The organism is Lipingzhangella rawalii (genome assembly GCF_031628175.1).
Lineage (GTDB): Bacteria > Actinomycetota > Actinomycetes > Streptosporangiales > Streptosporangiaceae > Lipingzhangella_A > Lipingzhangella_A rawalii.
In genome coordinates this window covers 230685-323128 of record NZ_JAVLVT010000002.1, presented here as the reverse complement: position 1 = coordinate 323128, position 92444 = coordinate 230685, and the positions used below count along the sequence as shown (strand labels likewise).

Here is a 92444-nt window from a genome sequence, read left to right as displayed (position 1 = left end):
CGCAGCCGCACCCATGCGCGTGACGCCGCCGGGCACCGGGCTGGGACCGAGCCCGCACAGCCCGACACCAATGCCGGTTGAACGGCCGATTTCGTCTCCACGGCCAACGTCCGCTATGCTCGTACCCGGCGCGGGGCGCAGCCCCGAACGCCCCACCCAGGCAGGTTGCCCGAGCGGCCAAAGGGAGCGGTCTGTAAAACCGCCGGCTCAGCCTTCCAAGGTTCGAATCCTTGACCTGCCACCCAGCCGAAACGGCCCCGGACCAGGGATTTCCCGGTCCGGGGCCGTTTTGCGTGGGTCCGGTTGTGTTCCTGCTCCTTGACCCCCATCGGCTTTTCCTGGCCCTCATGGTCAGGAGCGTGTCCCCCATAGGTCACTACAGCCCCAAGCCCGTCCAGGGGTGGGCCACCCCCGGGTGTGGGGCGAGGTTCTCGTGTTAGCCGGTTAGCGTGAGCTCGAAGGTGTAGCGCGAGGCGCGGTAGGTGTGTGAGCCGATCTCCACCGGGCGGCCGACATCGTTGTAAGACGTTCGCTGCATGGTCAACAGGGGTGCCCCTGCCTCCTCCCAGAGTTCCTCGGCCTCGGCCTGGCCGGCGGTGCGTGCTCCGATCGTCTGGTTCGCGATCTTCATGGTCACACCGGCCGAACGCAGGATCTCGTACAGACCCCGGTCCATCAGCATCGTCTCAGTGAGCTCGACGATGTGGGTGGGCAGGTAGTTGTGGAGGAGTGCCAGGGGCTCTCCACCAGCGAAGCGGAGCCGGTGGAGTACGTAGATCTCAGTTGCTGGGGCCAGCTCCAGCGCCACCGAGATGGGGTCCGGTGCGGGCTCCACTGCGAGCTTGCGGACCTCGGTGCGCGGCTGTTGGCCCGCCTGGCACAGGTCGTCGTACAGGCTGGACAGCTCCAGCGGCCGGCGCACCCGCGGCTGCACCACCTGGGTGCCGACCCCTCGTTTCCGCACCAACAGGCCGCGGTCAACGAGATATTCGATGGCACGTCTCAGTGTGGGGCGGGACAGCCCGAGCCGTCCGGCCAGGACGACCTCGTTTTCCAGGCGAGTACCTACCGGTAGTTCACCGGAGAGAATGCGGCGCTCCATTTCCTGGGCGCACTGGAAGTAGAGCGGGACCGGGCTGCTTCGGTCGAGTGGGATCGACAGTGGTGATTGGGACACGCTTCTCCGTCCAAGTCAGCGGGGGTGACGGCACCTCGCGTGTGCGCCGCGCGGGCACCATTCTACGAAGTTGATCGATGTGAAACCGTCTTTATGTAATTATGTATAGACAAATAGAACGCGTTGGGCGTCGCCTCGTCGGTGTCGGGCCGGGCCACAGCGGTCATCGCCGGGAAGACGCCGCGCCTTGTAGCGGATCGGGATGTTTGCCTGCTTCGGACTGACGCCTCGAAGGAAGGGGGAACCTGTTCTAGTTCCGGTGGTATCGGGTGGATAGGGTGCGCCCATGGAACTCAACGGGAATGCGGCCCTCGTTACCGGGGGAGCCAGTGGCCTTGGGGAGGCCACCGTCAAGGAATTCGCCGCTGCCGGCGCCACGGTCGTCGTGGCTGACCTCAACGCAGAGCGGGGGCAGGCACTGGCCAAGGAGGTCGGTGGCGTCTTCGTCACCACCGATGTCTCCGATGCGGACCAGGTGTCCGCAGCGGTCAGTGCGGCCGTGGACACGGGCCGGCCGCTCCGCGCGGCGGTCGCGTGTGCGGGAATCGGCTGGGCGGAACGCACCGTGGCCAAGGATGGTTCGCCGCACAACCTCGACAGCTACCGCAAGGTCATCGAGGTGAATCTGCTGGGCACCTTCAATCTGGTGCGCCTTGCCAGCTCCGCCATGGCCGGAAGCGAAACCGCGACCGACGACGGCGCCCGGGGGGCGATCGTCAACACGGCCTCCGTGGCCGGGATTGAAGGTCAGATTGGCCAGATCGCCTACTCGTCCTCCAAGGGCGGGATTATCGGCATGACCCTGCCGGCCGCACGGGACCTCGGCGCCGTCGGGGTCCGGGTCAACACGATCGCTCCCGGGATCCTGGACACGCCGATCTACGGCAGCGGACCGGAATCGGAGGCGTTCAAGGAGAAGCTCGCGGCGCCGGTGCCGTTCCCGAAGCGGCTCGGTACACCTGCGGAGTTCGCCCACCTGGCCCGGAGCCTGGTGGAGAACGACTACATCAACGGCGAGGTCATCCGCATTGACGGAGGCCTGCGGATGCCACCCAAGTAGGCAGCACCCGACAGCGACGGGCGCGCACGCGGAACGGACGCAGGCCCCGGTCCGTGCCGGGTGCGCGCTCAGCCTGCCAGCTGGTGCTTCTCCTGTCGGCGAATCCTGCGCAGCTGGAGGCCCAGCACGAACCACATCACACCCAGAACAATCACGTAGCACCCGATCAGCCAGGCCACGGCGATCGCGCCCACAGCCGGCCAGACCAACAGCGCGATACCGAACAGCACCGACAACAGGCCGCTCAGGACCAGTAGCCACTCGCCGGTGAGCTCGCGACGCAGCCGTAGGGCGGTCACGATCTGGACCACGCCCGTGGCCAGTGCCCAGGCGGCAATGAACATCAGCAGCACCAGTGCGGAAACCTCCGGCCAGAGCAGCACCAAGCCACCGAAAATCAGGCTGAGCACGCCCTGGAAAACCGGAAGCCAGCGGTGCCCCTGTGCCGCGCCGGATATCGCCCCGGTCACAAGGAACACGCCGTCGACCAGGAAGAACACACCTACGAGGATCACCAGGACCACCAGGGTGAGCTCCGGCCACACCAGGGCGAGGATGCCGAAGACCAGCGCGGCCACGCCGCGGATAACCAGTGCCCACCAGCGGTCGGCAAGCAGATCCAGCATGGTTGTACCTCCCCCGTGGTTGGTGGAACCAAGGTCCCCCACACGTTGGGATACCCAAAGTGCCTCGGTAGACACGAAACGTTACGACAAAGGTTCAGGGTGCGCTGTGACCAGGTGCGTGATCGTGCCACACTTGTGACCATGCCCTCCCCGCCCCAGCCGTCATCCCACGCCGCCGCACAGGTGGACCTGGACGCCATCCGCTCCAACATCGCGCTACTGGCCGACCGCGCCTCCGGGGCAGCCGTCATGGGGGTCGTGAAGGCGGACGGATACGGACACGGGATGCTGCCCGCGGCGCGGGCCATGCTTGCCGGGGGAGCCACCTGGCTGGGGGTGGCTTTCGTCGAGGAGGCGCTACAGCTACGGGCAGCGGGGATACAGGTGCCCACCGTGGCCTGGATTCTGCCGCCTGGTGCCGACCTGGCCACCGCGATCACCGCGGATATCGACCTCGGAGTCAGCGATGCTCGGGTTCTGGACGCGGTTGCCGACGCCGCCGGATCCGTGGGGCGCTCTGCCCGGGTCCATCTCAAGGTGGACACCGGACTCACCCGTGGTGGAGTCCCCGCGGACCAGTGGCCCGCCGTCGTGGAGAGCGCCGCGCGGGCCGAGGCCACCGGACGAATCCACGTTGTGGGGGTGTTCTCCCACTTCGCCTGTGCCGACGAGCCAGGACATAGCTCAATCGACGCGCAGATCAGCGCATTTCACACCGCGCTCGGCGTCGTGGAGAAGGCCGGCCTGGAGCCCCGGGTGCGGCACCTGGCCAACTCTGCCGCGACGCTGACCAGACCGGAGACCCACTTCGATCTCGTGCGGCCCGGCATCGCGAGCTACGGCATCTGCCCCATCCCGGAACTGACCGACACCGGCCTCCGCCCGGCAATGACCCTGTCCAGCGATCTGGCTCTGGTCAAGCCCGCTCCGGCCGGGAGTGGAGTCTCCTACGGCCACCGCTACATCACTGACCGGGACACCCGCGTCGCGCTCGTACCGCTCGGCTACGGCGATGGCGTGCCACGCAACGCCACCAACCGCGCAGAGGTCGCCATCGCCGGTGACCGCTTTCCGATCGCTGGGACCGTGTGCATGGACCAGTTCATGGTGGACGTGGGGGACGCTCCGGTCCCCGAGGACGGTCGCGTCCACCTGTTCGGTCCCGGGGACGCCGGTGAGCCCACCGCCCAGGACTGGGCGGGTGCGACCGGCACCATCCCCTACGAGATCGTCACCCGGATCAGCCCCCGCGTTCCGCGGGTCTACATCGGTGACCAGTAGGTACGCCCGTGCCGGCCCCGGGGCTCCCGGTGCTCGTACCGGATACCCTGGAACCTGCGTGCGGACCTGCGGAGCCACGTCGGGCCCACTCCGTCCCGCACGTGTTCCTCGTCCCTGCCATCCATGCTGTGTGCTATGACCGATACCACCAGTCAGGTCACGATGCCTGCCCTCGCCATCACCGCGAGTACCGACCCCGAGATGCGCACTGTGGGGCGCGAGCTCGCCACCCAGCTGCGCGCCGGGGACCTCCTCGTGTTGTCCGGCCCTCTGGGGGCGGGCAAGACGACCCTCACCCAGGGGCTGGCCGACGGACTGCGGGTCCGGGGGCCGATCACCTCCCCCACCTTCGTACTCTCCCGGATTCACCCTTCGCTGTGCGGCGGCCCCTCGCTGGTGCATGTGGACGCGTACCGTCTCACCGACGCGGCCGAACTCGACGACCTCGATCTGGACACGAGCCTCCCGGAGGCGGTCACGGTGGTGGAGTGGGGCAGTGGGATTGCCGACGGTCTCACGGACACCCCCCTGGAGGTCACCATCGACCGGCATTCCGACGACACCCGAACCGTTTACCTGTCGGGGCACGCGTCCCGGTGGAGCCACGTTCTCGACGAGCTCGGAAACTGAGCATGTTCCTCGCCTTCGACACCGCGACCCCCGCGGTCACCATCGCCGTGTGCAGCGCCGACGCCACCGGCCAGACCACCGTTCACGCTGCGACCGACACCGTGGACGCTCGCCGGCACGGTGAGTTGCTCGCGCCCGGAATTCGGGCCACGGTGGATCGCGCCGGGATCACACTGGCGGACGTCTCCCGAATCGTGGTGGGGATCGGTCCCGGCCCGTTCACCGGTCTGCGTGTCGGAGTGGCCGCCGCCCACGCACTCGCACAGTCCCTGCGCGTTCCCTGCCACGGCATTCCCACCCTGGACGCGATCGCCGCAGCCGCCGACCGGAGCGGCCCGTTCCTGGTGGCCAGCGACGCCCGCCGCAAGGAAGTGTTCTGGGCCCGCTACAGCGATCCCTACACCCGTGCCGGGGATATCGCGGTGAGTCCTCCCGACGAGGCCGCTGCCGCCGCTGCCGGACTGCCCGTGCTCGGGCACGGAGCGGCGCTGTACCCACAGGAACTGGGCGAGTCGGGGCAGGAGCCGGAGCCGCTGTACCCAAGTGCCGCGGCCCTGTGCACGCTGGCGGCGCGCGCCCTCGCGGCCGACGAGCCCCTGGCCGAGGCACATCCGTTGTACCTGCGGCGTCCGGACGCGCAGCGTCCCGGAGCCCCCAAACGGGTAGCGCAGTGGCGGCAGTCGTGAACGGCGAGAACGAGACACAGATCCGTCTGCGCCCCATGCACAGGTCTGACCTGGAGTCGGTCCTGCGGTTGGAACAGGACCTGTTTCCGGCCGACGCGTGGAGCTCGCAGATGTTCCTGGACGAACTGACCGAACCCACCCGCTCCTATCTCGTGGCCGAAACGTGTAGCAACCGGCCTGAGCTGGTGGGCTTCGCCGGCCTGCGGGTGGTGCCCCCCGAGGGAGATATCCAGACGATGGCGGTGGACCGCCGGTACTGGTCCCAGGGGATCGGGGCGCGCCTACTCACCGCCCTCCTGGACATCGGGGCACAGCAGGGGGTCACCGAGACGTTTCTCGAGGTGCGCACGGACAATCCGCGGGCACAGGACCTCTACCGGCGCTTCGGTTTCGTTGAGCTCGGAATGCGTCCCGGCTACTACGCGGGAGCTGACGCGGTCGTGATGCGCCGTTCGGCGAGCAACCCGCACGAGGAGGACCCACGTGACTGAACAGCCACTGATCCTGGGAATCGAGACCTCCTGTGACGAGACGGGAGTGGCACTGGTGCGCGGCCACACCCTCCTCGCCGACGAGGTCGCCTCGAGTGTGGACCAACACGCCAGGTTCGGGGGTGTCGTTCCGGAAGTGGCCAGCCGGGCCCACCTCGAGGCGTTGACTCCCACCACCGAGCGTGCCCTGGACCGAGCCGGAGTGACCCTGGCCGACGTGGACGCGGTGGCGGTAACCGCCGGCCCCGGCCTGGCCGGTGCCCTCCTGGTGGGGGTCTCCGCCGCGAAAGCCCACGCCCTCGCGTTGAATCGTCCGTTGTACGGAGTGAACCACCTGGTGGGGCATGTGGCCGTGGACCAGCTCGCCCACGGGCCACTGGCCAGCCCGACTGTGGCCCTGCTCGTCAGTGGGGGGCACACCTCCTTGCTGCTGGTGAATGACCTGGCTACGGATGTGCGGCTACTCGGAGAAACCGTTGACGACGCCGCCGGGGAGGCCTACGACAAGGTGGCGCGACTGTTGGGCCTGCCGTACCCCGGCGGTCCCCCCATCGACCGGGCCGCCGCCGAGGGCGACGCCACGGCCGTGCACTTTCCGCGCGGCAAGCTCGGCGACGGCAGCTACGATTTCTCGTTCTCGGGACTCAAAACCGCGGTTGCGCGGTGGGTGGAGTCAGCCCAAGGGGACGGGGAGGATCTGCACGTCCCCGACATCGCCGCCGCATTCCAGGAATCCGTGGTGGACGTGCTCACGGCCAAGGCAGTGGCCGCGTGCCGGGACCACGGAGTCGGTCATCTCGTGATCAGTGGGGGAGTGGCAGCGAACTCGCGTCTACGCGACCTGGCCGCCGAGCGGTGCGCGGAGGCCGGTATCGAGCTGCGCGTGCCTCCCGCCCGGCTGTGCACGGACAACGGGGCCATGATCGCCACACTCGGGGCCGAGGTGGTCGCGGCGGGCTGTTCCCCCTCCCCGCTGGATCTCGCCACCGACACCTCCCTGCCTGTGGAGCAGGTGCTCGCCGGCTAGTTCCACGCCCGGGCATCATGCCGGGGGTGGGCGCGCGGCGGTTCTGGCGTCTCGGGGCGGCCCCTCAGTCAATGGGGGCCACGAAAGGCCGATGGGGGTAGCAGGCGCCGGAGGCGGGACCGCACAATGTTCCTCCCGGCGGCTGGCCAATGTGGGACGGCGCGCCGCCGCGCACACGCACCGGGGTGTCCAGCCCGCGCTGGACACCCCGGCGGCATTTTCGGGGCTAGTCCTCGTCGTCGGGGTCCTCGGCCGCGGCCCGCTTCTTCTTCCGGCCGCCGGGCTGGAGGAGAGCCTCGGCCAGGGCCAGCATGGTCTCTTCGAGTGTGGCCAGGCGCTTGGTGAGGTCGTCGTGTGTGTTCTCCATCGCCTCGGTCACGGTCTCCTCGAGCTCGTGACGGTCGGGCCGGGAACGCATCTCACTCAGTAGCGGGTTCACCGCTTCGGTCACCCGGGCCTCGAGCGCGTCGAACCGGTCCGAATGGTCCACGACGGGCCGCTCCAGGAGCTCGGTCAGGCGCCGGTGCACCTCACTCACCTCCAGGGTGGCCGGAAGCTGGGTGAGGCGCTGGGCCAGCGACTCCAGCCGGTCATCCAGGGCTTCCAGCCGGCCGTCGACGCCGTCGAACTGACCGTGCACGCCGTCGAACTTGCCGTCCACACCGCCGATTCGACCGTCGATTCCCTCCAGCCGGCCACTCAGACCGTCGAGCTTGCCCTCGACTCCCTCGAAGTTCCCCTCGAAGTGGCCTTCGAAGCCGTCGAACCGGTCACTGAGCTTGGTCAGGTTGTACTCAACCTTGCCGGCGAGGGACTCATTCCCGCGGTCGAGCCGGTCGGTGATCCCGGTGAGGTGGGACTCCAGCTGTTCGGCCACCGCCGAGCGGTGCGCCTCCATCAGTGTGGTCAGGGCCGCGCCGCGCTCCTCCACGGAACTGGTCACCTCATGGGCGACCTCCTCAATACGTCCGCGGAGTTCGGTGAGGCGTTGTTCGGTGGCGGTGGTGTGTTCGGTCAGGGCGGTGGTGGTGGTTGTGGTGGCTTCGTCGATGTGTCCGCGGAGTTCGGTGAGGCGTTGTTCGGTGGCGGAGGTCTGCTCGGACAGCGCGGTGTGGAGCTCCGCCTGCCGGGCGTCGGCACGTTCCACGAGTTCCGCATGCTGGGTGTCGAGCCGCTCACCCAGTTCGGTGCGCAGCTCGGAGATGCTCGCCCTGACTTCCTCGGTCCGGTTCTCGCTCGTTTCCGCCAGTGTGGTCACGGCGGTGTTGGCGTCGGCCACCGCGGCACTGAGCTCCACATGGTTCTCGTCCACCTGCGTGGACAGTGCCTGGGTTGTGGAGGTGAGTTTTGTTTCCAAAGCCTCGTGGCGCTCGCCGAGCGTGGTTCCCAGCTCCCCGAGCCGCTCTTCCAGCTGGTTGGCGCGCTGGGTCAGCGATTCCAGGGCGGAGTCGAGCTGCTCGAACCGGGACTCGATGGTGGTTGCGAGCGTCGTCACTTGCTCCGTGAGGCTCTCCAGCTGGCCCGCTGTCCGCTGGGTGGTGTTGGTGACGTCTTGCAGCCGCCCCAGGGCGGTGTCGACGTTCTCCCCGAGGGTTCCTACCTCGCGTTGTAGGTTCGGAATCTCCGAGATCGGTTTGGTGCGTTCCTTGACCTGGTCGATGTGTTCGGCCAGGGTCTCGGCCCACTGGGGAGGACGCGAGGTCAACTCATCGAGTTGTTCGGTGATGCCGGTGACCGACTCACTGAGCGTCGTGAACTCCCGCTCCCGCAGCTCCCGAAGGAGCCACTCCATACCCTCCAGGCGCTGGCGCATCTCCTCGGAGACCGCACCCTGCGATTTCTGCTCAGAGAGGTGATCCTGGGCCGCACGGGAGAGCAGGTCCCTCATCCGGTCGGAGATCCCGGTCTGGCCTCCCCCGTTCAGGAAGTTCTGGCTGGTCTGTTCCACCGAGGTGCTCCTTGTGGTCGGGCGCCCCCCACCCTGGAGTGTGGCTGGATGGGAGCTCTCCATGGAGTTTGGTTTGGCGCGCTGCTGACTGGGTCAGGCCCGTCCCGTCGCAGACCACCCGCAGGTCCCCGAACTAGCCGTACGGCAATCGCCTGCGGCGAGAACTGTGGTCGAGGCCGAACGGATTCTCGGATTCGAGGCTTCTGGGCGAGAGGGTGATGCTGGATCGGGGGTCAGGCACTGGCGGAGGTCTTCCGGCGAGCGGGCAGCCGTGCCGCTCGGAGCGAAACTCCGCGGCGACGGCCAGTGTATCGACTTTGACGCTCCCACACCGAGGGGGTACAGGAGCCGACTGTGTGTGGATTGCGATGATGCGGGTGGTTCGGCGCTGTGGTTCCGCGGCTGGGGGTGGTGTACGGCAGCAACCCATTTGGCGAATTACGCCAGATTTGTGCCTCTGGGTGTCGTGACCTCGGAACATACGAAACAGACCGGCTTTTTTCCTATTCTGGTTAGTACCAGTGTGGCGCTGTTGGGGCCGGCCGGACGCAGCTGGCGTCGCAGGTGATCCACGTCGACAGCGGAGCCACGTTTCTTAATCGTTATGGTTCCGAACTGGCGCTGACGGACCAGAGCCCGCAACCGCTTCACCGAGAACGGAACCATCTCGTCGATCTCGAACCCCCGGCAGAAGGGGGTGTCCACCTTCCGGTCACTGGTGATGTAGGCGATCTGGGGGTCCAGGAGTGCCCCGTCCACCAGGGCCGCCGCCTCTCCCACCAGCCCGGCCCGGATGACGGCGTCATCCGGCTCGTACAGATACCTCCGGGGGGCGGATAGGGGAGGATCGCCAAGCCCGGGGTCCGGGTCGAGGCTGACCCCCGGGTGTCGCGGGGTACCGCCCAGGTGTGCCTCGGCACTCCCGCCCGGGAGGAGAGTGGCCCGACGCGTTCCCGGCTCGGCCAGGGCGCCGAACCACAACGCAGCCTCCTTGAGCTCACCGCCGACCGAGATCCACTCCGCGCCGGCCCCGGTCGGGACCAGGGCATGGTCGATGCCCGGGGCGACCTTGAGACAACCGGCGGGTGCCCTGCGCACCAGTTCCACCACCGTGTCCCAGGGCGGGGTGTAGGCGCGGGGGTCGAAGATCCGCCGTCCACCGTCCCGGCGCGCCGGGTCACAACACACCGCCGCACAGTCCTCGGGCCGGACCGGACTGTCGGTCGTGACGTCGCCGAGACTCACCCGCGCGCTGCTCTCCAGACCCAGCGCCGCCACGTTGGCACGGGCCACGGCCACAGTGTCCGGGTCGATGTCCACGCCGTGCACGGTCAGCCCCAGGTTCGCCAGGGCGAGTAGATCCATGCCGACTCCACAGCACAGGTCGCCCACCAGCCCGGCCTCCGGGGCCACCCCTGCGATCCGTTCGGCGCGGTAGCTCGCCACCGCGGCACGGGTGGCCTGTTCCAGGCCCGCCGCTGTGAAGTACAGCCGCTGTGCCACCGGCCCCAGTTTGCGCTCGGCACGGAGCCGAAGACGGGCCTGGGTCAGCGCGGCCGCGCTGACCTCCCGGAGCCAGGACTCGGTGGTGGTGTTCGCGTCTGTGTCTGTGCCTGCGTCTGCGGATGTGCCGGTCGCACCGCCTGCCTCCGGGGGGCCGGTGACGTCCTGGGCGTTAGCGGTATCCGCCGTATCCGCCGTATCCGCCGTATCCGCCGGCTGGGGCCGGGACGTCGCTGCGAGGTGGGCTCGGGCGCGTCGCCGCAGCGCCGTGGCGGCCTGGAGTGGATCCGCAGCCAGCAGGGTGCTGTCCACACTGTCCAGGACGCTCTGCCCCTCCGGGGTCAGCAGTTTCACGATCGCTGAGCTGTCCGTTTCTGTCACCGTTCCCTCGCCCCTCCAACAACTCCCCGGCCCGTTGTGGCCACTCTGTGGCCACTCTTGAGGTCACTGCTGTGCCGCCCACCGTGCCCACCGTGCCCACCGGGTGCACTGTGCTCCGCGCGGAGCGCGGGTGGTGGCTGGGTGCTCGTGTGTCCAGTGGCCCGGACCCGACATCCTCGTCCCCTCAATTGTTTGACGACCTGATGCCGGGCGGCTAATGTTCCGTATTGGCACTCTCAATCATCGAGTGCTAATCGCGACGAGGACGGTCTGGCACCCGCGACGGCAGGCCGCCGTGGTCGCCCCTTTTCCAGCATGCCGTTTCCATATACACGCACCGAAGGGGGAGGTCACACCGTGTCGACCGCCACCGCCAGCAAGACTGTGCTGAAGCCGCTCGACGACCGCGTCGTCGTGAAGACCCTGGACGCTGAGCAGACCACCGCATCCGGCCTGGTCATCCCGGACACCGCCAAGGAGAAGCCCCAGGAGGGTGAGGTTCTCGCGGTCGGCCCGGGCCGTCTGGACGAGAGCGGCAAGCGCGTCCCCCTGGATGTCAACGTCGGTGATGTCGTGCTGTACAGCAAGTACGGCGGCACCGAGGTCAAGTACAACAACGAAGAGTACCTCGTCCTCTCCGCGCGGGACCTGCTCGCCGTCGTCGAGAAGTAGCGCAGGAGCGTACCGAGCACTGCCGAACCTGCGTGGCCCGGGCAGGTCATCCGGGCTGGTTGCTGTCTGTCCCGGCCGGCCCCCAAGCCGGGCGGGACAGACGCGCTCCGAGCAGAACCCAACTCGAAGCCTGAGGACGGACGAGACATGCCGAAGATCCTGGAATTCGAGGACGACGCACGCCGCTCGCTCGAGCGCGGCGTCGATCACCTCGCGAATTCGGTAAAGGTCACGTTGGGCCCCCGCGGCCGCAACGTGGTTATCGACAAGAAGTTCGGCGCCCCCACCATCACCAACGACGGTGTGACCGTCGCGCGGGAGATCGAGCTGGAGGACCCCTACGAGAACCTCGGGGCCCAGCTGGTCAAGGAGGTTGCCACCAAGACGAACGACGCCGCGGGTGACGGAACCACCACCGCAACGGTGCTCGCCCAGGCGCTGGTGCACGAGGGAATCCGCAGCGTGGCTGCCGGAGCCTCGCCCATGTCCCTGAAGAAGGGCATCGACGCCGCGGCGAAGGCGGTCTCCGAACACCTGGTCGCCCAGGCCCGGGAGATCGGGGAGCGCGAGGACATCGCCTACGTGGCGACGAACTCCGCACAGGACGCCCAGATCGGCGACCTCATCGCCGAGGCCTTCGACAAGGTCGGTAAGGATGGCGTCATCACGGTGGAGGAGTCGCCCACCTTCGGCCTGACCCTCGACTTCACCGAGGGAATGCAGTTCGACAAGGGCTACGTATCCCCGTACTTCGTCACCGACAACGAGCGGGGCGAGGCGGTCCTCGAGGACGCCCTGATCCTGCTGCACCAGGGCAAGATCTCCAACCTGCAAGAGCTCCTGCCGCTGCTGGAGAAGGTTGCCCAGACGAAGAAGCCGCTGCTGATCATCGCTGAGGACGTCGAGGGCGACGCTCTGGGCGGTCTGGTCCTCAACAAGATCCGGGGTTCGCTGAACGTCGCGGCGGTCAAGGCCCCCGGGTTCGGTGAGCGCCGCAAGGCGATGCTTCAGGACATGGCCGTCCTCACCGGCGGTCAGGTCATCGCCGAAGAGGTTGGCCTCACCCTGGAGAACGCCGACCTCGACACGCTGGGTAAGGCCCGGCGCGTGACCATCACCAAGGACGAGACCACGATCGTCGATGGTGCCGGTGCGGCCAGTGACGTCGAGGACCGGGTCCGCCAGATTCGTAAGGAGATCGAGGCCAGCGACTCCGACTGGGATCGCGAGAAGCTCCAGGAGCGGCTGGCCAAGCTCTCCGGTGGAGTGAGCGTTCTGCGGGTGGGTGCGGCCACCGAGGTGGAGCTCAAGGAGAAGAAGCACCGCCTGGAGGACGCCATCTCCGCGACCCGCGCCGCCATCGAGGAAGGCATCATCGCTGGCGGTGGATCGTCTCTGGTGCATGCGGCCGCCGTGCTGTCCGACCTCAAGGTCGACGGGGACCACGATGTGCAGACCGGCGTGTCCATCGTGCGTCGTTCCCTGGCCGAGCCGGCCCGGTGGATCGCGGAGAACGCCGGCCAGGAAGGGTACGTCGTCACCTACCGGATCGCCGAGCTGGGCAGCGGCCAGGGCTACAACGCCTCCTCCGACTCCTACGGCGACCTGATGGCCGACGGTGTCATCGACCCGGTCAAGGTCACCCGCTCGGCGGTGGAGAACGCGGCGTCCATCGCCGGAATGCTCCTGACCACCGAGGCCCTCGTGGTGGACAAGCCCGAGGAGGAGAGCGAGGACTCCGGGCACGGTCACGCACACTGACCTCGCCTCGACGAGCTGTGGCACAACCGACCTGCGTGTGTCGAGGTCGGGAACGAGCCAGGGTGGGGCGCCCCCCGCGGGGGGCGCCCCACCGGTGTTTTCGGCACTCCGAACGTCCGATACGCAACACGTATCGCCAGAATGTGACTGTTCTGTTGCCCGGAATCGTGCCGCAGCATCCAGCACGAGCGGGCACACTGCAAAGTGTGACCGGGTTAGACGTCTCGGAAGGCACGCGCCGCACGGGGTCCCTCCAGGGAGGCGGGCGCGAGACGGAACGACTCACGGAATTGAGCTCTCGCGCGGTTGCGGGGGATGACGCGGCGCTGGATGCCCTCCTGCGCGAGGTCCGCCCGATGGTGCTGCGCTACTGCCAGGCCCGGCTGTCCCGGGCCGCCGTCGCCACACCGGACGACGTCGCCCAGGACGTGTGTGTCGCCCTGCTGGCGGCGCTGCCCCGGTACCGGGATATGGGCCGGCCTTTCGCCTCGTTCGTATTCGGGATTGCCGCGCACAAGGTGACCGATGCGTTGCGCAGCATGAATCGGTCCGATACACCCATGGCCTCCGTTCCCGACCGGCCCGACGACGCGCCCAGTCCGGAGGAGGCTGCCGTTCGCTCCTGGGAGGTGGAGCGTGCGCGGGCTCTGCTGTGGGAGCTTCCCGCGCAGCAGCGGCACCTGGTGGTGCTCCGTGTGCTGGTCGGCTTCTCCGCCGATGAGACCGGCGACGCGCTGGGAATGTCCGCGGGGGCCGTTCGCGTCGCACAGCATCGTGCTCTGTCCCGGCTCCGGCACCGTGTCCGCCCGAAACCGCGGCGTTAGGTGCCGTCGGTCACACGACCAGCCCGCTCGTCCGGGAAGAGCGGCGGAACCGTGCCCGCGCTTCCCCGAGCAGGTTCTACGATGAGAGCACAGAGCGCAGCCGAGGCCGGGGGAGACGGGATGACACCACACGGGGGAGACCAACAGCCGGTGGACACCAAGGTGCTGCCACCAGGCCTGACCTACGACGACGTCCTGCTGGTGCCCGCGTACTCGGACCTCAACCCGGGGGACGCGGAGACCGACACCTGGCTCACCCGGAACATCCGGCTGCGCATGCCACTGGTATCCGCTGCCATGGACACGGTGACGGAGTCTCGGATGGCGGTGGCGATGGCCCGGCAGGGAGGCATCGGCATCCTGCACCGCAACCTCTCCGCACAGGAGCAAGCCACCCAGGTGGACCTCGTCAAACGGTCCGAGGCGGGGATGATCACCGACCCCGTCACCTGCCGCCCGGAGGACACCCTCGCCGCTGTGGAGGAGCTCAGCTCCCACTACCGCATCTCCGGAGCGCCGGTGACCGACGACAGCGGCGTGCTCTTGGGCATCGTCACCAACCGGGACATGCGGTTCGAAGAGGACCGCACGCGCATGGTCCGGGATGTCATGACCCCGATGCCCCTGATTACCGCCCCGATGGACGTCGACCGTGACCATGCCTTCGCCCTGCTGCGAGACAACAAGGTGGAGAAACTGCCGTTGGTCGACGCACAGGGCCGCCTGCGCGGGCTGATCACCGTGAAAGACTTCATCAAGCGGGAACAGTACCCCGATGCCAGCAAGGACGACGGGGGCCGCCTGCGGGTCGGTGCGGCGGTGGGCGTTGGCACCGAGGGAGAACAGCGGGCCCGAGCGCTACTCGAGGCGGGCACCGATGTCCTGGTGGTCGACGTCGCCCAGGGCCACTCCGCGGCGGCACTGGACATGGTCGCCAAACTCAAGGCCAACGCCAACGTCGACGTCATCGCCGGCAACGTCGCGACCCGAGCCGGTGCCCAGGCCCTGGTGGACGCCGGAGCCGACGGCATCAAGATCGGGGTCGGCCCTGGCTCGATCTGTACGACGCGTGTCGTCGCCGGGGTGGGTGCCCCGCAGGTCACGGCGGTGCTGGAGGCCGCACAGGCGGCCGGGCCCGCAGGGGTTCCGCTGATCGCGGACGGTGGACTCCAGTATTCCGGCGACATCGCCAAGGCTCTGGTCGCCGGCGCGAGTGCGGTCATGCTCGGCAGTCTGCTCGCCGGAGTGGAGGAGAGCCCCGGAGAGCTGATCTTCATCAACGGCAAACAGTTCAAGGCCTATCGGGGTATGGGGTCCCTGGGCGCGATGCGTGGCCGTTCCTACTCCAAGGACCGCTACTCCCAGGCCTCGGTCGTCACCGAGGACCAGATCGTCCCAGAGGGGATCGAGGGGCAGGTCCCCTACCGGGGACCACTCAGCGCCGTGGCACACCAGCTCGTCGGGGGGCTGCGGCAGTCCATGTGGTACACGGGAACCCGAACCGTGGCCGATCTGACCGAGCGCGGACAGCTCATGCGGATCACCCCGGCCGGGCTCAAGGAGAGTCATCCACACGACGTGCAGATGACGGTGGAGGCCCCCAACTACCAGGGTCGGGGTTGACCCGTGGCGTTCGGGCCAGCCACGTGGCCGTGCCCCGGGGCTGCGTCCACCTGGAGTAAACGGCGGTAGACTCCCCAAGCCGGTGCCCGCGTGTGTTCGGGCGCCTGACCTGTGGACGCGGCGCGAGGAAGGACCCTAGCGGTGGCGCAGATGGAGATCGGGCTGGGCAAGCAGGGCCGCCGTGCCTACGAGCTCGACGAGATCGGAATCGTACCGGCCCGGCGGACACGTGATCCGGAGGAGGTCTCGCTCACCTGGCAGATCGACGCCTACCGTTTCGAGAACCCGCTGCTGGCCAGCCCGATGGACAGCGTGGTCTCACCCAGCACCGCGATCGCCATCGGTCAACTGGGCGGCCTCGGCGTGCTCGACCTCGAAGGGCTGTGGACACGCTACGAGGACCCCGAACCGCTGCTCGCCGAGATCAGTGAACTGGATGAGGAAGCCGCGACCCAGCGGCTCCAGGAGATCTATGCCAGTCCCATTCAGGAGGAGCTGATCGGCCGCCGGATCGAAGAGATCCGCCAGGCGGGGGTGGTCACCGCTGCCCGCCTCTCGCCGCAGCGCACAGCCCAGCACCACAAGGCGGTCATCGACGCCGGAGTGGATCTGTTCGTGATCCGGGGCACGACCGTGTCCGCGGAACACGTCTCGGGACGCACCGAACCGTTGAACCTCAAGGCGTTCATCTACGATCTCGACGTCCCGGTCGTCGTGGGCGGCTGCACCACCTATACTGCCGCACTCCACCTGATGCGTACCGGGGCCGCCGGTGTCCTGGTGGGCTTCGGGGGTGGTTCCGGACACACCACCCGGAACGTGCTCGGGGTCGCGGTGCCCATGGCCAGCGCCATCGGCGACGTGGCCGCTGCCCGTCGGGACTACCTGGACGAGTCCGGTGGCCGCTACGTGCACATCATCGCCGACGGTGGCATGACCTCCAGCGGGGACATCGCCAAGGCTCTGGCCTGCGGATCCGACGCCGTCATGATCGGTTCTCCCCTCGCGCGTGCCGCTGAGGCGCCGGGCCGGGGGCACCACTGGGGCAGTGAGGCTCACCATCACGAGCTTCCACGGGGGCGGCGTCTGGACGTCGGAACCATCGGCACCCTCTCCGAGATCATGCACGGCCCGTCCTCCACCAGTGACGGAACCATGAACCTGATGGGGGCCCTGCGTCGTACCATGGCAACCTCCGGCTATTCCGACCTCAAGGAGTTCCAGCGGGTGGAGGTCGTGGTCGCCCCGCACTAGGCCCTGCACCCTGGACTTGGGAACGGGGTCGGGCCTGGCCTGGCACAAGCGGGGGTCGGGTCCGGTTGTTTCGGCCGCACGGGGACCGTGCGGGTGCTGCTCGCCCGGTTCGTACCCGGCACCGTGCCCGAGGGCGGCCCGTGGTCCGGCCGTCGTAGATTCGTCACCGTGATCCCCGGCCGCATCGGCGCTGGTCTCCTCCGCCGCGATCGGTCCGCACGCTATGGCCCCGGCCCCCCGGGGGCCGGGCGCGAGCGCCGCTGGGATATTCGCGGTGCTGGCAGGGCCCTCGGTCGCCCTCGATAGGCCCGTTGGCCGTCGTGCGGGGGAGCGCCTCCAGGGCGCGACGCCGCTGGCGGCCGAGATGGCGCTGACGGGCGAGCCGCTGCCGTCACCAGCACTCTTCCTCGGGGGTCCGTAGGGTGCGGGCGCTGCGCCGTGGCCGGCCCGCGGGCTCTCCTGTGCGTCCTGGAGGTATCCACGCACATCAGGGGTGCAGGAAAGGCCGAGGGGCGCCAGGAATCGGGTGTGGGCCGGGATGGATGGTCTCGCTACCGGGACAGCTGCGGTGTCGGCGGTGAGCACGTACTGTTGGCTTCGCTGTTCTCTCCTCCAGATGTGGTTCACCCAGTGAGGCGCTGTGGCGATGACCCCGGATTCCCCCGTGACCCCAGAACCCGCGTCTTGTGTGCCGCCGACGCGCGCCGGAGCCGGGCGCTCCCGATGGCGCGGCGCACTGGCCCCGCTCGGTGCCGTCGGCCTGACGCTGCTGCTCGCCGCGGTAGCGGTACTCCTGGCGGACACCCTGACCAGCGGCCCCGGCGCCGCCCAGCCTCCGCCCGGAGCGGGAGCCGAGGCAGCGTTCGTGGAGACCGTGCCGGCGGAGGTGACCGACGAGGGCGGGCCTCCGGACGAGCGCCCGTCCCCGCGCACGGGGGCTGGGAACTCCGGAGACCCGGCTCCGGGCTCTACGGGCCGGGTGCGTCCACAGTGGCGGGATGAGGTCGCCGAGCAGACCGGGATTCCGGCTCGGGCGCTGGAGGGATACGCCACGGCCCAGCTCCTCGTCTCCGAGGAGGAGCCCCACTGTCAGGTGTCCTGGCCGACTCTCGCCGGGATCGGCTGGGTCGAGTCCCAGCACGGCACGTATGGGGGTGCGGAGATCGGACCCGATGGCACCACCACGGTCGACATCATCGGGATCCCCCTGGATGGAGGACCTGGTCTCGCCGAGATCCCGGACACCGACGACGGTGAGCTCGACGGCGACCCGGTGTGGGACCGGGCTGTCGGCCCCATGCAGTTCATTCCGCAGACCTGGCACCAGTGGGGAAGCTCTGTGGACGGGGGAACACCCGACCCGCACCACATCGATGACGCTGCCTACACCGCCGCCCGATACCTGTGCGCCGACGGTCGGGACCTGAGCACCAGCGCCGACTGGTGGGAGGCGATCCTCGCCTACAACAACTCCGACAGCTACGCACGTGAGGTCTTGACCACAGCCAACGACTACGCCGCGGCGGTGCGTGGCTGAGCCGTCTGTGCTGGCTAGGGTGGTGAGCCGGGGATGTCGATGGCGAGTCCGCTCGTTGGGGGAGAGGAAGCGGCATGAGTGCAGCACGGCTGGGTCCGGAGGAACGGGCAACGGCGTTGGCGACCATGTCCGGCCAGGAGCTGGATGTATTGGTCGTGGGGGGCGGCATCGTCGGTGCCGGGGTCGCACTGGACGCGGTCTCCCGGGGACTCTCGGTTGGTCTTGTCGAGGCCCGTGACTTCGCCTCCGGAACCTCCAGCCGGTCCAGTAAGCTCATTCACGGTGGCCTGCGCTACCTGGAGCAACTCGACATTGAGCTGGTGCGCGAGGCCCTGGCCGAACGTGGCCTACTGTTGACTCGGCTCGCGCCCCACCTCGTTAGGCCGGTCCCGTTCCTGTTCCCGTTCACCCGGCACTGGGAGCGGGGTTACATCGGCGCTGGTGTCACCCTCTACGACACGCTCGCGATGGCCGCGCGCAACACGGGTGGCCTACCGGCCCACCGGCACCTCACCCGCAGTGGTGCGCTGCGCGTGTTTCCTGCGCTGCGTCGTGACGCTCTGGCCGGGGCGGTCCAGTACTGGGATGCTCAGGTCGATGACGCCCGCTACGTCGTGACCGTGCTGCGCACCGCCGCCACCTACGGGGCGTCGATCGCCTCCCGTGTCCAGGCACTGGGGTTTCTCCGCGAGGGCGAGCACGTCACCGGCGCGCGGGTACAGGATCTGGAGAGCGGCCAGGAGCTGGAGATCCGCGCCAAGCAGGTGGTGAACGCGGCCGGAGTGTGGACCGACGACATTCAGCAGATGGTCGGGGGGCGTGGCCAGATCCACGTGAGCGCCTCCAAGGGAATCCACCTGGTGGTGCCCCGGGACCGGATCCAGGCTTCCTCGGGAATGATCCTGCGCACGGAGAAGAGCGTGTTGTTCGTCATCCCGTGGGGACGACACTGGATCGTGGGAACCACCGACACCGCCTGGGACCTGGACAAGGCGCACCCCGCGGCGAGCCGCGCCGATATCGACTACCTCCTGGACCACGTGAACCAGGTACTTCGCGTGCCCCTCACCCGGGACGACGTGGAGGGGGTCTACGCGGGACTCCGGCCACTGCTCAGTGGCGAGTCCGACGAGACCTCGAAACTGTCCCGAGAGCACACGGTGGCTCATCCCGTTCCAGGGCTGGTGCTCATTGCCGGTGGGAAGTACACGACCTACCGGGTTATGGCCAAGGACGCTGTGGACGCGGTCGTGCACGGTCTGGGTGCCGGGGTGCCTGACTCGGTGACAGATCGGGTGCCGCTCGTGGGGGCGGACGGTTTCGCCGCCCTGTGGAACCAGCGGCGCAAACTGGCCCGCACCTCGGGGCTGCACGTTTCGCGGGTGGTTCACCTGCTGCGGCGCTACGGTTCGCTCATCCACGAGGTATTGGAACTCATCGAGCAGCGTCCGGATTTGCGGGAGCCTCTGGCCGGCTCGGACGACTACCTCCGTGCCGAGGTCGTCTACGCCGTGCGACACGAGGGCGCTCGACACCTCGACGATGTCTTGTCCCGCCGTACCCACGTCTCGATCGAAACCTGGGATCGCGGGCTGGCCTGTGCCGAGGAGGCGGCCGAGCTGATGGCCGATCCCCTGGGCTGGGACGACGAGCGCGTGCGCCAGGAGGTCGAGTACTACAGCAAGCGTATCGAGGCCGAACGGGCCGCCCAGGAACAGGAGAGCGACCACGAGGCGGACGCGGTCCAACACGGCGCCCCGGACGTCGCGCCGACCGTCCGGGAGTAGGACGGCGGGTTTCACCCTCCGGTATAGCGCCCGGATCCTCGCCTGGGCGGCAACGCTGCCCGGGCGAGGCGCGCATCCCCAGCCCACGCCGGGCTCGGTCGGGGCCGCAGGACGCCGCACGGTGCCGCGCGGTACCGGAGTTCGCCCGGATTCCCGGCCCGGAGGGATATGCTGGACGGACGGGACGTCCGGCGTGCCGTCGAGAGGAGACACGGGTGAGCCAGCAGGCACGAGCGGTCACCCTCGTCGCCGCGGGGGCGCTGCTGGTGCTGTCCTTCGTCTGGTGGCAGAGTCTCGCCCTCTCTGCCCTGGGAGCCATGGCGGCCGGGGCGGGCCTGGCCTGGCTGTTGAGCGTACGGCGGTGGACCGCGGACCAACGGGAACAGGAACCCCTGATCCGCCGGCTGTGGGACATCGCCCGCACCATGCCTCGGGACACGCTGCTCGTTGATCCGGTCACGGGAACCCGCTTCTGTATCGAACGCACCCGTGGCTTCCTCAGCTTGGCCACCGCTGAGTTCGCACCGGACGGAGCCCCGGGGGCGGACCTCACCGCACCACAGCGGGAGGCGACCGTGACCCGGTACATGCTGGGATTCCTCACCACCCCGCTCCCGCCGCCTCTGTACCGCCACATTCACGGACTGGAGCAGGACCCACCACAGCGGATGTCCTGGTCCCAGGCGGCCGAAGTGGCGCGGTTGAACGACCTCACCGGGGTGCTGGAGGCCAGCGCCCCCGAACTCGAACAGCTCGCCGTCCGCCTGGAACGCGCGATGCCGGTCGACCCACCGCACTGACCGGGCCCAATGGTGTCTGGGAACCCCACACCGGGTACCGGCTTCCCCCAACGGATACCGACCGAGTGGCACCGGCCTCTGCACGCTGCGTCGGGTCTGTCCTAGTCTGCTGTCGAGTACGAGTAACGGGTCGGGGTGGTGAGGGAAGGTGACGGCAGGTCACATGGAGACGACGCCGGCGGGCGCCGGACCGTCCACCGAGTCCGGACCTGAGTCGGGACGGCCGGGGCCGACTGCCCAGCGGCTACTGCGGCAGCTGCGACGCTCCGAACTGGACGACGCCGCTCGACAGTGGGTGGTCGCGGCACTGCGCCCGGACGGAGGAGTCGCCCTGGACGCATGCGGCCGGGGCGAACAGGTTGCGGAGCCCGAACTCGGGGCGCCGGCTCCCGCACCGCCGAGCATCGGCGAGTGTTTCCTCAGCCAGGTGCAGGTCCAGGGGTATCGCGGAATCGGCCGGGTCGCGCAGCTCCAATTTCCACCCCGACCCGGACTCACGATCGTGGTGGGGCGCAACGGCACGGGCAAGTCAAGTTTCGCCGAGGCGATCGAGTCCGCGCTGACCGGGCGGGACCCACGGTGGGAACAGCTGCCCGCCTCCTGGCGGGACGGCTGGCGCAACATCCACGTTGAGGAGGACACCCTCATCAACGTGGACGTCCATCCCACCGGCGGCGGCGCTCTGCGCATCTCCCGAACCTGGCACGGGGACAGTGCCCGGTCGAGCCGCGGCACGGTAACCTTGCTCGGCGCCGCGGGGGACAGCGTGGAATCACGCCGCACCGGGTCCCTGGCGGACCTCGGTTGGAGTGAGGTCCTGACGCGGTACCGCCCGTTCCTGTCCTCGGAGGAGCTGGGACGCACCATCACGGGACGCTCCGCGGAGCTGTACGACACTCTGACCGCCCTGCTGGGACTCACCGAGGTCACCGCCGCCGAACGGGCACTCGCCCAGGCCTGCGACCGCCTGGCCAAACAGGAGCGTCGGGCCGTGCGGGAGCTTCCTCGGGTGCGTGAGTACCTGGCTGCCAGCTCCGATCCGCGGGCCCGCCAGGCGGTGAACTTGCTGGACACCGACCCTCCGGACTTGGACCAGCTTGGGCGGATCGCCGAGGACAACGGTCCCGCCGACCGTGGGCGGCAGCTCATGCAGCGTCGGTTGCGGCGCCTGTCCGTTCCGGAACGCGCGGTCATGACCGACGTCGTTCACGAGCTGCGGGGCGCGGCGATGGAGCTCGCCATGCAGGCGGACACGGCGGGGGAACGGGCGCACAGCCTGGTGGCGCTCCTGCGGACGGCCGTGGAACACCAGGAACGGCACGCCACCACGAGTGACTGCCCCACCTGCGGGAGCAGCGGTGTCATCGACGCTGGTTGGAGCCAGCGCATGCGGGCGGAGATCGACCGGCTCCAACCGTTGGCAGCCACGGCGGCGTCGGCCTACGAACGGGCCGAGGCCGCGCGGGACCAGGCGCGGTTCCTGCTGGCGGCGCCGCCCAGCTGGCTGCCCGCGGACACTGAACTCGGTCGGGTCTGGGCCGAGTGGTCGACGGGGGCGAATATCACAGACCTGGGTGAGCTTGCTGACCATATCGAGAACGTGGGGCGGCGACTGCGGGCCAGCGCCCAGGCCGCGCGCCGAGAGGCCACCGAACAGGCGGCCGACCCCACGGACGGGTGGGCGGAGCTGGCCGAGAGTCTGGGCTCCTGGGTGGCTGAGGCGCGTGCGGCGCAGCAGGCCCGGCAGCTGCTGGCCCCGGCCAGTGCGGCCCTGGAATGGCTCACCGAAGCGGCGCGGCACCTGCGGGAGGAGCGACTGCGGCCCGTGGCAGCCCACGCCGAACACATCTGGCGTTCGCTGCGGCAGGAACGGCACATCGACCTGGAGGCGATGCGGCTGGTCGGGCGGGGGGCACGGCGTCGGGTCGCGGTGGATGTGCAACTCGCGGGTGGCGACGGAACTCCCAACTCTCCGGGAGTGCTGAGCCAGGGGGAGTCCCAGGCGCTGGCGCTGTCCATCTGCCTGCCGCGTGCGTTGGCGTCGGACAATCCCTTCGGCTTCCTCGTGCTGGACGATCCGGTCCAGGCGATGGATACGGAGACCGTGGGTGGGCTTGCGAACGTGTTGTCGGAAGTGGCCCAGCAGCGGCAGATCATCGTTCTGACACACGACAGCCGGCTTCCGGACGCGGTGCGCCAGGCGGGGCTTCCGGCGACGATCTGGACGATCGACCGGGATGAGACGTCCAACGTGTGGATCACCAATACGTGAGGCCGTGCGCGGCGACGTGCAGCCGCAGGGGTCGGGCCTCGGCGGGCCTGCGTGGCGGAGCCGCGTCCCGATTTTGCACTGGGCTGGCGAACCTCGTATAGTCGGTGACGTCGCACCGCAGGGCCGGACCGCAGGGAAGGCCCAAGCGCGAGACGCCCCTTTAGCTCAGTCGGCAGAGCGTTTCCATGGTAAGGAAAAGGTCTACGGTTCGAATCCGTAAAGGGGCTCCATCACCACAGGCGGTCCTCCGGATCGCCTGCATGTCGATTCCGGGGACTGTGGTTGTTCCGGGTCGGCTGTGGTGATCGCGCGGAACGCCTGGAGGGTTCGTCTCCGGGGTCCCGATTGGGTACTATCGGGAGCGAAGTCCGGTCGTTCCGGACTCTTGGCGGGGTAGCTCAGTTGGCAGAGCAAACGGCTCATAATCGTTGTGTCGTCGGTTCAAGTCCGGCCCCCGCTACTACTCACGTACCTTCCGGTTCTCCGGGAGGCGCGTGAGCCTGTCCGCATGCCGCTAGCGAGAAAGGCACTCCATCGTGGCTGTCACAGACGTGAGGCCGAAGATCACCCTGGCCTGCCAGGAGTGCAAGAACCGGAACTACATCACTCGCAAGAACCGGCGGAACAACCCGGACCGGCTTTCCCTGAGCAAGTACTGCTCCAACTGCCGGTGCCACCGCGAACACCGCGAGACCCGCTGACCGACGAATTCGGTTGTAGCTGGCCCAGCGAGCCGCGAGCTCGCTGGGCCAGTAGTCTGTGGCCAGCCGCGGTGTGCGGGTGGGACCCGGGAGGGAGACCATGGCGATCAACCAGCAGCTGACGGGACGGGTGTATCCGGCTCCGCATCCGTATGAGGTGACGCGGGGAAAGATCCGGGAATTCACCACGGCGATCGGGGACGCGAACCCCCTGTATCTGGACCGCGCAGCCGCGGTCGAGGCCGGCTATCCCGACGTGATCGCCCCACCAACCTTTCCGATCATCGTCGATATGGAGGCGGTGGGGCAGGCCGTCGTTGACCCGGAGCTGAATCTGGACTTCGCCCGGGTCGTGCACGCCGGCCAGCAGTTCCGCTACAGCCGTCCGCTGCGCGCCGGTGATCGTGTCAGCACCGTCACCCGGATCGCGGACATCAAGGCGCTGGGCCGCAACGAGGTGATCACCTTCGAGAGTGAGATCACAGACGAGGCGGGGGCACACGTGGTGACGGCGGTCAACACACTGGCGGTCCGCGGTGCCGGCGACTAGGTCCTGTTTCTTGAACCATTTCGGGCTCGCGTCTCCCAGGACGACGCTCGCTGCGCCGATGCGCTCAGACAGCCAAACCAGGATGCCTTTCGCACATCGGCTTGCGAGACCTCGCCCTGGAGAGCCGCTCCCTCATCCGAAAGCGTTCAAGAAACACTCCCTAGCGGATCGATGGAGAGGCAGGTGTCTGCGCCGATGACGCCGATAACGCAGCAGCCGCGCTACGACGAGATCGCGATCGGAACAGAACTCCCCGAACACACGTTCACGGTGCGCCGGGGGGACCTCGTCCGCTATGCCGGAGCCTCTGGGGACTTCAACGAGATCCACTGGAGTGAACGGGTCGCCACCGCGGTGGGGCTCCCCAACGTCATCGCGCACGGCATGCTGACCATGGCCCAGGCCGGACGCGTCGTCACCGACTGGATCGGAGATCCCGGCGGTCTGCTCGAGTACGGGGTCCGCTTCTCCTCACCCGTGGTCGTCCCCGACGATGATCAGGGCGCGGAGGTTCGGGTCGGAGGGCGCGTCACCGAGAAGCGCGACAACAACGAGGTCGTCGTTGCCATCACCGCCAACTCGGGCGAGGCCAAGGTGCTGACCCGTGCCACGGCCGTGGTCCGCCTGCCATGAGTTCTCCCCTGCCCGCGCCACCGGGACGCCATAGTCTCCGCCTGGCCGAGCACACGACCCTGGGGCTGGGTGGGCCCGCCAAGTCCCTGGTGCGCGTGTCCGAGCAGGCCGAGCTGGTTGAGGCGGTGCGGGCGGCCGATCGCGCTGCGGAGCCGCTCCTCCTCCTCGGCGGCGGAAGCAATCTCGTGGTGAGTGACGCCGGTTTCCCCGGCACGGTCGTACAGGTCGATGTCCGCGGGGTCAGTGTGCGCACGGACCCGATGGATCCCGACCGCAGGTATGTTCGCGTGGGTGCCGGCGAGAACTGGACCCGCTTCGTCGAGTGGAGTGTGGGCGAAGGGCTCAGCGGAGTCGAGTGTCTGGCCGGCGTTCCCGGAAATGTTGGCGCGACCCCGATCCAGAACGTCGGGGCCTATGGCCAGGAGGTCAGCCAGACCATCACCGAGGTGGTGGTCTACGACCGACACGAGGATCGGATGCGCACCCTCGGCAATGCCGACTGTGCGTTCGGCTACCGCACCAGTGCCCTCAAGGGCACGGACCGGTACGTCGTGTGTGCGGTCGTCTTCGCTCTCCACCGGTCCCCTCACTCCCAGCCGATCGCCTACCGCGAGCTCGCGCGTCATCTCGGGGTGGACCAGGGGGACACCGTCGAGCTGCGCTCGGCGCACGATGCCGTGGTGGATCTGCGGCGGGGCAAAGGTATGGTGCTCGACCCGGAGGATCCGGATAGCCGCAGCGCCGGCTCCTTCTTCACCAATCCGATTCTCGCTCCGAACGAACACACCGAACTCCGCAAACGTGTGTACGAGCGTTTCGGTCCCGACATCGTCCCACCGGAGTTTCCGACCCCCGACGGCCGGACCAAGACCTCGGCGGCGTGGCTGATCGACCGTTCCGGCTTCGAACGTGGGTACACACGAGGACCCGTGCGGATCTCCACCAAACACACCCTCGCTCTCACCAATCCCGGTGCGGGCACGGCCGCGGACCTGCTCGCCCTCGCTCGGGAGATCCGGGCGGGAGTCGCGGACACGTTCGGCGTGACCCTGGTGAACGAGCCGGTTCTGGTCGGTGTGGAGCTGTAGTCGGCGTTTCGACCGGTCCGGCAGACACGGGGATCAGCTGCGGATCGTGACACAGATCGGCGTTTTGGCCCCGACGCGGGTGTGACATCACGTCCTCCGTTCGGTGTCGTACAGCCCTATCAATTAAATGAATTAGCTCCGACCAACATTATCGTTGGGCCGCTCCATTTCTGTGTTTGGCCCGCCTCATCAGTTGTGTTCGGATTTTTGTCCGAGATAGCTTTTCAGGCGAAGCGAAGGGGAGTAGTCCCGAATGTGCGCGGTCGACATGCTGGCGTAGGGCGGCGTCGTCCACACCCGGCCGTGTGAGCCTGTGCCCGAGACAGAGGCGGACGAGACCTTCGGCCTGGTCAGGCACTCCGGGTCGGAGCCCCATGCGTGTTCCACCCGGAGCACGAACGAGTCGGGCGGAGCGGCAATGGAGTTTCTCCTCGCTTTCGGGATCAGCGCCGCGGTGCTTTTCGTCGCGGAAATGGGAGACAAGACACAGCTCGTGGCGATGTCGCTTGCCGGGCGGTACCGGCTCGCGCCGGTACTGGCGGGCATCACGATCTCCACCGCAGCGATTCACGGAATCAGCGTGTTCGTGGCCCAGGTCCTGGGGCTGGCGTTGCCGACATCATGGCTGACCCTGCTGGCCGGGGTGGTGTTTCTCGGGTTCGGGGCGTGGACACTCCGGGAGGAGCCGCCCAGCACCAGCGGGCAGGAGCCGCCCAGTCCCCGACGCTGGGGATCCGCCCTCGGCACTGTCACTGTGATCTCCTTTGTCGCCGAACTCGGAGACAAGTCAATGTTCGCCACCGTCGCGGTGGCGACCCAGTATCCCTGGTTCCCCGTGTGGCTCGGCTCCACCATCGGCATGGTCCTGGCCGGGGTGTTGGCGATTCTGCTCGGAGCGGCGCTACGTCGGCGGTTGCCCGAGCGGGTCATGCAGGTGGGAGCGGCTGTCGTATTTCTCCTGGCCGGGGCAGCGATGACCGGGCAGGGCGCCTACCTACTGCTCGCCTGATCCGCTCGAGGCCGTCCGCGAAGCGGTCTCGGGCCACGGTGCTGGCACGGTACGCCGTCGGGAACCCGGTGCCTGGGTCAGTCCGCGGACGGGTCACCAGCCAGCCAGGTGTCCACTTCGGCCAGCAGTTCCTTGCGTCGGCTCTCCGGAGCGGCCGAACCGCGGATGGACATCCGAGCCAGCTCGGCCAACTCCGCGTCGGTGAAGCCGTGGACCTCCCGTGCGATCTCGTACTGGCTCGCCAGCCGTGGCCCGAACAACAGTGGATCGTCCGCGCCGAGGGCGATGGGGGCACCCCCCGAGTACAGCCGGCGCAGAGGCACCTGAACCGCGTCGTCGACCACCCCGAGACTCACATTGGAACTGGGGCAGACCTCCAGGGTGACCTCCTGTGTCGCAATCCGTTCCAGGAGGTAGGGATCCTCCACGGCCCGCACCCCGTGCCCGACCCGGTCGGCTGCCAGCTCGTCCAGACATTCGCGCACGCTCCGTGGGCCCGCCAGCTCCCCTCCGTGTGGAGTGGAGATGAGGCCGGCCCGGCGCGCGATTCGAAACGCCCCCTCGAACTCCCGGGCCCGGCCACGGCGCTCGTCATTGCTCAGCCCGAAGCCCACCACCCCCCGGTCGGCGTACTGGGCGGCCAGCCGCGCGAGTGCCTTGGCATCCAGGGGATGCTTGGTGCGGTTGGCCGCCACCACGACGCCGATGCCGACGCCGGTCTGTTCCTCCGCGGCTCGGCTGGCCGCCAGCACGAGTTCCAGCGTGGAGGTCAGCCCGTCGAACCGGGAGGCGTAACCACTGGGGTCCACCTGGATCTCTAGCCAGCGGGAGCCCGCGGCCCGCTCATCCTCGGCGGCCTCGTAGACCAGGCGATAGATGTCCTCCGGCTCCCGCAGCACCGATCGGGCGATGTCGTAGAGCCGCTGGAACCGAAACCAGCCGCGTTCGTCCGTGGCCCGCAACTGGGGCGGCCAGTGCACCGCCAGCGCCTCCGGCAGGTGCACTCCGTACCGTTGGGCCAGTTCCACCAGGGTGGAGTGACGCATCGCACCCGTGAAGTGCAGGTGCAGATGCGCCTTGGGGAGCTGCGTGATCGACCGGGGTGCCATGCCTTCAGGGTGCCGTATCAGAGATGGTGAGGTGGCGGGTTTCGCGGGCTTGCTCCTGGGTCATTTCGCGACGGTTGGGTCGGTTCCGCTCAGACGGCCTCGCTCAGGAGCTTCGCCACCCGGTCAACCCCCTCGGCGAGATCGCTGTCACCGAGGGCGTAGGACAGTCGGAAGTAACCGGGAGTGCCGAACGCCTCACCAGGGACCAGCGCCACCTCGGCCTCTTCCAGAATGAGTGAGGCCAGCTCCGTCGAGGTCTGCGGTCTGCGACCGCGGATCTCCCGGCCGAGCACGTCCCGCACCGAAGGGTAGGCGTAGAAGGCGCCGTGCGGTTCGGGGCAGACCACTCCGGGAATATCGTTGAGCATGCGCACGATGGTCTGTCGACGCCGGTCGAAGGCCTCGCGCATCTCGGCGACCGCGGTGAGGTCGCCCGACACGGCAGCCAGGGCCGCGGCCTGGGCAACGTTGGACACGTTCGACGTCGCGTGGGATTGCAGATTGGTGGCCGCCTTGACCACGTCCGAGGGGCCGATCAGCCAGCCGACACGCCACCCGGTCATGGCATAGGTCTTGGCGACCCCGTTGACGATGATCGTGCGGTCTGCCAGCTCCGGCACCTGTACCGGCATGGAGGCCGACTCGGCGCCCCCGTAGACCAGGTGCTCGTAGATTTCGTCGGTGAGGACCCACAGGCCTGCGTCCGCAGCCCACCGTCCGATGGCGGTGACGGCCTCGGGGGGGTACACGGCGCCGGTGGGGTTGGAGGGGGAGACGAACAGCAGCACCTTGGTGTTCGGGGTCCGGGCCGCTTCCAACGCCTCGATGGTGGCGAGGTATCCGGTGGACTCGTCCGTGGTCACATAGACCGGAACCCCACCCGCGAGGGTGATTGCCTCCGGATAGGTCGTCCAGTACGGAGCAATGACGATCACTTCGTCACCGGGGTCCAGCAGGGTCGCGAAAGCCTCGTAGATCGCCTGCTTACCCCCGTTGGTGATGAGCACCTGGCCGGCGTCCACCTGGTATCCCGAATCCCGTCGGGTCTTGGCAGCCACGGCCTCCCGAAGCTCGGGTAGACCTGCCGCGGGCGTGTACCGGTGGAAGCGGGGGTCGCGACACGCCTGAACCGCTGCATCGACGATGTAGTCCGGTGTGGGGAAGTCCGGTTCCCCCGCGCCGAAGCCGATAACGGGGCGGCCGGCGGCCTTGAGCTCCTTCGCCTTGGCGTCGACAGCCAGCGTGGCGGACTCGGCAATATTGCCGACACGTGCGGAGATACGGGATCGCTGTGGCTCACTCATAGCCCTAATGCAACCATGCCGTGGCAAACCGTGGGGATCGTGTGGCGGCACCGGGGTCGCGGGGGGCGCCGGGGGCGCGGTCCGACCACTCCGGCCCGTACCCGGGGTTACGGGCGGCAGGAGGTCCTGGCGTAGCTTGCACGGTGCAGCCGGTGCGCTGTCGGGTGTGCGTGCGCGTTCGTACAAGGGTTTGTTCCGCAGGGGTGTTCTGTGTATCGGCCACGGCACCACAGCGGGTAGGCTTGCTCGCGGCATATGGCACAATTGGTTGTGCCGTCCAGCGCGGCCCAGGCTACGCTGGACATCGCGGTCGTTGACCGCGCCCAAGGGCAGTGGCTCAATTGGCTAGAGCACCGGTCTCCAAAACCGGCGGTTGGGGGTTCGAGTCCCTCCTGCCCTGCACGATCCGCCCAGCTGGGTGGGGGTCGGCTGAGCGTCCAGGCGTATCAGCACTGTCGTCGAGCCAAGGGACCAGCAAGGTGACACAGACCCACGGCGAGGCCGGAGCGAAGCCGGAGCCCCGGCGAACCAATCCCGTCGTGTTCACCCGGCAGGTCGTTGCCGAGCTGGGCAAGGTCCGGTGGCCGACACGCTGGGAACTGATCACTTACACCATTGTCGTCATGGTATTCGTTCTGATCATGATCGGTTACGTCACCGGTGTCGACTGGGTCTTCGGTCAGGGTGTCCTGTGGCTGTACGATCCCGAGCGGGCTGGAGTCCTTGAGACGATTCTGCCCTAGGGGCGCCGCATTTGGCGGGCCGGACGGCCCGGCCCGCGCTTTCGCGCGGAACGCGGCTCGCCAGAACGGCACGCCACGTCCAGTGGTGCCGTAGTGTGGCGGTAGTGGCAGTGTCCGTTGGTTTCTCAGGCCAGCTGCCTCGGTGTCCGTGACCTTCGGTCCGGCCGCGGCGAGGTGGCTGTTCCCGTGCCGATAGACACGCCCGGCAAGTGCGTATCCGACGAGAGAAAGAGCAGCCGTGTCCGAGTCCCCACTGACCTCTGACGACCTTCCTGCCGAGGATCGGGAGCGGACGTCGGAGGAAGAGACCGGTCTGGGCGCCGAGCAGGTGGACGCCGCTCAGGGGCCCGATCCCGAGGACACGCATGCGGAGGCTTCCGAGAGCAGCGACTCCGTGGCCTCGGCCGATTCCGCGGAGCCGGTGGCCGAGGCGAGCCAGGACGCCCCCGCGCGCGATCCCCTGGAGGAGTTCAAGGCCGAGATGCGGCTGCTGCCCGGTGATTGGTACGTCGTGCACACGTACTCGGGGTACGAGAATCGGGTCAAGGTCAATCTCGAGAACCGGACCCAGTCGCTGAACATGGAGGACTACATCTTCCAGGTGGAAGTCCCCACCCAGGAGGTCACCGAGGTCAAGAGCGGGAAGCGCCAGCAGGTCACCGAGAAGGTGCTGCCGGGATACGTGCTGGTGCGGATGGAACTCATCGACGAGTCCTGGGCCGCGGTGCGCAACACCCCCGGGGTGACGGGCTTCGTGGGGCTGTCCAACCGTCCCGCTCCCCTGAGCATGTCCGAGGTCGCCGAACTTCTGGCTCCGGAGCTGGAAGAGGAGGCCGTCGAACCGGCCGCGGCCAAGGAGGAGGGGGCCGCCAGCGGCGGTTCCGAGATCGCCTACGAGGTGGGGGAGTCGGTTACGGTCATGGAAGGCCCGTTCGCGACACTGCCCGCAACGGTGAGCGAGATCAACCCGGACACCCAGAAACTCAAGGTTCTCGTGTCGATCTTCGGCCGCGAGACTCCGGTGGAGCTGGCCTTCAACCAGGTCTCCAAGATCTGAACGGTCCCGTAGACTTGGTGGGTCTGAGCCGGACCCATCTCGTCCCGGACCGGGAGCCGAGCTCCGTCCCGCAGCCGTGCGTAGGGGCAGTCGTCCGCGTTCGCCACGCGGTGGGCCGCCCCGCCGTCCTCGTGCGCGGGCTACCGGAACGCACGGCCCCATCGTGGATGGGGCCGGCACACACCCGATAGTGAAGGACAAAGGACCCGACATGCCTCCGAAGAAGAAGAAGGTCGCAGCACTCGTCAAGGTGCAGTTGCCCGCTGGCCAGGCCACACCGGCGCCGCCCGTGGGTACGGCGCTTGGTCCGCACGGCGTCAACATCATGGACTTCTGCAAGCAGTACAACGCTGCGACGGAAGCTCAGCGCGGCAGCGTGATCCCCGTAGAAATCACCATCTACGAGGACCGCTCGTTCACGTTCGTCACCAAGACCCCGCCGGCGCCCAAGCTGATCCTGAAGGCCGCGGGGATCGACAAGGGCAGTCTGGACCCGGGCCGCAACACCGCTGGCTCCATCTCCCGCGACCAGGTCCGCGACATTGCGCAGACCAAGCTGCCCGACCTCAACACCGACGACCTGGAGCAGGCCGAGAAGGTCGTGAGCGGAACGGCTCGCTCCATGGGGATCGTCATCAAGGACTGACGAGTCACCGCACCAGCATGTCCGCGGGAGCATGTCCTGCGACCACCGTGGCAGGGCCTGGCACTGGCCCGCACACCACAACTCAGCTAAGAGGAGACGAACCAAGTGCAGCGCAGCAAGAACCACCGGAGGTCCTCCCAGCGCGTGGACCGCAGCCGGCTGTACACCCCGCAGGAGGCGGTCCAGCTCGCCCAGGAGACGGCGACGGTGAAGTTTGACGCCACGGTCGAGGTGGCCCTGCGGTTGGGTGTTGACCCCCGCAAGGCCGATCAGATGGTGCGCGGAACTGTCAACCTTCCGCACGGTACCGGGAAGACCGCTCGGGTCCTGGTCTTCGCGACCGGTGAACGGGCCGAGCAGGCTCGCGCGGCGGGAGCCGACTACGTCGGTGGCGACGAATTGGTCGAGGAGGTGCGTAACGGTTTCCTCGAGTTCGATTCCGTGGTCGCAACCCCCGACCTCATGGGCAAGGTGGGGCAGCTCGGCCGCATCCTTGGTCCGCGGGGCATGATGCCCAACCCGAAGACCGGAACCGTGACTCCGGACGTCGGCAGGGCCGTGACCGACATCAAGGGCGGAAAGATCGAGTTCCGCGTGGACCGGCACGCGAACCTGCACTTCATCATCGGCAAGGTGTCCTTCCAGCCCGAGCAGCTGGTGGAGAACTACGCCGCCGCGATCGACGAGGTGCTGCGGCTCAAGCCCTCGGCGGCCAAGGGGCGTTACCTGAAGAAGGTGACCTTTACAACATCGATGGGTCCGGGGATCCCCGTTGACCCGAATATCGTGCGGGTCGCGGCCAAGGCCTGACCCACGCAGTGGTCTGCGGGCGCCCCCGGCGGCATCGCCGGGGGCGCCCGCAGCTGTTAGGGGCGCTCGTTGGGTCCGCGGGATCGGGGCGAGTGGGGCCGGGCGCTTCGCGAGCGGCACGGGAACCCGCTGCGACCGTGCTTCGTCCTAGAAGGGCATACCCCTGAGCACATACGGCGCATATCGAATACGGAGTCTGAACATGCGCAAGCTGGTGGTCATCACCGCCGGAGGCGGACTCGCCCTGGCATCCACAGGATGTGGGCTCATTCCGGGCATCGGCGAGGATCCTTTCGACACCCTCGTGAACGCGGTGCAGGACACACGTTCGGTGGACAGTTTCCGGGCCGAGGTCTCCGTGGATGGCGCGTTCGGTGGCGCAGCGCCGGAGGGGGCCACCGAGATGGAGTACGTCGCCGAGCCCGAGCCGACAACGCGCCTTCAGCTGGACATACCCGGCCAGGGGCAGAGCCAGACCTTGATCCGGGGCAGCGAGATGCTCATGGAGGGCGACCCCTCCCTCGGCCAGCCCGAGTGGCTGCGGATGGACCTGTCCGAGTATGGGGAGCAGCAGCCTCCCGACCCCGTCGCCCAGATCGAGCAGCTGGTGGCCAGTGACGGGGTGGAGGAGGTTGGTCCCGAGGAGATCGAGGGGACCGCCACCACCCACTACACCGGCTCCTACCCGATCACGGACGGCCTCGACGAGATCGAGGACGCGCAGACCCGCGAGAACCTCGCCGAGACCTATGACCAGATGGGGGTGGAGGAGGTCCAGTTCGATGTGTGGATCAGTGACGAGGGGCTGCCACGCCGCACGGTGAACGAACTCGGCGATGTGAGCACCACGGTGGACTTCCTGGAGTTCAACTCCGGTGTCAGTATCGACTACCCCAGTGAGGACCAGATCGAGGACTTCGGGGTGGGCCCCGACCTGGACATGGACCTGGACGAGCTGCCGGACGCGCCCGGTGATGTGGGGGACATGCCGGAACTGCCCGACGCCCCGGACCTGGAGGAGATGGAGGACAGCCTCGAAGAGCTGGAGGAGAGCCTCCAGGACACGTAGCGGTCATCCGGGACCTGGCGTGTGGTCCGCAGGCACCTTTCGGTGGCCTATACTCGAGAACTACCGAAGACCGCTGGCTGTCACCCGTGGGTGACCGAAGGCCCCTCGCGGAGGGGCGGCCCGCGCAGGTGCCGTTACATGCGACGAAGCCACCGGACTGCCGTGCTTCCCCGCCCCGTGCGCCTGCGCCGGGGCGTTTTTGTGTCGCGCCACACCGGGTGACCCAGCCAGCGATCACTGTTGGAAGGAGTCCCATGGCGAGGGCGGACAAGGACGCCGCGGTCGCTGAGCTCACGGAGGAGTTCCAGAGCTCCAGCGGTGCGGTGCTGGCCGAGTACCGCGGACTCACGACGGCGCAGATCTCCCAGTTGCGTCGTAACCTCGGCCAGAACGCGCGGTTCCGCGTCGTGAAGAACACGCTGACCAAGATTGCGGCCGATCGGGCCGGCCTGGACGAGCAGGTGCTCGACCTGTTCCAGGGGCCGTCCGCCATCGCCTTCGTGAAGGGCGATGTCGTTGAGGCCGCCAAGGGGCTGCGTGACTTCTCGAAGACGAACCAGCACCTGGTGATCAAGGGCGGGGTCATCGATGGCAAGCCCATGAGCCCCGAGCAGATCACCAAGATGGCCGACCTTGAGTCGCGCGAGGTGCTCCTCTCGAAGCTGGCCGGTGCGCTGAAGGCGAAGCAGGGGCAGGCTGCCGCTGTCTTCCAGGCGCTGCCGTCCAAGACCGTGCGGCTGGCTCAGGCACTGCACGACAAGCAGGCGGAGTCCTAAGCAAATCCAGATAAGTGCGGCGTGGCAGCACGCCGGTGTGAGCTCGGCGGTGCCGTGCGGCACCGCTCGCAAGAAGGAGAGATCGCAACCATGGCGAAGCTCAGCAATGAGGAGCTGCTCAGCGCGTTCGAGGAGATGACGCTGCTCGAGCTGTCCGAGTTCGTGAAGCTCTTCGAGGAGAAGTTCGACGTGACCGCCGCTGCTCCGGCCGCGGTCGCCGTCGCCCCCGGCGCCGCCGGCGGTGGCGAGGCCGTCGAGGAGGAGGAAGAGAAGGACGAGTTCGACGTCATTCTCGAGTCCGCGGGCGACAAGAAGATCCAGGTCATCAAGGAGGTCCGTGGCCTCGCCGACCTGGGCCTCAAGGAGGCCAAGGAGATCGTCGACAACGCTCCCAAGACGCTGCTCGAGGCCGCCAACAAGGAGACGGCCGACAAGGCCAAGGAGGTTCTCGAGGGCGCCGGCGCCACCATCACCCTCAAGTAGGGTCTCCCGGCGGTCCAAGGAATCACGATCGGGGTGGGTGTTCCCGCGGGAACACCCACCCCGATCGCGTGTTGGCGGAGTTACCGGCGCCGGCGAGCGGCCGAGCTCGGGTGGTCGCCGGCGGTGCGGTGGGCAGCACCGACCAGCCTCGGCCAGCCTCGACAGTCCCGTCATCGCCGAGGGGCGGCACGTGAGTAAAGAGGTACCATTCCCCCCTGTGCGCTGCTCACACCTCCCGATTCGTGTGGGTCCTCTCACGGTTGCCTGACGGGGCGATCCCACCTGTCCGGGCTTGACGGATTCGCCTGTGGGGGCGATGCTGCGTGGTGTCGTGGCTGACGTCGGCAGGCATGGTTGGACAGCGGTGTAGTATTCGGCTACACTGCCCTTTTGCGCTGCCCTATGACGATCCGTGTCCGCGAGGCATGCACCGTGTCCTGTATTCCTGCCAGGCCGGGGCGTCGTGTCTCTGATGTCGCTCCTGTTGCCCTGCTAGGTGTCTCCTCGTGTGACCAGGACCGTCCGGCGTGCGCGCATCAACCGCCACAAGCCTTCGGAAGGACCCCTGTTGGCAGCCTCGCGCAATCGCTCCGCTAACGTCCTTGGTCCGAACCGCGTATCTTTCGCTCGTATTGGGGAACCTCTCGAGGTTCCCGACCTCCTTGCGCTCCAGATCGATTCCTGCGACTGGCTGCTCGGTAACGAGAGGTGGAAGGCGCGAGTAGCGGCAGCCAAGGAGGCAGGGCGTAGGGACGTCCCGGAGCAGTCCGGTCTCGAGGAGATCTTCGAGGAGCTCAGCCCGATCGAGGATTTCTCGGGCACGATGTCCCTGTCGTTCCGGGACCATCGGTTCGAACCGCCCAAGCATTCCGAGGAGGAATGCAAGGACAAGGACATGACCTACTCCGCCCCGATGTTCGTCACGGCGGAGTTCATCAACAACGACACGGGCGAGATCAAGAGCCAGACCGTGTTCATGGGCGACTTCCCGCTCATGACCTCGAAGGGCACCTTCATCATCAACGGCACCGAGCGCGTTGTGGTGTCGCAGTTGGTCCGGTCGCCGGGTGTGTACTTCGACCGGCAGGTCGACAAGACCTCGGACAAGGACGTCTACGGCTGTAAGGTCATCCCGTCGCGTGGTGCCTGGCTGGAGTTCGAGGTCGACAAGCGCGACTTCGTCGGTGTGCGGATCGACCGGAAGCGCAAGCAGGGCGCCACCGTGTTGTTGAAGGCGTTGGGCTGGACCAACGACCAGATCCTGGAGCGGTTCGGCGAGTACGAGTCCATCCGCAACACCCTGGAGAAGGACCCGACCGCGGGCACGGACGACGCGCTGCTCGACATCTACCGCAAGCTGCGTCCGGGCGAGCCGCCCACCAAGGAGTCCGCCCAGGCGCTGCTGGAGAACCTGTACTTCAACCCCAAGCGCTACGACCTCGCGAAGGTCGGCCGGTACAAGACCAACAAGAAGCTGGGCCTGGAGACCGACATCTCCCAGGGCACGCTGACCGAGGACGACATCGTCGCGACGATCGACTACCTCGTCCGTCTGCATGCCGGTGAGGAGGAACTCCACCGCGAGCACGGCACCTTCCCGATCGAGACCGACGACATCGACCACTTCGGTAACCGCCGGCTGCGGACCGTGGGTGAGCTGATCCAGAACCAGGTGCGCCTGGGCCTGGCCCGGATGGAGCGCGTGGTCCGGGAACGGATGACGACGCAGGACGTCGAGGCGATCACACCCCAGACCCTGATCAACGTGCGGCCGGTCGTCGCCTCGATTCGCGAGTTCTTCGGAACCAGCCAGCTGTCCCAGTTCATGGACCAGACCAATCCGCTGGCAGGGCTGACGCATAAGCGTCGGTTGTCCGCCCTGGGGCCGGGTGGTCTCTCCCGGGAACGGGCCGGCTTCGAGGTTCGTGACGTTCACCCCTCCCACTACGGCCGAATGTGCCCGATCGAAACTCCGGAGGGGCCGAACATCGGTCTGATCGGCTCCCTGTCGGCCTACGGCCGGGTGAACTCCTTCGGCTTCGTGGAGACGCCCTACCGCAAGGTGGTGGACGGGCAGGTTACCGACGAGATCCACTACCTCACGGCCGACGAGGAGGACCGCCACGTCATCGCCCAGGCCAACACCGGGGTGAGTGCGGACGGCACCATCGCCGATACGCGGGTGCTGGCTCGCCGGAAGGGCGGAGAGTTCGAGGCCGTCTCCCCGGGTGATGTGGAGTACATGGACGTCTCACCTCGGCAGATGGTGTCCGTGGCCACGGCGATGATCCCCTTCCTCGAGCACGACGACGCGAACCGGGCCCTGATGGGTTCCAACATGCAGCGCCAGTCTGTGCCGCTGCTGCGCAGCGAAGCCCCGCTGGTCGGCACCGGAATGGAGTACCGTTCAGCCACCGACGCCGGCGACGTGATCGTGGCGGAGAAGGCCGGGGTGGTCGAGGACGTTACCGCCGACTACATCACGGTCATGGCCGACGACGGCACCCGGCGTACCTACCGGGTGGCCAAGTTCGAGCGTTCGAACCAGGGAACCTGCTTCAACCAGCGGTCGATCGTTGTCGAAGGGCAGCGGGTCGAAGAGGGCCAGGTTCTGGCCGACGGTCCCTGCACCAGCGACGGCGAGATGGCCCTGGGTAAGAACCTGCTGGTGGCCTACATGTCCTGGGAGGGCCACAACTACGAGGACGCCATCATCCTGTCCCAGCGCCTGGTGCAGGATGACGTTCTCTCCTCGATCCACATCGAGGAGCACGAGGTCGACGCGCGGGACACCAAGCTGGGTCCGGAAGAGATCACCCGCGAGATTCCGAACGTCAGTGAGGAGGTCCTCGCGGACCTCGACGACCGTGGAATCGTCCGCATCGGCGCCGACGTCGACCAGGGCGACATCCTGGTCGGCAAGGTCACCCCGAAGGGCGAGACGGAGCTGACCCCCGAGGAGCGGCTACTGCGCGCGATCTTCGGAGAGAAGGCCCGTGAGGTGCGAGACACCTCGATGAAGGTGCCGCACGGTGAGCGGGGCAAGGTCATTGGTGTCCGGGTGTTCAACCGGGAGGACGGGGACGAGCTGCCCCCCGGAGTGAACGAGCTGGTCCGGGTCTATGTCGCGCAGAAGCGTAAGATTGCGGACGGGGACAAGCTGGCGGGACGCCACGGGAACAAGGGCGTGATCGCGAAGATCCTGCCGCAGGAGGACATGCCCTTCCTCGAGGACGGCACCCCCATCGACATCGTGCTGAACCCACTGGGTGTCCCCGGGCGAATGAACGTTGGGCAGGTCCTGGAGACCCATCTGGGGTGGATCGCCAAGAGTGGGTGGCGGGTCGACGGCGATGACGCCGAATGGAAACGTTCCATGGCGGAGATCGGCGCCTCGGAGGCCGAGCCCGGCACTCCCGTGGCGACACCCGTCTTCGACGGCCTGCGCGAGAGCGAGATCGGGGGTCTGCTGGAGTCGAGCCTCCCGAACAAGGACGGAGACCGTCTGATCAACGCCGACGGCAAGGCTCGGCTGATCGACGGCCGTACCGGTGAGCCGTTCGACGAGCCGGTGGCCGTTGGCTACACCTACATTCTCAAGCTGCTGCATCTGGTGGACGACAAGATTCACGCCCGTTCCACCGGGCCGTACTCGATGATCACCCAGCAGCCGCTGGGTGGTAAGGCCCAGTTCGGTGGGCAGCGCTTCGGTGAGATGGAGGTCTGGGCCCTGGAGGCCTACGGCGCCGCCTATGCCCTCCAGGAGCTACTCACCATCAAGTCGGATGACGTCGTGGGACGAGTGAAGGTCTACGAGGCCATCGTCAAGGGTGAGAACATCCCGGAACCCGGGATTCCCGAGTCCTTCAAGGTGCTCATCAAGGAGATGCAGTCGTTGTGTCTGAACGTCGAGGTGCTGTCCAGTGACGGCATGTCGATCGAGATGCGCGACAGCGACGAGGATGTTTTCCGCGCTGCAGAGGAACTCGGTATCGACCTGTCCCGGCGTGAGCCGAGCAGCGTCGAAGAGGTCTAACCCGCGAACGAGGAGCAGAGGACGAATCAATTGCTCGACGTCAACTTCTTCGACGAGCTACGGATCGGCCTGGCCACCGCTGACGAGATTCGTCAGTGGTCCCACGGCGAGGTCAAGAAGCCGGAGACCATCAACTACCGCACCCTGAAGCCGGAGAAGGACGGGCTCTTCTGCGAGAAGATCTTCGGTCCGACCCGGGACTGGGAGTGCTACTGCGGCAAGTACAAGCGCGTCCGGTTCAAGGGCATCATCTGTGAGCGCTGTGGCGTGGAAGTCACCCGTGCCAAGGTGCGTCGGGAGCGGATGGGCCACCTGGAGCTGGCCGCCCCGGTGACGCACATCTGGTACTTCAAGGGTGTCCCGAGCCGGCTGGGCTACCTGCTCGACCTGGCCCCGAAGGATCTCGAGAAGATCATCTACTTCGCGGCCTACATGATCACCTGGGTGGACACCGAAGCCAGGGACCGCGACATGCAGTCCCTGGAGGCCCGGATCTCCGTGGAACGCCAGCACATGGAGCAGCGTCGGGATTCCGCGATCGAGGAGCGGCACCGCAAACTCGAGGCGGACATCGCCGAGCTGGAGGAGCAGGGCGCCAAGGGCGACGCGCGGCGCAAGGTGCGGGAGAGCGCCGAGCGCGAGATGAAGCAGATCCGGGAGAAGTCGCAGCGTGAGATCGACCGCCTTGAAGAGGTCTGGAACCGCTTCAAGACCTTGAAGGTTCAGGATCTCGAGGGCGACGAGATGCTCTACCGCGAGATGCGGGACCGCTTCGGTCGGTACTTCCGCGGTGGAATGGGCGCCCAGGCGATCCAGGAGCGTCTGGCCAACTTCGATCTCCAGGCCGAGGCCGAGCGGCTCCGGGAGACGATCCGCTCGGGCAAGGGGCAGAAGAAGGCCCGCGCGCTGAAGCGGCTGAAGGTGGTTTCGGCCTTCCTGAACACCCGGAACAGCCCGAACGGCATGGTGCTGGACTGCATTCCGGTGATCCCGCCCGAGCTGCGACCGATGGTGCAGCTGGACGGGGGGCGCTTCGCCACCTCCGACCTCAACGACCTGTACCGCAGGGTCATCAACCGGAACAACCGGCTCAAGCGGCTGCTGGATCTCGGCGCCCCCGAGATCATCGTCAACAACGAGAAGCGGATGCTTCAGGAGGCCGTGGACGCCCTGTTCGACAACGGGCGTCGGGGCCGTCCGGTCACCGGGCCGGGTAACCGTCCGCTGAAGTCCCTGTCCGACATGCTGAAGGGTAAGCAGGGACGGTTCCGGCAGAACCTGCTCGGTAAGCGGGTGGACTACTCCGGACGTTCGGTCATCGTGGTCGGTCCGCAGCTCAAGCTGCACCAGTGTGGGCTGCCCAAGCAGATGGCCCTGGAGCTGTTCAAGCCCTTTGTGATGAAGCGCCTGGTCGACCTGAACCACGCGCAGAACATCAAGAGTGCCAAGCGGATGGTGGAGCGGTCGCGGCCGGTGGTGTGGGATGTCCTGGAGGAGGTCATCACCGAGCACCCGGTGCTGCTGAACCGGGCACCAACCCTGCACCGCCTGGGTATCCAGGCCTTCGAGCCGCAGCTGGTGGAGGGCAAGGCCATCCAGATCCACCCGCTGGTGTGTACCGCGTTCAACGCCGACTTCGACGGCGACCAGATGGCGGTGCATCTGCCGCTGTCGGCCGAGGCGCAGGCCGAGTCGCGAGTACTCATGCTGGCCACGAACAACATCCTGAAGCCCTCGGACGGTAAGCCGGTCACCATGCCCACCCAGGACATGGTTATCGGGCTGTACTACCTGACCACCATGCGGGAGGGCGCCACGGGTGAAGGGCGAACGTTCCTGAATCCGGGTGAGGCCAACATGGCCTACGACCTGGGCCAGCTCAGTCTCCAGGCACGGATCCGGCTACGGATGGAGGGCGACGTTCCCCCACCGCACGACTGGGTCCCGCCCGAGGGATACCAACCGGGCGAACCCTACATTCTGGAGACCACACTCGGCCGGTACCTGTTCAACGAGAGCACGCCGGAGGACTACCCCTTCGTCAACTTCCAGGTTGGCAAGAAGCAGATCTCGAACCTGGTCAACGACCTCGCCGAGGGCTACGACAAGGTTCAGGTCGCCAGCACCCTGGACGCGTTGAAGGACGCGGGCTACCACTGGGCGACCCGGTCCGGGCTGACCATCGGGATCGGTGATGTGGTCCCACCACCGAACAAGGACGCGATCCTGGACGGCTACGAGCGTCAGGCCGACAAGATCCAGCGGGAGTTCGACCGTGGTCTGATCACTGACGACGAGCGTCGCCAGGAGCTGACCGAGATCTGGACGAAGGCCACCAACGAGGTGGCCCAGGACATGGAGGCCAACGCCGCTTCCGACAACACGGTCTGGATGATGGTGAACTCCGGTGCTCGGGGTAACGCCATGCAGGTCCGGCAGATCGCCGGCATCCGGGGACTGGTCTCCAACACCAAGGGTGAGACGATCCCACGTCCGATCAAGTCCTCCTACCGGGAGGGGTTGAGTGTGCTGGAGTACTTCATCTCCACACACGGGCAGCGCAAGGGTCTGGCGGACACCGCCCTGCGGACCGCGGACTCCGGATATCTCACCCGGCGGCTGGTCGACGTTGCCCAGGACGTCATCGTGCGCGAGACGGACTGTGGCACGGATCGTTCGCTGTGGCACGAGATCGGGGAGAAGAACGCCCACGGTGTGGTGGTGCGTAAGCACAACGTCGAGAACACCGGGTTCGGGCGTACCCTCGCCGAGGATGTGGTGGTCGACGGCACGGTCATCGCACCGGCACTGGGCGACATCACCGAGCGGGTAATCGATGATCTGGTCGCCGCGGGCGTGGAACGGGTCCGCGTGCGCAGTTCGCTGGTCTGTGAGGCCAGGATCGGAGTGTGCACCACCTGCTATGGCCGTTCCCTGGCCACCGGCCAGCCGGTGGACGTCGGTGAGGCCATCGGGATCATCGCGGCACAGTCGATCGGTGAGCCCGGTACCCAGCTGACCATGCGGACCTTCCACATGGGTGGTTCCGCGGGGCAGGACATCACCCACGGTCTGCCCAGGGTCCAGGAGCTGTTCGAGGCCCGCATTCCCAAGGGTGTGGCTCCCATCTCCGAGGTGGACGGTCGGATCCGGATCGAGGAAACCGAGAAGAGCCGAAAGATCGTGTTGATCCCGGACGACGGTTCGGACGAGATCTCCTACCCCGTGCCGATGCGTGCCCGGCTGTTGGTGGACGAGGGCCAGCACGTCTCCGTGGGTCAGCAGCTCATCCAGGGTGCGATCAACCCACACGAGGTCCTGCGTATTCAGGGGCCGCGGGCGGTCCAGCAGCACCTGGTCTCCGAGGTGCAGGAGGTCTACAAGTCGCAGGGTGTCTCCATCCACGACAAGCACATCGAGATCATCGTGCGACAGATGCTCAAGCGGGTGAACATCCTGGAGTCCGGGGACACCGAGCTGCTTCCCGGGGAGATGGTCGAACGGCCACGGTTCGAGGCGATCAACCGTCGGGTGGTTGCCGAAGGCGGAGCACCGGCCGCGGGTCGGCCCGTGCTCCTGGGAATCACCAAGGCCTCGTTGGCGACCGAGTCGTGGCTGTCCGCGGCCTCCTTCCAGGAGACGACCAGGGTGCTGACCGAGAACGCGATCCATGGCAACAGCGATCCGTTGCTCGGCCTGAAGGAGAACGTCATCATCGGTAAGCTCATCCCCGCGGGAACGGGGATGGCCCAGTACCGGGACGTCCGGGTGGAGCCGACCGAGGAGGCGAAGGCGACGATGTACTCGGTGTCCGCCTACGAGGAGGAGCCCAGCCAGTACACCTTCGGCCAGGGCACCGGCGAGGCTGTGCCGCTGGAGGAGTTCGACTTTGGTCCCTACAACAGATAGCTCTACGGCAAGATCGGTTGATTGAGCTGGCAGCGGCGGTAGTCCACTCCGGAGCGGGTGGATACTACCGCCGTTTGTCATGGTTGCCGGCAGGAAGCGGTTTCGCGATGGGGCGGCGACCGGTCATCGACAGTGCGCTGATGCGCGGTCTGGAGAACAGTGACAGTGACTGAGAACGGGGGAGGTCACTACGGGTCGGAGCAGCGGGAGCCGGAGTCCCAGTCCGGGACCTGGTTCACGCCGAGCCACGATCGGTACGTGACACAGTCGCAGTACGTGGACCCGGAGGACGGGTCCGGTCCGGAACTGACGGGCACAGATCCGCAGGGCGGGGCCGTCGGTTCCGGGGAGGAAACACGAGAGTCGCATCCCTACCCCACCAGCTTTGGAGGGTACACCCGGGACGCACCCCGGGGCATGGCCGAGCCCTACCCGTCGAGCCTGTTCGACGTTCCGGCATCCGAACCCGCCGCTGTGCGGGAGACGAGCGAATCTCCCGTTCCCGAGACGGGCCGTGACTCGACGGGCGGGGAGGAACACAGGCCTCCCCGGGCCTACGGAGCCGGAGACTACCTCCGTCGCCACGTGGGCCACCCAGCTCCGACCGAGGACCTCGAACAGGGGGTGTCCGTTGACCCACACGGTGCCCCGGCGGCACTCGATGGCGCCGATCTCGGGCGGCCCGCAGGCGAGTCGGGGGCGGGGTGGATCGGGCATGGATCCGCCCCGGGGGCGCCCGCATCGGACGCAGGGAACGAAACGCCGCTCGATAGTGCTTCGACTGCCCCGGTGCCCGGAGCGGGACACCCGCCGTCTGGGGCCGGCCATCCCACGGCCTCCGGAGGAGTCATCGACGACCCCGGGCGCGATCACGGTGGGCCGGAACAAGCGCATCCGTCGGACTGGAACACGACTCCCCCGGGCTGGGAATCGCCGAGGTCGGGAACCGCGCCGCAGGCGGAGTCCGTGCCATCCACTCCGGCACGTCCCGACCCGCTGGGGGGTGACCTGGGAACGGGAAGTGGTAACACCTGGGCGTTCGTTCGGGACCAGGATCACTCCACTCCGGTCGAGCAGGGTGGGGACCGGGACGGTTCACCCGAGCGCACCACCCAGATCGTGCGCCGGGATGACCAGGTTCACCAGGCGTCGAGTGCCGGCGGCCCGGCATCCGAGGCGCCGGTCCCCCCGGAGAGCGCCGGTATGGACGCGCTGACAAACCTGGCGAGCGCACCGGGCGCCGCCCCGTCCGGCGACTCCGGAACGGTGCCACCCGAGGGGGGATGGTTCGAATTCAGCCCGGCGGAACTGGAGCACGCCTCGGACTCCAGCCGGGTCGATCGTGCCTCCTCGGAGTCTGGGGAGGTGGACGAGCTCGGGCCGCGACCGCACGCCCCGGACTCGTCGTGGCTGGACGCGCCGGACCCGACCGGTTCGGGGACGTCGCTGGGCGCCGAGCCACGTTACGGCCAGGGAACGCCGTGGTCGGGATCCGCGCCTCCCGTCGGCAGCGGGACCGTTGGCCACAGCGGTGTCGACCGGGTCGGTGACACCGACTCCTCCGGGCGTCCCGTGGACGAGCTCGGCCCCCTCCCCGGGGAGTATGGGCAGGAAGCACCCGCGGCACAGGAACCGAACCGGGGCGAGTCCCGGCGGGATCCCCACACGGAGGTTCCCGTGGACAGCGAGTTCGGTATGGGCGCCTCCGTGAGCCGCTCCTCGCACGAGGCGACGGAGGCCATGCCGAGTGCATCGGCGGCCGAAGGATCGTCGGTGCCGGACGAGGTGTCGGTTGATTCTCCGGAGGTGGACCGGGAACCCGAATCCACCGATATGGCATCGTCCCGGTTCGCTGGAGGCGGGGGTCGGGACCGTCGCGATCCGATCAGCGAGGAGTTCCCCGGCTTCGAGGAGCCGGCTCCTACGGCGGTGGAACGTTATCCCGGCTACGATCACGTCGAGGATGTTCCGGAGACGGAGCCGTTGGCGACGGTGACGCTCTCCCTGGGGATTCTCTCTGTGGTACTTCTGCCGCTCGGATTGCTGTTGGGTGGTGCGGCGCTGCTCATCGCTCCTCGGGCCCGCCGTAGGATCAGCGCCGCGCGGGGAACACTGGAGGGCACCAGGCTGGTGGCCGCAGGAACGGTCTGTGGTCTGGTGGGTATCGTGCTGTGGGTCCTGGGAGTGGCCCTCGGGGTCACGATGTTCGTGCTGTAACCGAGGTTCGATGCCCGGTACGCGGCCGGGGCTGCCTGGCGATCTCCGCTCGGACCTATGGAGGAGTCAGGTAGCCGGGCTGGGTAAACAGCCGTCAGAACACTCCGCAGAGGCAGTACACTGGGGCCGAGACTCAGAGTGAGGCGGGTGCACGCTACCCCCGACCGGACGGCGTTTTGACCAGTCTGGTATTCGGCGGTAGCATTGGAGCTTGTGCCCGTTAGCCGACGGGTCTCCTCGCGCGTGTCTTGGATCGCGTTCACTGCGTCACTAGTGAGTCGCGGAGCATCGGGGTCACGCGTGCCACTTCCTCCCTGACATAACGGCCCCGTGGGTCTGGGATGCCCGGTTCGTTACTCACGAGGTATGGGGCGACACGCCCGGATGCGGGGGCGGGAGAGATGCGGGTAGCAATGCAGAACGACAACCGGTGAACGGCGTAGGGAAAACGGAGACAGAGACACTGTGCCCACTATCCAGCAGCTCGTCCGCAAGGGACGACAGGACAAGGTCGCCAAGAACAACACCCCGGCGCTAGAGGGGAGCCCGCAGCGCCGTGGGGTGTGCACGCGTGTCTTCACCACCACGCCGAAGAAGCCCAACTCCGCGCTGCGCAAGGTCGCAAGGGTCAAGCTCTCCAGCGGGACCGAGGTCACGGCCTACATCCCGGGCGTCGGGCACAACCTGCAAGAGCACTCGATCGTGCTAGTGCGCGGTGGCCGAGTGAAGGACCTCCCCGGGGTTCGGTACAAGGTGATCCGAGGTGCGTTGGACACCCAGGGCGTCCGCAACCGCAAGCAGGCGCGTAGCCGCTACGGCGCGAAGAAGGAGAAGTAGAGATGCCGCGTAAGGGGCCCGCACCAAAGCGACAGCTCACCGCCGACCCGGTGTACGGCTCGCCTCTGGTGACCGCACTGATCAACAAGGTGCTGCTCGACGGCAAGCGCTCCCTCGCTCAGTCCATCGTGTACAACGCGCTGGAGGGCGCTCGGGAGAAGACCGGCCAGGAGGCGCTGGTCGTGCTGAAGCGTGCACTCGACAACGTGAAGCCATCCCTGGAGGTGCGTAGCCGTCGGGTTGGTGGCGCCACCTACCAAGTTCCGGTGGAGGTTCGCTCCAACCGGAGCACCACGCTCGCCCTGCGGTGGCTGGTGCAGTACTCCCGCAAACGTCGGGAGAAGTCGATGACGGAGCGCCTGATGAACGAGCTGGTGGATGCCAGTAACGGGCTCGGCGCGAGTGTCAAGCGACGCGAGGACACGCACAAGATGGCGGAGTCCAACCGGGCATTCGCCCACTACCGCTGGTAACCCCCGCGGACACGATCGAGACGAGAGACCGAGAGAAGACGAGCCTCATGGCTACCACTGCTCTTGACCTGGCCAAGGTCCGCAACATCGGGATCATGGCGCACATCGACGCGGGTAAGACCACGACGACTGAGCGCATCCTCTTCTACACCGGAGTGAACTACAAGCTCGGTGAGGTCCACGACGGCGCCGCCACGATGGACTGGATGAAGGAGGAGCAGAGTCGCGGTATCACCATTACCTCGGCTGCGACCACGACCCACTGGGAAGACCACACGATCAACCTGATCGACACCCCGGGTCACGTCGACTTCACCGTCGAGGTGGAGCGCAACCTGCGGGTGCTTGACGGTGCGATTGCGGTGTTCGATGCCAAGGAGGGGGTCGAGCCTCAGTCGGAGACGGTGTGGCGTCAGGCGGACCGCTACAACGTGCCTCGGATCTGCTTTGTCAACAAGATGGACAAGGTGGGTGCCGAGTTCCACCGGTGCGTCGACATGATCTCCGATCGCCTCAACGCCACCCCGCTGGCGATCCAGCTGCCGATCGGCGCCGAGAGTGACTTCAAGGGCGTCATCGATTTGCTGCGGATGAAGGCCTACGTCTGGAGTGACGAGGCCTCCAAGGGCGAGATGTACGAGACCATCGACATCCCGGAGACGCATCTGGAAGCGGCCCGCGAGGCCCGGGACAAGATGATCGAGACGTTGGCCGAGGCCGACGAGGAGATCATGGAGCTCTACCTCGAGGGGGACGAGCCGACGGTGGAGCAGATGGAGCCGGCGATCCGCCGCGCGACCATCGCTGGTACCGCCGTGCCCGTCCTGTGTGGCACCGCCTTCAAGAACAAGGGCGTGCAGCCGCTCCTGGACGCAGTGGTGTCCTACCTGCCCTCACCCCTGGACGTGGGTTCGGTCACCGGCTACGACCCCAAGGACGAGACCGAGGAGACCACGCTCACCCGGGAGCCCAATGAGGACTCGCCCACCTCGGCTCTGGTTTTCAAGATCATGAGTGACCCGCACCTGGGTAAGCTGACCTATCTGCGGATCTACTCCGGACGGCTGGTCTCCGGCACCCAGGTCCTGAACGCGGCCAAGGGGCGCAAGGAGCGGATCGGCAAGATCTACCGGATGCACTCGAATAAGCGCACCGAGATCGAGTCCGCCGGGGCCGGGGACATCGTGGCGGTAATGGGGCTCAAGGACACCACTACCGGTGAGACGCTGTGTGACCCGGGCTCTCCGGTGGTCCTGGAGTCGATGACCTTCCCCGCCACGGTGATCCAGGTCGCTATCGAGCCCAAGACGAAGAGCGACCAGGAGAAGCTGAGCAGCGCGATCCAGCGGTTGGCCGAGGAGGATCCCTCCTTCCAGGTGCAGACCGAGGAAGAGACCGGCCAGACGGTGATCGCGGGTATGGGTGAGCTCCACCTTGAGGTGCTCGTCAACCGGATGAAGGACGAGTTCAAGGTTGAGGCCAACGTGGGCAAGCCCCAGGTGGCCTACCGGGAGACCATCCGGAAGAAGGTTGAGCAGGTCGAGTACACCCACAAGAAGCAGACCGGTGGTTCCGGACAGTTCGGTCGGGTCATCATCGACCTGGAGCCGCTCGCCGACGAGGCGAGCGGGGACAACAGCGGGTACGAGTTCGTCAACAACATCACCGGGGGACGGATCCCACGGGAGTACATCCCCTCGGTGGACGCGGGTTGTCAGGAGGCGGCCGAGTTCGGGGTCCTGGCGGGCTACCCGCTCGTGGGCGTCAAGGTGACGCTGCAAGACGGGGCCTACCACGACGTCGACTCCTCCGAGCTCGCCTTCAAGGTTGCCGGTTCCATGGCGTTCAAGGACGCGGCCCGCAAGGCCAGTCCCGCTCTCCTGGAGCCGGTTATGGCGGTCGAGGTCACCACGCCCGAGGAGTACATGGGCGACGTGATCGGCGACCTGAACAGCCGACGCGGGCAGGTCCAGTCCATGGAGGAGCGCGCGGGGTCGCGACTCGTCAAGGCGCTGGTTCCGCTGTCAGAGATGTTCGGCTACGTGGGTGACCTACGCAGCCGCACCCAGGGTCGGGCGCAGTACACGATGCAGTTCGACTCCTACGCGGAGGTCCCGTCCACTGTCGCCCAAGAGATTGTGGCGAAGGCCCGCGGCGAGTAGTCGCGAGCACGTAACCAGTCAGCAAGCAACCTCGTACGTCACACGGCGTTGAGATCCCAAGTAGGAGAGATCCAGTGGCGAAGGCCAAGTTCGAGCGGAACAAGCCGCACATCAACATCGGGACCATCGGTCACATCGACCACGGGAAGACCACGCTCACCGCGGCCATCACCAAGGTCCTGCACGACGCGTACCCGGAGCTGAACCCGTACACGCCGTTCGAGGACATCGACAAGGCTCCGGAAGAGCGCGAGCGTGGGATCACCATCTCCATCGCGCACGTGGAGTACCAGACCGAGGAGCGGCACTACGCCCACGTGGACTGCCCCGGTCACGCGGACTACGTGAAGAACATGATCACGGGTGCCGCCCAGATGGACGGGTCCATCCTCGTGGTCGCCGCCACCGACGGTCCGATGCCGCAGACGCGGGAGCACGTCCTCCTGGCCCGCCAGGTTGGCGTTCCCTACATTGTCGTTGCCCTGAACAAGGCCGACATGGTCGACGACGAAGAGATCTTCGACCTGGTCGAGCTGGAGGTTCGCGAGCTCCTGAACGAGCAGGAGTTCCCCGGTGACGACGTACCGGTCGTGAAGGTCTCCGCGCTGAAGGCCCTGGAGGGCGACCAGGACGCCGCCAACGGCGTCCTGGAGCTGATGAAGGCCTGCGACGAGAAGATCCCCGAGCCGCAGCGTGCCATCGACAAGCCGTTCCTGATGCCGATCGAGGACGTCTTCTCGATCACCGGCCGTGGGACGGTGGTCACCGGTCGGATCGAGCGTGGCCAGATCAACGTCAACGAGAGCGTCGACATCGTCGGCATCAAGGACGAGAAGCAGAGCACCACGGTCACCGGTGTCGAGATGTTCCGTAAGCTTCTCGACCAGGGCCAGGCTGGCGACAACGTCGGCCTGCTGCTGCGTGGTATCAAGCGTGAGGACGTGGAGCGTGGCCAGGTTGTGATCAAGCCGGGCACCACCACTCCGCACACCGAGTTCGAGGGCCAGGTCGTCATCCTGTCCAAGGAGGACGGTGGCCGGCACACCCCCTTCTTCAACAACTACCGGCCGCAGTTCTACTTCCGGACCACCGACGTGACCGGTGTCGTCACCCTGCCCGAGGGTGTCGAGATGGTCATGCCGGGCGACAACACCTCCATGAAGGTGGAGCTGATCCAGCCGGTCGCCATGGAGGAGGGCCTCAAGTTCGCCATCCGTGAGGGTGGGCGGACCGTGGGCGCCGGTCAGGTCACCAAGGTGATCAAGTAACGCTGTGTGCTGTGGCGGTCGGGCCACCCCTGGGATGGCCCGACCGCCACGCCATGAAACGACGTCATCGGGCTCCGGAGCGGTGATGCACCGGGATGCACCCCGGCAGGGGAACTCCGGTGCCGCGCCTCATCCGCAACCACTAAGCGAAGGACGAAAAGGCCACCATGGCGGGACAGAAGATCCGCATTCGGCTCAAGGCCTATGACCACGAGGTCATCGACAGCTCGGCGCGAAAGATCGTCGACACTGTGACGCGGACCGGCGCGCAGGTCGCCGGGCCGGTGCCGTTGCCGACGGAGAAGAACGTGTACTGCGTCATCCGCTCGCCGCACAAGTACAAGGACTCGCGGGAGCACTTCGAGATGCGTACGCACAAGCGGTTGATCGACATCATCGACCCGACGCCGAAGACCGTCGACTCGCTCATGCGGCTCGACCTCCCGGCCGGCGTCGACATCGAGATCAAGCTCTAAGGGACACGACACTCATGGCCACGAAGCAGATCAAGGGAGTTCTGGGCGAGAAGCTCGGCATGACCCAGGTCTTCGACGACGCGGGCAAGGTCGTGCCCGTTACCGTGTTGAAAGCCGGGCCGTGCGTCGTGAGCCGCGTCCGTACTCCTGAGCAGGACGGATACTCGGCCATTCAGCTCGGCTACGGGTCGATCAACCCGCGCAAGGTCAACAAGCCGCTGGGGGACTACCTCCGCAGGCACGAGTTGACCCCGCGGCGGCACTACGTCGAGGTGCGCACCGCGGACGCGAGCGAGTACGAGCTGGGGCAGGAGCTCACCGCAGCCGAATTCGAGACCGGCGAGCTGGTTGACGTAACCGGCAAGAGCAAGGGCAAGGGCACCGCCGGCACCATCAAGCGTTACGGCTTCAGCAGGCAGGGCGCCTCGCACGGTACGCACCGCGTGCACCGTAAGCCGGGGGCTATCGGCGGCGCCGCCACGCCCGGGCGCGTGTTCAAGGGCATGCGTATGGCAGGCCGGACCGGCAACGCGCGTACGACCGTGCAGAACCTACAGGTCCAGTCGGTGGACACCGAGAAGGGTCTGATCCTGGTCAAAGGCGCGGTCCCTGGGCCCAACGGCGGGCTGGTGCTCGTCCGTACCGCGGTTAAGGGAGACAAGTAAGTCATGGCGAGCATCGAGGTGAAGGATCCGGCCAGCGGCAACACGGCCGGACGGAGCGTCGAGCTGCCCGAGGATGTGTTTGGCCAGCAGGTCAACATCCCGCTGATTCACCAGGTTGTGGTGGCTCAGCAGGCCGCCGGGCGGCAGGGGACACACTCCAGCAAGACGCGTGGTGAGGTCCGTGGCGGCGGCAAGAAGCCCTACCGCCAGAAGGGTACGGGGCGTGCCCGCCAGGGCTCCATCCGTGCTCCGCAGTACACCGGTGGCGGCACGGTGCACGGTCCCAAGCCGCGGGACTACGCCCAGCGGACACCGAAGAAGATGAAGGCGGCCGCACTGCGTGGCGCACTCTCGGACCGGGCCCAGCACGGTCGGGTGCACGTGGTCGCCCAGCTGGTCGGCCCCGAGGTGACGGAGCGGCGTACGCGGACCGCCCGCGCCGCGCTGCGGCAGCTGACCGAGTCCACCAAGGTCCTCGTCGTGCTGCACCGGGACGAGGAGCACGAGCGGTTGGCACTGCGCAATCTTCCGGATGTGCACATTCTGGATGCGGGCCAGGTCAACACCTACGACGTGCTGGACGCCGACGACGTGGTTTTCACCGAGCGTGGGTACACCGCGTTCCTGGAGCAGGCACGTGCCGGTGCCCAGCAGGGTGACAAGGGGGATGCACAGTGAGGATCTCCGACCCACGCGACATCATCATCCAGCCGGTGATCTCCGAGAAGAGCTACGGCCTTCTCGACCAGAACAAGTACACCTTCGTGGTGCGCCCCGACGCGAACAAGACACAGATCAAGCAGGCAGTCGAGCAGATCTTCGACGTTCGCGTGCTCGGGGTGAACACGGTCAACCGGCCCGGCAAGCGCAAGCGGTTCCGGGTCAGTGACAACACATGGCGCCAGGGCAAGCGTCCCGACACCAAGCGGGCGATTGTCAGTGTGCAGGAAGGCCAGCGAATCGACGTGTTCGGTCTGTGATCCGCGCGCAGTAGCTATCTGCGGGACCAGTCGGGCACACGTTCGGGCCGAGTTCAGCCAAACCGAGTAAGGAATGCGCGAAGAAGATGGGCATTCGTAGGCACAAGCCGACGACACCGGGACGTCGCGGCTCCAGCGGGAGCGACTTTGTTGAGGTCACCCGCTCGAAGCCCGAGAAGTCCCTGGTGCGGCCGCTGCACTCCAAGGGCGGTCGGAACAACAAGGGCCGGATTACCACCCGGCACCAGGGTGGAGGCCACAAGCGGGCCTACCGGGTGATCGATTTCCGGCGGCACGACAAGGACGGCGTCCCCGCAAAGGTCGCCCACATCGAGTACGACCCGAACCGCACCGCGCGCATCGCGCTGCTGCACTACCGCGACGGCGAGAAGCGTTACATCCTCGCCCCCGCGGGACTGAACCAGGGCGACATGGTGGAGAACGGCCCCAAGGCCGACATCAAGCCAGGCAACTGCCTGCCGCTGAAGAACATCCCCACCGGTACCCAGGTGCACGCCGTGGAGCTGAAGCCCGGTGGTGGGTCGAAGCTCGGGCGCTCCGCTGGCTCGCACATCCAGCTGCTGGCCAAGGAGGGCAAGTACGCCACGCTGCGGATGCCCTCCGGCGAGATGCGGATGGTGGAGGTCACCTGCCGGGCCACGGTCGGCCAGGTGGGTAACGCCGAGCAGTCCAACATCAACTGGGGCAAGGCGGGCCGGAACCGCTGGAAGGGCAAGCGCCCCACCGTGCGCGGTGTGGTGATGAACCCGGTCGACCACCCGCTGGGTGGTGGTGAAGGCAGGAGCTCCGGCGGCCGGCACCCCGTCAGTCCGTGGGGTCAGCCCGAGGGAAGGACCCGACCGAAGGGCAAGCAGAGCGACAAGCTCATCGTGCGCCGTCGGCGTCGCAAGAAGAGCAAGAAGTAGGGAGCACGCCGAATGCCGCGTAGTCTTAAGAAGGGGCCGTTCGTCGATCATCACCTTCTGAAGAAGGTGAATGACCAGAACGAAAAGGGCAGCAAGAACGTCATCAAGACCTGGTCCCGCCGGTCCATGGTCGTTCCCGAGATGATCGGGCACACGATCGCGGTGCACGATGGGCGCAAGCACGTTCCGGTGTTCATCTCCGAGGCGATGGTTGGGCACAAGCTCGGCGAGTTCGCGTCGACCCGGACGTTCCGCAGCCATGTGAAGGAAGACCGCCGTAGCCGCCGGTAGCGGCCGCTGGCGTAGTTCAGAGCCAGGTCCCCCGCAGTAGCGGGGGAGGAGTTAGCGAGGAATTGCGATGGAGACGAGGGCACAGGCACGGTTCGCCCGTGTTACGCCCCGAAAGGCCCGCCGCATGGTGGACCTCATCCGCGGCCTGCCCGCTGACGAGGCACAGGCGGTGCTGCGGTTCGCACCCCAGGCGGCGAGTGCTCCGGTGGGCAAGGTGCTCGCGAGCGCTATCGCCAATGCCGAGCACAACGACCAGCTCGACCGGGACAGCCTGGTGGTCAGCAGCGCCTGGGTGGATGAGGGCCCGATCCTGAAGCGGATCCGTCCGCGGGCGTTCGGGCGTGCGTTTCGGGTGCGTAAGCGGACGTCCCACATCACCGTGGTGGTGGGAGAATCCTCCGACAACGGGGCGCAGCGTAAGTCGTCGAAGAAGACTAAGGAAAGGACCCGATAGTGGGGCAGAAGGTAAACCCGCACGGGTTCCGGCTTGGAGTCACCACCGATTTCAAGAGCCGGTGGTACGCGGACAAGCTGTACAAGGACTACGTCTCCGAGGACGTGGCCATCCGCCGGATGCTTACCCGCGGGATGGAGCGCGCCGGGATCTCCAAGGTCGAGATCGAGCGCACCCGCGATCGGGTCCGTGTTGACGTCTACACCGCCCGGCCGGGCATTGTGATCGGTCGTCGTGGTGTCGAGGCGGACCGCATCCGCGCCGACCTCGAGAAGCTGACCAAGAAGCAGGTCCAGCTGAACGTCTTCGAGGTCAAGAACCCCGAGACCGACGCCCAGCTCGTCGCCCAGGGAGTTGCGGAGCAGCTGTCCAGCCGGGTCTCGTTCCGGCGGGCGATGCGTAAGGCGATGCAGGGCGCGATGAAGAGTGGCGCCAAGGGCATCCGGGTGCAGTGTGGCGGCCGTCTCGGCGGTGCGGAGATGTCGCGCTCGGAGTTCTACCGCGAGGGTCGGGTACCGCTGCACACGCTGCGTGCTGACATCGACTACGGCTTCCACGAGGCGCGGACCACCTTTGGTCGGATCGGCGTCAAGGTCTGGATCTACAAGGGCGACGCCCCGCAGACCCGGGCCGAGCGGGAGGCCCAGCAGGCCGCCCAGCGTGCCGCCGGTGGTGGAACCGGGGGCGGCAACAACTCCGGCCAGCGTCGGGATCGGCCCCAGCGGCGCCGTCGTGGTGGCCAGGGCGGTGGCGGCCAGCAGGGCGCACAGCAGTCCGAGGCCAAACAGTCCGAGACGAAACAGTCCGAGGCGCCACAGGGTTCGGACAAGTCCGGTAACGAGGAGAGCTAGCGATGCTCGTTCCGCGCAAGATCAAGTACCGCAAGCAGCACAAGCCGGACATGGGTGGCCGTGCCAAGGGCGGAACCGCCGTGAACTTCGGTGAGTACGGGATCCAGGCGATCGAGCCGGGGAAGCTGACCAACCGTCAGATCGAGGCGGCCCGAATCGCGATGACCCGGCACATCCGACGTGGCGGAAAGGTCTGGATCAACGTGTTCCCGGACCGACCGCTGACGAAGAAGCCGGCGGAGACCCGGATGGGGTCTGGAAAAGGCTCGCCCGAGTGGTGGGTCGCGCCGGTGAAGCCGGGACGGGTCATGTTCGAGCTGTCGGGTGTCGCGGAGCCGGTCGCCAAGGAGGCGATGCGGCGCGCGATGAACAAGCTGCCGATGAAGTGCAAATTCGTTAAGCGCGAGTCCTGGGAGTAAACCGTGGCCACGCACACGCTGCCGATGCTGTGCAGCACGGTTCGTCCAGCACGTGTCCGAGGACAGGCCGTGCCGAGCGAAGATCTGATGGACCATGGAAGGGAGGCGTGATGGCGAAGTCCCTGACCGCCCAGGAGCTGCGGGAGCAGTCCCTTGAGGACCTGCGCACCAAGCTCAAGGAGGCGAAGGAGGAGCTGTTCAACCTCCGCTTCCAGGCCGCGACCGGACAGTTGGACAACCACAGCCGGCTGCGCATCGTCAAGCAGGAGATCGCCCGGATCTACACGGTCATGCGGGAGCACGAGCTCGGCATCATGCCGCTGACCGGAGAATCGGCTGAGAGCGCGAAGGAAGCGGCCGAATGAGTGAGACAGCAGCCACGACGGAGCGCGGCTCCGATCGTAACTACCGTAAGGTGCGCGAGGGCTACGTCGTCAGTGACAAGATGACGAAGACCGTCGTCGTCGAGGTGGAAGACCGGATGAAGCACTCGCTGTACGGCAAGGTCATCCGGCGTACCACCAAGTACAAGGCCCACGACGAGGCAGAGGCGTGCGGGGTCGGTGACCGGGTCAAGATGATGGAGACCCGCCCGATGTCCGCGACGAAGCGCTGGCGCATCGTGGAGATCCTGGAGAAGGCCAAGTAAAGCCCTCCCTCGCGGTGGTGCCGGAACCGCGAACGGGGTGGAGGATCCAGCGAGCGCGAGGCGACTCGCGCCCGAGTTTCAGGAGCAGACGTGATTCAGCAGGAGTCGCGACTCAAGATCGCCGACAACACGGGGGCCAAGGAAGTCTTGACCATCCGGGTTCTCGGCGGCTCGGGTCGGCGCTACGCGGGCATCGGCGACCGCATCGTTGCTACGGTGAAGGACGCCCTTCCCGGCGCGGGCGTGAAGAAGGGCGATGTCGTCAAGGCCGTTGTCGTGCGCACCGTCAAGGAGCGCCGCCGGCCCGACGGCTCCTATATCCGCTTCGATGAGAACGCCGCCGTCCTGGTTCGCGATGACGGAAACCCACGCGGAACCCGAATCTTCGGGCCGGTGGGGCGCGAGCTGCGGGACAAGAGGTACATGCGCATCGTCTCGCTCGCGCGGGAGGTGTTGTAAAGGTGGCGGGGATGAAGATCAAGAAGGGTGACGAGGTCATCATCGTCGCCGGTAAGGACAAGGGCGCCACGGGAACGGTGATCCGTGCTCTCCCGCAGCGGGAGCGGGTCGTCGTCGAGGGTGTCAACCTGATCAAGAAGCACAGACGAGCGAATCAGGCGAGTGGTGGCCAGGGTGAGGTTGTCACCCAGGAGGCGCCGATCCACGTGAGTAATGTGGCCCTGGTCGAGGACGGCAAGCCGGTCCGGGCTGGCTACCGTTTCGACGAGGACGGCACGAAGGTCCGGATCTCTCGCCGTACCGGTAAGGACATTTGATGACGGTCGCGACTGAGAGCACCGACGCGCAGGCCGCCCCCACCCCGCGGCTGAAGGAGACCTACCGCTCCGACATCGTGCCGGCGCTGCGTTCGGAGTTTGGTTACTCGAACATCATGCAGGTGCCCAAGCTGACCAAGATCGTGGTCAACATGGGTGTGGGCGAGGCTGCGCGGGATGCCAAGCTCATTGAGGGTGCGATCGCCGACCTCACGGCGATCACCGGTCAGAAGCCGAAGCTCAACCGCGCGAAGCGCTCCGTGTCGCAGTTCAAGCTGCGCCAGGGGATGCCGATCGGGGTCAGTGTGACGCTGCGCGGCGACCGGATGTGGGAGTTCCTGGACCGGTTGCTCAGCCTCGCGCTGCCACGGATCCGGGACTTCCGGGGGCTTTCCCCGAAGCAGTTCGACGGCGCCGGCAACTACACCTTCGGGCTTACCGAGCAGGTCATGTTCCACGAGGTGGATCCGGACCGGGTGGACCGGCAACGTGGGATGGACATCACTGTGGTGACCACCGCGGCCTCCGATGACGAGGGACGTAGCCTGCTCAAGCAGCTCGGCTTCCCGTTCAAGGCGGCCTGAGGGCTCGACGTAGGGGAGTGTAGTGACGAATGGCTAAGAAAGCACTGATCGCCAAGGCGAAGCGGAAGCCGAAGTTCGGCGTCCGCGCCTACACCAGGTGCTCGCGTTGCGGGCGCCCCAAGGCGGTCTTCCGGAAGTTCGGGCTGTGCCGGATCTGCTTCCGGGAGATGGCCCACCGCGGCGAACTGCCGGGCATTACCAAGTCCAGCTGGTAGTCCGAGCGCGGAGCGCAGCGAGAGACGAACAACGACAAACCGGGTGCCCTGGGCACCCATGACCACGCCGTAGGTCCGTAGCCGGTCCCCCGTAGGGGGCAGGCCCCGAGCGGGACGTGACCCGGCTCGGAAACCGCGGTGAGGAGGGCCCGTCGGCCATGACAATGACCGATCCGATCGCAGACATGCTGACACGTCTGCGCAACGCGAGTTCTGCGTACCACGAGGACGTGCGTATGCCGTACTCCAAGATCAAGGCGCATATCGCCGAGATCCTGCAACAAGAGGGGTACGTCCAAGGCTGGCACGCCGAGGATGCCGCAGTGGGCAAGAACCTCGTGGTGGACCTTAAGTACGGTCCCACCCGGGAGCGTTCCATCGCCGGGATACGCCGGGTTTCCAAGCCCGGGCTGCGGGTGTACGCCAAGAAGGACAATCTGCCGCGCGTGCTGGGTGGCCTGGGTGTTGCCATCATTTCGACATCGGGCGGCCTGATGACGGATAAGCAGGCCAAGAAGCGTGGCGTGGGCGGCGAAGTCCTCGCCTACGTCTGGTAGCGAGGGGAGAGATTACGCATGTCGCGTATTGGTCGACTGCCGATCGAGATCCCCAAGGGTGTCGAGGTCACGATCGACGGTCAGGATGTCACTGTCAAGGGCCCCAAGGGCACGCTGAGCCACTCGGTCACCGAGCCCATCACGGTGCGGGAGGAGGACGGCTTCCTGATCGTGGACCGTCCCGATGACCACCCGGACCATCGCTCTCTGCACGGCCTGGAGCGGTCCCTGATCGCGAACAACGTGAAGGGCGTCTCTGAGGGTTACACCCGGACCCTGGAGATTCACGGCGTTGGGTACCGCGTGCAGTCCAAGGGGTCGAACCTGGAGTTCTCCCTGGGCTACAGCCACCCGGTCGTGATGGAGCCCCCGGAGGGAATCTCCTTCCGTGTGGAGAAGCCGACCCTGCTGCACGTCGACGGGATCGACAAGCAGGCTGTGGGGCAGGTTGCCGCGAATATTCGGAGTCTGCGTCCGCCGGACCCCTACAAGGCCAAGGGCGTGCGCTACCAGGGCGAGCAGATTCGGCGCAAGGCCGGGAAGACTGGGAAGTAAGGCATGGCGAAGAGTTCAACGCTTTCGCGTAAGCGCACTGCGCCGCGCCGGGTGGCTCGGGAACGCCGGCACCTGCGGATTCGGAAGAAGATCCAGGGTACTGCCGAGCGCCCCCGCCTGGTGGTCAGCCGGTCGTCGAAGCACATCGGCGCGCAGCTCATCGACGACGTCCAGGGGCATACTCTGGCGGCCGCCTCGAGTGTGGACGCCGGAGTGCGCAGTGCTGAGGGTACGAAGACCGACCGAGCCCGTAAGGTGGGCGCATTGCTGGCCGAGCGGGCTCAGGCTGCCGGCCTGCGTTCGGTCGTTTTTGACCGGGGTGGCCACCGCTACCACGGGCGAGTCGCCGCACTGGCCGACAGTGCGCGTGAGGGTGGACTGGAGTTCTGAGGGCGATGATCGCGTTGGCTCCGGTTCACGAGTTGGGTAACGACGAGGAGAGGAACCACTGATGGCTGCAGCTCCGCGGCGCGGCGCCGGTGGCGAGCGGCGTGACCGCCGTGAGGATCGCCGCGGCGGCGCCGCAGACAAGAGTGTCTCCTACATTGAACGAGTAGTGACCATCAACCGGGTCGCGAAGGTGGTCAAGGGTGGCCGCCGCTTCAGCTTCACGGCGCTGGTCGTCGTGGGTGACGGCAACGGCATGGTCGGTGTTGGTTACGGCAAGGCCAAGGAGGTGCCCTCGGCGATCGCCAAGGGTGTCGAGGAGGCCAAGAAGAACTTCTTCCGGGTGCCCCGGGTGGGTGGAACCATCACCCACTGGGTGCAGGGGGAGGAGGCGGCCGGCATCGTCCTGCTGCGTCCGGCGTCACCGGGTACCGGTGTGGTCGCCGGGGGGCCCGTGCGTGCCGTTCTCGAGTGCGCCGGAGTGCACGACGTGCTGACCAAGTCGCTCGGCTCCGCCAATCCGCTGAACATCGTCCAGGCGACGGTGGCGGCGCTGAAGGGTCTGAGCCAGCCGGAGCAGATCGCGGCGCGCCGTGGACTGCCCCTGGAGGACGTTGCGCCGGCGGCGATGCTGCGCGCCCGTGAAGAGGCTAAGGCGGGAGCGTGACGAGGATGGCTCAGGGCACAGACACCAGGCTCAAGATCACGCAGACCCGGTCCGGGATCGGGGGCAAGCGGAACCAGCTGGAGACGCTGCGCACCCTGGGACTGGGGCGGATCGGTAAGGTGACGGTGCGTGGGGATAGCCCCGTGGTGCGGGGTCAGATCTCCATCGTGTCGCACCTCGTCACGGTCGAGGAGGTCAGCGAATGAGCGAGAAGGCTCAGGACGAGCTGCTCAAGCTCCACCACCTGCGGCCCGCCCCCGGCGCGAAGAAGGCCCGGATCCGTAAGGGCCGGGGTGAGGCGTCCAAGGGGAAGACCGCTGGGCGCGGAACCAAGGGGACGAAGGCCCGGGACACGGTGCCCGTCGGCTTCGAGGGCGGCCAGATGCCCCTGATTCGCCGGCTCCCCAAGTTGAAGGGGTTCAGCAACGCCAGGTTCAAGACCACCTATGAGGTCGTCAATCTGGACACGTTGGTGGAGTACTACCCCGAAGGTGGAGAGGTGACGGTCTCCGATCTCGTCGCCAAGCGCGTGGTGCGTAAGAACGCACCGGTGAAGGTGCTCGGTGACGGTGAGGTTTCGGTTGCGCTCAACGTGCAGGCCCACAAGTTCTCCGCCTCCGCCCGCGAGAAGCTCGTTGCGGCGGGTGGCACCGCCACCGAGCTCTAGTGGAACTGTTGGGGGCGTCTGCCGTTGGAACCCGTTAGGTTGGGGGACAGCGGCAGGCGCCCCTGTGGCATTGGCTGCTAGCCTGCCCCCGCAACCTGATGCCCGCCATTCCCGTGGTGGGCTTGACCGCTACGAAGATCCTGGATCGGCCGCCATGTCTGAGTTCGGATCCGCCGACGGCCCGCAGGAGGAGACGTGTTAGGTGCGTTCGTCCGTGCGTTCAGCACGCCCGACCTGCGCAATAAACTGCTGTTCACCCTATTCATCCTGACCCTGTTCCGGATCGGTGCCGTCGTTCCGGCACCCGGGGTCGACTCGGCCGGGATCCAGCAGTGTTTGCAGCTGGCGACCGAAGAGGACACCAGCGGGGTCTACGGCCTGCTGAATCTCTTCAGCGGGGGCGCCCTGTTCCAGCTGGCGATCTTTGCGCTCGGCATCATGCCCTACATCACCGCGAGCATCATTCTGAACCTGCTCACGGTGGTGATTCCTCGCCTGGAGGCGTTGAAGAAGGAAGGGCAGAGCGGACAGGCCAAGATCACCCAGTACACGCGTTACCTCACCATTGCCCTGGCGTTGTTGCAGTCCAGCAGCATGGTGGCGATGGCGCGGACGGGGCAACTGTTCCAGGATGCCTGTCATCCCTCCGAGTATCTGACTTTCCTGGGCACACCCACGGAATGGCTGTCGACCGTCACGATCGTCGCGGTGATGACCGGCGGTACGGCCATCATCATGTGGTTCGGTGAGCTGATCACCGAACGTGGGGTCGGCAACGGAATGTCCCTGCTCATCTTCACCCAGATCATCGCGGTGTTCCCTGCGGAGCTCGGCCGGATCTGGAACGAGGAGGGCGTGTGGATGTTCTCCATCATCGTTGCGGCCGGACTTGTCCTCATCACCGGTGTGGTCTTCGTGGAGCAGGCACAGCGACGCATCCCGGTGCAGTACGCCAAACGCATGGCGGGACGCCGTACCTTCTCGGGCACGTCGACCTACATCCCGCTGAAGGTGAACCAGGCCGGTGTGATCCCGGTCATCTTCGCCTCCTCGCTGCTGTTCCTGCCACAGATGGTCATCGGGCTCATGGGGCAGGACCCGGACAGTCGGGTGGTGCAGATCCTCAGTACCTACTTCGACCCGACCGGCACCCATCCGGTCTACATGGCCACCTTCTTCCTCCTGATCGTCGGCTTCGCGTTCTTCTACGTGGCGATTACCTTCAACCCCACTGACGTTGCCGACAACATGAAGAAGTACGGTGGGTTCATTCCAGGGATTCGTCCCGGACGGCCAACCGCCGAGTACCTCGACTACGTGCTCACGCGGTTGACCACTCCCGGGTCGCTCTACCTGGGTGTGATCGCGTTGCTGCCGATGCTGGCCCTCGGTGCGTCCGGGGCCTCGGCGAACTTCCCCTTCGGGGGAACCAGCATCCTGATCATGGTCGGTGTCGGGCTGGACACGGTGAAGCAGATCGAGAGTCACCTCCAGCAGCGGAACTATGAGGGTTTTCTGCGATAGTGCGTGCCGTATTGGTAGGGCCGCCGGGTGCCGGTAAGGGCACCCAGGCCCAGATCTTGGCGTCAGAGTTGTCGATTCCCCAGGTCTCGACCGGGGACATCTTCCGTGCCAACGTTGGAGGTGGCACGGAGTTGGGTCAGCAAGCGAAGGCGTATATGGACCGGGGTGACCTCGTCCCGGACGAGGTCACCAACGCAATGGTCGCGGACCGCCTCGGCCAGGACGATGCGCGGGCGGGCTTCCTGCTGGACGGATTCCCGCGCAACGTTGCCCAGGCCCGGGCGCTGGACGGGATCCTGGAGGACCTCGGCCAGCGTCTAGACGTGGTACTGGAACTGGTCGTGGAGACCGAGGAGGTTGTCACCCGGTTGTCCGGTCGGCGCTCCTGCCGCTCCTGCAACCACGTGCAGCACGTCATCTTCGATCCGCCGCGCACTCCAGGAGTGTGTGACAACTGCGGGGGTGAGCTGGTGCAGCGCGAGGATGACCAGGAGGAGACCATCCGGCACCGGCTTCGGGTGTACGAGGAGCAGACCGCTCCCCTGGTGGACTTCTACCGCGAGCGCGGGCTGTTGGTCTCCATCCAAGCCACCGGCAGCGTTGCGGATGTGACCGCCCGGGCCTTGGCAGCGGTTCCGACCGGGGAGCGCGGGTAGGCGATGTTGCGTGGTGATCGGGGCTCACGGGTGGAGCTCAAGGACACGGCCCAGATCCGACAGATGCGGGCTGCCGGTCGTGTCGTCGCCGGGACTCTGGACCTGGTGCGCCTCGAGGCACGAGCTGGTATGAGCACGGCCGAGCTGGATGCGCTCGCAGAGGACAGCATCCGCTCGGCCGGTGCCGTGCCCTCGTTCAAGGGGTACTACGGGTTCACTGGGTCCATCTGTGTCTCGGTGAACGAGGAGGTCGTGCACGGAATCCCCCGTGCGGATCGGGTTCTCGCCACCGGGGATGTCCTGTCGGTGGACTGCGGCGCGATCCTGGACGGGTGGCATGGAGATTCGGCGATCACGTTCGTGGTCGGTGGACCACAGGCCGGGACCGAACAGGATCGCGCTCACCTGAATGCGTGTGAGACCGCGATGTGGCGCGGGATTGCTGAGATGTACCCCGGAAACCGGCTGGGGGATATCGGGTACGCGATCGAGTCCTATGTGGCATCGCTGGGTGACTACGGCAACGTACGAGAGTACGGCGGTCACGGTATCGGCTCGGAGATGCACATGGAGCCGCACGTTCTCAACTACGGCAAGCGCCGCCGGGGAATGCGGTTGCAGGAGGGTATGTGCCTGGCGATCGAACCGATGTTGACGCGGGGGACACGAAGCGTCGTTCCGTTGGATGACGGGTGGACGGTCGTCACGGAAGACGGCCAGCCCGCTGCCCATTTCGAACACTCGGTTGCGGTCACCGCGGACGGTCCGCTGGTGTTGACGGCGCGGGACGAGAACCGGGAGACCCTGGCCAGGCTTGGGTTCCGCGACCCCGATGACTCGGGGATCCGGGTAGGCTGAGGGAAGGACACCAGGCGGGACCCTCCCGCTCGTCCAGTCGAGGAGGGATGCGCGGTGAGTGACGCTCATCCCGATATGCGGATCTCCGACGCGGACCGGGACCGGGTGGCGAAGACCCTGCAAGAGCACTTCGCACAGGGCCGGATCGACAATGACGAGTTCCACACTCGCCTCGCCGACGTGTACGCGGCCCGCACCCGTGGCGAACTGGAACCGTTGACCGCGGATCTGCCGGAACAGGACCTGTATCAGCTGCGGGCCTCGTCGGTGGTCGAAGCGGGAGCACTGCCGCGCGGTGGGGTCTTGCGGGATCCCGCACTGGTTATTCCCTGGCTGGTCTGGGGTGGGGTTAGCCTGCTCAACTTCGGGATCTGGTTGGTTATTGCGCTGGCCGGTGGGGATGGTTTCGACCTGTACCCGTGGTGGATCTGGGTTGCCGGTCCCTGGGGTGTAGTGATGCTGATCATCACGGTGGCAGCAGTCCTGGTGGGAGGGCTGGCTCACCGCAGCGCCCGGTAGGAACCGCGCGGCTGTGGGTACACCGTCCCACATGGCCCCAATGTTAGATGCACGGGTTCTGGCGGGGTAGACTGGCTGTGCCCACACGCGGGTTGTTGGGTCGGTGTGTCCGCACCAGCCTCGCCGTGGCGGCACAACCAGGTGTCGCACTGGGTTGGCCCGATGCGCCAGTGTCTCCGCTTTTTCCGGTGTCTGCCCTGGCAGCTGGTCGTTTCATGCCCGGGGAGCCGCCTCGGCGGTCGTGTCGGGTCGGATCGGAGCCACAGGCAGACCAGCACGGCATAGCAACTGTCGTCGAACGAAGTGCGGAGGACATGGCTAAGAAAGACGGCGCCATCGAGATCGAGGGCTCCGTTATCGAGTCCCTTCCCAACGCGATGTTCCGAGTGGAGCTCGACAACGGGCACAAGGTCCTTGCCCACATCAGCGGCAAGATGCGCATGCACTACATCCGTATTCTTCCTGATGATCGGGTAGTTGTGGAGCTGAGCCCGTACGACCTCACGCGCGGGCGCATCGTTTACCGCTACAAGTAGGGCCAGCATCAGCGCCGGTAGCTGACCGAGCGCGAGTTGGCCATCTGAGTCCGGAGCGAGCATGAAGGTCAAGCCGAGCGTCAAGAAGATCTGCTCCAAGTGCAGGGTGATCCGCCGCCATGGCCGGATCATGGTCATCTGCTCTGACCCGCGGCATAAGCAGCGCCAGGGCTAACACCCGAAGCGCCGCACGCAGCACGAATGTGAGCCCATCCCAGTCTTCCGCGTTCGCGGGAGTCAACCCCCGGTCGGAGGCCGGGGCTCGGGCGGGTCGGGCACCCGCTGAGAGGGGATCGGGAGAGACCTCCGCAGAGTACTGAAGGAGAACGCCCGTATGGCACGCCTCGCTGGCGTCGATCTGCCGCGTGATAAGCGCGTGGAGATCGCTCTCACCTATCTGTATGGAATCGGGCGCCCGCGCGCCCAGGAGATTCTCGCGAACACCGGTGTGCACAAACAGACGCGTGTGCATGAGCTCACCGAGGACGAGCTGATCCGGCTGCGGGACTGGATCGACAGCAACTACCAGGTCGAGGGCGATCTCCGGCGTGAGGTCCAAGCGGACATCCGGCGCAAGATCGAGATTGGCTGCTACCAGGGCATCCGGCATCGCCGCGGCCTTCCCGTCCACGGTCAGCGGACGCAGACCAACGCCCGTACCCGCAAGGGCAAGAAGAAGACCGTGGCTGGCAAGAAGAAGGTCAAGAAGTAGTAGGCCGGATCTCGGGTCCGGAGTCCAGACGATCGCAGGAGGCTGTCGCGAATGCCGCCAAAGGGCCGCCAGAACGCGCCACGTAAGGTGCGTCGCAAGGAGAAGAAGAATGTTGCGCATGGTCATGCGCACATCAAGAGCACATTCAACAACACCATCGTGAGCATCACGGACCCCACGGGTTCGGTGATTTCGTGGGCCAGCTCCGGCCAGGTGGGCTTCAAGGGTTCCCGGAAGTCGACTCCCTACGCCGCCCAGATGGCGGCGGAGGCCGCTGCGCGTCGTGCCCAGGAGCACGGCATGCGCAAGATCGACGTGTTCGTGAAGGGCCCCGGTTCCGGCCGGGAGACCGCGATTCGGTCGCTCCAGGCAACGGGGCTCGAGGTTGGCTCCATCCACGACGTAACGCCGGTGCCGCACAACGGGTGCCGGCCGCCGAAGCGGCGTCGCGTCTGACGTCCGCCGGTCCCCGGCCGCACGGTCGGGCGGGGACACCGGTCCGTCCCGGGACCGGGTTGCATAGTCCAGTGACCGTCAAATAGCGGGCGGTCGTGGGAAAGGAAACGTACGACCATGCTTATCGCCCAGCGTCCTTCGCTTACCGAGGAGCCCATCAGCGAGAACCGCTCGCGGTTCACCCTCGAGCCACTGGAGCCGGGGTTCGGCTACACGCTCGGTAATTCGCTCCGTCGGACCCTGCTCTCCTCCATTCCGGGAGCCGCGGTCACCAGCATCCGTATCGAGGGTGTCGAGCACGAGTTCGCGTCCGTGCCGGGGGTTCGAGAGGATGTCACCGAGATCATCCTGAACCTCAAGGGTCTGGTGGTCAGCTCGGAGAACGACGAGCCGGTTCTCATGTACCTGCGGAAGCAGGGCCCCGGCGTGGTGACGGCAGCGGACATCGCGCCACCCGCAGACGTGGAGGTGCACAACCCCGAGCTGCCGATCGCCACACTCAACAGCTCGGGCAAGCTCGAGATGGAGCTCACGGTCGAGCGTGGGCGGGGCTATGTGTCTGCGGCGCAGAACAAGCAGCCGAATCAGGAGATCGGACGCATCCCGATCGACTCGATCTACTCGCCGGTCTACCGCGTCACCTACAAGGTCGAGGCAACCCGTGTCGAGCAGCGCACCGACTTCGATCGGCTGACCCTGGACGTGGAGACCAAGCCTGCGATCCGGCCTCGGGACGCTGTAGCGAGTGCGGGTAAGACCCTTGTCGAGCTGTTCGGACTGGCCCGGGAACTGAATGTCGACGCCGAGGGCATCGACATGGGCCCCTCGGACCAGGATCGTGCCATTGCCGCCGATCTCGCGTTGCCGATCGAGGACCTCAACCTCACGGTGCGCTCCTACAACTGCCTCAAGCGCGAGGGGATCCACAGTGTGGGAGAGCTGGTTGCCCGGTCCGAGCAGGATCTGCTCGACATTCGGAACTTCGGGGCCAAGTCGATCGAGGAAGTCAAGCAGAAGCTCATCGACATGGGGCTTGCGCTGAAGGACTCCCCGCCCGGGTTCGATCCGACGAGCGTGGTCGACCAGTACGAGGACGAAGAAGACGACGAGGACAACGAGTCCTACCGCGAGACCGAGCAGCTCTAGCTCGTCTGAGCAGCACGAGGAGAACGTCACTATGCCCACGCCAACGAAGGGGCCGCGCCTGGGTGGCAGCCCGGCGCACCAGCGCCTCATGCTGGCGAACCTGGCGACCGCACTGTTCGAGCACGGCCGGATCAGGACCACGGAGGCGAAGGCCAAGCGGCTGCGCCCCTACGCTGAGAAGCTCGTGACTCTGGGCAAGCGCGGCGACCTGCATGCCCGCCGGCAGGTGCTGGCAAAGATCTCGGACAAGAGCGTCGTCCATGAGCTCTTCACCGAGATCGGGCCACGCTATGCCAACCGCGACGGTGGCTACACCCGCATCACGAAGGTGGGGCCGCGCAAGGGCGACAACGCCCCCATGGCCGTGATCGAGCTGGTGGAGGCACTGCCCGAGCGCACCGGTGCCGCCGCTGAGTCGACTCCGGCGTCGGCTGCTGCCGCATCCGCGGCCAGCACCGACGACTCCGCATCGGTGGAGAGCGCGGACGAGGGTGCCGACGGCGCGCAGGACGAGGCCAGCGAGGCCACGACCGAGGCCGAGACCTCGGATTCGACCGAAAAGTAGCCGGAGAACCGCTTCGGTGATCCCGGTGCCCGGCTCCCACAGGGGGCCGGGCACCGGTGTGTGTGGGGACGCTGATTCAGTGATGGACGATACCGAGACGGTGCGGCTGCGGCTGGACCTCGCCTACGACGGAACCGACTTCTCGGGTTGGGCGGCCCAGCCGGGGCGGCGTACGGTTCAGGGGGAGCTGGAACAGGCGCTGTGTCGGATCCTACGCCGGAATGCGACACCGGTTACCGTGGCCGGCCGCACCGATGCCGGGGTGCATGCCCGCGGGCAGGTGGTGCACCTGGATGTGCCGGCAGCGGAGCTGGAACGGCTGGACGTCGCCACGCTACCCCGACGGTTGGGTGGGGTGTTGCCACCTGACGTGCGGGTGCATGCCGCTGGTGTGGCCCCGCCCGGGTTTGACGCTCGGTTCGCCGCGTTGTGGCGGCGGTACATCTACCGGGTGAGTGACGCGGTGGGCGGGGTGGACCCGCTGCGTCGGCGGGATGTGCTGTGGCACCGCCGTGGGCTGGACGTGGACCGGATGTGTGCTGCGGCGCGGCTGCTGCTTGGGGAACACGACTTCGCGGCCTACTGTCGCAAACGCCCGGGTGCGAGTACGGTGCGGGAGTTGCAGAGTCTGCACTGGGAGCGGGACGGGGATCTGCTGTTCGGCACGGTCCGTGCCGACGCCTTCTGTCACAACATGGTGCGTGCCCTGGTAGGAGCCCTGCTCGCGGTCGGAGACGGACGCCGGGATGTGGACTGGCCCAGAAGGGTCCTGGCCGCGGGAGAGCGGGACTCGGCGGTTCACGTGGTGCCTGCCCACGGTCTCACCCTGGAGGAGGTCCGGTATCCCGGTCCGGAGGAGCTTGCCTCCCGAGTGGCCACGACCCGCCGGAGACGCGGCCCGCTGCCCGAGACTCCGGACGGGGCGGGAACACCAAACGCGCCACGGTCGGACTCCGGATCCGGCACAATGGGCGCGTAGCCCACACGCAGGAGGCGCGATGTCCGAAGCCCGGGGTGCCGCGGGCCGGATCCGGCTGGACGCGGACGACGACCGCGGCAACGATGCGGCGACCCTCGAGCCCACGTCGGCGAACATCCTGGCGATGCTGGAGCAGTATCTGCTCGCGGAGCACCATCGGAGTGACGACACGCGGCACGAGATCACGACCATGAACGGCTACGAGTTGGTTCTGTCGGACCGCGACCTCGCGCCGCTCCTGCTGGGGGTGGGCATGGCCGAGCTCATGAGCGAGGTGGCCGACACCTCCGCACTGCGCCTCATGGTGGACCGGATCGCGTCGAGGTATGCGCGGTGACGGTGCGGGAGCCGGAGAACCCCAACTCCGTGGTGCGGATGAGCGACATCTACCAGGCCCTGGCGTCTGCGCGGCTGATCGAGCATCATCATGTCACCGAGGATCGGGTGCACTATGTCACGACCTGTGACGGCTACGAGCTGAGGTTCAGTGACGAACACATGGTCGGCTTCCTCGCGGGCGCCTGCGCAACCTACTTCCAGCACCAGCACGGCTTCTACGATCTACTGGCCGAGATCTGGGACCACTATGTGGAGGAACGACGCGAGCGCCGGGACGAGTGAGCCCGCAGCCGTCGAGAGTCAGTCCCGAGCCCGCTCACCCAGCGCGGTGAGTGGCACCTGGAGAAACTCTTCGCTGATCTCGTCCAGTTCGGAGTCCGCATCCTCCGGGCTGCTGCCGTCCTGCCCGCTGGCCAGAGCAAAAACCAGATAGCGCCCCCAGACCGCACCGTGGGCGTGGCCTCCCGCGTACTCCAGCCGTTCTGCGCCGCTGTCCTCCGGGCCGGCCAGCCCGGCAAACCAGTCGGTGGCGGCGACGTCCCGCGAAGCTTCGGCCTGCTCGGCCGCGTCCTGGCTGGGGAGGGCGGCGACACCGACCGTCACGGCATGGTCGTCGCTGACGTAGGAGGAGCGCACCACCTGCCGGCAGTCGTTCTCGACCAAGACCTCTCCGTAGCTGCCATGGGCGACAGCGGCACAGTCCTCGGTGTCGTCCGTGACCACCCGTTCGAAAATGACATTGGCCACCTCGATCTCCGTAGGCTCGAAGAGTGTCTCCGGCTCCAGCGCTGCGGGATCCACCTCCTCGTTGGCCACACGGGATGTGTCGTACTCCTCGCCCGCCGCCGAGGCGGTCTGGGCCGGAGACTCTGAACCGGACGAGGTGGCCAGCAGGAACGAACCTCCGCCCAGAACCAGGAGCAGGGCGAGAAAGGCGCCTCCGAAAACGACGGGGCGTGCGGCCAGCCAGGAGCGCACGCCACGATCCGGCAGCTGACCCATGTCGATTTCTGCTGTGTCCGTGGCATCCGGGCCAGCGCCGGCTGGAGGCGCACTGTCCCGAAACAGGGGACGCTCGTCCGGAAGTCCCCCGACTGGTGGACCACCGGCAGGCGCACCCTGGCCGGGAGGTGGTCCTTGCCCGGGAGGTGGTCCTTGCCCGGGGGGTGGCCCCTGCCCGGGGGGCGGTCCCTGCCCCGGGGGTGGCCCCTGCCCGGGAGGTGGTCCCTGCCCCGGGGGTGGCCCCTGCCCGGGGGGCGGTCCCTGCCCGGGGGGTGGCCCCTGCCCGGGGGGCGGCCCCTGCCCGGGAGGTGGCCCCTGCCCGGGGGGTGGCCCCTGCCCGGGAGGTGGCCCCTGCCCGGGGGGTGGCCCCTGCCCGGGAGGTGGCCCCTGCCCGGGGGGTGGCCCCTGCCCGGGGGGCGGTCCCTGCCCGGGGGGCGGTCCCTGCCCGGGGGGCGGCCCCTGCCCGGGGGGTGGCCCCTGCCCGGGGGGCGGCCCCTGCCCGGGGGGTGGCCCCTGCCCGGGAGGTGGCCCCTGCCCAGGAGGCGGGCCGGCTGCGGCGGAAGGTGGATCGGGCACTGACCCGGGAAAGGCCGGGCCTGTACCCGCTGCCGGGTGCCACGGAGCGCTCCCGTCCGGCGCAGGAACCGCACCGTCCAAGCCGGGGCCTGGGGGTGGCCCGTTCACATGCGGTGGGGGCGGCGCCGACGACTCGGGCGGCAGAACCCCATCGCCGTTCGGTCCGATGGAATGCTGAGGTGTGCCGAGCAGGTCGCCTTCCTCCGCGGAGGGTGTGGCGTTGGAGTGTCCAGCCGGGGGCGTCCCGTGGGAGTGGGGGTCGTATGGTTGGGGTGTGATAGCGGATCCCTCCGAGAAACACTCGGGAGTCAGCAGGAACAGGTACGGTCAGCGCGGGTAGGAACCCTCGCGGTTCGGACACACAGCGGAAATCACGCGTCGCCTGGCCGATGGGCCAAGATCGTGGCTGAGATCGGAGTTGGGGGCACATGCAGGGTGCACCGCGCCAGGAGCCTACCGGATCATGGCCCGAGCACTGGTTTGTACCCGGCATAATAGGTGGTACAGGGAATCCGGGCCGTGATGCCTCCTCTGACTGTCGCATGGGCAGTAGAGTCTCGTTTTGACCTGGTATCGGTCGACACGATAGTCTTACCTGCTGTCGTGCGTTGAGTCGCCGTGAATTGCGGTGTCGCCGTCACACAGGCTCATGTGGGCATCTGTGCGACGCCGTCCTCTGCACAGGCACTCAAGCGCGTGCCTTACTTGGGATCCGCGCCTGCGCCCGACTCCCGAGGTAATGCTGAGTTTCCCGGCTCCGCCGTGGCGGAGGCGGGTCCACCGACTACAGACGAAGGCTTCACGTATCGTGCGCACTTACAGCCCTAAGCCCAACGACGTCCAGCGTCAGTGGCACGTCGTCGACGCTTCCGATGTCGTGCTCGGGCGGCTGGCTAGCCAGGTCGCCACCCTGCTGCGCGGCAAGCACAAGCCGTACTACGCGCCGCACCTCGATGTCGGTGATCACGTGATCGTCATCAACGCCGACAAGGTGGCCCTGACTGGCCGGAAGCTGGACCAGAAGCGCGCTTACCGGCACTCCGGCTACCCCGGTGGACTCCGTTCGGTCGGCTACCGGGAGCTGATGGAGAAGCGGCCGGAGCGCGCCGTGGAGAAGGCCATCAAGGGCATGCTCCCGAAGAGCTCACTCGGACGGAGTATGGCCAAGAAGCTCAAGGTGTACGCCGGACCGGAGCACCCGCACCAGGCGCAGCAGCCGGTGCCGTTCGAGCTCACCAAGATCGACCAGCCCGCCAGCTAGGGGCCGGCCCGCAGGAGGGGCCGGACTCCGAGGTAACGAGACACGAGGAGAACCGTGGCCGAGCCGACCGGCATCGAGGACGCCGTCAACGACTTCGCAGTGGACGACGTGGAGGGGGAGGGCCCCTCTGAGTACACCAGCGAGACCCCGGAAGAGCCAACGTTCGCCGGGGTTCCTGCCGCTGCCGGATTCGCGGGAGGTACCGGGCGGCGCAAGAAGGCGATCGCACGGGTCCGCCTCGCCCCGGGAACCGGCGAGTGGCGGATCAACGGGAAGGCGCTCGAGGACTACTTCCCGGACAAGGTGCACCAGCAGATCGTGAACGAGCCGCTGCGGCTGCTCGGCCTGACCGACGGCTCGGAGATCTATGACGTCACCGTCCGCGTCAACGGAGGGGGCCCCTCTGGACAGGCCGGTGCGGTGTGCCACGGTCTTGCCCGCGCGCTGGCGAGCCATGACCCGGAGAACAACCGGCCGGTCCTGAAGAAGGCTGGGCACCTGACCCGCGACGCCCGTGAGATCGAGCGGAAGAAGGCCGGTCTCAAGAAGGCACGTAAGGCTCCGCAGTACTCCAAGCGGTAGCCCCACCGGCGTACCGGCGCGGACCCGCAACGGGTCCGCGCCTTCGTCGCGTTCGGTGGGTCGATGCCGCCCGTACGGGCGGGTCATCGTTCGGACATTGGTGTTTCGGGAGATAGGGGCGATTCGGTGGCGATTCGGCTGTTCGGTACCGATGGGGTACGTGGACGTGCGGGCGACGACCTCACCGCTGCACTGGCTCTGGAGCTGTCCGTCGCGGCGGCCACGGAGCTGGGTGGTGGAAGTGTCGATCCCGCACAGCGCCCATGTGCTGTCGTTGGGCGTGACCCGCGGGCCTCGGGAGAGTATCTGGAAGCGGCCGTGGTCGCCGGTCTGGCCAGTGCCGGTGTGGACGTGGTCCGACTCGGGGTACTCCCGACGCCAGCTGTCGCCTATCTCACGGATGCACTGAACGCTGACCTCGGGGTCATGCTGTCCGCGAGCCACAACCCGGCCCCGGACAACGGGATCAAGTTCTTCAGCCGGGGTGGGCATAAGCTCCCGGACGAGGTTGAGGACGCCATCGAAGCGCGGGTCGGTAAGCCGGCACCACGCATCACCGGGGCTGCGGTCGGCCGGGTCACCGAAGCCAAGGACGCGATCGAGCGCTATGTCCGGCATGTGAACACCGCTAGCACCCAGTCTCTGGACGGGCTGCGGATCGTGGTGGACTGCGCGCACGGCGCGGCGAGCACCGTCGCGCCCGAGGTCTTCCGGCGGGCCGGGGCCGATGTGGTCGAGATCGGGACAGCTCCCGACGGGCACAACATCAACGCTGAGTGTGGATCAACCGCCGTGGAGGCTGTGGCCTCCGCCGTCGTTGAGCACCGGGCCGATGCGGGGCTGGCCTTCGACGGAGACGCGGACCGGTGCCTCGCGGTCACCGCGGACGGCAGCGTTGTCGACGGGGACCAGATTCTGGCCATTCTGGCGGGACAGCTGCACGCCCGTGGGCAGCTCGTGGACGACACCGTGGTGGTCACGGTGATGTCGAACCTCGGTCTACGGATCGCCATGCGCCAGCAGGGGATCTCCGTGGTGGAAACGGCTGTCGGTGATCGCTACGTCCTGGAGGCGATGCGTGCGGGGTCGTACTCCCTGGGTGGGGAGCAGTCCGGGCACGTCGTGCTGCTGGATCACGCCACGACCGGGGATGGCGTCCTGACCGGACTGTTCCTGCTGGCAGCGGTTGCTGCGGAGGGACGTTCCCTCGGGGAACTCAGCAGTGGATGTATGACCCGCCTGCCGCAGGTGCTCGTCAACGTTCGGGACGTGGACAAGGCGCGGGTCGACAGTACCCCGGCGGTCGCTTCCGCGGTTGCCGAGGAGGAGGCCGCGCTGGGGGCCGAGGGCCGGGTCCTGTTGCGTCCCAGTGGAACGGAACCCAAGGTCCGGGTGATGGTTGAGGCCCCTACCGAGGAGCGGGCCCAGGCGGCCGCCGAGCGGCTCGCCGAGGTGGTGCGCAGCGAGCTGGCCTGCCGTTAGATCGTGGTGGCTCGTGGTGGGGGCCGCGGGTACGGGATCGCGGCCCCGCCAGTACGGACAACACCCTGCGGGGCTGAGGTAGCTCCGCTGCCCGGCCCCGGCCCATGGGGTCTGGCGGCCAGAGCAACCGGTCCGCTGGGCCGGTGCCGTCAGTTTCCGAGCACGTGCCCCCACACCGCCTCGGATCCGGTATGGCCCACGATGACCAGCTGTCCCACGGCCCAGCCGCCAGCCGCGAGGGACACGATCGCGAGTCCGGTCACCAGGAACCACCACCATCGGGGGACGACATCGCCGGGGGATGTCGACGTCCAGCGGCGGTCACCCACCGATCCCAGCACGACCACCAGCACGGTGGCCAGGGTGAATAGTCCGACGATCAGGGGAAGCTGCGTACCGAGTCGCTCGTGGTCGGCGAGGACCCCGGTGAGCTCGGAGCCGTACATGTCTGCCGCCAGATCCTGTCCGCTCCACACCGCGACGGGCACTGTGACCCAGGAGAGCACGGCGAGTATGGCGACGGGCCAGCCAAACCGGCGCCGCCAGTGGGAGCGCACGGCGATCGGTAGTGCCGCCAGGACTGCCAGCGGAACGAGTACGATCGTCGCGTGTATGACCAGCGGGTGGAGCGGGAGTCCGTCCACGGTCGGGATCAGGGGCAGCAGGTGGGTGTGCATGGCTCCCAGTCTGGCAGCGTGATCGTTTCCGCACTACTCAACGGTGACGCTCTTGGCCAGGTTTCGCGGCTGGTCCACGTCATTGCCTTTGGCGAGGGCGAGTTCGCAGGCGAAAACCTGGAGCGGCACGGTGGCGACAACCGGCTGTAGCAGGGTGGGCACGGCCGGAATCTCGATGAGTTCGTCGGCGTAGGGGCGCACCGTCTCGTCGCCCTCCTCCGCGATCACGATCGTGCGGGCGCCGCGGGCACGGATCTCCTGGATGTTGGACACCAGTTTGTCGTGGAGTACGCCCCGCCCTTCCCGGGAGGGAACCACGACCACCACGGGAAGCCCCTCCTCGATGAGCGCGATCGGCCCGTGTTTGAGCTCCCCGGCGGCAAAGGCCTCCGCGTGCATGTAGGCGAGTTCCTTGAGCTTGAGGGCTCCCTCGAGCGCCACCGGGTATCCGACATGCCGGCCCAGGAACAGTACGCAGTGCGCCGTCTCCAGGGAACGGGCGAGCTGGCGTACCGGCTCGATGGTGTCCAGGACCCGCGTCACCGCGTCCGGCATGTTGGCCAGCTGGTCGATGATCGCCTGTACCTCGTCGCCGAACTTCAGACCACGCACCTGCGCCAGGTACATCCCTACCAGGTAGCAGGCGACGAGCTGGGTGAGGAAGGTCTTGGTCGCGGCTACGCCAACCTCGGGGCCGGCGTGGGTGTAGACCACCGCATCCGCTTCCCGCGGGATGCTGGAACCGTTGACGTTGCAAATGGCCAGGACCTTCGACCGCTGCTCGCGAGCGTGGCGCAACGCCATCATCGTGTCCAGGCTCTCCCCGGACTGGGAGATCGCGATGACGAGGGTCTGCGCGTCCAGGATGGGATCGCGGTACCGGAACTCACTCGCGACCTCGACCTCACACGGGATACGGCACCAGTGTTCGATCGCGTACTTGGCGATCAGGCCGGCGTGGTACGAGGTACCGGCGGCGATGATCACGATCTTGTGGATGTCACGCAGGTCGGCGGCACTGAGTCGCATCTCGTCCAGGCTCAGGGTGCCGTCCACGCCCAGCCGGCCCAACAGGGTGTCGGCCACGGCACGGGGCTGCTCCACGATCTCCTTGAGCATGAAGTAGTCGTAGCCGTCCTTCTCGGCCGCCGAGGCATCCCAGTCGACGTGGTACTCACGGACCGGTGCTGGATTCCCCTCGTAGTCCGTAACCCGGATCGAGTCGCTGCGCAGCTCCACAACCTGGTCCTGTCCGAGCTCCACCGCCGAACGCGTGTGCGCGATGAACGCAGCCACGTCGCTGGCCAGGAAGTTCTCGCCTTCACCGCGTCCGACAACCAGGGGAGAGTTGCGGCGAGCCGCGACCACGAGCCCGGGGTCATCCACCGAAGAGGCGACCAGGGTGAACGTGCCCTCGAGACGTTGACACACACAGCGCAGCGCGGCTGCGAGGTCACCGCCGTTGTGCTGCAACTGGATGCTCAACAGATGCGCGGCGACCTCTGTGTCGGTCTCCGAGCGGAACTTGCAGCCCAGCTCCTCCAGTTCGAGGCGGAGTCGGGCGAAGTTCTCGATGATTCCGTTGTGGACCACCGCGACCCGGTTGTCGTTGTCCACGTGCGGATGCGCGTTGCGGTCGGTGGGTGCCCCGTGGGTGGCCCAACGCGTGTGCCCGATACCGGCGGTGCCGTCCGCGGTGCGTTGGGTCGGCAGTACGGAACGGAGATTGCCGAGCTTTCCGGCACGCTTCTGGGTCGTGAGCCCGCCGTCGGCGAACACCGCGACGCCAGCAGAGTCGTATCCCCGGTACTCGAGGCGGCCGAGTCCATCAACCACAACATCAAGCGCCGGTTGCGGCCCGACGTAGCCAACGATTCCGCACATGGCCGTCAGCGTAGCTGCTGTGGAACGGTCGTGTGGCCGTGGTTCGGCTCACTTTGCTCGGATTTTCGCAGGTCGCGGTATAGACCAGTCGCGGGGGGGTGGGCGGGTGCGCTGCTGCGGCGCGGCTCGATCTGGCGCTGCCGGGTGCGGTGACGTGCTCAGGTGCGGGCGACGTCGGGCCGGATCCGGTCGTGAACTGTCGTGGTCTAGGGTGGGCAGATGTGTCTCAGGTGACGAAGAACGGGTTCACGAGCCCGTACGTCGAATTGGACCGTCCCGCGTGGGCGGCGCTGCGGGCGGCCACACCGCTGTCCCTCACCGAGGACGAGCTGGCCGAGCTGCGGGGTACTGCCGACCCGACGTCGCTGGCGGAGGTGCGGGATATCTACCTGCCTCTGTCCCGGCTGTTGAACCTGTACGTGGGGGCGACCCGGCAGCGGCACGCCGCGGTTCGTGGGTTCCTGGGTGAGGACGACCAGCCCACGCCGTTTGTGATCGGTATCGCCGGAAGCGTGGCCGTCGGCAAGTCCACGATCGCTCGCCTGTTGCGGGCCCTGCTCGCGCAGTGGCCGGATCATCCACACGTCGAGCTGGTCAGCACGGACAACTTCCTCTACCCGAATGCCGTCCTGGCCGAACGGGAGCTCATGCACCGCAAAGGGTTCCCGGAGAGCTTTGACCGACGCGCACTGGTCCGGTTCGTCTCCCGCATCAAGGCGGGGGTGCCGAGTGTGGACATCCCCGTGTACTCCCACCTCGCCTACGACATTGTTCCCGGGGCGGCCCAGACGGTGTACCGCCCGGACATTCTGGTCGTGGAGGGAATCAACGTCCTCCAGCCGCCGTCCGCGGGTCGGCTCGCCGTGGCGGACTTCTTCGACTTCTCCCTCTACGTCGACGCCAAGCGGGAGCACATTCGGTCCTGGTACCTGGAACGGTTCGAGGCGCTGCGGCGTACCCGGTTCGAGGATCCACGCTCCTATTTCCACAATATGGCCACCCTCGCCGACGACGCCGCGGCTCGAGAGTTCGCGGAGCGTACCTGGCGCACGATCAACGAAGTCAACCTGGTGCACAACATCGCGCCAACCCGGGGCCGCGCGACCCTGGTGCTGTACAAGGGCGAGGACCACCGGGTGCGCCGCGTGCGACTACGCAAAACCTGATCCGGGTGCCGCCTTCCGGTGTGGGTAGGTTGTGGACGTACGCAGGGCCGTTGGCTGGGCACACCCGAGCCGGTGGCGGCCTCCGGGTGATCGGCCTCAGACGGTCCAACAACCGTGCGGCGCGCAGCGGCCGCCTCAGCTGTCGCATCGAAAGGAAGGTCCCGGTTGCGTTGTGCGCACGACGTCGCCACGGTCCGTGTGGCCGAGGCGGCACTGATGGAGCGGCTGCCCGACGGCGCGTTGATGCGCCGGGCCGCAGCCGGGCTCGCCGCCGTCTGTGCCCGGATGGTGCCGCGGGTGTACGGGAGCCGGATCGTGCTGCTGGTCGGCAGCGGGGACAACGGTGGGGACGCCCTGTACGCCGGAGCCAGGCTCGCCCGCCGCGGGGCCCGGGTGCGGGCGGTGGCTGCGGGATCCCGGCTGCATGCCGGCGGTCGTGCGGCGCTGCGCTCCGCAGGGGGACGAACGAGTCCAGTCACCGAGGCCGCAGCAGAGCTCGCCGCGGCGGATCTGATCATCGACGGCCTGGTGGGTATCGGGGCCCGCGGGGGACTCCGTGCGCCGCACGCCGAGCTGGCCCGGCTGGCCGGACAGGCCTCGGCCCCGACGGTCGCCGTGGACCTCCCCAGCGGAGTGGACGCCGATACGGGCGAAGTGACCGAACCAGCGGTGCGCGCCGATGTCACGGTCACCTTCGGTACCTACAAGCCGGGACTTCTGGTCGATCCGGGGGCCCACCACGCGGGTGTCGTGGAACTGGTGGACATCGGTCTGGACCCGATGCTGCCGGAACCGGTCCTGGTGGCGCCGCAGTCCGGCGATATCGCGCGGGCGCTGCCCGGCCTCCCGACGGAGACCCACAAGTACCGACGCGGTGTGGTGGGCATCGCCGCGGGCAGTGACCGGTATCCCGGGGCGGCGGTGCTGTGCGTTGGCGGCGCGCTGCGCGTCGGCGGCGCCGGAATGGTCCGCTACAGCGGGGCGGCAGCGGTGGGAGCCGAGGTGCTGCGCCGCTGGCCGGAGACGGTTGTCACGGCCGAGTCCGACACGGCGGACATCCCGTCGACGGCGTCCACACGGGTGGACGCCTGGGTTCTGGGGTCGGGACGCGGCACGGACCAGAACGCGGCCGCGGAGTGGCGCACGGTTCTGGCCAGCGAACGCCCGGTGGTCCTGGACGCCGACGGCCTCACCCTGCTGAGCCGGCATCCGCAGTGGGTGCGCAACCGGACCGCACCCACCGTGCTCACACCGCACGCCGGGGAGCTGGCGCGGCTGCTTCCCGGAACGGAACGCACCGACGTCGAGGCACGGCGGCTGGCCCATGTGCGTCGGGCCGCCGACGAGCTGGGCTGTACGGTCCTGCTGAAGGGGTCCACGACCGTGGTGGCGGAGCCGGGACATGCCCCGATCGTGAATCCCACCGGGACACCGTTGCTGGCAACCGCGGGTTCCGGTGACGTCCTCGCCGGAATGATCGGCTCCCTCCTCGCCTCGGGCCAGTCTCCGCTCTGGGCCGCAGCATGTGGCGCCTTTCTGCACGGTCTGGCCGCACGGATCGTCCGGGCGGGAGCACCGATCGCGGCCAGCGACCTGCCGGACGGCATCTGCGAGGCGGTCCGGTCCGTTCACGAGCCGACGTGAACCGCGCGGCCCCGTCCGGGGCGTCCCCAGGACGGCTGGGCCGTGCCTTCTGGGAGGTCTGCGGGGTGGGGGTGCTGGTCGGGCCTCCTCGGTAGGGATGGGCGGAGGTCAGGAACGCTCCGGATGCCCCGTGGGGCTGCTGGCCGCGCTGCTGCGCGCCGGTCCGCCCGGGTGAGGCTAGGGGGAAAGCACCCGCACTGTGCCCCGTGGGCCGTGTGGTTCGGGGGAGCGTTGCCGGGTGTACACCAACGCCCACGGCGCGGTTGGAGGGATGCGCCCGCGTCCTGGACTCCCCGGGGGGAACGTGTGGCTGGGGGTGGTTAGTTGGGGGCGCGCGCCGTGTTGGCCGCCGGCGGCGTCGCGCCCTCGTGGTCACCGGGGTGTCGTGCTCGGGGGCGCTCCTCCGCACGACGGCCAGCGGGGCGTGGGTGTGGTGGCCGTGGGGTGCCTCCCGCTGCCGGGGGTGCGTTTTCTGGCACGGTGGCCAGCGGGATCGGGGGCGGGGTGAACGTCGCCAGGCCCAACCCCGCTCCCAACCCCGAGAAACAGGCCCCAGCCTCGGCCGGTGCCCTCGGTGGCGAATGCGACAGCCGGGCGGGGAGTTCCACGGCACCGGCCGGGCCGGTACGCCCGTCACGGCCAGGCACCGGGTGTCCCTCGGGTTGGGGCGCATGGGCCCGCGATAGCGTTAGTGCGTCGCGGGGCGCCTCGACCACGGGCGCCCGGTGGGGACCTTCGGGGAGCGGAGACCGGTACCCGGCTTGGGGAGAGGCTTGGCGTCATGCACGAACAGGCCATGCTGACGCGCGATCTCGTGCTGCGCCTGTGCGATGGAGCGACCGAGTTCGACCAGCACTGGCTCGACACGGACCGTAAGGTCGTGGCGCCGTTCACGGCTCCACGGAACCTTCAGCTCATTCGGGCGATCGTGGCAGCGGGGCGGAAACTCGGGGTGGATCGGCTCCTGATCTGTCGGACCCGACCAGAGCACGCCTATGAGCCGGTGACCGAAGTGGTCGCCGACGAGCGCGCCCTGCTCGACCACATTCGCAGCTGGGGACGGGACCCCACTGATTTCCTCGTGGCGGTGGAGGACCAGTGTGCAGCGGTCCTCGTCACGTCCGGTCGGCTTACCGTCGCAGCCGGTCCGGCCGACTTCGTGCGGGAACTGGTGGGGCCAGACATCTCCCGGGCCAGGAACCGGTTCGCAGCCCAAGCCCAGGACACCGAAGACGAGGAGCTTCTCGCGGCGGCTCTGCGTTACGGCTGTGTGGACGATGCGGACCGCCCCGCCCCGCCGGCACCGGATCCCGTCGAACGCCTGGCTCGGCGTAGCGGCGCCGTGGAGGGGAACGCCGATTCCCGCCTGGGGCCGCTACGCGCCGCGCGGGGCGCCATCGCCTGGTCGCTGCTTGTGCTGGTTGGCATCGCGGCCGTACTCACCCCGGTTTCGATGATGCTGCCGCTGGCGGCCGGCATGGTCTGGCTGCTGGTGCAGCTCTGTCTCCTCGCACGCACCCGAACGGTGACCGTCGCCAGCCTGCTGCGCATGCTGGTCCTGGGTGCACTGTGCACCCTGCCCATCGCGGCGACGGAACGCGGGCTGGCTGCTGCCCTGGGGATGGATCCGACAGATCCCTACGCCCACGCCTACGTTGCCGTTCCGGTGGAGGAGGTGGGCAAGCTCGTGCCCCTGCTGCTGGTGTGGCTGGTTTCCTGGGGGCGGTGGCGTCGGATGGCGGCCGTCGACTACCTGCTGCTGGCCGCGGCCGCGGGAGCCGGATTCTGGATCGTGGAGCAGTCGGCCCATGTCCTGGGGTTCTGGCAACATCCGGCCTATGCGGGCGCACCCGTGGCCAGCGGACTGGATCTGGGGATCCTCACCTTTCTTCCCGGTGGGGTGGATGTGGCCGGGGCCGGGCTCCGCTTCTCCGGACACGCTGTCACCACCGGGCTGGTCGGCGCCGCCCTCGGTATCGCCGTGGTGGGGGCACGCCGCTATGGACGGTGGCTGTGGCTCCTCCCTCCGGCAGCGTTGGGCTGGGCCGCCCTGGAACACATGAACTACAACGCGCTGCTCGCCGGGCTGGAAACCACGACGCTTACCGATGTGACCTTCGCGGCGTTGGGCAGCGGGGAGGCGACCCGGTGGGTCCTGCTGCTGCTTCTGCTGGCCGCGGTGTTGCTTGACGGCCGGGTGAGCCGCGCCGCGGACGGGGTCACGCCGCGGCTTCCGGGACGCAGGCCCCTGGCCCGGGTCCGGCGTCGGGTCTACGGGAGGGCCGTACGAATTCGGGTGCGCATCCCCCCGGATTTCGCGGCTGTCTTTCGGCGGGCCGTCCACGCCTGGGCCCGGCTACCGGTCACGGTCGTACAGACCGTCGCGGTGGCTCTGCACGAACTCGCCGTTCAGCTTGTCGCGGCCAGCCGCGGACCGTCCGCGCTGACGGAGACGTGGCAGTACGTGCGGGACCGCCGCGAATACGCGATGGGAGCGGGGCGTGCCGACGGCCGGCCGTGGCGGCGCCATCCCCCGCGCTCTGAGCTTCGGGATACGGAGACGCGGTTGGCCAGCACCCTGGGGCTGGCCGCGGGGGGTGTGGCCGCTCTGGCCGGACTCGTGCCCGAGACTCTGGTATCCGGGATGACGGCCGGGCACGCGGCGGACGCGTCGCCAGGGGGCGCCTACATCGCGTTGTCCCTGGAGGCCGCCTGGTCCTGGCTGCACCAGCAGCCGATGGGGGACCAATTGTGGATCCTGGGGGGAAGCGCGGCCCTGCTGGGGCTGTCGACCCTGGGATGGTCCCTGCCGCGGCGATTGCCACACGCGGGTACCTTCCTGCGGCAGCCACACCGGGAGCTGGGTACCTGCCTGGGGGCGTTCGCTCCGGGACAGCTGCCGTTCTGGGCGGTGGCCCTGCTCGGCCTGCTGGTGCCCCGGCGGGTAGACCGTCTCCTGGGGGCGCATGCTCAACCGGTGCCCTCGGGGGGTTGAGTCGCGCTCGTTGCTTCCTCGGGTGGCTCGGGCATGGGGACCGCGAGGGCCCGCAGGAGGGTTGCCAGCAGTTCGTAGTAGCCGACCAGGGTGGTCACCTCCACGAGCGCCGCTTCGCCGAACCGGTCCTGGAGTGTGGTCCGGTGCTCCTCGGCAATGTCGCTGCGGGACAGCAGGCAACGCACCACCTCCAGGGTGGCCTGCTCCCCGGCATCCGCGGAGGCGGGGATGCCTCCCTGCGCGAGGGTGTCGATCTCCGTCGGTTCCACGCCGGCTCGGAGCGCCACCCGCCGGTGCACGAACCACTCGAACTCACTGTCCCGCTGTGTCGCGACCGCCAGGATCACCAGTTCACGTAGCCGTGCGGGCAGCGACGTCTCGGCAGCGACGGCAGCGCTGAGATGTTGCAGGGCCGCGCCGACACCCGGTGCGGCAAGCATAGCGTTGAAGGGGCCGTGGAGCCGGCCCTCCGCATCCGTCAACGGGAACGGGGGGTTCGAACCGTACTTCGTGCGTACGCCGTCGTAGATGGCGCGCTGGCGCGGCGTCAGTTCCGCGGGGGTGTACCAGTGCAGGTGTCCGTGACGCATGCCTGCCTTTGTATCGTCCCGGCGCGCACGGCGCCGGCACATTGCCCGAATCCAGCCATCGGCGCGGGAACCAACGGGGCCCGTGTTCCGGTCGCCCGGGCACGTTGTCCCCCGAAACATGGTGGAAAAATCGGACCGTTATCCTGGGGTCGCCCGAGGGGTACGTGTCCCGCCAGACAGCATCCCGGTGCTGCACACCGGATACGGCCCCGGAGGCGAGCCCTGGTCGTGTCGAGGGCCACAGCCACCAGCCGCCCGGTGCGGTGGTTCCCGGAACGCGGGGAGGCAGTCGTGACGGTGGGATGCTCGCCCCCCGTGCCGCGGTTGCACGCCAGGGGAATGGATACCGAACGGAGAGAGGTCACCAGCGACACCGTGCGCAGTGCAGCCACCCGGGCCGTGGGCCACGCAGGTGTTGGCGCCTCCGTGTCCGTTGCCCCGGCCCCGCCGTCTGCCTCAGCGCGCGTGGGTACAGCGCGGGGTGTCTGCCACACACGGTGTGCGGGGAGGTCCGGGCGTGCCGTCGCCGCGTCCGGGGGCCGGTTACGACTTCCCGCGGATCCGCGGGATCCGACCGGAAACGCTGTCTAGCGCATGGCACCCGCGGCCCAGCCGGGCCGCGTGAACCGGATTGCCGTTTCCCGGTCGTGCAGAAGTGCTCCGACTCGGGCCACAGCCGAACGGTGCGGTGCCTGCCGCTCACACCACTCGAATAGGTAACCTCCCGGCATGACCGGCCGCACGTCGACGCCACCCCAGCTTCTGGGGTGAGAAGTGAGAGGTGAGGCATCCGTGCGGGGAGCCCACTGGATCTGGATGCTGTGATTAGCTCGACTCGAAAGGTGGCAGCGAGTTGGTTCTCGTGACCGTTCTCGGCGTGCTGGCCGTGGCGGCCGCAGTGGCGCCGCTACTGGCACGCTGGTGGGGCCGCGACGCGGGCTGGCCGCTGGCCGCCGTCTTCCTCGTGCTCGCCGTGGTGATCGCGGCACAGTTGCCGGCCGTGCTCGACGGTGAGGTGGTGGAAACCTCCTGGCCCTGGATCCCGGCGGCCGGAGTCAACTTCGCCCTGTGGCTGGACGGGGTGGGGTGGCTGTTCGCCATGCTGGTGCTGGGTGTGGGCGCACTCATCATGGCCTACTGTGCTCGCTATTTCGGGCGCACCAGCTCCCAGAGCAGGTTCTACCTGCTCATGGGGATTTTCGCCGTCGCCATGCTCGGGCTGGTTCTCGCTGACGACCTGCTGCTGCTGTTCGTCTTCTGGGAGCTCACCAGCATCTGCTCGTTCTTCCTGATCGGCGGAACCAGCCTCAAGGCTGACAAGCCGGCGATGCGAGCCCTGCTGGTCACGGCCGGTGGGGGGCTGGCCCTTCTCTCCGCGGTCACCCTGCTCGCGGTCCGCACCGGGACAACACAGCTCAGCGCCATCCTCGCGGACACCAGCTGGCTCCAGGACGGGTGGACCGGCCCACTCGTTGCCGTGTTCATCATCATCGCGGCCTTCACCAAGTCCGCCCAGGTGCCGTTCCATTTCTGGCTTCCCGGGGCGATGGCGGCCAGCACCCCCGTCAGCGCCTATCTGCACGCCGCGGCGATGGTCAAGGCCGGAATCTATCTGCTCATCCGGTTCACCCCCGCGTTCTCGGACCTGGCCCTGTGGAACGTTGTGCTGGTGACCTTCGGGCTCGCCACGGCGATCTACGGTGCGGTACTCGCCCTCAAGGAATACGACCTCAAGTCCCTGGCAGCGTTCTCTACGGTCAGCCAACTGGGTTATCTGGTTGCGATCATCGGGATCGGAACCTCCTACGCGCTCGCGGCCGCCGCGATCCACACCCTGGCACACGCCCTGTTCAAAGCCACGCTGTTCATGATGGTCGGCGTGATCGACCACCAGGCGCATACGCGCGATATCCGGGAGCTGGGTGGGCTGCGGCGCAGCATGCCCGTCAGTGCTGTGTTGACCGGGCTGGGGGCGATGTCGCTGGCCGGACTGCCCCCCGTGCTCGGGTTCTACAGCAAGGAGAAACTCTTCGCGGGCTTCCTCGAAGCGGGGGGTCCCGGCTGGGTTGCACCACTCGCCGGGGGTGCGGCCGTGCTGGCCGCGATCCTGACCTTCGGCTACGCCGCTCGGTTCTGGTACTACACCTTCGGGGGACAGCCCAGTGACCGCTCGGACGTGCGGGAAGCTCCGGCCAGTTTCCTGTTCCCACCCGCGGTCACGGCGCTGGCCGGACTCGGGCTGGGGCTGAGCGTCCCCGCGCTGCGCCCCTTCGCCGAGCGCGTGGTGGCCGACACCGGGTTCGGTGCGCAGACAGTGGAGATTCACCTGATTCCGGGACTGACCCCGGACGTGGGGATGTCTGCCCTGGCGATTCTGTTCGGGCTGGGCCTGTTCCTGAGTAGGGAGCGGGTGGATTCCCTGCTCCATCGTCGATCCGCGCCGACCACCGGGGACGCCGTGTTCGACCGGGTGCACGCCACCAGCCTCGCGTTCGGACGCCGGGTGGGCGACCTGACCCGCAGTGCCGCGCCGCCCGTGCACATCGTCCCGGCCGTGTTCGTCCTCGGGGTGCTGGCAGCCGTGGCCGTGTGGTGGGGAATGCCCGTGGTCCAGCCGCCCGAACCGGTGGTGCGTACGTGGGACTGGCTGGTGATTGCCGCGATCACCGCGGCCGTGCTGGGGACGGTTCTGGTGCGCAACCGGATCGCCGCCGTGGTGCTGCTGGGTGTGGTCGGCGTCCTCCTCGGGGTGTGGTTCGTGCTGCTCGGCGCCATCGATGTGGCGCTGACGCAGATCACGGTTGAGGTCCTGACGGTTGTGGTGCTGGTGCTGGTCCTGCGCCGGCTGCCGGTGATGTTCCAGCGGGTGGGGGGCGTCCGGATCGGACTCTCCGCGGCCCTGGCCCTGGCGGCCGGAGGCGTGGCCGCGGTGGCGACGTTCCTGCTCACGGGGCGCCGGGAGCTCTCCCCCGTCAGCGAATACCTCATGACCCACTCCGAGGAGGACACGGGCGGCATCAACGTGGTGAACACGATCCTGGTGGACTACCGCCCCCTGGACACCCTGGGGGAGGTCACCGTCGTCGGTATCGCCGGTGTCGGCATTCTGGCGCTGTTGCACACGGTGCGGCTCCGTGGCCGCGAGGACCCGACACCGTCCCACCGCCGTTGGAGCCCGATCGAGGATCCATGGGGCAACGCGATCGTGATCCAGGTTGTGGGCCGCGTCCTGGCCCCGGTCATCATCGTGCTGTCGTTGTGGATGCTGCTCCGGGGGCACAACGCGAACGGAGGTGGCTTCATCGGGGCTCTGGTCGCCGGAGCCGGACTGTGTCTCGCCCATGCCGCGGCCCCGGATCCCCGACGATCTCTGGTCCTGCGGATACCGGGGGTCGCGGTGATCACCGCCGGACTCGCGCTCTCGGTGGTGACCGGCCTGTTCGGCCTGCTCGACGGGTCCTTCCTGCGTCCGCTGCACGCCGACATCGGCGCCTACCACTTCACGTCCGCGTTGGTGTTCGACGTCGGCATCTATCTGGCCGTGATCGGGACCGTCGTGGTGGCGTTGACACGACTGGGGGTTCCGCATCCGCCCACGGAACCCACACGGGAGCCTCCGGCCAGATCCGGAACGCGCGGGGAACGAGATGCACAGGCGTTGCCGCCGACGGCCCTCGACGGGCACGACCCCGGTAATGGGGAACGGGCGCCGGTACGGCGCGGGGACAGTGCGACCGAACCGGGAGGTGAACAGTGACAGCCGCGGTTCTTGTCGGGGTACTGGTCGCCGGCGCTGTGTTTCTCATCGTGCAGCGTGGGCTGGTTCGTATCGCCCTGGGACTGATCATGCTGGGGCACGCCGCGAACCTGGTGTTGCTTGCCGCCGGCGGGATGTACCGCCGGGAGGCCCCGCTCATCGATCAGATCGCGGCGGTCCAGACCGCTGCTGATCCGCTCCCGCAAGCTTTCGTCCTGACCGCCATCGTCATCGCCTTTGGCGTCACGGTGTACCTGGTGGCGCTGGCGGGTGCCGGGACCGGCGACGACACTGAGGAAAGCCAGTGATAGCGACCGCTCTACCCTTCGCCGCCGCGGTGCCCCTGCTGATGGGCACCCTGCTGTTGGTGCTGCGCAGCCCGGTGTGGTTGCGGCGGACCATCACGCTCGGCACCAGTACCCTCGTGCTCGGCTACGCCGGCCTGCTGATCCTCGTCACCCGGGGCGGAGCCGTGCTGGCGCACCCTCTGGGGTTGTGGGAGACCAGCCCCGGTGAGCCCGTGGTCGCCATCCCGTTTGCCGCGGACATGTTCAGTGCGTTGATGCTGGCCGTGACCGCGCTGCTGACGCTGCTGTGCGTGGCCTACGGGATGGTCGCCGGTGACGATGAGCAGCACTATTTCCAACCCATGGTGTTGATGCTGCTCGCCGGGGTGTCCGGCGTGGTGCTCACCGCGGACCTGTTCAACCTGTTCGTGTTCATCGAGGTGATGCTGCTCCCCTCCTATGTGCTGATGAGCATGCTCGGGGGAGGGCACCGGCTTCGGGCCGGTCGGCTGTACGTCACCTACAACCTGTTCGCCTCGGGCGTTCTGCTGGCCGGGGTCGCCTTCGTCTACGGTGTGGCCGGCACCGTCAACTTCGCGGAGTTGGCGGGCGCCGGGCAGGAGTCCACGGCCGTGGCGGTGGCCGCCGGCGTGCTCATGGTGGCCCTGGGGATGAAGGCGGCCGTGGTTCCGGTGCACGGCTGGTTGTCCAATACCTACCCCGACACCTCTCCAGCCCTGTCGGCGCTGTTCTCCGGGCTGCACACCAAGGTGGCGATCTATGCCATCTACCGCCTGTATGCGTTGATCTACGGTGGCGATGACCGTTTCCTCGGTGTCGCGGTCGCCATCATGGTCGCGACGATGGTGATCGGGGTGCTGGGTGCGGTCGGCGAGAGCACCATGCGGTCGATCCTGACCCTGCACATGGTCAGCCAGATCGGCTACATCCTGCTGGGTTTGGCGCTGTTCGGGCCGCTGGGGCTGGCCGCGGGAATCTTCTACCTCCTGCACAACACGGTGGTGAAGGGGGCACTGTTCCTGGCCACCGGCGCGGTCGAGCAGACCTACGGAACCCAACGCGTCTATGACCTCGGGGGAGTTGCCCGGAAGGAGCCCCTGGTGGCGTTCGCCTTCGTCGGTGCGGCACTCGCCCTTACCGGGATTCCTCCCTTCTCCGGGTTTGCCGCGAAGTACCTCCTGCTGCACGCCTCCATTTCTGCGGAGCAGTACGGGGCCGCCGTGGCGATCGTCCTGGTCAGTCTCTTCACCTTGCTGTCCATGATCAAGATCTGGAGCAACGTGTTCTGGGGACCGCTCAAGCGCGAACCGGAGAGCCACCCCGGCGGGGACACGGAAACGTCGGGAACGGAAGCGGATTCGAGCACCGCCATGGCGACGGGGAACGGCAGCCTGCTCCAGCGCGGCACCACCCGTACCCATGCCAGGGCGGGGGCACCCCTGACCCACGTCCGGCTGGCGATGATCATTCCCGCTCTGGTGCTGACCCTGCTGGCGCTGGGGATCGGACTGGGCGCCCAAGGGTTGCTGGTACTGACCCAGGAGGCTGCCTCGGGTCTCATTGACACCTCGACCTACGTGGAGGCGGTGATCGGCCAATGAGCCTTGTGACCTGGCTGGGCTGGGTGCTTCGCATGCTGCGTTTCTTCACGCTGCACTTCCCGTGGAAGCTGACGGTTGCCTGTTTCGACGTGGCCTGGGATGTGCTCCGACCCCGCAACCGCTTCGCGCAGGGCATCGTCGAGTTCCGTTCCCGGTGTCGGACCGATACGGAGCTTGCCCTGATGGCGAACCTCATCTCGTTGACTCCCGGAACCCTCACGCTGGCGGTGCGCCGGGATCCCGCCACCCTGTACGTGCACGCCATGTACTGCGAGGACCGGGAGGCTGCCGTGGCGGACCTGCGGGACTACGAGTACCGAATGTTGCGCGCGGTGCGTGTGGACGGTGCTGTTCCGGAGCGTGCCGAATCCACGCCCAGCTCCGGAGGTGACCGGTGACCCTGCTCGATATTCCGATGGTGGCGATCGGTCTGGTTCTCGTCGCGGTCGTCGTACGTGCTGTTCTCGGGCCGACCCAGGCGGACCGTGCGGTCGCCGCTGATCTCGCCTTCTTCAGCTTCCTGGCCTTGGTGGCGCTGTTCGGGGCGCGGTTGGGCGCGGATGCGGCCTTTGACGTCGTTCTGATCGGCACCCTGACCGGCTTCGTTTCGGCCGTGTGGCTGGCGCGACTGATCACGAGGGGACGATGATGGATGCAGTGAGCCAGGTGCCCTGGCTGGAGCTCGCGGCGGGTGTCGCTATCGGCGTCGGCACCCTGCTGATGCTGACCGCTGGTGTGGCCCTATTGCGGCTCCAGGACGTCTACTCCCGGATGAACGCGGTCACCAAGGCCGCGACCCTCGGCGTGGTCCTGATTCTGATCGGATCCTTCCTGCTCATGCCGAGCTGGGAGACCTCGTGGAAGCTCGTGCTCGCGGTGTGGCTCCAGCTGATCACCTCGCCCGTGGGTGCCTTCGCGATTGGCCGCGCGGCCTACCGTTCCCGAGCCCCGCTGACCGAGCAGACCCGCGTTGATGAGTTGGAGCAGCGCGTGGCCCGAACCGACACACCGTAGCCGGGGCTCGCCGCTGTGGCCACGGTCCCGCTGGTCAGCTCCGGGAACCGCGGGAGCGGACCACTTCCGTGCTCCCCTACAGCGGGTTCTTCGCCGGTCGCACTGGGGGTGGGATCAGCACCTTCGCGTTCGGCGGGCCGGCCGGGCCACGGTTACCCACGCCGGCTCGCCGGCGGCGATAGTGGAGGCGATTCGTGCCGCCGAGCAGATGGGGTGGCTGTGCGCGGGCACGGTCCGACGCGCGGGTTCGGTGTCCTCAGCGGAACCGCAGCACCAGCATGGCGGTGTCGTCGGTGTGACCACCCGGCGCGAACATCTCCAGCTCCCGCTCAATCCGGCTGATCACCGCCTGTGCGGTCAGCCCCGTGCAGCGGGAGAAAATCGAGATGAGGCCTTCCTCGTCCAGCATCTCCGAACCGTTCCGGCGCTCGGTCACGCCGTCGGTTACCGCGAGGAGAACATCACCCGGGGCGACATCGATCGACTCGGTGTTGAACTCGATGTCCTCGAAGGCTCCCAGGAGCGGCTGGGGTGTTCCCAGGGGCTCGGTGTGCCCGTCCTGCCGCAACCGTAGCGGCAGTGGGTGCCCGGCCGAGACCATGCGCAGGCCCATGCCACCCTCCGGACCCTCGATGGGGGTCATCTCGGCGTACAGCATGGTCAGGAACCGGGTGGCCGGGTTCTCGTCCAAGATCGCCAGATTCAGCCGGTGCATGATCTGTGCGGGGGAGTAGCCCTCGCGGGCGAGCGCCCGGAGCGTATGTCGCGCCAGCCCGGTGACCGCCGCGGCTTCGGGGCCGGTGCCGCAGACATCGCCGATCGCGAAGCACCAGCGACCATCGCTGGCGAAAACGTCGTAGAAGTCACCGCCCACCACCGAGCCCTCTCCCGCAGGCTGGTAGAACACCCCGTAGTCCACCCCGGGAATCTCGGGACGCTTGGCGGGCAGCAGGCTGCGCTGGAGCGCCATGCTCATGGAGGTCTGGCTGGAGTACAGACGGGCGTTTTCCAGGGCCGAGGACACCCGACGGGCCAGGTCACTGGCGACGTCGACATCTTCGGTGGTCAGCCCGTCCTGGGGCTGGGCGCCCACCACGAACCGTCCCAGCTGGCGTCCCCGGGCGAGCAGAGGCACGCACACTGCCGGGCACTGCACCAGTTCGCGGGTGACGTCGTTCTCCAAGCCCGCTTCGCGGATCGCGGTCAGGGTCCACAAGGGCTGCGGATGCCACTGTTCGCTCGGTGGCAGTTCACCAACCAGGCGATTGAGTGCGTCGGTGTAGTTCTCGTTGCGGTGTGTGGCATGGGTGAGCCGGGGTTCTCCCAGCTCGTCGGTGGTCTGTACGACGCACCATTCCGTGAGTCGGGCCGTGGTCAGCTGCCCTGCCAACGCGGCGGTCATCCGTTCGTCGAGCGTGCCCGCCAGCAGGTCACTGGCCTCGGCGAGGAAACTCAGCGAGGACCGGCGGGTGATCTCAACCCGGGCCAGGCGCGCACGTTCCACCGGCAGGGCGATCCGGTCAGCTCCTTCCTGGAGCCGAGCCGCGGCGGCCGTGCCGAAGTGCCGTGGACGGCGGGAGGCGACCCCGAGCAGCCCGGTGATACGACCCTCGACGATCAGGGGTGCGGTCACCAGGGAACGCATCCCCGCTGCCACGAGAATCCCGCGGTGTGCCCGGGCCAGCATGAGATCGTCGTTGATCACCGCTCCGGGCTCCGGGGTGGCGGAGGGGAAGGTCTCCTCGGTGCGGCTGCGGATCGGATGCCACGGTTGACTGGAGAGGCCCACCGCGGCCTGTACCTCCCACTCGGTCTCGTCGGTGGTCGCCAGGGCGATGTAGGCGGCGTCGCCGCCCAGGACGGTGCGTGCGTAGTCGACCGTGCGTTCCAGCATCTCCGGCATGGTCTGCCGTGCGTTCAGTGCCGTGCTCAACGCCGCCCATCGGTCGGGACGCCGATCCCGGCGGGCCCGGTCCTCCGTCATCTGCGGTGCGGGGGTCTCGGCGTCCGGGGCGGCCACGCCCGGGTCGGCGAAACGGAACCACACCGCCTTGTCCTCGGGGCTGTAGGTCACCCCCCAGCTGGAGGCCATCGCGTTGGCCAGGGCCAGACCCAGGCCACCAACGCGGTCGTTCTCCATCGATGGGGACACATCCACGGCGAGGCTTCCGGCCTGGGGCACGGCGCGTTCCGGCGCGCGGTCGGCGACCACCACCTCCGTGACACCCGCGGTTCGACGCAGGGTGAGCTGAAGGGTGGACTCGGCGTGTACCACAGCGTTCGTGACGAGCTCGCTAACCAGCAGCACGATCGAGTTGACCATTTCCGCATCCAGGGGTGGTTCCCCGCTGGGTGCCGGTGGGGAGCCGTCGGTGAGTCCCCACTCCCCGAGGGTGTGGGCGACGAAGTCGCGTGCCGCACGCGCCGCCTCGGGGGTGGGCGTGAACTCGCGGCTGACGACCTGCGTCTCGTGCTGTGGCATGGTGGGCCCGGGCGCTCCGTACGGTTCGGCGGGAATTCGCCCACGCCTCGGCGCCTCCGGAGGATTCGACCGGAGGTCACCCGTGGCGTGTTCGGCGTGGGAACTCATAGCACTGGTACCGAGCTTAGACGCCCCATCGCGCGTGCGGTACCTGGTCGGCAGGCGGCGCGGAACTTCGTCATGATTGCCGTGCGTCCTCGTAAAGGACACCCCGAACGGAATACCGTTGTTGCACCTCGGTAGGCCCACCGGTCGGGAATGACGACCGAGGCATTGCGGTAGGGGATCGAGGCAGGAGGAGGAGTCATGCCCGAGACTGCGGCTGCATCCGACGAGCGGTTGGGGGAGCTGCTGGACGCGCTGCGCGCCATGCGCGACGGCGATTTCGGGGTACGGCTGGACACCAAGGCCGAGGGCATACACGGTGAAATCGCATCCGTGTTCAACGAGGTGCTGGACCAGTGTGGACAGTTCAGTTCCGAGTTGCAGCGGGTCGGCGGGGTCGTCAGCTCCGAGGGGCGCCTCACCGAACGGATCCAGGTTCCTCCGGCCCGGGGCGGGTGGCAGGACAGTGTGCGTACGTTCAACCGGATCCTGGATGACGTCAGTGAGCCGGTGTACTCCGTGGCACAGGTCCTCGACTCGGTGGGGAGTGGAGAATTGTCACACCGGGTGGATCTGACCACGCGGCACGGCCCCCTACACGGTGATCTCCTCCGTCTGGCCACCTCGGTCAACCGGATGGCCGATCAGATGGCCGGATTCACCATGGAGGTCACGCGGGTGGCCCGGGA

At 67.5% G+C, this 92444-nt stretch carries 92 protein-coding genes and 4 tRNA genes (1 of these 96 only partly in view); 85 read left to right on the top strand and 11 right to left on the bottom strand.

Features of this window, described 5'->3' with window-relative positions; genetic code table 11:
• The first annotated feature begins 159 nt into the window (after positions 1-159).
• A tRNA-Tyr gene (locus RIF23_RS06770) sits at positions 160-241 on the top strand.
• Positions 242-436: 195 nt separating this feature from the next.
• On the opposite strand, the gene RIF23_RS06765 is transcribed toward RIF23_RS06770, so the two are convergent.
• Positions 437-1177, bottom strand: a complete 741-nt coding sequence (locus tag RIF23_RS06765) for a GntR family transcriptional regulator (protein WP_310911518.1) — start codon at positions 1175-1177, stop codon at positions 437-439.
• Positions 1178-1463: 286 nt separating this feature from the next.
• Here RIF23_RS06765 and RIF23_RS06760 point away from each other — a divergent pair, with 286 nt between their 5' ends.
• Entirely contained in the window at positions 1464-2237 is a 774-nt protein-coding gene (locus tag RIF23_RS06760; RefSeq protein WP_310911517.1) for an SDR family NAD(P)-dependent oxidoreductase, read from the top strand.
• Between the two features lie 68 nt (positions 2238-2305).
• Here the strand turns inward: RIF23_RS06760 and RIF23_RS06755 are convergent, their stop codons facing one another.
• Complete coding sequence (locus tag RIF23_RS06755) at positions 2306-2863, bottom strand: HdeD family acid-resistance protein (RefSeq protein WP_310911516.1); 558 nt, start codon at positions 2861-2863, stop codon at positions 2306-2308.
• A 141-nt stretch (positions 2864-3004) separates the two neighbouring features.
• On the opposite strand from RIF23_RS06755, the gene alr reads away from it, so the two are divergent.
• The 5 genes from alr (at position 3005) to tsaD (ending at position 6978) form a co-directional block, all read left to right on the top strand.
• The gene (gene alr, locus RIF23_RS06750; protein ID WP_310911550.1) at positions 3005-4144 is read left to right on the top strand and encodes an alanine racemase; all 1140 of its coding nucleotides are present in this window, start codon (positions 3005-3007) and stop codon (positions 4142-4144) included.
• A 135-nt stretch (positions 4145-4279) separates the two neighbouring features.
• Positions 4280-4774 carry a tRNA (adenosine(37)-N6)-threonylcarbamoyltransferase complex ATPase subunit type 1 TsaE gene (gene tsaE / locus RIF23_RS06745; protein WP_310911515.1) on the top strand — a complete coding sequence of 165 codons (495 nt, stop codon included), beginning with the start codon at positions 4280-4282 and terminating at the stop codon, positions 4772-4774.
• Between the two features lie 2 nt (positions 4775-4776).
• Positions 4777-5460: a tRNA (adenosine(37)-N6)-threonylcarbamoyltransferase complex dimerization subunit type 1 TsaB gene (tsaB, locus tag RIF23_RS06740; RefSeq protein ID WP_310911514.1), complete on the top strand. Its 684-nt coding sequence runs from the start codon at positions 4777-4779 to the stop codon at positions 5458-5460.
• Positions 5445-5951, top strand: coding sequence for a ribosomal protein S18-alanine N-acetyltransferase (rimI, locus tag RIF23_RS06735; protein ID WP_407659410.1), 507 nt, complete (start codon positions 5445-5447; stop codon positions 5949-5951). Before tsaB ends, rimI begins: the two co-directional genes overlap by 16 nt.
• Positions 5944-6978 carry a tRNA (adenosine(37)-N6)-threonylcarbamoyltransferase complex transferase subunit TsaD gene (gene tsaD / locus RIF23_RS06730; RefSeq protein WP_310911513.1) on the top strand — a complete coding sequence of 345 codons (1035 nt, stop codon included), beginning with the start codon at positions 5944-5946 and terminating at the stop codon, positions 6976-6978. The genes rimI and tsaD overlap by 8 nt, the downstream gene beginning before the upstream one ends.
• A 226-nt stretch (positions 6979-7204) precedes the next feature.
• Here tsaD and RIF23_RS06725 read toward each other — a convergent pair whose 3' ends face one another.
• Positions 7205-8926 (bottom strand): hypothetical protein, encoded by a 1722-nt coding sequence (locus RIF23_RS06725; RefSeq protein ID WP_310911512.1) that lies wholly within the window; start codon positions 8924-8926, stop codon positions 7205-7207.
• A 438-nt stretch (positions 8927-9364) separates the two neighbouring features.
• Complete coding sequence (locus tag RIF23_RS06720; protein ID WP_310911511.1) at positions 9365-10810, bottom strand: class I SAM-dependent methyltransferase; 1446 nt, start codon at positions 10808-10810, stop codon at positions 9365-9367.
• Positions 10811-11167: 357 nt separating this feature from the next.
• Here RIF23_RS06720 and groES point away from each other — a divergent pair, with 357 nt between their 5' ends.
• The 16 genes from groES (at position 11168) to RIF23_RS06640 (ending at position 27321) form a co-directional block, all read left to right on the top strand.
• Positions 11168-11482, top strand: a complete 315-nt coding sequence (gene groES / locus RIF23_RS06715) for a co-chaperone GroES (protein WP_407659409.1) — start codon at positions 11168-11170, stop codon at positions 11480-11482.
• A 147-nt stretch (positions 11483-11629) separates the two neighbouring features.
• Positions 11630-13243, top strand: a complete 1614-nt coding sequence (gene groL, locus RIF23_RS06710) for a chaperonin GroEL (RefSeq protein WP_310911509.1) — start codon at positions 11630-11632, stop codon at positions 13241-13243.
• Between the two features lie 206 nt (positions 13244-13449).
• Positions 13450-14067, top strand: a complete 618-nt coding sequence (shbA, locus tag RIF23_RS06705; RefSeq protein ID WP_407659412.1) for an RNA polymerase sigma factor ShbA — start codon at positions 13450-13452, stop codon at positions 14065-14067.
• Between the two features lie 120 nt (positions 14068-14187).
• Positions 14188-15690 carry an IMP dehydrogenase gene (gene guaB / locus RIF23_RS06700; RefSeq protein ID WP_310911548.1) on the top strand — a complete coding sequence of 501 codons (1503 nt, stop codon included), beginning with the start codon at positions 14188-14190 and terminating at the stop codon, positions 15688-15690.
• A 150-nt stretch (positions 15691-15840) separates the two neighbouring features.
• Positions 15841-16944 (top strand): GuaB3 family IMP dehydrogenase-related protein, encoded by a 1104-nt coding sequence (locus RIF23_RS06695; protein WP_310911547.1) that lies wholly within the window; start codon positions 15841-15843, stop codon positions 16942-16944.
• A 664-nt stretch (positions 16945-17608) separates the two neighbouring features.
• A complete protein-coding gene (locus RIF23_RS06690) occupies positions 17609-18481 on the top strand; it encodes a lytic transglycosylase domain-containing protein (RefSeq protein ID WP_310911507.1) in 873 nt (290 codons plus the stop codon).
• Positions 18482-18555: 74 nt separating this feature from the next.
• Positions 18556-20268, top strand: coding sequence for a glycerol-3-phosphate dehydrogenase/oxidase (locus tag RIF23_RS06685; protein ID WP_310911506.1), 1713 nt, complete (start codon positions 18556-18558; stop codon positions 20266-20268).
• A 215-nt stretch (positions 20269-20483) separates the two neighbouring features.
• Positions 20484-21068 (top strand): hypothetical protein, encoded by a 585-nt coding sequence (locus tag RIF23_RS06680; protein WP_310911505.1) that lies wholly within the window; start codon positions 20484-20486, stop codon positions 21066-21068.
• Positions 21069-21231: 163 nt separating this feature from the next.
• The gene (locus tag RIF23_RS06675; protein WP_310911504.1) at positions 21232-23340 is read left to right on the top strand and encodes an AAA family ATPase; all 2109 of its coding nucleotides are present in this window, start codon (positions 21232-21234) and stop codon (positions 23338-23340) included.
• 154 nt (positions 23341-23494) lie between these two features.
• Positions 23495-23570: transfer RNA gene (locus tag RIF23_RS06670), tRNA-Thr, on the top strand.
• Between the two features lie 157 nt (positions 23571-23727).
• A tRNA-Met gene (locus tag RIF23_RS06665) sits at positions 23728-23800 on the top strand.
• Between the two features lie 76 nt (positions 23801-23876).
• On the top strand, positions 23877-24041 hold the full coding sequence (rpmG, locus tag RIF23_RS06660; protein ID WP_310911503.1) for a 50S ribosomal protein L33: 165 nt from the start codon (positions 23877-23879) through the stop codon (positions 24039-24041).
• Between the two features lie 100 nt (positions 24042-24141).
• The gene (locus RIF23_RS06655) at positions 24142-24591 is read left to right on the top strand and encodes a MaoC family dehydratase N-terminal domain-containing protein (RefSeq protein WP_310911502.1); all 450 of its coding nucleotides are present in this window, start codon (positions 24142-24144) and stop codon (positions 24589-24591) included.
• Positions 24592-24786: 195 nt separating this feature from the next.
• Positions 24787-25224: a MaoC/PaaZ C-terminal domain-containing protein gene (locus RIF23_RS06650; protein WP_310911501.1), complete on the top strand. Its 438-nt coding sequence runs from the start codon at positions 24787-24789 to the stop codon at positions 25222-25224.
• Positions 25221-26312, top strand: coding sequence for a UDP-N-acetylmuramate dehydrogenase (locus tag RIF23_RS06645; protein WP_310911500.1), 1092 nt, complete (start codon positions 25221-25223; stop codon positions 26310-26312). The genes RIF23_RS06650 and RIF23_RS06645 overlap by 4 nt, the downstream gene beginning before the upstream one ends.
• Positions 26313-26730: 418 nt before the next feature.
• Positions 26731-27321 (top strand): TMEM165/GDT1 family protein, encoded by a 591-nt coding sequence (locus RIF23_RS06640; protein ID WP_310911499.1) that lies wholly within the window; start codon positions 26731-26733, stop codon positions 27319-27321.
• Between the two features lie 77 nt (positions 27322-27398).
• Here RIF23_RS06640 and RIF23_RS06635 read toward each other — a convergent pair whose 3' ends face one another.
• A complete protein-coding gene (locus tag RIF23_RS06635) occupies positions 27399-28430 on the bottom strand; it encodes an adenosine deaminase (protein WP_310911498.1) in 1032 nt (343 codons plus the stop codon).
• An 89-nt stretch (positions 28431-28519) separates the two neighbouring features.
• Positions 28520-29734 (bottom strand): pyridoxal phosphate-dependent aminotransferase, encoded by a 1215-nt coding sequence (locus RIF23_RS06630; RefSeq protein ID WP_310911497.1) that lies wholly within the window; start codon positions 29732-29734, stop codon positions 28520-28522.
• 326 nt (positions 29735-30060) lie between these two features.
• Here RIF23_RS06630 and RIF23_RS06625 point away from each other — a divergent pair.
• The 49 genes from RIF23_RS06625 (at position 30061) to RIF23_RS06385 (ending at position 68911) form a co-directional block, all read left to right on the top strand.
• Positions 30061-30134: transfer RNA gene (locus tag RIF23_RS06625), tRNA-Trp, on the top strand.
• A gap of 79 nt (positions 30135-30213) precedes the next feature.
• Positions 30214-30477, top strand: coding sequence for a preprotein translocase subunit SecE (secE, locus tag RIF23_RS06620; RefSeq protein WP_310911496.1), 264 nt, complete (start codon positions 30214-30216; stop codon positions 30475-30477).
• A 238-nt stretch (positions 30478-30715) separates the two neighbouring features.
• Complete coding sequence (gene nusG, locus RIF23_RS06615) at positions 30716-31534, top strand: transcription termination/antitermination protein NusG (RefSeq protein ID WP_310911495.1); 819 nt, start codon at positions 30716-30718, stop codon at positions 31532-31534.
• Positions 31535-31745: 211 nt separating this feature from the next.
• A complete protein-coding gene (rplK, locus tag RIF23_RS06610; protein WP_310911494.1) occupies positions 31746-32180 on the top strand; it encodes a 50S ribosomal protein L11 in 435 nt (144 codons plus the stop codon).
• A 105-nt stretch (positions 32181-32285) separates the two neighbouring features.
• Entirely contained in the window at positions 32286-32990 is a 705-nt protein-coding gene (gene rplA / locus RIF23_RS06605) for a 50S ribosomal protein L1 (protein ID WP_310911493.1), read from the top strand.
• Between the two features lie 202 nt (positions 32991-33192).
• Positions 33193-34059 carry a hypothetical protein gene (locus RIF23_RS06600; protein WP_310911492.1) on the top strand — a complete coding sequence of 289 codons (867 nt, stop codon included), beginning with the start codon at positions 33193-33195 and terminating at the stop codon, positions 34057-34059.
• 254 nt (positions 34060-34313) lie between these two features.
• Complete coding sequence (gene rplJ, locus RIF23_RS06595) at positions 34314-34835, top strand: 50S ribosomal protein L10 (protein WP_310911491.1); 522 nt, start codon at positions 34314-34316, stop codon at positions 34833-34835.
• A gap of 90 nt (positions 34836-34925) precedes the next feature.
• Entirely contained in the window at positions 34926-35318 is a 393-nt protein-coding gene (gene rplL, locus RIF23_RS06590) for a 50S ribosomal protein L7/L12 (RefSeq protein WP_310911490.1), read from the top strand.
• A 568-nt stretch (positions 35319-35886) separates the two neighbouring features.
• Positions 35887-39354 carry a DNA-directed RNA polymerase subunit beta gene (gene rpoB / locus RIF23_RS06585; protein WP_310911546.1) on the top strand — a complete coding sequence of 1156 codons (3468 nt, stop codon included), beginning with the start codon at positions 35887-35889 and terminating at the stop codon, positions 39352-39354.
• A 30-nt stretch (positions 39355-39384) separates the two neighbouring features.
• Positions 39385-43263: a DNA-directed RNA polymerase subunit beta' gene (locus RIF23_RS06580; RefSeq protein WP_310911489.1), complete on the top strand. Its 3879-nt coding sequence runs from the start codon at positions 39385-39387 to the stop codon at positions 43261-43263.
• A gap of 966 nt (positions 43264-44229) precedes the next feature.
• The gene (locus RIF23_RS06575) at positions 44230-45480 is read left to right on the top strand and encodes a hypothetical protein (RefSeq protein ID WP_310911488.1); all 1251 of its coding nucleotides are present in this window, start codon (positions 44230-44232) and stop codon (positions 45478-45480) included.
• Between the two features lie 465 nt (positions 45481-45945).
• On the top strand, positions 45946-46317 hold the full coding sequence (gene rpsL / locus RIF23_RS06570; protein WP_310911487.1) for a 30S ribosomal protein S12: 372 nt from the start codon (positions 45946-45948) through the stop codon (positions 46315-46317).
• A gap of 2 nt (positions 46318-46319) precedes the next feature.
• Positions 46320-46790, top strand: coding sequence for a 30S ribosomal protein S7 (gene rpsG / locus RIF23_RS06565; protein ID WP_310911486.1), 471 nt, complete (start codon positions 46320-46322; stop codon positions 46788-46790).
• A 47-nt stretch (positions 46791-46837) separates the two neighbouring features.
• Positions 46838-48952, top strand: coding sequence for an elongation factor G (gene fusA, locus RIF23_RS06560; protein ID WP_310911485.1), 2115 nt, complete (start codon positions 46838-46840; stop codon positions 48950-48952).
• 74 nt (positions 48953-49026) lie between these two features.
• Positions 49027-50220, top strand: a complete 1194-nt coding sequence (gene tuf / locus RIF23_RS06555; protein WP_310911484.1) for an elongation factor Tu — start codon at positions 49027-49029, stop codon at positions 50218-50220.
• A gap of 167 nt (positions 50221-50387) precedes the next feature.
• Complete coding sequence (rpsJ, locus tag RIF23_RS06550; protein WP_119951632.1) at positions 50388-50696, top strand: 30S ribosomal protein S10; 309 nt, start codon at positions 50388-50390, stop codon at positions 50694-50696.
• Between the two features lie 14 nt (positions 50697-50710).
• The gene (gene rplC, locus RIF23_RS06545) at positions 50711-51361 is read left to right on the top strand and encodes a 50S ribosomal protein L3 (RefSeq protein ID WP_310911483.1); all 651 of its coding nucleotides are present in this window, start codon (positions 50711-50713) and stop codon (positions 51359-51361) included.
• 3 nt (positions 51362-51364) lie between these two features.
• Positions 51365-52039 (top strand): 50S ribosomal protein L4, encoded by a 675-nt coding sequence (rplD, locus tag RIF23_RS06540; RefSeq protein ID WP_310911482.1) that lies wholly within the window; start codon positions 51365-51367, stop codon positions 52037-52039.
• Positions 52036-52341, top strand: a complete 306-nt coding sequence (rplW, locus tag RIF23_RS06535; protein WP_310911481.1) for a 50S ribosomal protein L23 — start codon at positions 52036-52038, stop codon at positions 52339-52341. Before rplD ends, rplW begins: the two co-directional genes overlap by 4 nt.
• Before the next feature lie 86 nt (positions 52342-52427).
• Positions 52428-53267, top strand: coding sequence for a 50S ribosomal protein L2 (gene rplB, locus RIF23_RS06530; protein WP_310911480.1), 840 nt, complete (start codon positions 52428-52430; stop codon positions 53265-53267).
• Between the two features lie 12 nt (positions 53268-53279).
• Complete coding sequence (gene rpsS, locus RIF23_RS06525) at positions 53280-53558, top strand: 30S ribosomal protein S19 (protein ID WP_310911479.1); 279 nt, start codon at positions 53280-53282, stop codon at positions 53556-53558.
• Between the two features lie 67 nt (positions 53559-53625).
• Positions 53626-54012, top strand: a complete 387-nt coding sequence (gene rplV, locus RIF23_RS06520; RefSeq protein ID WP_310911478.1) for a 50S ribosomal protein L22 — start codon at positions 53626-53628, stop codon at positions 54010-54012.
• Positions 54012-54863, top strand: a complete 852-nt coding sequence (rpsC, locus tag RIF23_RS06515) for a 30S ribosomal protein S3 (RefSeq protein WP_310911477.1) — start codon at positions 54012-54014, stop codon at positions 54861-54863. The genes rplV and rpsC overlap by 1 nt, the downstream gene beginning before the upstream one ends.
• A gap of 2 nt (positions 54864-54865) precedes the next feature.
• Complete coding sequence (rplP, locus tag RIF23_RS06510) at positions 54866-55282, top strand: 50S ribosomal protein L16 (RefSeq protein WP_310911476.1); 417 nt, start codon at positions 54866-54868, stop codon at positions 55280-55282.
• Between the two features lie 110 nt (positions 55283-55392).
• Entirely contained in the window at positions 55393-55647 is a 255-nt protein-coding gene (gene rpmC / locus RIF23_RS06505) for a 50S ribosomal protein L29 (RefSeq protein ID WP_310911475.1), read from the top strand.
• Positions 55644-55931, top strand: a complete 288-nt coding sequence (rpsQ, locus tag RIF23_RS06500; protein ID WP_310911474.1) for a 30S ribosomal protein S17 — start codon at positions 55644-55646, stop codon at positions 55929-55931. The genes rpmC and rpsQ overlap by 4 nt, the downstream gene beginning before the upstream one ends.
• Before the next feature lie 90 nt (positions 55932-56021).
• Positions 56022-56390: a 50S ribosomal protein L14 gene (gene rplN / locus RIF23_RS06495; RefSeq protein ID WP_310911473.1), complete on the top strand. Its 369-nt coding sequence runs from the start codon at positions 56022-56024 to the stop codon at positions 56388-56390.
• 11 nt (positions 56391-56401) lie between these two features.
• Positions 56402-56707, top strand: a complete 306-nt coding sequence (gene rplX / locus RIF23_RS06490) for a 50S ribosomal protein L24 (protein WP_310911472.1) — start codon at positions 56402-56404, stop codon at positions 56705-56707.
• Positions 56707-57291, top strand: a complete 585-nt coding sequence (rplE, locus tag RIF23_RS06485) for a 50S ribosomal protein L5 (protein ID WP_310911471.1) — start codon at positions 56707-56709, stop codon at positions 57289-57291. The genes rplX and rplE overlap by 1 nt, the downstream gene beginning before the upstream one ends.
• A 29-nt stretch (positions 57292-57320) precedes the next feature.
• Complete coding sequence (locus RIF23_RS06480; protein ID WP_310911470.1) at positions 57321-57506, top strand: type Z 30S ribosomal protein S14; 186 nt, start codon at positions 57321-57323, stop codon at positions 57504-57506.
• 158 nt (positions 57507-57664) lie between these two features.
• Complete coding sequence (rpsH, locus tag RIF23_RS06475; RefSeq protein WP_310911469.1) at positions 57665-58063, top strand: 30S ribosomal protein S8; 399 nt, start codon at positions 57665-57667, stop codon at positions 58061-58063.
• Between the two features lie 18 nt (positions 58064-58081).
• Complete coding sequence (gene rplF, locus RIF23_RS06470) at positions 58082-58618, top strand: 50S ribosomal protein L6 (RefSeq protein ID WP_310911468.1); 537 nt, start codon at positions 58082-58084, stop codon at positions 58616-58618.
• A 3-nt stretch (positions 58619-58621) separates the two neighbouring features.
• On the top strand, positions 58622-59008 hold the full coding sequence (rplR, locus tag RIF23_RS06465) for a 50S ribosomal protein L18 (protein ID WP_310911467.1): 387 nt from the start codon (positions 58622-58624) through the stop codon (positions 59006-59008).
• 61 nt (positions 59009-59069) lie between these two features.
• Complete coding sequence (gene rpsE, locus RIF23_RS06460) at positions 59070-59672, top strand: 30S ribosomal protein S5 (RefSeq protein WP_310911465.1); 603 nt, start codon at positions 59070-59072, stop codon at positions 59670-59672.
• Positions 59673-59677: 5 nt separating this feature from the next.
• Positions 59678-59878, top strand: a complete 201-nt coding sequence (rpmD, locus tag RIF23_RS06455; protein ID WP_310911545.1) for a 50S ribosomal protein L30 — start codon at positions 59678-59680, stop codon at positions 59876-59878.
• Positions 59875-60339 (top strand): 50S ribosomal protein L15, encoded by a 465-nt coding sequence (gene rplO / locus RIF23_RS06450; protein WP_310911464.1) that lies wholly within the window; start codon positions 59875-59877, stop codon positions 60337-60339. The genes rpmD and rplO overlap by 4 nt, the downstream gene beginning before the upstream one ends.
• 195 nt (positions 60340-60534) lie before the next feature.
• Positions 60535-61863 (top strand): preprotein translocase subunit SecY, encoded by a 1329-nt coding sequence (secY, locus tag RIF23_RS06445; protein ID WP_310911463.1) that lies wholly within the window; start codon positions 60535-60537, stop codon positions 61861-61863.
• Positions 61864-61874: 11 nt separating this feature from the next.
• The gene (locus tag RIF23_RS06440) at positions 61875-62519 is read left to right on the top strand and encodes an adenylate kinase (RefSeq protein WP_310911544.1); all 645 of its coding nucleotides are present in this window, start codon (positions 61875-61877) and stop codon (positions 62517-62519) included.
• A 3-nt stretch (positions 62520-62522) separates the two neighbouring features.
• On the top strand, positions 62523-63377 hold the full coding sequence (map, locus tag RIF23_RS06435; protein WP_310911462.1) for a type I methionyl aminopeptidase: 855 nt from the start codon (positions 62523-62525) through the stop codon (positions 63375-63377).
• Positions 63378-63431: 54 nt separating this feature from the next.
• Positions 63432-63896, top strand: a complete 465-nt coding sequence (locus RIF23_RS06430) for a DUF1707 SHOCT-like domain-containing protein (protein ID WP_310911461.1) — start codon at positions 63432-63434, stop codon at positions 63894-63896.
• A 314-nt stretch (positions 63897-64210) separates the two neighbouring features.
• Positions 64211-64432, top strand: coding sequence for a translation initiation factor IF-1 (gene infA, locus RIF23_RS06425; RefSeq protein WP_017593374.1), 222 nt, complete (start codon positions 64211-64213; stop codon positions 64430-64432).
• Positions 64433-64493: 61 nt separating this feature from the next.
• Positions 64494-64607, top strand: a complete 114-nt coding sequence (gene rpmJ, locus RIF23_RS06420; RefSeq protein ID WP_310911460.1) for a 50S ribosomal protein L36 — start codon at positions 64494-64496, stop codon at positions 64605-64607.
• A 159-nt stretch (positions 64608-64766) separates the two neighbouring features.
• On the top strand, positions 64767-65144 hold the full coding sequence (gene rpsM / locus RIF23_RS06415; protein WP_310911459.1) for a 30S ribosomal protein S13: 378 nt from the start codon (positions 64767-64769) through the stop codon (positions 65142-65144).
• Between the two features lie 51 nt (positions 65145-65195).
• A complete protein-coding gene (gene rpsK / locus RIF23_RS06410; protein WP_310911458.1) occupies positions 65196-65600 on the top strand; it encodes a 30S ribosomal protein S11 in 405 nt (134 codons plus the stop codon).
• A 117-nt stretch (positions 65601-65717) separates the two neighbouring features.
• A complete protein-coding gene (locus tag RIF23_RS06405; protein WP_310911457.1) occupies positions 65718-66746 on the top strand; it encodes a DNA-directed RNA polymerase subunit alpha in 1029 nt (342 codons plus the stop codon).
• 31 nt (positions 66747-66777) lie between these two features.
• Complete coding sequence (rplQ, locus tag RIF23_RS06400) at positions 66778-67311, top strand: 50S ribosomal protein L17 (protein ID WP_310911456.1); 534 nt, start codon at positions 66778-66780, stop codon at positions 67309-67311.
• Between the two features lie 82 nt (positions 67312-67393).
• Positions 67394-68290 carry a tRNA pseudouridine(38-40) synthase TruA gene (gene truA / locus RIF23_RS06395; protein ID WP_310911543.1) on the top strand — a complete coding sequence of 299 codons (897 nt, stop codon included), beginning with the start codon at positions 67394-67396 and terminating at the stop codon, positions 68288-68290.
• 19 nt (positions 68291-68309) lie between these two features.
• Positions 68310-68627 (top strand): hypothetical protein, encoded by a 318-nt coding sequence (locus RIF23_RS06390; protein WP_310911455.1) that lies wholly within the window; start codon positions 68310-68312, stop codon positions 68625-68627.
• The gene (locus RIF23_RS06385; protein WP_310911454.1) at positions 68624-68911 is read left to right on the top strand and encodes a hypothetical protein; all 288 of its coding nucleotides are present in this window, start codon (positions 68624-68626) and stop codon (positions 68909-68911) included. Before RIF23_RS06390 ends, RIF23_RS06385 begins: the two co-directional genes overlap by 4 nt.
• Before the next feature lie 18 nt (positions 68912-68929).
• Here the strand turns inward: RIF23_RS06385 and RIF23_RS06380 are convergent, their stop codons facing one another.
• The gene (locus RIF23_RS06380; RefSeq protein ID WP_310911453.1) at positions 68930-69631 is read right to left on the bottom strand and encodes a hypothetical protein; all 702 of its coding nucleotides are present in this window, start codon (positions 69629-69631) and stop codon (positions 68930-68932) included.
• A 1384-nt stretch (positions 69632-71015) separates the two neighbouring features.
• Here RIF23_RS06380 and rplM point away from each other — a divergent pair.
• The 3 genes from rplM to glmM all read left to right on the top strand — a co-directional run bounded on the left by rplM (position 71016) and on the right by glmM (position 73532).
• The gene (rplM, locus tag RIF23_RS06375; protein WP_310911452.1) at positions 71016-71468 is read left to right on the top strand and encodes a 50S ribosomal protein L13; all 453 of its coding nucleotides are present in this window, start codon (positions 71016-71018) and stop codon (positions 71466-71468) included.
• A 54-nt stretch (positions 71469-71522) separates the two neighbouring features.
• Complete coding sequence (gene rpsI, locus RIF23_RS06370) at positions 71523-72050, top strand: 30S ribosomal protein S9 (protein ID WP_310911451.1); 528 nt, start codon at positions 71523-71525, stop codon at positions 72048-72050.
• Positions 72051-72176: 126 nt separating this feature from the next.
• A complete protein-coding gene (gene glmM, locus RIF23_RS06365) occupies positions 72177-73532 on the top strand; it encodes a phosphoglucosamine mutase (protein WP_310911450.1) in 1356 nt (451 codons plus the stop codon).
• Between the two features lie 149 nt (positions 73533-73681).
• Here the strand turns inward: glmM and RIF23_RS06360 are convergent, their stop codons facing one another.
• Complete coding sequence (locus RIF23_RS06360) at positions 73682-74209, bottom strand: DUF2231 domain-containing protein (protein ID WP_310911449.1); 528 nt, start codon at positions 74207-74209, stop codon at positions 73682-73684.
• Positions 74210-74242: 33 nt separating this feature from the next.
• Positions 74243-76093 (bottom strand): glutamine--fructose-6-phosphate transaminase (isomerizing), encoded by a 1851-nt coding sequence (glmS, locus tag RIF23_RS06355; protein ID WP_310911448.1) that lies wholly within the window; start codon positions 76091-76093, stop codon positions 74243-74245.
• Positions 76094-76314: 221 nt separating this feature from the next.
• On the opposite strand from glmS, the gene coaA reads away from it, so the two are divergent.
• The 3 genes from coaA (at position 76315) to RIF23_RS06340 (ending at position 81898) form a co-directional block, all read left to right on the top strand.
• The gene (gene coaA / locus RIF23_RS06350; RefSeq protein ID WP_310911447.1) at positions 76315-77259 is read left to right on the top strand and encodes a type I pantothenate kinase; all 945 of its coding nucleotides are present in this window, start codon (positions 76315-76317) and stop codon (positions 77257-77259) included.
• A gap of 165 nt (positions 77260-77424) precedes the next feature.
• A complete protein-coding gene (locus RIF23_RS06345; RefSeq protein WP_310911446.1) occupies positions 77425-78903 on the top strand; it encodes an NAD(P)H-hydrate dehydratase in 1479 nt (492 codons plus the stop codon).
• Between the two features lie 781 nt (positions 78904-79684).
• Positions 79685-81898 (top strand): PrsW family intramembrane metalloprotease, encoded by a 2214-nt coding sequence (locus RIF23_RS06340; protein WP_310911445.1) that lies wholly within the window; start codon positions 79685-79687, stop codon positions 81896-81898.
• Here the strand turns inward: RIF23_RS06340 and RIF23_RS06335 are convergent.
• Complete coding sequence (locus RIF23_RS06335) at positions 81874-82488, bottom strand: carboxymuconolactone decarboxylase family protein (RefSeq protein WP_310911444.1); 615 nt, start codon at positions 82486-82488, stop codon at positions 81874-81876. The genes RIF23_RS06340 and RIF23_RS06335 overlap by 25 nt on opposite strands.
• An 862-nt stretch (positions 82489-83350) precedes the next feature.
• On the opposite strand from RIF23_RS06335, the gene RIF23_RS06330 reads away from it, so the two are divergent.
• Genes RIF23_RS06330 through mnhG form a run of 6 tightly spaced genes read left to right on the top strand, consistent with a single transcriptional unit; the run spans position 83351 to position 89168 of the window.
• Positions 83351-86245, top strand: coding sequence for a DUF4040 family protein (locus RIF23_RS06330; RefSeq protein WP_310911443.1), 2895 nt, complete (start codon positions 83351-83353; stop codon positions 86243-86245).
• Complete coding sequence (locus RIF23_RS06325; RefSeq protein ID WP_310911442.1) at positions 86242-86553, top strand: sodium:proton antiporter; 312 nt, start codon at positions 86242-86244, stop codon at positions 86551-86553. Before RIF23_RS06330 ends, RIF23_RS06325 begins: the two co-directional genes overlap by 4 nt.
• On the top strand, positions 86550-88154 hold the full coding sequence (locus RIF23_RS06320) for a monovalent cation/H+ antiporter subunit D family protein (RefSeq protein WP_310911441.1): 1605 nt from the start codon (positions 86550-86552) through the stop codon (positions 88152-88154). Before RIF23_RS06325 ends, RIF23_RS06320 begins: the two co-directional genes overlap by 4 nt.
• Positions 88151-88552, top strand: a complete 402-nt coding sequence (locus tag RIF23_RS06315) for a Na+/H+ antiporter subunit E (RefSeq protein WP_310911440.1) — start codon at positions 88151-88153, stop codon at positions 88550-88552. The genes RIF23_RS06320 and RIF23_RS06315 overlap by 4 nt, the downstream gene beginning before the upstream one ends.
• Positions 88549-88803 carry a monovalent cation/H+ antiporter complex subunit F gene (locus RIF23_RS06310; protein ID WP_310911439.1) on the top strand — a complete coding sequence of 85 codons (255 nt, stop codon included), beginning with the start codon at positions 88549-88551 and terminating at the stop codon, positions 88801-88803. Before RIF23_RS06315 ends, RIF23_RS06310 begins: the two co-directional genes overlap by 4 nt.
• Positions 88800-89168, top strand: a complete 369-nt coding sequence (gene mnhG, locus RIF23_RS06305) for a monovalent cation/H(+) antiporter subunit G (protein WP_310911438.1) — start codon at positions 88800-88802, stop codon at positions 89166-89168. Before RIF23_RS06310 ends, mnhG begins: the two co-directional genes overlap by 4 nt.
• 256 nt (positions 89169-89424) lie before the next feature.
• Here the strand turns inward: mnhG and RIF23_RS06300 are convergent, their stop codons facing one another.
• A complete protein-coding gene (locus RIF23_RS06300; RefSeq protein ID WP_310911437.1) occupies positions 89425-91650 on the bottom strand; it encodes a SpoIIE family protein phosphatase in 2226 nt (741 codons plus the stop codon).
• A 306-nt stretch (positions 91651-91956) separates the two neighbouring features.
• On the opposite strand from RIF23_RS06300, the gene RIF23_RS06295 reads away from it, so the two are divergent.
• Positions 91957-92444, top strand: partial view of a HAMP domain-containing protein gene (locus RIF23_RS06295; RefSeq protein WP_310911436.1) — the beginning only. Its footprint extends 3811 nt past the window's final position; only the first 488 of its 4299 coding nucleotides appear in the window; the start codon lies at positions 91957-91959; its stop codon lies off the right edge, out of view.

Excerpts from the sequence above, each read along its gene's own strand:
- RIF23_RS06760 (WP_310911517.1), top strand. The coding sequence starts at position 1,464 with ATGGAACTCAACGGGAATGCGGCCCTCGTTACCGGGGGAGCCAGTGGC.
- RIF23_RS06755 (WP_310911516.1), bottom strand. The coding sequence starts at position 2,863 with ATGCTGGATCTGCTTGCCGACCGCTGGTGGGCACTGGTTATCCGCGGC.
- alr (WP_310911550.1), top strand. The coding sequence starts at position 3,005 with ATGCCCTCCCCGCCCCAGCCGTCATCCCACGCCGCCGCACAGGTGGAC.
- tsaE (WP_310911515.1), top strand. The coding sequence starts at position 4,280 with ATGACCGATACCACCAGTCAGGTCACGATGCCTGCCCTCGCCATCACC.
- tsaB (WP_310911514.1), top strand. The coding sequence starts at position 4,777 with ATGTTCCTCGCCTTCGACACCGCGACCCCCGCGGTCACCATCGCCGTG.
- groL (WP_310911509.1), top strand. The coding sequence starts at position 11,630 with ATGCCGAAGATCCTGGAATTCGAGGACGACGCACGCCGCTCGCTCGAG.
- guaB (WP_310911548.1), top strand. The coding sequence starts at position 14,188 with ATGACACCACACGGGGGAGACCAACAGCCGGTGGACACCAAGGTGCTG.
- RIF23_RS06695 (WP_310911547.1), top strand. The coding sequence starts at position 15,841 with ATGGAGATCGGGCTGGGCAAGCAGGGCCGCCGTGCCTACGAGCTCGAC.
- RIF23_RS06685 (WP_310911506.1), top strand. The coding sequence starts at position 18,556 with ATGAGTGCAGCACGGCTGGGTCCGGAGGAACGGGCAACGGCGTTGGCG.
- RIF23_RS06675 (WP_310911504.1), top strand. The coding sequence starts at position 21,232 with ATGGAGACGACGCCGGCGGGCGCCGGACCGTCCACCGAGTCCGGACCT.
- RIF23_RS06655 (WP_310911502.1), top strand. The coding sequence starts at position 24,142 with ATGGCGATCAACCAGCAGCTGACGGGACGGGTGTATCCGGCTCCGCAT.
- RIF23_RS06650 (WP_310911501.1), top strand. The coding sequence starts at position 24,787 with ATGACGCCGATAACGCAGCAGCCGCGCTACGACGAGATCGCGATCGGA.
- RIF23_RS06645 (WP_310911500.1), top strand. The coding sequence starts at position 25,221 with ATGAGTTCTCCCCTGCCCGCGCCACCGGGACGCCATAGTCTCCGCCTG.
- RIF23_RS06640 (WP_310911499.1), top strand. The coding sequence starts at position 26,731 with ATGGAGTTTCTCCTCGCTTTCGGGATCAGCGCCGCGGTGCTTTTCGTC.
- RIF23_RS06635 (WP_310911498.1), bottom strand. The coding sequence starts at position 28,430 with ATGGCACCCCGGTCGATCACGCAGCTCCCCAAGGCGCATCTGCACCTG.
- RIF23_RS06630 (WP_310911497.1), bottom strand. The coding sequence starts at position 29,734 with ATGAGTGAGCCACAGCGATCCCGTATCTCCGCACGTGTCGGCAATATT.
- rplK (WP_310911494.1), top strand. The coding sequence starts at position 31,746 with ATGCCTCCGAAGAAGAAGAAGGTCGCAGCACTCGTCAAGGTGCAGTTG.
- RIF23_RS06600 (WP_310911492.1), top strand. The coding sequence starts at position 33,193 with ATGCGCAAGCTGGTGGTCATCACCGCCGGAGGCGGACTCGCCCTGGCA.
- rplJ (WP_310911491.1), top strand. The coding sequence starts at position 34,314 with ATGGCGAGGGCGGACAAGGACGCCGCGGTCGCTGAGCTCACGGAGGAG.
- rplL (WP_310911490.1), top strand. The coding sequence starts at position 34,926 with ATGGCGAAGCTCAGCAATGAGGAGCTGCTCAGCGCGTTCGAGGAGATG.
- rpsG (WP_310911486.1), top strand. The coding sequence starts at position 46,320 with ATGCCGCGTAAGGGGCCCGCACCAAAGCGACAGCTCACCGCCGACCCG.
- fusA (WP_310911485.1), top strand. The coding sequence starts at position 46,838 with ATGGCTACCACTGCTCTTGACCTGGCCAAGGTCCGCAACATCGGGATC.
- rpsJ (WP_119951632.1), top strand. The coding sequence starts at position 50,388 with ATGGCGGGACAGAAGATCCGCATTCGGCTCAAGGCCTATGACCACGAG.
- rplC (WP_310911483.1), top strand. The coding sequence starts at position 50,711 with ATGGCCACGAAGCAGATCAAGGGAGTTCTGGGCGAGAAGCTCGGCATG.
- rplD (WP_310911482.1), top strand. The coding sequence starts at position 51,365 with ATGGCGAGCATCGAGGTGAAGGATCCGGCCAGCGGCAACACGGCCGGA.
- rplB (WP_310911480.1), top strand. The coding sequence starts at position 52,428 with ATGGGCATTCGTAGGCACAAGCCGACGACACCGGGACGTCGCGGCTCC.
- rpsS (WP_310911479.1), top strand. The coding sequence starts at position 53,280 with ATGCCGCGTAGTCTTAAGAAGGGGCCGTTCGTCGATCATCACCTTCTG.
- rplV (WP_310911478.1), top strand. The coding sequence starts at position 53,626 with ATGGAGACGAGGGCACAGGCACGGTTCGCCCGTGTTACGCCCCGAAAG.
- rplP (WP_310911476.1), top strand. The coding sequence starts at position 54,866 with ATGCTCGTTCCGCGCAAGATCAAGTACCGCAAGCAGCACAAGCCGGAC.
- rpmC (WP_310911475.1), top strand. The coding sequence starts at position 55,393 with ATGGCGAAGTCCCTGACCGCCCAGGAGCTGCGGGAGCAGTCCCTTGAG.
- rpsQ (WP_310911474.1), top strand. The coding sequence starts at position 55,644 with ATGAGTGAGACAGCAGCCACGACGGAGCGCGGCTCCGATCGTAACTAC.
- rplX (WP_310911472.1), top strand. The coding sequence starts at position 56,402 with ATGAAGATCAAGAAGGGTGACGAGGTCATCATCGTCGCCGGTAAGGAC.
- rplE (WP_310911471.1), top strand. The coding sequence starts at position 56,707 with ATGACGGTCGCGACTGAGAGCACCGACGCGCAGGCCGCCCCCACCCCG.
- RIF23_RS06480 (WP_310911470.1), top strand. The coding sequence starts at position 57,321 with ATGGCTAAGAAAGCACTGATCGCCAAGGCGAAGCGGAAGCCGAAGTTC.
- rpsH (WP_310911469.1), top strand. The coding sequence starts at position 57,665 with ATGACAATGACCGATCCGATCGCAGACATGCTGACACGTCTGCGCAAC.
- rplF (WP_310911468.1), top strand. The coding sequence starts at position 58,082 with ATGTCGCGTATTGGTCGACTGCCGATCGAGATCCCCAAGGGTGTCGAG.
- rplR (WP_310911467.1), top strand. The coding sequence starts at position 58,622 with ATGGCGAAGAGTTCAACGCTTTCGCGTAAGCGCACTGCGCCGCGCCGG.
- rpsE (WP_310911465.1), top strand. The coding sequence starts at position 59,070 with ATGGCTGCAGCTCCGCGGCGCGGCGCCGGTGGCGAGCGGCGTGACCGC.
- rpmD (WP_310911545.1), top strand. The coding sequence starts at position 59,678 with ATGGCTCAGGGCACAGACACCAGGCTCAAGATCACGCAGACCCGGTCC.
- rplO (WP_310911464.1), top strand. The coding sequence starts at position 59,875 with ATGAGCGAGAAGGCTCAGGACGAGCTGCTCAAGCTCCACCACCTGCGG.
- map (WP_310911462.1), top strand. The coding sequence starts at position 62,523 with ATGTTGCGTGGTGATCGGGGCTCACGGGTGGAGCTCAAGGACACGGCC.
- infA (WP_017593374.1), top strand. The coding sequence starts at position 64,211 with ATGGCTAAGAAAGACGGCGCCATCGAGATCGAGGGCTCCGTTATCGAG.
- rpmJ (WP_310911460.1), top strand. The coding sequence starts at position 64,494 with ATGAAGGTCAAGCCGAGCGTCAAGAAGATCTGCTCCAAGTGCAGGGTG.
- rpsM (WP_310911459.1), top strand. The coding sequence starts at position 64,767 with ATGGCACGCCTCGCTGGCGTCGATCTGCCGCGTGATAAGCGCGTGGAG.
- rpsK (WP_310911458.1), top strand. The coding sequence starts at position 65,196 with ATGCCGCCAAAGGGCCGCCAGAACGCGCCACGTAAGGTGCGTCGCAAG.
- RIF23_RS06405 (WP_310911457.1), top strand. The coding sequence starts at position 65,718 with ATGCTTATCGCCCAGCGTCCTTCGCTTACCGAGGAGCCCATCAGCGAG.
- rplQ (WP_310911456.1), top strand. The coding sequence starts at position 66,778 with ATGCCCACGCCAACGAAGGGGCCGCGCCTGGGTGGCAGCCCGGCGCAC.
- truA (WP_310911543.1), top strand. The coding sequence starts at position 67,394 with ATGGACGATACCGAGACGGTGCGGCTGCGGCTGGACCTCGCCTACGAC.
- RIF23_RS06390 (WP_310911455.1), top strand. The coding sequence starts at position 68,310 with ATGTCCGAAGCCCGGGGTGCCGCGGGCCGGATCCGGCTGGACGCGGAC.
- RIF23_RS06380 (WP_310911453.1), bottom strand. The coding sequence starts at position 69,631 with ATGGGTCAGCTGCCGGATCGTGGCGTGCGCTCCTGGCTGGCCGCACGC.
- RIF23_RS06360 (WP_310911449.1), bottom strand. The coding sequence starts at position 74,209 with ATGCACACCCACCTGCTGCCCCTGATCCCGACCGTGGACGGACTCCCG.
- glmS (WP_310911448.1), bottom strand. The coding sequence starts at position 76,093 with ATGTGCGGAATCGTTGGCTACGTCGGGCCGCAACCGGCGCTTGATGTT.
- RIF23_RS06340 (WP_310911445.1), top strand. The coding sequence starts at position 79,685 with ATGCACGAACAGGCCATGCTGACGCGCGATCTCGTGCTGCGCCTGTGC.
- RIF23_RS06335 (WP_310911444.1), bottom strand. The coding sequence starts at position 82,488 with ATGCGTCACGGACACCTGCACTGGTACACCCCCGCGGAACTGACGCCG.
- RIF23_RS06315 (WP_310911440.1), top strand. The coding sequence starts at position 88,151 with ATGAGCCTTGTGACCTGGCTGGGCTGGGTGCTTCGCATGCTGCGTTTC.
- mnhG (WP_310911438.1), top strand. The coding sequence starts at position 88,800 with ATGATGGATGCAGTGAGCCAGGTGCCCTGGCTGGAGCTCGCGGCGGGT.
- RIF23_RS06300 (WP_310911437.1), bottom strand. The coding sequence starts at position 91,650 with ATGCCACAGCACGAGACGCAGGTCGTCAGCCGCGAGTTCACGCCCACC.